General features: G+C 66.5%; 105 protein-coding genes, 8 tRNA genes and 1 riboswitch (2 of these 114 running past the window's edge). Of the genes, 76 read left to right on the forward strand and 37 right to left on the reverse strand.

Features of this window, described 5'->3' with window-relative positions:
- From ccoO to G7045_RS04785, 5 genes are all read left to right on the forward strand, one after another.
- Positions 1 to 447: the 3' portion of a cytochrome-c oxidase, cbb3-type subunit II gene (ccoO, locus tag G7045_RS04765; protein ID WP_166158034.1), read on the forward strand. It extends 180 nt beyond the left edge of the window; only the last 447 of its 627 coding nucleotides appear in the window; its start codon lies beyond the left edge, outside the window; it ends in the stop codon at positions 445 to 447.
- 11 nt (positions 448 to 458) lie between these two features.
- Positions 459 to 596 (forward strand): CcoQ/FixQ family Cbb3-type cytochrome c oxidase assembly chaperone, encoded by a 138-nt coding sequence (locus G7045_RS04770; RefSeq protein ID WP_166158037.1) that lies wholly within the window; start codon positions 459 to 461, stop codon positions 594 to 596.
- 24 nt (positions 597 to 620) lie between these two features.
- Complete coding sequence (gene ccoP / locus G7045_RS04775; RefSeq protein WP_166158040.1) at positions 621 to 1,535, forward strand: cytochrome-c oxidase, cbb3-type subunit III; 915 nt, start codon at positions 621 to 623, stop codon at positions 1,533 to 1,535.
- 63 nt (positions 1,536 to 1,598) lie between these two features.
- Positions 1,599 to 3,041: a cytochrome c oxidase accessory protein CcoG gene (gene ccoG, locus G7045_RS04780; protein ID WP_166158043.1), complete on the forward strand. Its 1,443-nt coding sequence runs from the start codon at positions 1,599 to 1,601 to the stop codon at positions 3,039 to 3,041.
- A 23-nt stretch (positions 3,042 to 3,064) separates the two neighbouring features.
- Positions 3,065 to 3,358, forward strand: coding sequence for a FixH family protein (locus G7045_RS04785; RefSeq protein WP_166158046.1), 294 nt, complete (start codon positions 3,065 to 3,067; stop codon positions 3,356 to 3,358).
- 35 nt (positions 3,359 to 3,393) lie between these two features.
- Here the strand turns inward: G7045_RS04785 and fnr are convergent, their stop codons facing one another.
- Positions 3,394 to 4,119 (reverse strand): fumarate/nitrate reduction transcriptional regulator Fnr, encoded by a 726-nt coding sequence (gene fnr / locus G7045_RS04790; protein WP_166158049.1) that lies wholly within the window; start codon positions 4,117 to 4,119, stop codon positions 3,394 to 3,396.
- 191 nt (positions 4,120 to 4,310) lie between these two features.
- Between fnr and hemN the strand changes: the two genes are divergently transcribed.
- The 4 genes from hemN to G7045_RS04810 all read left to right on the forward strand — a co-directional run bounded on the left by hemN (position 4,311) and on the right by G7045_RS04810 (position 10,252).
- Positions 4,311 to 5,693 (forward strand): oxygen-independent coproporphyrinogen III oxidase, encoded by a 1,383-nt coding sequence (hemN, locus tag G7045_RS04795; protein ID WP_166158052.1) that lies wholly within the window; start codon positions 4,311 to 4,313, stop codon positions 5,691 to 5,693.
- Positions 5,694 to 5,767: 74 nt separating this feature from the next.
- Positions 5,768 to 6,421: a sulfite exporter TauE/SafE family protein gene (locus G7045_RS04800; RefSeq protein WP_240919297.1), complete on the forward strand. Its 654-nt coding sequence runs from the start codon at positions 5,768 to 5,770 to the stop codon at positions 6,419 to 6,421.
- 142 nt (positions 6,422 to 6,563) lie between these two features.
- Entirely contained in the window at positions 6,564 to 7,838 is a 1,275-nt protein-coding gene (locus tag G7045_RS04805; RefSeq protein ID WP_166158055.1) for an HD-GYP domain-containing protein, read from the forward strand.
- Complete coding sequence (locus G7045_RS04810) at positions 7,835 to 10,252, forward strand: EAL domain-containing protein (protein WP_240919276.1); 2,418 nt, start codon at positions 7,835 to 7,837, stop codon at positions 10,250 to 10,252. The genes G7045_RS04805 and G7045_RS04810 overlap by 4 nt, the downstream gene beginning before the upstream one ends.
- Positions 10,253 to 10,257: 5 nt before the next feature.
- Here G7045_RS04810 and G7045_RS04815 read toward each other — a convergent pair whose 3' ends face one another.
- The 3 genes from G7045_RS04815 to G7045_RS04825 all read right to left on the reverse strand — a co-directional run bounded on the left by G7045_RS04815 (position 10,258) and on the right by G7045_RS04825 (position 11,881).
- Positions 10,258 to 11,070, reverse strand: a complete 813-nt coding sequence (locus tag G7045_RS04815; protein WP_166158061.1) for a sulfite exporter TauE/SafE family protein — start codon at positions 11,068 to 11,070, stop codon at positions 10,258 to 10,260.
- A 251-nt stretch (positions 11,071 to 11,321) separates the two neighbouring features.
- Positions 11,322 to 11,663, reverse strand: a complete 342-nt coding sequence (locus tag G7045_RS04820) for a cell division protein ZapA (protein WP_166158065.1) — start codon at positions 11,661 to 11,663, stop codon at positions 11,322 to 11,324.
- Positions 11,660 to 11,881, reverse strand: a complete 222-nt coding sequence (locus G7045_RS04825) for a DUF904 domain-containing protein (protein WP_166158068.1) — start codon at positions 11,879 to 11,881, stop codon at positions 11,660 to 11,662. The genes G7045_RS04820 and G7045_RS04825 overlap by 4 nt, the downstream gene beginning before the upstream one ends.
- 39 nt (positions 11,882 to 11,920) lie before the next feature.
- Positions 11,921 to 12,167: riboswitch (cobalamin riboswitch) on the forward strand.
- Between the two features lie 84 nt (positions 12,168 to 12,251).
- Between G7045_RS04825 and G7045_RS04830 the strand changes: the two genes are divergently transcribed.
- From G7045_RS04830 to G7045_RS04930, 21 genes are all read left to right on the forward strand, one after another.
- On the forward strand, positions 12,252 to 14,108 hold the full coding sequence (locus G7045_RS04830) for a TonB-dependent receptor domain-containing protein (RefSeq protein ID WP_166158071.1): 1,857 nt from the start codon (positions 12,252 to 12,254) through the stop codon (positions 14,106 to 14,108).
- Between the two features lie 10 nt (positions 14,109 to 14,118).
- The gene (locus tag G7045_RS04835) at positions 14,119 to 15,441 is read left to right on the forward strand and encodes a cobyrinate a,c-diamide synthase (protein WP_166158074.1); all 1,323 of its coding nucleotides are present in this window, start codon (positions 14,119 to 14,121) and stop codon (positions 15,439 to 15,441) included.
- Positions 15,438 to 16,016, forward strand: coding sequence for a bifunctional adenosylcobinamide kinase/adenosylcobinamide-phosphate guanylyltransferase (locus G7045_RS04840; protein ID WP_166158077.1), 579 nt, complete (start codon positions 15,438 to 15,440; stop codon positions 16,014 to 16,016). Before G7045_RS04835 ends, G7045_RS04840 begins: the two co-directional genes overlap by 4 nt.
- Positions 16,013 to 16,900, forward strand: coding sequence for an ABC transporter substrate-binding protein (locus tag G7045_RS04845; protein ID WP_166158080.1), 888 nt, complete (start codon positions 16,013 to 16,015; stop codon positions 16,898 to 16,900). Before G7045_RS04840 ends, G7045_RS04845 begins: the two co-directional genes overlap by 4 nt.
- Positions 16,901 to 16,915: 15 nt before the next feature.
- Complete coding sequence (locus G7045_RS04850; protein ID WP_166158083.1) at positions 16,916 to 18,022, forward strand: iron chelate uptake ABC transporter family permease subunit; 1,107 nt, start codon at positions 16,916 to 16,918, stop codon at positions 18,020 to 18,022.
- A 62-nt stretch (positions 18,023 to 18,084) separates the two neighbouring features.
- Entirely contained in the window at positions 18,085 to 18,792 is a 708-nt protein-coding gene (locus G7045_RS04855; RefSeq protein WP_166160356.1) for an ABC transporter ATP-binding protein, read from the forward strand.
- 66 nt (positions 18,793 to 18,858) lie between these two features.
- A complete protein-coding gene (locus G7045_RS04860; protein WP_166158086.1) occupies positions 18,859 to 19,536 on the forward strand; it encodes an energy-coupling factor ABC transporter permease in 678 nt (225 codons plus the stop codon).
- Between the two features lie 24 nt (positions 19,537 to 19,560).
- Positions 19,561 to 20,130 carry a cob(I)yrinic acid a,c-diamide adenosyltransferase gene (cobO, locus tag G7045_RS04865; RefSeq protein ID WP_166158089.1) on the forward strand — a complete coding sequence of 190 codons (570 nt, stop codon included), beginning with the start codon at positions 19,561 to 19,563 and terminating at the stop codon, positions 20,128 to 20,130.
- A complete protein-coding gene (locus G7045_RS04870; protein WP_166158091.1) occupies positions 20,130 to 20,954 on the forward strand; it encodes an ABC transporter substrate-binding protein in 825 nt (274 codons plus the stop codon). Before cobO ends, G7045_RS04870 begins: the two co-directional genes overlap by 1 nt.
- A gap of 22 nt (positions 20,955 to 20,976) precedes the next feature.
- Positions 20,977 to 22,029 carry a cobalamin biosynthesis protein CobW gene (gene cobW / locus G7045_RS04875; protein WP_166158094.1) on the forward strand — a complete coding sequence of 351 codons (1,053 nt, stop codon included), beginning with the start codon at positions 20,977 to 20,979 and terminating at the stop codon, positions 22,027 to 22,029.
- Between the two features lie 350 nt (positions 22,030 to 22,379).
- The gene (gene cobN / locus G7045_RS04880) at positions 22,380 to 26,198 is read left to right on the forward strand and encodes a cobaltochelatase subunit CobN (protein ID WP_166158097.1); all 3,819 of its coding nucleotides are present in this window, start codon (positions 22,380 to 22,382) and stop codon (positions 26,196 to 26,198) included.
- The gene (locus G7045_RS04885; RefSeq protein WP_166158100.1) at positions 26,195 to 27,220 is read left to right on the forward strand and encodes an ATP-binding protein; all 1,026 of its coding nucleotides are present in this window, start codon (positions 26,195 to 26,197) and stop codon (positions 27,218 to 27,220) included. The genes cobN and G7045_RS04885 overlap by 4 nt, the downstream gene beginning before the upstream one ends.
- 197 nt (positions 27,221 to 27,417) lie before the next feature.
- Positions 27,418 to 27,915 carry a VWA domain-containing protein gene (locus G7045_RS04890; protein WP_240919277.1) on the forward strand — a complete coding sequence of 166 codons (498 nt, stop codon included), beginning with the start codon at positions 27,418 to 27,420 and terminating at the stop codon, positions 27,913 to 27,915.
- A gap of 15 nt (positions 27,916 to 27,930) precedes the next feature.
- Positions 27,931 to 30,072 (forward strand): TonB-dependent siderophore receptor, encoded by a 2,142-nt coding sequence (locus G7045_RS04895; RefSeq protein WP_166158103.1) that lies wholly within the window; start codon positions 27,931 to 27,933, stop codon positions 30,070 to 30,072.
- 5 nt (positions 30,073 to 30,077) lie between these two features.
- Entirely contained in the window at positions 30,078 to 31,577 is a 1,500-nt protein-coding gene (locus G7045_RS04900) for a PepSY domain-containing protein (RefSeq protein WP_166158106.1), read from the forward strand.
- Positions 31,574 to 32,095: a methylated-DNA--[protein]-cysteine S-methyltransferase gene (locus G7045_RS04905; protein WP_166158109.1), complete on the forward strand. Its 522-nt coding sequence runs from the start codon at positions 31,574 to 31,576 to the stop codon at positions 32,093 to 32,095. Before G7045_RS04900 ends, G7045_RS04905 begins: the two co-directional genes overlap by 4 nt.
- Positions 32,092 to 32,805, forward strand: a complete 714-nt coding sequence (gene bluB / locus G7045_RS04910; protein WP_166158112.1) for a 5,6-dimethylbenzimidazole synthase — start codon at positions 32,092 to 32,094, stop codon at positions 32,803 to 32,805. The genes G7045_RS04905 and bluB overlap by 4 nt, the downstream gene beginning before the upstream one ends.
- Positions 32,802 to 33,752, forward strand: coding sequence for an adenosylcobinamide-phosphate synthase CbiB (gene cbiB, locus G7045_RS04915; protein WP_166158115.1), 951 nt, complete (start codon positions 32,802 to 32,804; stop codon positions 33,750 to 33,752). Before bluB ends, cbiB begins: the two co-directional genes overlap by 4 nt.
- Positions 33,737 to 34,732 (forward strand): aminotransferase class I/II-fold pyridoxal phosphate-dependent enzyme, encoded by a 996-nt coding sequence (locus G7045_RS04920; RefSeq protein WP_240919278.1) that lies wholly within the window; start codon positions 33,737 to 33,739, stop codon positions 34,730 to 34,732. Before cbiB ends, G7045_RS04920 begins: the two co-directional genes overlap by 16 nt.
- Before the next feature lie 27 nt (positions 34,733 to 34,759).
- A complete protein-coding gene (locus tag G7045_RS04925) occupies positions 34,760 to 36,985 on the forward strand; it encodes an EAL domain-containing protein (RefSeq protein ID WP_166158118.1) in 2,226 nt (741 codons plus the stop codon).
- 12 nt (positions 36,986 to 36,997) lie between these two features.
- Positions 36,998 to 38,674 carry a HAMP domain-containing sensor histidine kinase gene (locus G7045_RS04930; protein ID WP_166158121.1) on the forward strand — a complete coding sequence of 559 codons (1,677 nt, stop codon included), beginning with the start codon at positions 36,998 to 37,000 and terminating at the stop codon, positions 38,672 to 38,674.
- A 194-nt stretch (positions 38,675 to 38,868) separates the two neighbouring features.
- Here G7045_RS04930 and G7045_RS04935 read toward each other — a convergent pair whose 3' ends face one another.
- From G7045_RS04935 to G7045_RS04955, 5 genes are all read right to left on the reverse strand, one after another.
- The gene (locus G7045_RS04935) at positions 38,869 to 39,282 is read right to left on the reverse strand and encodes a thermonuclease family protein (protein ID WP_240919279.1); all 414 of its coding nucleotides are present in this window, start codon (positions 39,280 to 39,282) and stop codon (positions 38,869 to 38,871) included.
- 40 nt (positions 39,283 to 39,322) lie between these two features.
- Positions 39,323 to 39,859 (reverse strand): pseudouridine synthase, encoded by a 537-nt coding sequence (locus tag G7045_RS04940; protein ID WP_166158124.1) that lies wholly within the window; start codon positions 39,857 to 39,859, stop codon positions 39,323 to 39,325.
- A gap of 13 nt (positions 39,860 to 39,872) precedes the next feature.
- On the reverse strand, positions 39,873 to 40,628 hold the full coding sequence (locus G7045_RS04945) for an META and DUF4377 domain-containing protein (protein WP_166158127.1): 756 nt from the start codon (positions 40,626 to 40,628) through the stop codon (positions 39,873 to 39,875).
- Between the two features lie 271 nt (positions 40,629 to 40,899).
- Complete coding sequence (locus G7045_RS04950) at positions 40,900 to 41,775, reverse strand: M23 family metallopeptidase (protein ID WP_166158130.1); 876 nt, start codon at positions 41,773 to 41,775, stop codon at positions 40,900 to 40,902.
- Positions 41,775 to 42,689 carry a folate-binding protein YgfZ gene (locus G7045_RS04955; protein ID WP_166158134.1) on the reverse strand — a complete coding sequence of 305 codons (915 nt, stop codon included), beginning with the start codon at positions 42,687 to 42,689 and terminating at the stop codon, positions 41,775 to 41,777. The genes G7045_RS04950 and G7045_RS04955 overlap by 1 nt, the downstream gene beginning before the upstream one ends.
- An 85-nt stretch (positions 42,690 to 42,774) precedes the next feature.
- Here G7045_RS04955 and mltG point away from each other — a divergent pair, with 85 nt between their 5' ends.
- The 6 genes from mltG to G7045_RS04985 all read left to right on the forward strand — a co-directional run bounded on the left by mltG (position 42,775) and on the right by G7045_RS04985 (position 47,315).
- The gene (gene mltG, locus G7045_RS04960) at positions 42,775 to 43,737 is read left to right on the forward strand and encodes an endolytic transglycosylase MltG (protein WP_240919298.1); all 963 of its coding nucleotides are present in this window, start codon (positions 42,775 to 42,777) and stop codon (positions 43,735 to 43,737) included.
- On the forward strand, positions 43,734 to 44,390 hold the full coding sequence (gene tmk / locus G7045_RS04965) for a dTMP kinase (RefSeq protein ID WP_166158141.1): 657 nt from the start codon (positions 43,734 to 43,736) through the stop codon (positions 44,388 to 44,390). The genes mltG and tmk overlap by 4 nt, the downstream gene beginning before the upstream one ends.
- Positions 44,387 to 45,409: a DNA polymerase III subunit delta' gene (locus tag G7045_RS04970; RefSeq protein WP_166158144.1), complete on the forward strand. Its 1,023-nt coding sequence runs from the start codon at positions 44,387 to 44,389 to the stop codon at positions 45,407 to 45,409. Before tmk ends, G7045_RS04970 begins: the two co-directional genes overlap by 4 nt.
- Positions 45,406 to 45,768 (forward strand): PilZ domain-containing protein, encoded by a 363-nt coding sequence (locus G7045_RS04975; protein WP_166158147.1) that lies wholly within the window; start codon positions 45,406 to 45,408, stop codon positions 45,766 to 45,768. Before G7045_RS04970 ends, G7045_RS04975 begins: the two co-directional genes overlap by 4 nt.
- A gap of 66 nt (positions 45,769 to 45,834) precedes the next feature.
- A complete protein-coding gene (locus G7045_RS04980) occupies positions 45,835 to 46,641 on the forward strand; it encodes a TatD family hydrolase (protein ID WP_166158150.1) in 807 nt (268 codons plus the stop codon).
- Positions 46,638 to 47,315 (forward strand): ankyrin repeat domain-containing protein, encoded by a 678-nt coding sequence (locus tag G7045_RS04985; protein WP_166158153.1) that lies wholly within the window; start codon positions 46,638 to 46,640, stop codon positions 47,313 to 47,315. The genes G7045_RS04980 and G7045_RS04985 overlap by 4 nt, the downstream gene beginning before the upstream one ends.
- Positions 47,316 to 47,377: 62 nt before the next feature.
- On the opposite strand, the gene msbA is transcribed toward G7045_RS04985, so the two are convergent.
- The gene (gene msbA / locus G7045_RS04990) at positions 47,378 to 49,144 is read right to left on the reverse strand and encodes a lipid A export permease/ATP-binding protein MsbA (protein ID WP_240919280.1); all 1,767 of its coding nucleotides are present in this window, start codon (positions 49,142 to 49,144) and stop codon (positions 47,378 to 47,380) included.
- Positions 49,145 to 49,266: 122 nt separating this feature from the next.
- Here msbA and tolB point away from each other — a divergent pair, with 122 nt between their 5' ends.
- The 5 genes from tolB (at position 49,267) to G7045_RS05015 (ending at position 52,840) form a co-directional block, all read left to right on the forward strand.
- Positions 49,267 to 50,589 (forward strand): Tol-Pal system beta propeller repeat protein TolB, encoded by a 1,323-nt coding sequence (gene tolB, locus G7045_RS04995; protein WP_166158159.1) that lies wholly within the window; start codon positions 49,267 to 49,269, stop codon positions 50,587 to 50,589.
- A 42-nt stretch (positions 50,590 to 50,631) separates the two neighbouring features.
- Entirely contained in the window at positions 50,632 to 51,162 is a 531-nt protein-coding gene (gene pal / locus G7045_RS05000; RefSeq protein ID WP_166158161.1) for a peptidoglycan-associated lipoprotein Pal, read from the forward strand.
- Positions 51,162 to 51,929 carry a tol-pal system protein YbgF gene (ybgF, locus tag G7045_RS05005; RefSeq protein ID WP_166158164.1) on the forward strand — a complete coding sequence of 256 codons (768 nt, stop codon included), beginning with the start codon at positions 51,162 to 51,164 and terminating at the stop codon, positions 51,927 to 51,929. Before pal ends, ybgF begins: the two co-directional genes overlap by 1 nt.
- The gene (locus tag G7045_RS05010; RefSeq protein ID WP_166158166.1) at positions 51,929 to 52,708 is read left to right on the forward strand and encodes a ThiF family adenylyltransferase; all 780 of its coding nucleotides are present in this window, start codon (positions 51,929 to 51,931) and stop codon (positions 52,706 to 52,708) included. Before ybgF ends, G7045_RS05010 begins: the two co-directional genes overlap by 1 nt.
- A 56-nt stretch (positions 52,709 to 52,764) precedes the next feature.
- Positions 52,765 to 52,840: transfer RNA gene (locus G7045_RS05015), tRNA-Lys, on the forward strand.
- Positions 52,841 to 53,001: 161 nt separating this feature from the next.
- Here G7045_RS05015 and G7045_RS05020 read toward each other — a convergent pair.
- Positions 53,002 to 54,066 carry an AI-2E family transporter gene (locus G7045_RS05020; RefSeq protein ID WP_166158173.1) on the reverse strand — a complete coding sequence of 355 codons (1,065 nt, stop codon included), beginning with the start codon at positions 54,064 to 54,066 and terminating at the stop codon, positions 53,002 to 53,004.
- 213 nt (positions 54,067 to 54,279) lie between these two features.
- On the opposite strand from G7045_RS05020, the gene G7045_RS05025 reads away from it, so the two are divergent.
- The 5 genes from G7045_RS05025 to G7045_RS05045 all read left to right on the forward strand — a co-directional run bounded on the left by G7045_RS05025 (position 54,280) and on the right by G7045_RS05045 (position 61,958).
- Positions 54,280 to 57,156, forward strand: coding sequence for a 2-oxoglutarate dehydrogenase E1 component (locus G7045_RS05025; protein ID WP_166158176.1), 2,877 nt, complete (start codon positions 54,280 to 54,282; stop codon positions 57,154 to 57,156).
- A 49-nt stretch (positions 57,157 to 57,205) separates the two neighbouring features.
- The gene (odhB, locus tag G7045_RS05030; RefSeq protein ID WP_166158179.1) at positions 57,206 to 58,462 is read left to right on the forward strand and encodes a 2-oxoglutarate dehydrogenase complex dihydrolipoyllysine-residue succinyltransferase; all 1,257 of its coding nucleotides are present in this window, start codon (positions 57,206 to 57,208) and stop codon (positions 58,460 to 58,462) included.
- Positions 58,463 to 58,681: 219 nt separating this feature from the next.
- On the forward strand, positions 58,682 to 60,109 hold the full coding sequence (lpdA, locus tag G7045_RS05035; protein WP_166158182.1) for a dihydrolipoyl dehydrogenase: 1,428 nt from the start codon (positions 58,682 to 58,684) through the stop codon (positions 60,107 to 60,109).
- An 83-nt stretch (positions 60,110 to 60,192) separates the two neighbouring features.
- Positions 60,193 to 61,290 carry a cell division protein ZapE gene (zapE, locus tag G7045_RS05040; protein ID WP_166158185.1) on the forward strand — a complete coding sequence of 366 codons (1,098 nt, stop codon included), beginning with the start codon at positions 60,193 to 60,195 and terminating at the stop codon, positions 61,288 to 61,290.
- A complete protein-coding gene (locus tag G7045_RS05045) occupies positions 61,287 to 61,958 on the forward strand; it encodes a hypothetical protein (protein WP_166158188.1) in 672 nt (223 codons plus the stop codon). Before zapE ends, G7045_RS05045 begins: the two co-directional genes overlap by 4 nt.
- Here the strand turns inward: G7045_RS05045 and G7045_RS05050 are convergent, their stop codons facing one another.
- The 3 genes from G7045_RS05050 to G7045_RS05060 are packed head-to-tail and all read right to left on the reverse strand — an operon-like array spanning position 61,959 to position 64,443.
- The gene (locus G7045_RS05050) at positions 61,959 to 62,753 is read right to left on the reverse strand and encodes a PP2C family serine/threonine-protein phosphatase (protein ID WP_166158191.1); all 795 of its coding nucleotides are present in this window, start codon (positions 62,751 to 62,753) and stop codon (positions 61,959 to 61,961) included.
- A 58-nt stretch (positions 62,754 to 62,811) separates the two neighbouring features.
- The gene (gene upp, locus G7045_RS05055) at positions 62,812 to 63,441 is read right to left on the reverse strand and encodes a uracil phosphoribosyltransferase (protein WP_166158194.1); all 630 of its coding nucleotides are present in this window, start codon (positions 63,439 to 63,441) and stop codon (positions 62,812 to 62,814) included.
- Positions 63,442 to 63,462: 21 nt separating this feature from the next.
- Entirely contained in the window at positions 63,463 to 64,443 is a 981-nt protein-coding gene (locus G7045_RS05060; RefSeq protein WP_166158197.1) for a threo-3-hydroxy-L-aspartate ammonia-lyase, read from the reverse strand.
- A 230-nt stretch (positions 64,444 to 64,673) separates the two neighbouring features.
- Between G7045_RS05060 and G7045_RS05065 the strand changes: the two genes are divergently transcribed.
- Positions 64,674 to 66,059: a metallophosphoesterase gene (locus tag G7045_RS05065; RefSeq protein WP_166158201.1), complete on the forward strand. Its 1,386-nt coding sequence runs from the start codon at positions 64,674 to 64,676 to the stop codon at positions 66,057 to 66,059.
- A gap of 6 nt (positions 66,060 to 66,065) precedes the next feature.
- Here the strand turns inward: G7045_RS05065 and G7045_RS05070 are convergent, their stop codons facing one another.
- Complete coding sequence (locus G7045_RS05070; RefSeq protein ID WP_166158204.1) at positions 66,066 to 67,583, reverse strand: helicase HerA-like domain-containing protein; 1,518 nt, start codon at positions 67,581 to 67,583, stop codon at positions 66,066 to 66,068.
- A 76-nt stretch (positions 67,584 to 67,659) separates the two neighbouring features.
- On the opposite strand from G7045_RS05070, the gene G7045_RS05075 reads away from it, so the two are divergent.
- The 6 genes from G7045_RS05075 to G7045_RS05100 all read left to right on the forward strand — a co-directional run bounded on the left by G7045_RS05075 (position 67,660) and on the right by G7045_RS05100 (position 72,781).
- Complete coding sequence (locus G7045_RS05075) at positions 67,660 to 68,379, forward strand: YebC/PmpR family DNA-binding transcriptional regulator (protein WP_166158207.1); 720 nt, start codon at positions 67,660 to 67,662, stop codon at positions 68,377 to 68,379.
- A gap of 26 nt (positions 68,380 to 68,405) precedes the next feature.
- Positions 68,406 to 69,686 (forward strand): phosphoribosylamine--glycine ligase, encoded by a 1,281-nt coding sequence (gene purD, locus G7045_RS05080; RefSeq protein WP_166158209.1) that lies wholly within the window; start codon positions 68,406 to 68,408, stop codon positions 69,684 to 69,686.
- Positions 69,686 to 70,645, forward strand: coding sequence for an oxygen-dependent coproporphyrinogen oxidase (hemF, locus tag G7045_RS05085; RefSeq protein ID WP_166158212.1), 960 nt, complete (start codon positions 69,686 to 69,688; stop codon positions 70,643 to 70,645). Before purD ends, hemF begins: the two co-directional genes overlap by 1 nt.
- 183 nt (positions 70,646 to 70,828) lie before the next feature.
- The gene (gene rsfS, locus G7045_RS05090; protein WP_166158215.1) at positions 70,829 to 71,632 is read left to right on the forward strand and encodes a ribosome silencing factor; all 804 of its coding nucleotides are present in this window, start codon (positions 70,829 to 70,831) and stop codon (positions 71,630 to 71,632) included.
- Between the two features lie 16 nt (positions 71,633 to 71,648).
- Positions 71,649 to 72,116 (forward strand): 23S rRNA (pseudouridine(1915)-N(3))-methyltransferase RlmH, encoded by a 468-nt coding sequence (gene rlmH, locus G7045_RS05095; RefSeq protein ID WP_166158218.1) that lies wholly within the window; start codon positions 71,649 to 71,651, stop codon positions 72,114 to 72,116.
- Between the two features lie 59 nt (positions 72,117 to 72,175).
- Positions 72,176 to 72,781, forward strand: a complete 606-nt coding sequence (locus G7045_RS05100) for a nucleoside triphosphate pyrophosphatase (protein ID WP_166158221.1) — start codon at positions 72,176 to 72,178, stop codon at positions 72,779 to 72,781.
- Between the two features lie 11 nt (positions 72,782 to 72,792).
- Here G7045_RS05100 and G7045_RS05105 read toward each other — a convergent pair whose 3' ends face one another.
- The 15 genes from G7045_RS05105 to G7045_RS05175 all read right to left on the reverse strand — a co-directional run bounded on the left by G7045_RS05105 (position 72,793) and on the right by G7045_RS05175 (position 87,755).
- Positions 72,793 to 73,515, reverse strand: a complete 723-nt coding sequence (locus G7045_RS05105) for a Crp/Fnr family transcriptional regulator (protein WP_166158225.1) — start codon at positions 73,513 to 73,515, stop codon at positions 72,793 to 72,795.
- Positions 73,516 to 73,655: 140 nt separating this feature from the next.
- Positions 73,656 to 75,488, reverse strand: a complete 1,833-nt coding sequence (locus G7045_RS05110) for a nitric oxide reductase activation protein NorD (RefSeq protein ID WP_166158228.1) — start codon at positions 75,486 to 75,488, stop codon at positions 73,656 to 73,658.
- Between the two features lie 25 nt (positions 75,489 to 75,513).
- The gene (locus G7045_RS05115) at positions 75,514 to 76,332 is read right to left on the reverse strand and encodes a CbbQ/NirQ/NorQ/GpvN family protein (protein WP_166158231.1); all 819 of its coding nucleotides are present in this window, start codon (positions 76,330 to 76,332) and stop codon (positions 75,514 to 75,516) included.
- A gap of 79 nt (positions 76,333 to 76,411) precedes the next feature.
- Complete coding sequence (locus G7045_RS05120; RefSeq protein WP_166158234.1) at positions 76,412 to 77,899, reverse strand: cbb3-type cytochrome c oxidase subunit I; 1,488 nt, start codon at positions 77,897 to 77,899, stop codon at positions 76,412 to 76,414.
- A gap of 15 nt (positions 77,900 to 77,914) precedes the next feature.
- Positions 77,915 to 78,349 carry a cytochrome c gene (locus G7045_RS05125; RefSeq protein WP_166158237.1) on the reverse strand — a complete coding sequence of 145 codons (435 nt, stop codon included), beginning with the start codon at positions 78,347 to 78,349 and terminating at the stop codon, positions 77,915 to 77,917.
- A gap of 100 nt (positions 78,350 to 78,449) precedes the next feature.
- Positions 78,450 to 78,722, reverse strand: a complete 273-nt coding sequence (locus G7045_RS05130; RefSeq protein WP_166158240.1) for a cytochrome C oxidase subunit IV family protein — start codon at positions 78,720 to 78,722, stop codon at positions 78,450 to 78,452.
- A 90-nt stretch (positions 78,723 to 78,812) separates the two neighbouring features.
- Positions 78,813 to 79,436, reverse strand: coding sequence for a cytochrome c oxidase subunit 3 (locus tag G7045_RS05135; protein ID WP_240919281.1), 624 nt, complete (start codon positions 79,434 to 79,436; stop codon positions 78,813 to 78,815).
- Positions 79,433 to 81,001: a cytochrome D1 domain-containing protein gene (locus G7045_RS05140; RefSeq protein ID WP_370521728.1), complete on the reverse strand. Its 1,569-nt coding sequence runs from the start codon at positions 80,999 to 81,001 to the stop codon at positions 79,433 to 79,435. The genes G7045_RS05135 and G7045_RS05140 overlap by 4 nt, the downstream gene beginning before the upstream one ends.
- Positions 81,002 to 81,230: 229 nt before the next feature.
- A complete protein-coding gene (gene nirJ / locus G7045_RS05145; protein WP_166158246.1) occupies positions 81,231 to 82,448 on the reverse strand; it encodes a heme d1 biosynthesis radical SAM protein NirJ in 1,218 nt (405 codons plus the stop codon).
- Between the two features lie 3 nt (positions 82,449 to 82,451).
- Positions 82,452 to 82,931, reverse strand: a complete 480-nt coding sequence (locus G7045_RS05150) for an Lrp/AsnC family transcriptional regulator (protein WP_166158249.1) — start codon at positions 82,929 to 82,931, stop codon at positions 82,452 to 82,454.
- Positions 82,921 to 83,397 carry an Lrp/AsnC family transcriptional regulator gene (locus G7045_RS05155; protein ID WP_166158252.1) on the reverse strand — a complete coding sequence of 159 codons (477 nt, stop codon included), beginning with the start codon at positions 83,395 to 83,397 and terminating at the stop codon, positions 82,921 to 82,923. Before G7045_RS05155 ends, G7045_RS05150 begins: the two co-directional genes overlap by 11 nt.
- Complete coding sequence (locus tag G7045_RS05160) at positions 83,384 to 84,418, reverse strand: AsnC family transcriptional regulator (protein WP_166158255.1); 1,035 nt, start codon at positions 84,416 to 84,418, stop codon at positions 83,384 to 83,386. The genes G7045_RS05155 and G7045_RS05160 overlap by 14 nt, the downstream gene beginning before the upstream one ends.
- 3 nt (positions 84,419 to 84,421) lie before the next feature.
- Positions 84,422 to 85,639, reverse strand: a complete 1,218-nt coding sequence (locus tag G7045_RS05165) for a cytochrome D1 domain-containing protein (protein ID WP_166160361.1) — start codon at positions 85,637 to 85,639, stop codon at positions 84,422 to 84,424.
- A gap of 8 nt (positions 85,640 to 85,647) precedes the next feature.
- Positions 85,648 to 85,995: a cytochrome c gene (locus G7045_RS05170; RefSeq protein WP_166158258.1), complete on the reverse strand. Its 348-nt coding sequence runs from the start codon at positions 85,993 to 85,995 to the stop codon at positions 85,648 to 85,650.
- Positions 85,996 to 86,030: 35 nt separating this feature from the next.
- A complete protein-coding gene (locus tag G7045_RS05175; RefSeq protein ID WP_166158261.1) occupies positions 86,031 to 87,755 on the reverse strand; it encodes a nitrite reductase in 1,725 nt (574 codons plus the stop codon).
- 215 nt (positions 87,756 to 87,970) lie between these two features.
- On the opposite strand from G7045_RS05175, the gene cobA reads away from it, so the two are divergent.
- Positions 87,971 to 88,804, forward strand: a complete 834-nt coding sequence (gene cobA / locus G7045_RS05180; protein ID WP_166158264.1) for a uroporphyrinogen-III C-methyltransferase — start codon at positions 87,971 to 87,973, stop codon at positions 88,802 to 88,804.
- A gap of 36 nt (positions 88,805 to 88,840) precedes the next feature.
- Positions 88,841 to 90,328 carry a ribonuclease G gene (gene rng / locus G7045_RS05185; RefSeq protein WP_166158268.1) on the forward strand — a complete coding sequence of 496 codons (1,488 nt, stop codon included), beginning with the start codon at positions 88,841 to 88,843 and terminating at the stop codon, positions 90,326 to 90,328.
- Between the two features lie 66 nt (positions 90,329 to 90,394).
- On the opposite strand, the gene G7045_RS05190 is transcribed toward rng, so the two are convergent.
- The 3 genes from G7045_RS05190 to G7045_RS05200 all read right to left on the reverse strand — a co-directional run bounded on the left by G7045_RS05190 (position 90,395) and on the right by G7045_RS05200 (position 91,645).
- Positions 90,395 to 90,470 (reverse strand) — tRNA-Thr (locus G7045_RS05190).
- A gap of 63 nt (positions 90,471 to 90,533) precedes the next feature.
- Entirely contained in the window at positions 90,534 to 91,169 is a 636-nt protein-coding gene (locus tag G7045_RS05195; protein ID WP_166158273.1) for a glycine zipper 2TM domain-containing protein, read from the reverse strand.
- A gap of 107 nt (positions 91,170 to 91,276) precedes the next feature.
- Positions 91,277 to 91,645, reverse strand: coding sequence for an arsenate reductase (locus tag G7045_RS05200; RefSeq protein WP_166158276.1), 369 nt, complete (start codon positions 91,643 to 91,645; stop codon positions 91,277 to 91,279).
- A 47-nt stretch (positions 91,646 to 91,692) separates the two neighbouring features.
- Here G7045_RS05200 and folC point away from each other — a divergent pair, with 47 nt between their 5' ends.
- The 13 genes from folC to G7045_RS05265 all read left to right on the forward strand — a co-directional run bounded on the left by folC (position 91,693) and on the right by G7045_RS05265 (position 100,240).
- On the forward strand, positions 91,693 to 93,018 hold the full coding sequence (folC, locus tag G7045_RS05205) for a bifunctional tetrahydrofolate synthase/dihydrofolate synthase (RefSeq protein WP_166158279.1): 1,326 nt from the start codon (positions 91,693 to 91,695) through the stop codon (positions 93,016 to 93,018).
- Between the two features lie 37 nt (positions 93,019 to 93,055).
- Positions 93,056 to 93,886, forward strand: coding sequence for an SPOR domain-containing protein (locus G7045_RS05210; protein ID WP_166158282.1), 831 nt, complete (start codon positions 93,056 to 93,058; stop codon positions 93,884 to 93,886).
- A 7-nt stretch (positions 93,887 to 93,893) separates the two neighbouring features.
- A complete protein-coding gene (locus G7045_RS05215) occupies positions 93,894 to 94,382 on the forward strand; it encodes a CvpA family protein (RefSeq protein ID WP_166158285.1) in 489 nt (162 codons plus the stop codon).
- Between the two features lie 72 nt (positions 94,383 to 94,454).
- The gene (gene purF, locus G7045_RS05220; RefSeq protein WP_166158288.1) at positions 94,455 to 95,936 is read left to right on the forward strand and encodes an amidophosphoribosyltransferase; all 1,482 of its coding nucleotides are present in this window, start codon (positions 94,455 to 94,457) and stop codon (positions 95,934 to 95,936) included.
- A 126-nt stretch (positions 95,937 to 96,062) separates the two neighbouring features.
- Positions 96,063 to 97,277 carry an O-succinylhomoserine sulfhydrylase gene (locus G7045_RS05225; protein WP_166158291.1) on the forward strand — a complete coding sequence of 405 codons (1,215 nt, stop codon included), beginning with the start codon at positions 96,063 to 96,065 and terminating at the stop codon, positions 97,275 to 97,277.
- Between the two features lie 8 nt (positions 97,278 to 97,285).
- Complete coding sequence (gltX, locus tag G7045_RS05230) at positions 97,286 to 98,704, forward strand: glutamate--tRNA ligase (RefSeq protein ID WP_166158294.1); 1,419 nt, start codon at positions 97,286 to 97,288, stop codon at positions 98,702 to 98,704.
- Positions 98,705 to 98,772: 68 nt separating this feature from the next.
- Positions 98,773 to 98,848, forward strand: a tRNA-Ala gene (locus G7045_RS05235).
- 38 nt (positions 98,849 to 98,886) lie between these two features.
- Positions 98,887 to 98,962, forward strand: a tRNA-Glu gene (locus G7045_RS05240).
- 44 nt (positions 98,963 to 99,006) lie between these two features.
- Positions 99,007 to 99,083: transfer RNA gene (locus G7045_RS05245), tRNA-Asp, on the forward strand.
- Between the two features lie 4 nt (positions 99,084 to 99,087).
- A tRNA-Ala gene (locus G7045_RS05250) sits at positions 99,088 to 99,163 on the forward strand.
- 38 nt (positions 99,164 to 99,201) lie between these two features.
- Positions 99,202 to 99,277: transfer RNA gene (locus G7045_RS05255), tRNA-Glu, on the forward strand.
- Between the two features lie 48 nt (positions 99,278 to 99,325).
- Positions 99,326 to 99,402: transfer RNA gene (locus G7045_RS05260), tRNA-Asp, on the forward strand.
- Positions 99,403 to 99,460: 58 nt separating this feature from the next.
- Positions 99,461 to 100,240: a DUF1624 domain-containing protein gene (locus tag G7045_RS05265; protein WP_166158297.1), complete on the forward strand. Its 780-nt coding sequence runs from the start codon at positions 99,461 to 99,463 to the stop codon at positions 100,238 to 100,240.
- Positions 100,241 to 100,312: 72 nt separating this feature from the next.
- On the opposite strand, the gene rho is transcribed toward G7045_RS05265, so the two are convergent.
- From rho to G7045_RS05280, 3 genes are all read right to left on the reverse strand, one after another.
- Positions 100,313 to 101,575, reverse strand: a complete 1,263-nt coding sequence (gene rho / locus G7045_RS05270) for a transcription termination factor Rho (protein ID WP_166158300.1) — start codon at positions 101,573 to 101,575, stop codon at positions 100,313 to 100,315.
- Between the two features lie 230 nt (positions 101,576 to 101,805).
- Positions 101,806 to 102,138, reverse strand: coding sequence for a thioredoxin TrxA (gene trxA, locus G7045_RS05275; protein WP_166158303.1), 333 nt, complete (start codon positions 102,136 to 102,138; stop codon positions 101,806 to 101,808).
- Between the two features lie 142 nt (positions 102,139 to 102,280).
- Positions 102,281 to 102,580 carry a hypothetical protein gene (locus tag G7045_RS05280; RefSeq protein ID WP_166158306.1) on the reverse strand — a complete coding sequence of 100 codons (300 nt, stop codon included), beginning with the start codon at positions 102,578 to 102,580 and terminating at the stop codon, positions 102,281 to 102,283.
- Between the two features lie 478 nt (positions 102,581 to 103,058).
- Here G7045_RS05280 and G7045_RS05285 point away from each other — a divergent pair, with 478 nt between their 5' ends.
- Complete coding sequence (locus tag G7045_RS05285) at positions 103,059 to 104,417, forward strand: TIGR03862 family flavoprotein (RefSeq protein WP_166158309.1); 1,359 nt, start codon at positions 103,059 to 103,061, stop codon at positions 104,415 to 104,417.
- A 43-nt stretch (positions 104,418 to 104,460) separates the two neighbouring features.
- Here G7045_RS05285 and G7045_RS05290 read toward each other — a convergent pair whose 3' ends face one another.
- Positions 104,461 to 105,018, reverse strand: a complete 558-nt coding sequence (locus tag G7045_RS05290; protein WP_166158312.1) for a hypothetical protein — start codon at positions 105,016 to 105,018, stop codon at positions 104,461 to 104,463.
- 230 nt (positions 105,019 to 105,248) lie between these two features.
- Here G7045_RS05290 and G7045_RS05295 point away from each other — a divergent pair, with 230 nt between their 5' ends.
- The 7 genes from G7045_RS05295 to G7045_RS05325 form a co-directional block, all read left to right on the forward strand.
- Complete coding sequence (locus G7045_RS05295; RefSeq protein ID WP_166158315.1) at positions 105,249 to 107,267, forward strand: TonB-dependent siderophore receptor; 2,019 nt, start codon at positions 105,249 to 105,251, stop codon at positions 107,265 to 107,267.
- A 10-nt stretch (positions 107,268 to 107,277) separates the two neighbouring features.
- A complete protein-coding gene (locus G7045_RS05300) occupies positions 107,278 to 107,808 on the forward strand; it encodes a DUF2478 domain-containing protein (protein WP_240919282.1) in 531 nt (176 codons plus the stop codon).
- Positions 107,805 to 108,863: an ABC transporter substrate-binding protein gene (locus G7045_RS05305; RefSeq protein WP_370521755.1), complete on the forward strand. Its 1,059-nt coding sequence runs from the start codon at positions 107,805 to 107,807 to the stop codon at positions 108,861 to 108,863. The genes G7045_RS05300 and G7045_RS05305 overlap by 4 nt, the downstream gene beginning before the upstream one ends.
- A 67-nt stretch (positions 108,864 to 108,930) precedes the next feature.
- The gene (locus tag G7045_RS05310) at positions 108,931 to 109,935 is read left to right on the forward strand and encodes an iron ABC transporter permease (protein ID WP_166158324.1); all 1,005 of its coding nucleotides are present in this window, start codon (positions 108,931 to 108,933) and stop codon (positions 109,933 to 109,935) included.
- On the forward strand, positions 109,935 to 110,723 hold the full coding sequence (locus G7045_RS05315; protein ID WP_166158327.1) for an ABC transporter ATP-binding protein: 789 nt from the start codon (positions 109,935 to 109,937) through the stop codon (positions 110,721 to 110,723). The genes G7045_RS05310 and G7045_RS05315 overlap by 1 nt, the downstream gene beginning before the upstream one ends.
- Entirely contained in the window at positions 110,720 to 111,514 is a 795-nt protein-coding gene (locus tag G7045_RS05320) for a class I SAM-dependent methyltransferase (RefSeq protein ID WP_166158330.1), read from the forward strand. Before G7045_RS05315 ends, G7045_RS05320 begins: the two co-directional genes overlap by 4 nt.
- Positions 111,508 to 111,858 carry the 5' portion of a DUF364 domain-containing protein gene (locus tag G7045_RS05325; protein ID WP_166158333.1) on the forward strand. It continues 498 nt past the right edge of the window, so 351 of the gene's 849 nt are visible here — the first part of the coding sequence; its start codon is at positions 111,508 to 111,510; the stop codon falls past the right edge of the window. The genes G7045_RS05320 and G7045_RS05325 overlap by 7 nt, the downstream gene beginning before the upstream one ends.

Below are 111,858 nucleotides of genomic sequence, written 5' to 3' on the forward strand. Positions count from 1 at the left end.
CAGCTGGCTGGACGTGACATCTATCTGCGCGAAGGTTGCTACAACTGCCACTCGCAGATGATTCGCCCTTTCCGTGCCGAGACGCTGCGCTACGGCCACTACTCGGTCGCTGGTGAGTTCGTGTACGACCACCCCTTCCAGTGGGGCTCTAAGCGCACCGGCCCGGATCTGCACCGCGTGGGCGGCAAGTACAGCGATGAATGGCACCGCATCCACCTGAACAATCCGCGTGACGTCGTACCTGAGTCGAACATGCCCGCCTACCCCTGGCTGGAGAAAAACATGGTCGATGCCGACAGCCTGCCGGCGCACATGCGTGCTCTGCGTAAGGTTGGTGTGCCTTATACCGACGAAGAAATCGCTGCCAGTTCGGCTGAAGTCAAGGACAAGACGGAGCAAGATGCCGTGGTGGCCTACCTGCAGGCCATGGGTCTGGCGCTTAAATAAAGGAGGCCTCCATGGATGTCAACACCATGCGTATCGTTGTAACCCTGTTGTCCTTTGCCCTTTTTATCGGCATTGGTGTCTGGGCGTACGCGCGCCGCAATCAGGCCCGCTTTGATGAGGCAGCACAGCTGCCCTTCCTGCAGGATTGACTACCACAGCAATGAGAAAAACCCATGAGTGATTTCACGAGTAATTTCTGGTCGTTTTATGTGACCGCGTTCACCCTGCTGGGTATCTTCGGCTGTCTGCTGCTGCTGTGGCTGACAGCGCGTAAGAAGGTCGAATCGGCAGCGGACAACACCACTGGCCACGTCTGGGACGAAGATTTGATGGAGATGAACAACCCCATGCCGCGCTGGTGGATGTGGATGTTCGTCATCACCGCCGTCTTTGGACTGGGCTACCTGGCGATCTATCCTGGCCTGGGCAAGTTCGCCGGCCAGCTCGGCTGGTCCACCAAGGGTCAGTATGAGGCCGAGGTAGCAAAGGCTGCCAAGGATCTGGAGCCGATGTACGCGCGCTTTTCCAACATGAAGCCCGAAGACATGGCCGGTGATGCCCAGGCCATGGCCATTGGTGAACGTTTGTTCATGAATAACTGCTCGCAGTGCCACGGTTCCGATGCACGCGGCGGCAAGGGTTTCCCGAACCTGATCGACGTTGATTGGCTCCACGGCGGTACGTCCGACAAAATTCACGAAACCATTGCCCAGGGTCGTGTGGGCGTTATGCCGCCCATGGCTGCTGCGGTGGGTTCGCCTGAAGATGTGCGCAACCTTGCGAACTATGTGCTCAGCCTTTCTGGTAGCCCGAATGACTCGTTGCGCGCTTCGCTGGGCAAGGAAAAGTTCGGTGCCTGCGCTGCCTGTCACGGTATGGACGGCAAGGGTAACCAGGCGTTGGGCGCCCCCAATCTGACCGATGACATTTGGCTGCACGGTTGGGGCGAAAACGCTATCATCGAACGGATCAACAAAGGCGTCACCAACCAGATGCCGGCGCAGCAAGGTCGCCTGACCGATGCGCAGATCAACGTCCTGACGGCCTACGTTTGGGGCCTGTCGAACAAGCCGGCACAAGCGCGGTAAAAACAAGGCGGCGCTCTCCAGGCGCCGCCTTTTTGTTTTCTTCTAGATTCCTTTCCACAGTCCATGACCTCGCCTGCTGGCAAGCCCCGCAAAGTTATTCCTATTGCCCCCGCCGAAGCACCCAAAGAAGGGGGCTTCGCGTCTTTCTACGAAGCCCATAAAAAGGTGTACCCACGCTCCATCAGCGGTGTGTTTGCCCGCTGGCGCTGGGTGATGGTGTTTCTCACACAACTGGTTTTCTATGGCCTGCCCTGGCTGCAGTGGGGGCAGCGCCAAAGCGTGCTCTTTGATCTGGAGGCCAAGCGCTTTTACCTTTTTGGCTTGGTGCTGTACCCGCAGGACTTCATCTACCTGACGGCGCTGCTCATCATTTCGGCACTGGCCTTGTTCTTGTTCACCGCCGTCGCCGGGCGACTGTGGTGCGGTTTTGCCTGCCCGCAAACCGTGTACACCGAAATTTTCATGTGGATCGAGCACAAGGTTGAAGGCGACCGCAGTGCCCGGATGCGCTTGGACAACAACGGCTGGACGTTCGAGAAAGTCTGGAAAAAATCACTCAAACAGTTTCTCTGGATCGCCGTTTCGCTCTGGACCGGGTTCACCTTCGTCGGCTATTTCGTGCCGATCCGTGAGCTGGGAGGGGAACTGCTGGCCTTGCAGGGCGGTTGGCAGATCTTCTGGGTCGGCTTCTATGGTTTCATGACCTACGGCAACGCCGGCTTCTTGCGCGAGCAGGTGTGCAAATACATGTGCCCCTATGCGCGCTTTCAAAGCGCCATGTTCGATAACGACACCATGGTCGTGAGCTACGACCCGGCGCGTGGTGAACCGCGTGCTCCGCGCAAAAAAACTGCCGATTACAAGGCCGACGGCCTGGGTGACTGCATTGATTGCTCGTTGTGCGTGCAGGTATGCCCTACGGGCATTGATATCCGCGATGGCCTGCAGTACGACTGCATTGGCTGCGGTTTGTGCGTTGATGCCTGCAATACGGTAATGGACAAAATGGAGTATCCCCAGGGCCTCATCCGTTACACCACGCAAAACGGCGTTGCCAAGGGGTGGAGCGGGCGCCAGATGCTGCGTCGCGTACTGCGTCCACGTGTGCTGATTTATTCTGGGGTGTTGTTGGTCATTAGCGCGGCCATGATTGCTAGCCTGGCAATGCGCGTGCCTCTGAAGGTGGATGTGGTGCGCGATCGTGCTTCGCTCTCGCGCTTGGTGGCCGGCGGCAAGCTGGAAAACAGTTTCAGCCTGCAGGTCATGAATGCTACTGAGCAAATGCACCGCTATCGTATCTCTGCGGTTGGGCTCGATGGCCTGGAGGTGGCGTCTGAACCCGAGGTCGAGGTCGAGCCGGCGCAGTCACGCTGGGTGGCTACACGCTTGCAAATTCCGTACGGTTCGGCAGCGCCAGGATCGCACACTATTTATTTCAAGGTTGAAGCCTTGGATGCGGCCCATGTACAGGTGCAGGAAAAAGCAGTTTTCCTGGTACCACGTTGATTTTTTAAAGGATAAGAGCTGTTATGAGTACAACCCACAGCCCCGCCGCTGCCCTCTCGGTACCGCCGGCCCAGCCATGGTGGAAATATGGCCATGTGTGGATGCTGATTGCCGGCCCTGCCGTGGTCATCGTCGCTGGTTTCGTCACCCTGTGGCTGGCCGTGCGCCAGCCCGATCCGGTGATTTCTGAGGACTACTACCGCCAGGGGCTGGAGATCAACAAAACGCTGGCTTCACAAGGAGAAAAGGGCTTGACGCCGGCGATGCAGGGACGTAACCACGCCGCTACGCCGGCAGAGGATGCCGTTGGACGTTAAAGGAGGGGGCGAGAAGCGCGTGCTACCAGTAGTTTTTATTGGCAGGCTTGCTGGTTGTTCACCAAGCGCTTGAGGGCATCGGTGCTGAGGATTTTCACGTGGCGCTGTTTGACTTCGACGATGCCCTCTTCGACGAATTTGGAGAAGGTGCGGCTCACGGTTTCGAGCTTGAGCCCGAGGTAGCTACCGATTTCTTCACGCGTCATGCGCAGTACCAGTTCAGACTGCGAAAACCCCCGGGCGTGCAAGCGCTGCACCAGGTTGAGCAAGAAGGCGGCCAGGCGCTCTTCGGCGCGCATACTGCCCAGCAGCAGCATCACGCCGTGCTCGCGCACGATTTCGCGGCTCATGATCTTGTGCACGTGGCTTTGCAGTGCCGTGACCTCGCGCGAGAGCTCCTCGATGCGGTCAAACGGCATGACGCAGACCTCGGCATCCTCCAGGGCCACGGCATCGCAGGTATGGTGGTCGTTGACGATGCCGTCGAGACCGATGATTTCGCCCGCCATTTGAAAGCCGGTCACCTGGTCGCGCCCATCCTCCGTTGCCACGCAGGTCTTGAAAAAGCCGGTGCGAATGGCGTAGAGCGAGGTGAACGACTCGCCGTTGCGAAACAAGGTGCTGCCACGCTTGATCTTGCGCCGCGTTGCCACAACGTCATCGATACGCTGCAGCTGCTGTTCGTTCAGCCCCACGGGCATGCACAGTTCGCGCAAATTACAGTTGGAACAGGCAACTTTGATGGTGGATTGCAAATTCATGTCGGCAAAAGAGGCAGTGTGAGCCGCCCCGGGTGTCGCTAGGCTGGCAATGCAGGGCATTGTCGGATGTCATCAAATAGCTGACGAACATCAAATTGTCGCAGATGCGACAGTCACCTGTTAAATTGATAGAAGTCAAGATGAAGCAGTCAAGGGTAAGGCATATTACCCTGGCATGCAAGGAAACCCTTATGACCGTTATTACCCCCGAACTGCTGCAGCGCTTTGATGTCTCCGGGCCAAGGTACACCTCTTACCCTACCGCAGACCGTTTTGTTGAAGCGTTTGGCCAGGAGGAATATGCCCTGGCTCTGCAGCAGCGCAAGTTGGGCACAGCCGCCAAGGCGCTGCCGTTGTCGCTCTATGTGCACATTCCGTTCTGTGAATCGCTGTGCTACTACTGCGCCTGCAACAAAATCATCACCAAGCACCACGATCGTGCCGATGTTTACCTGCGCTACTTGGCGCGTGAGGTCGATTTGCACACTGCCCATTGCGGTGTCGGCCAGCATGTCAGCCAGTTGCACTTTGGTGGTGGAACGCCCACTTTCCTTTCGGACGAGGGGCTGCGCGAGCTCATGGGCATGCTGCGGCGCAGCTTCACCTTTGTGCCTGGGGGCGAGTATTCGATCGAGGTCGATCCACGCACCGTCACGCCCGAGCGCCTGGGTCTGCTGGCTGAACTGGGCTTCAACCGCCTGAGCTTTGGCGTACAGGATTTTGACCCTGAGGTACAAAAAGCCGTGCACCGCATCCAGCCGGCTGAGCAGGTGTTCGAGCTGGTGGCGGCGGCGCGTCAGATTGGTTTTGACTCGGTCAACGTCGATCTGATCTACGGCCTGCCGCGCCAGACGCCCGAATCGTTTGACCGCACCCTGGCTCAGGTGGCGCAGCTGCGCCCGGATCGGATTGCGCTTTATGCCTATGCCCACCTGCCCGAGCGTTTCAAGGCGCAGCGGCGCATCATTAACACCGAGCTGCCGCCGGCCTCGGCCAAGGTCAACATGCTGGCGCGTTCGCTCGCCGCCTTTATGGATGCAGGCTATGTCTATGTGGGCATGGATCACTTTGCCTTACCTGAAGACGCGCTGGCTGTTGCCAAGCGCCAGGGCCGCCTGCACCGCAACTTCCAGGGCTACAGCACCCAGCCTGATTGCGATTTGATCGCTCTGGGTGTCTCCGCCATTGGCAAGGTGGGCGCCACCTACAGCCAAAATGCCAAGACGCTGGAGGAATACTACGATTTCATCGACCAGGGTCGCCTGCCCGTGGTGCGTGGCCTGGCTCTCTCGCGTGACGACTTGGTGCGCCGCACCGTCATCATGGCGCTGATGTGTCAGGGCGAATTGTTGTTTGAGCCGATGGATTCGGCCTGGCTGATTGACTCGCGCAGCTACTTTGCCATCGAGCTGGAGCAGCTGCGCGAAATGCAGGGTCAGGGCCTGGTCGAGGTCAACGACGATGGCGTCAAGGTCACAGCCCTGGGCTGGTTCTTTGTGCGCGGTGTGGCCATGGTGTTTGACCGTTACCTGCAGGCGGACCGCAACCGCGCCCGTTTCTCGCGCATCATTTGAGAACTGTGCAGGGCCTGGCTTTCATCGGAACGGCGCTGCTCATGGGGCTCGCTGGCGGGCCGCATTGTCTGGCGATGTGTGCTGCGCCCTGTCATGCCGTCATCACGACGGGCAATGCACCGGCGCCAGAGCAGCAGACCTTGCAGTGGCTGCCGCAGCAGCGGGCGCAGCGCTGGCGCCGGGCGGTGCTGTTTCATACCGGTCGCCTGTTTGGCTATTCCCTGGCCGGAGCCTTGGCCGCGTGGGCTATGGCCAGCCTGGCCTGGCTAACGCAGCAAACCGGGGCTTTGCGCCCCCTGTGGGGCTTGAGCCACGTGGCCATGTTGGCCTGGGGTGTTTTGATGATGGCACAGGCACGCCAGCCAGCCTGGCTTGAAAATGCCGGGCGGGGGCTGTGGCGGCGCGTGCAGCCGCTGTTGGGGCGTCCTGGGGGAGTGTGGTTGGCGGGCAGTGGGTGGGCGTTCATGCCTTGTGGCCTGTTGTATTCGGCCCTGCTGGTGGCGGCATTGAGCAATGGGCCGCTGCAAGGGGCTTTGTCGATGGCGGGCTTTGCTGTGGGTAGCGGGCTGTGGTTGTTTGCTGGCCCCCTGCTGTGGGGGCAATTGCGCCAGCGCCTGAACCATTGGCGTGCCAGCTGGGGGACGCGCCTGGCAGGCTTGCTGCTGTTTGGTATTGCGGTCTGGGCCTTGTGGCAAGATCTGAGCCACAACGGCTCTTTGTGGTGCTGACGATGGCGCGAATTGGATGCGACAACCCAAAAGTGTATAGACACACGCGTGGCTCCGGCTTTGTCCTGCACGGGGCTAGGGTTGGCGATAATCCGCGCTGGTTTTTGGCCGCCCGGGCGCGTAAGTGTTGGGCGCGCGCGCAGTGAGTCATTCCGTTCTTATCCCCATTGGCCAATTGCGTATTGGCATGTTCGTCCAGCTTGATCTGGGTTGGATGAACCATCCGTTTCCCGTCAGTAGCTTTCGTATTGCCACGGTCGAGCAATTGGCCAGCTTGCGAACGCTGGGCGTGGCGCATCTGCGTGTTGTGCCTGACAAAAGCGATCCAGATTTCTCTCTTTCTTTGGCTGCTGCGCAGGATGTCTCGGTGCCGCTTGGGCACGAACCAGAGCCTGTGGTGATGGCCGGCGGCCTGCTGGCACCGGCACTGGCGCAGCACAACGACGCGTTGCAAAACTGTGAGCGCAGCTTTGGCCTGGCAACGCAGGATTACCAGCGCATCACGGAAATGGTTGCTGATGAACCGGCGCAGGCCTTGGCATTGGGACAGGCGCTGGTTGGCGCTTGTGTGGATGAGCTGCTCGAACAGGGCGACAGCGTGATCCGACTGCTCTCCGAAGACGTGGGGGTGCGCAGTGCCCAGCACTCGGTCAACGTCATGGTGCTGTGCCTGCTCTTGGGGCGGGCGCTGCAGCTGCCGGGTGGTGATTTGCGTGCCTTGGGCCTGGCAGCGCTGTTGCACGATATTGGCAAGCAGCGCCTGCCCTTGCACGTGCGCGAACCTTATGCGCACCTCAAAGCGCAGGATATGGCACGTTACTGCAGCCATGTCGCTGCCTCGGTCAGCATTGCTGAGCAAATGCAGCTGCCCAGAGAGGTGGTGCAGGCTATTGCCCAGCACCACGAGCGCACCGATGGCTCGGGTTTTCCGATGCGGTTGCAAGGCGTGGCATTGGGGCGTTATGGGCAAATGTTGGCTTTGGTCAACCATTACGATCGCCTGTGCAATCCATCGCATGGTGCTGCCGCCATGACGCCGCACGAGGCGCTGTCGATGTTGTTTGCGCAGTGCCAAACCCAGTTTGATCCCGCCTTGCTCGGGACTTTCATTCGCATGATGGGCGTTTATCCGCCGGGCTCGGTGGTGCAGCTGCTCAATGATCGGTACGCCATCGTCGTCGCCGTCAATGCAGCCCGGCCTTTGCGCCCCCGCGTGGTGCTGTATGAACCGCAGCAATCCAAGGAGCAGGCCCAGGTCATCAACCTGGAAAATCACCCTGAGCTGGGCATACGCCGCAGTCTGCGCCCGGCGCAGCTGCCGCGTGAGGTGCTCGACTACCTCTCCCCCCGACGGCGTATTTGCTACTTTTTTGAACGTGCAGTGGGTGTCGGTGCGACCCAGGGATGGGGCACTTGAGCGCAGTCTTCAACCAGGCAGGGCAGGCAGTCCTTGATGCCTTGCAGGAGGCTGTATGGCTGGTGCAGGCCGATACGCTGCAGATCGTTGGTTGCAACCAGGCGGCCTGCACCTTGATGGGGCTTGCTGCCCCAGCCATGGTGGGCCACGGCGTGCAGCAGCTTGCGGCCACGCCGCAGGACATGATTTTGTGGAGCCCGCAAGGCGAAGATGTGCGCCATGGCCTGCAGTCTTTTACGCATGTGCGCCACAGCGACGGGCGCCTGATTCCGGTGGAGCAGCGGGTGCAGGTGCTGGCAGGTACGCAGCCAGCGCTGCTGCTGCTTTCCATGCTCAATCGCAGCGAGCAACAGCAGCATGAACAAGAGCTGGAAACCCTGCTCGCCGAGCTGCGTGCCACGCTCGATTCGGCAGCCGATGGCATTTTGGTCTGCGCTATTGATGGCCGGCTGCGCGCCTTCAACCAACGCCTGGCGGCCTTGTGGCAGATACCGCAGGATTTGCTGGTGCAGCGCAACGATACGGCAGTACAAGCGCATATGCAGGCGCAGCTGGTGGATGCAATGCTGTACCAGGAACGCTTGGACACCATCGTGCGCCACCCGTTGCAAGAAAGTACAGACATCCTCACGCTGCGCAACGGCACTGTGCTCGAATGCCGCAGCGTACCCCAGCTCAGCCGGGGCCTTCCTGTAGGGCGGGTGTTTTCGTTTCGTGACATCACCCATCAGGCCGAGGTGCAAGCTGGCCTGCGCTTGGCGGCGCGGGTGTTTGAATCGAGCCTGGACGCCATTTTCATTGCCGACAGCGAACATCATCTGATGCGCATGAACCCTGGCTGCGAATGCCTGGTGGGCCGGCCGGCGGCGCAGCTTCTGGGGCAGGCGGCGGCGGGGATGTTCCTGGGCAGCGATATTTCAGGCCTGATGGCGCAGGTGCTCCATGCCTGGGAGAGCGAAGGCTTCTGGGAAGGTGAGTTGCGCCTGACGCGCTCTGGCTCTGGGGCCTGCACCGTGCACCTGTCCTGGGTTGCGCTGCGCGATGACAGCGGCACGATTGTGCAAAGCATTGGCTTTATGCGCGATTTGACGCAGCAGCTGGCGGCGCAAAAGCGCATCGAGGAGCTGGCATACACCGACACCCTGACGGGCCTGCCCAACCGCCTGGTGCTGGCCGAGCGCGTGCAAGAAGCCATCGCTCGGGCGCAGCAAGGCGGCGCTGGCTTTGCCATTTTGTTCCTGGATCTGGATCGTTTCAAAATCATCAACGACTCGCTCGGCCACCATTTTGGCGATCGGGTGCTGCAGCTTGTCGCGCAGCGCTTGCAAGCCTGCTTGCGCCAAAGTGACATCCTCTCGCGTTTGGGGGGCGACGAATTTGTGGTGTTCCTTGATGGGGGCACGTCCGCCGTGGCTGAAAGCGTGGCGCAGCGCATGATTTCCGACATGCTGCGTCCCTTTGCGCTCGATGGCATGGGCATGTCGGTGCAATGCAGCATTGGCATGGCCCTGTATCCGCAGGACGGGCAAACGCTCGATGAACTCATCAAGCAGGCTGACACCGCCATGTACGGTGTCAAGGAACGCGGACGCGGCGCCTACAGCTTCTACCAGCCGAAGATGAATGCCGACCTGCTCTCGCGCATGAAGCTCGAACACGCCATGCGCCAGGCTTTGCAGCAAGGGCATATGGCGGTGTACTACCAACCCCAGGTGTGCCTGAAAACTGGGCGCATCACGGGCGCCGAGGCCTTGCTGCGCTGGCAAGACCCGGAGTTTGGCAGCGTCTCACCCGGGGTTTTCATTCCGCTGGCGGAGGAGTCGGGCTACATCGTCACCTTGGGCGCCTGGGCGCTGGAGCAGGCGGTGTGTGAGGCCGTACGTTGGCAGGAGGCGGGCTATTCGCTGTGCCTGTCGGTCAACGTCTCGGCGCTGGAGTTTCGCCAGCCCGATTTTGTCGAGCGCCTGATGCGGGTGCTGCAAACCCACGGTCTGCCCGCACAGCGGCTGGAGCTGGAAATTACAGAAACCATCTTGCTGCAAGACGCACAGGAAATGGCGCAGCGCCTGCATACGCTGGCCGAGCATGGCGTGGCGCTGGCACTCGATGATTTCGGTACGGGCTATTCGAGCCTGGCGTACCTGAAAAAACTGCCGATCGACAAACTCAAAATCGACCAGTCCTTTGTGCGCGGCCTGCCCGATGATGAGGAGGACAGTGCCATCGTCAGTGCCATCCTGAGCATGGGCCAGGCCCTGGGCATTGAGGTGACGGCCGAAGGCGTGGAAACCCCGGCACAGCACGCTGTTTTGGCGCAGCTGCAGTGCCAACAGTACCAAGGCTACCTGTGTGCCCCGGCTTTGCCGGCATCGGAGTTTGTGGCGTTGCTGCAGCGCCAGCAGGTGGCGTTGTAGGGTGCTTAAGCGTTCACGCCTTTGTACAGCATGTAAAGCGCCAGCCCCAGCAGCAGGCAGGCAAATACGCGCTTGAGTTGTTGTACCGGCAGGGCGTGGGCCGCGCGGGCGCCCAGGGGGGCGGTGAATACGCTGCACACCGCCACGGCAGCCACGCCCGGCAGCCAGACGTAGCCCAGCGCCCCCGCCGGCAGCCCCGGCACCGACTGCCCGCCGAGGACGAAGCCAGTGATGTTGGCCAGCGCAATCGGAAAACCCAGGGCGGCGCTGGTGGCTACGGCGTTGTGGATGGGCACGTTGCACCAGGTCATGAAGGGCACGCTGATGAAGCCGCCGCCCGCACCCACCAGGCCCGAGACGAAGCCGATGGCACCGCCCGCAGCTGCCTGGCCGGCCGTGCCCGGCAGCTGCCGCGTGGCCTTGGGTTTGCTGCCCTTGAACATCTGCAGCGCCGAATAACCGACGAACACGCCGAAGAAAAGCGCCAGGAAACGCCCTTTGAGCAGGGCAAACACGCCCAGGCTGGCGCACATGCCGCCCAGCACAATGCCCGGCGCCAGGCGCAGCACCAAGTCCCAGCGCACTGCGCCCCGGCGGTGGTGTGCGCGTACGCTCGATACCGAGGTGAACAAGATCGTGCCCATGGAGGTGGCGATCGCCATCTTCACCGCCAGATCGGGTGGCACCATTTGCTGGCCGAGGAAGTAGGTGAAGAACGGCACCAGCAACATGCCGCCGCCAATGCCCAGCAGGCCCGCCAAAAAACCGGAACACAGGCCTAGCGCCGAGAGTTGCGCGAGTATCAGGGGATCGTACATGGGGGCGGGTTGCGGGCCGCAGCCAGGGGCTGGGCGCGGGGAAAAGAGGTGTCCGTGAATGCCACCGGGCCGTCATCCTGAACCGGGGGTTCAGGGGGGCAAGGGCAGCCAGGCGTTGGGTTCATCTGACGCGAGACGATCACGCTCACCAGGCAATGTACCAAGCCCGTGCTCAGAGAGCATTGGTTCAAGGCAATATAAAGCCCGGCAGCACCACGGACAGCGCCATTGTATGCCCGTGGCCCCTAGGGTCAGAACAATTGCCCGCTGCTGCCCAGGGCCTCATCAAGGCGCAGGGCCAGGGCGCGGGCGAATGCCAGGTCGTCGCCCTGTATGTCGGTGTCTTCCATGGTTGCGGGGGTAGGGGTGGCAGCGGCTGCGGGTGGCTGCTGTGCGCGGTCCACCACTTCAAAGGCGAGGTTCAATGCTGCCAGCACGGCGATGCGTTCGCGTGCACGCACCTTGCCGGCGTCGCGGATGCGCGTCATGGCGGTATCGACGCGCTCGACGGCTTCGAGCAAGCGTGACTCCTGGCCTTCAGGGCAGGACAGCAGATAGCTCTGCTGCATGATGTGAACCTCTAGCTGCTTCATTCCGATTCCTGGTGCGGGGTGTTTTCGGGTAGGCGTTCGAGCAGGGCATCGACCCGCGCGCGGGCCGCACTCAGGCGTGATTTGAGTGAATCGCGCTCCTGGGTCAGTGCTGCCACCTGCTCGCTCAAAAGGGCGTTGGTGCGGGTGAGCTCGGCGTGGCGCAGCAGCAGGCGCTCGACACGCTCGGCGATCAATTCGAGGGGGGACGGGGAGGCCATAGAGCCTGCGATTGTAGGGCGGACGCCGGAAATTGCACCTAAAATCACCCCTTTGTTGGTGCTCGCGGTCGTGGTTCGCACGGCTGCAGTTCAACGGGAAGCAGGAAGGGGCCTTCAACGTGAAGACCACCCCCAGCCTGCGCTGCCCCCGCAACGGTCAGCGAAAGAGCCGCCCTACGGTTCCCCCTGCATTCACAAGCCACTGGACGCCTTGAACAAACGTCTGGGAAGGCGATGCAGGGCGTTTTCGCCAGCCCGGATACCGGCCAACACAGGACGCTGCACCCGCCCGCTCAGGGCTGGTGCAGCGATATCACCCAATGCTGGCGGGGATGCTGGCGCGGGATGTTTTTGCATTTTGAAAAAACCCATGATGAATTTCGACCTTGGTGCGCGCCTGCCGCTGCGCGTTTGTGCACTCGCTCTGGCCGCTGCTGCGGCCTGCTCCGCGCAGGCCCACAATCACAATACGGCACCGACCCTGCCTGAAACCGTGGTCGCTGCCACGCGTACGGCCCAGCCATTGACCGACGTGGTGGCCGATGTCTCCATCGTCGATCGCGACACCATTGAGCGCAGCGGCGCCACCGGTTTGGGTGATGTGCTGGCGCGTTTGCCGGGGATTGAAATGGGGCGTTCTGGGGGGCAGGGCGGCACCACCAGTCTGTTCGTGCGCGGTGCCGAAACGCGCTTTACGGCGGTTTACATCGACGGTGTGCGCGTGGATTCGCAGGCCGGCTCTGGCGGTACTTCCTGGGAGGCCATTCCTCTGGAGCAAATCGAGCGTATCGAAGTGCTGCGCGGCCCGGCTGCGGCGGTTTATGGCTCGGATGCCATCGCTGGCGTGATCCAGATTTTCACGAAAAAAGGCGAGCAAGGCGTTGCGCCCTACGTCGGCGTGGGCGCCGGCAGCTACGGCACCTACCGTGCCCAGGCGGGCGTCAGCGGTGCCAGCGGCGCGGTGGACTACGCACTGGGCCTGGCGCGCGAGAGCAGCAAGGGCTTTAATGCCAAGAAAGACGGTAACCCCGACCGTGACGACTACCATGCCACCAGCGCCAGCGGCCGCCTGGGCTGGCAGCTGAATAAAGCCCATCGCCTGGAAGGCAACTTCCTCTACAACGATACCGACAGCGGTTATGACGTGAGCAAAACCGCCGATGACCGCAGCCTGCGTCGTTTGCAAACCTTGGGTCTGAACTGGCAGTCGCAGTGGAGCAACGCATACAGCACGCGGTTGGCTGTGACCGATTCCCGCGATCGCTACGAGACCCTGCCATCGCCTTACCGCACCGATACCCAGTCGCGCAACTATCTGTTTTTTAACGAGTTGCGCCTGGGCGTGCACCAGCTGACGGCGGCGCTCGAGCGGCGCGAGGATGAGCTGACCAACATGGGCCTGGACAGCAGCCCGCGCAAGCGTGCGCAAAACGCACTCGCCCTGGGCTACGGCCTGCGCCAGGGCGCGCACACGCTGCAGCTCAACGCCCGCCACGACCAGGACAGCGAGTTTGGCGGCAAAACCACTGGCAGCGCGGCCTACGCCTACGAGTTCGTCAAAAACTGGCGTGCCACTGCATCGGCTGGTACGGCCTTCAAGGCCCCCACGTTGTACCAGCGCTTTAGCCTGTATGGCGACGACAGCCTGCGCCCCGAAACCAGCCGCAACGTTGAGCTTGGCCTGAAATGGGCCGAAGGTGCGAGCCAGTTCTCGGCCACGCTGTACCGCAACAACGTCAGCAACCTGATCGACTGGCAAGGCAACATCGGCAGCTGCACCGGTAATTCCGGCCCCTGGGGCGGCTGCTACGCCAACGTCGGCAAGGCACGCTACCAGGGCCTGACCCTGGCTGGCGCCTACCGCCTGGGCAGCGTCAACCTGCGCGGCTCGCTGGACCTGCAAAACCCGCAGAACCTCGACACCGGCAAGCAGCTCGGCCGCCGCGCCAAGCAGCATGGCGTGCTTGGCGCCGACACTTTGGTCGCGGGCTGGACGCTCGGCGCCGAAGCCCAGGCCTCGGGCCGCCGCTACGACACCAACGCCAACACCACCGAACTCGGCGGCTACACCCTGCTCAACCTCTACGCCAGCACCCGCCTGGCGCGCGACTACCAAGTCGTCGTGCGCCTGGACAACCTGGCGGACAAGGACTACGCCCTGGCGCGCAACTACGCCACGGCGGGGCGCAGCTTCTTCGTCGGCCTGAAGTGGGCCCCGGCCCGTTGATAGTTCTGCCATGAACGCGCCCGCCCGCTGCCCCGCCCTGGTGCTCTCCGCCCTTGCTTCCGGCCAGGGCAAGACCACCGTGACCGCCGCCCTGGCGCGGCTGCACGCGCGCCAGGGCCGGCGCGTGCGCGTCTTCAAGTGCGGGCCCGACTACCTCGACCCGTACTGGCACCAGCTTGCCAGCGGCGCGCCGGTGGAGCAGCTCGACCTGTGGATGACCGGCCCCGAGGACTGCGCCGCGCGCCTGCACGCGGCGGCGTGCGCGGCCGATCTGGTCCTGGTCGAAGGCGTGATGGGCCTGTTCGACGGCGCCGACAGCGTGGCCGACCTGGCGCAGCGCTTTGGCATTCCGGTGCTGGCCGTGGTCGATGCCCGCGCCATGGGCGGCACGCTGGGCGCCGTGGCCCACGGCCTCAAAACCTTCCGCCCCGGCCTGCCCTGGGCCGGGGTGCTGGCCAACGGCGTCGCCGGTGCGCGCCATGCGCAGCTGCTGCAAGAGGGCTTGCCAGACGCGGCCGACTGGCTCGGCGCCCTGCCGCGCCTGGCGGGCGCCGGCGGCGGCCCGCTGCTGCCCGAGCGCCACCTAGGCCTGGTGGCCGCGCACGAGCTGCCCGACGCCCTGGCGCGCCTCGATGCCGCCGCCGACGCCCTGGCCGCCACGCCGCTGGGGCAGATGGACGCGGTGGCGCTGCAGCGCTTTGCCGTGGACTTTGCCCCACAGCCGCAGGCCGCCGTGGCGCCGCTGCTGGCCGGGCGCACCGTGGCCGTGGCGCGCGATGCGGCCTTCACCTTCATCTACCCGGCCAATGTGCGCACCCTGGAGCAGCTGGGCGCGCGCGTGGTGTTTTTCTCGCCGCTGGCCGGTGAGGATCTGCCGCCGTGCGATGCCCTCTGGCTGCCCGGTGGCTACCCCGAGCTGCACGCCGAGCCCCTGGCGACCCATGCGCGCCTGCAGCAGGACTTGCGCGCCCATGTGGCGGCGGGCAAGCCGGTGTGGGCCGAATGCGGCGGCATGATGGCGCTGGCCGAGGCCATCGACCTGCCCGATGGCCGCACGCTGCCCCTGTGGGGCCTGCTGCCCGGGCGCGTGACGCAGCAGCAGCGCCTGGCCGGCCTGGGGCCGCAAGAGCTGGCGCTGCCTGCGGGCGTGCTGCGCGGCCACACCTTTCATTATTCGGTGTTCGACAGCCCCGCGCCCATTGCCTGCCACGCCCACCGGGCGCACGATGGTGCGGCAGGCGAAGCCGTTTACCGCCAGGGCAGCATCCGGGCGAGTTACTTTCATGCCTGGTTTGCCTCCAGCCCGGCGGCCACTGCGGAATTGTTCACATGAGCACCATCGCCACCAGCGAACTGATTTTGGGTGGCCAGAAAAGTGGCAAGTCGCGCCGCGCCGAGCTGCTGGCGCGCCAGTGGCTGGCGCAGTCGCCCACGCACCGCGCCGTGCTCATTGCCACCGGCCAGCCCTGGGATGAGGAGATGCGCCAGCGCATCGAGCGCCACCAGCGCGAGCGCGCCGAGCGCGTGCCCGGCCTGCTCACTGTGGAAGAGCCTTACGCCCTGGCCCCAACCCTGGCGCGCGTGAGCAGCCCGCAGGTGCTGGTGGTGATCGACTGCCTCACCTTGTGGCTGACCAACCTGCTGATGCCGGGTGAAGAATCAGAGCCAAATCGGCCTCTAACGCTTGGCTGGCAAGCGCAAGCAGCTACTCTTTTAATAGCAATCGAGCAGGCCAGCGGGCCCGTGGTGCTGGTGGGCAACGAGATCGGCCTGGGCGTGATCCCGCTCGGGCGCGAGGTGCGCGCCTTCGTCGATGCCCTGGGCCAGCTCAACCAGCAGGTGGCGCACACTTGCGCGCGCGTCACCCTGATGGTGGCGGGCCAGCCCCTGACCGTAAAGCAATCATGACCCCCACCCCCGTCAAACGCATTCTGTTCGTCGTCGCGCTGCTGCTGGCGCTGCTGCTGCTCATGTGGGGCACGGCGCAGGCGCAAGGCGTGCAGCTGACCGACGACCGGGGCCGGCGCGTGCAGCTGGCGCAGCCGCCGCAGCGCATCGTCAGCCTCCTGCCCTCGCTGGCTGAGAGCGTGTGCGCCCTGGGCGCCTGCGAGCGTCTGGTGGGGGTGGACCGCTACACCAACTGGCCCGAGAGCGTGAAAAAACTGCCCCAGGTCGGCGGCGGGCTCGATCCCAACATCGAGGCCATCGTCGCCCTGCGCCCGGACGTGGTGCTCATGGCGGCCTCCTCGCGTGCCGCCGAGCGCCTGCTGGCGCTGGGCATCCCGGTGCTGGCGCTCGAACCCAAAACCCATGCCGACGTGCAGCGCGTGCTGGGCAAAATCGGCCTGCTGCTGGGCGTGCCCGATGCCCGGCGCGTCTGGCGCGAGATCGACGCCGGCGTCAGCGCCGCCGCCCAGTCCATCCCGCCAGCGGCGCGGGGCCAGCGGGTGTATTTCGAGGTCAGCCCCGGGCCGTTTGGCGCGGGGGAGGGATCATTCATCGGCGAGACCCTGGCGCGCCTGCACGCGCGCAACGTGCTGCCGGCCAGCCTGGGGCCGTTTCCCAAGCTGAACCCGGAATACATCGTGCGCGCCGATCCGGATCGCATCATGGTCGGCGCGCGCAGCGCCGACGGCCTGCTCGCGCGCCCCGGCTGGGCCGCCATGCGGGCGCTGCGCGAGGGCCATTTGTGCCGCTTCAGCGCCGAAGAATCCGACATCCTCATCCGCCCCGGCCCGCGCATGGCCGAGGCCGCGCGCCTCATGGCTGCCTGCCTGCGCGAGGGGCTTTAAATGGGGATCGCATAAATGGGGGTCAGACTCCAATTTCCATCCACGCCCGCCGCAGAGGTCAGAAATTGGAATCTGACCCCCATTTACTGGGCGCTGGGTCTGGTGCTGCTGGGTTTGCTGCTGGTGCTGCTGGGCCTGGCCGTGGGCAGCACGGGGCTGGAGAGCCTGCGCTCGCTGTGGGCCGGCGAGGGGGCCGAGGCCGCCATGGCGCGCCAGATCGTCTGGGACATTCGCCTGCCGCGCACCCTGGGCGCCTGGGCCGCCGGCGCACTCCTGGGGCTGGCCGGCGCCGTGGCGCAGGGGCTGTTTCGCAATCCGCTGGCCGATCCTTACCTGCTGGGCAGCGCCTCGGGCGCTTCGCTCGGCGTGGCGTTGGCGCTGGCACTCCTGGGCGGCGCCGGCGGCATGTTGGGCGCGGCCAGCGGCCTGGTGCCGGTGTCGGTGTATTCCAGCCACTGGCTGGTGCGCCTGGGGCTGACCGGGGCGGCCTTCGTCGGCGCCGTCGCCGCCGTGCTGCTGACGCTGCTGCTGGCGCGCGGCGTGCAGCACACGCTGCGCCTGTTGCTCGCCGGCGTCGTCGTCGGCGTGGTGCTGGGCGCCTGCACCTCGCTCATCTTGCTGCTCTCGCCCGATTCGTTGCAGGCCATGCAGGGCTTTTTGCTCGGCTCGACCGGCTTCGTCGGCTGGACGGCCTGCCTGCTTCTCTTGGCCGTGTGGCTGCCGTGCCTGCTGCTGTCGTGGCTGCTGGCGCGCGCGCTCGACGCCCTGGCGCTGGGCGAGGCCACGGCGCACAGCCTGGGCCTGCCGCTGGCCCAGCAGCGTGCCGCCCTGGTGGCGCTGCTGGCGCTGGCCACGGGCACGGCGGTGGCGCAGACGGGGCTCATCGCCTTCGTCGGCCTGGCGGCGCCGCACCTGGTGCGCGCCGCCGTGCGCGTGACGCATGGCCGGCTGATGGTGCTCGCCAGCCTGATGGGCGGGGCGCTGCTGGCGGGCGCCGACCTGCTCGCACGCGGCCTGCTGGCGCCGCAGGAGCTGCCCGTGGGCGTGCTCACGGCGGTGCTCGGCGGCGGCTACCTGCTGTGGCTCATGCACCGGCGCACGGCGCCTGGGGGGCTGCTTTGAATGCTCCTAATTTGATAGCTGTTCGCGCTTGCCAGTTGGGCCTTTCGATCGGAAATCGCCCTATATTGCACGGCGTCGATCTGGCGCTGGAGGCAGGGCGCTGGAGCTGCATCGTCGGCCCCAACGGCGCCGGCAAATCCACCTTGCTCAAGGCCCTGGCTGGATTGCTGCCCTGCACCGGCAGCGTGCAGCTGCTTGGGCGCGACCTGGCCGCCTGGCCCCGGCGTGTGCGCGCGCAGCAGCTCGCCTGGCTGGGGCAGAACGAGAGCACCGCCGAAGACCTGTGCGTGTACGACGTTGCCATGCTCGGGCGCTTGCCGCACCAGGGCTGGCTGCAGCCGGCCAGCGCCGCCGACCACGCCGCCGTGGAGCAGGCACTGCGCTGCACCCAGGCCTGGGACTGGCGCGCGCGGCCGCTGGCGCAGCTCTCGGGCGGCGAGCGCCAGCGCGTGCTGCTGGCGCGGGCGCTGGCGGTGCAGGCGCAGGTGCTGCTCATGGACGAGCCGCTGGCCAACCTTGATCCGCCGCACCAGGCCGACTGGCTGCAGACCGTGCGCGCCTTGACCGCCGCTGGCCGCACCGTGGTCAGCGTGCTGCACGAGCTGGGCATGGCGCTGCACGCCGATTCGCTGGTGGTGCTGCAGCAGGGCCGGGTGCTGCACCACGGCCCGGGCGCGGCGGTGGCCACGCACCAGGCGGTGCAGGCGGTTTTTGAGCAGCGCGTGGCCATCCATGCGCTGCAGGGGCAGTGGGTGGCGCTGCCGCAATGAATTTGTTATGAAGCTGTTTTTATCCCGCGTTCTTGCAACGCATTTCAACCCCGAAGGAGAAGCACCATGCACATCGAACCAGGACTGGTGGACGTCGGCAAGATCGTTCTGAGTTACGCCACAGCAACGGCTGCGTTGGGCTACGGCGCTCGTTTGGCCCTCAAGGCACTGCAGCGCGATGGCGCGCTGGCCCTGCTGCTGCGCAGCGCCATCGCCACGGCGCTGGTGTTCGCATCGTTTGAAATCCTGCCGCACCACCCGGTGGGCGTGTCCGAGGTGCACCTGATTTTGGGCACCACGCTGCTGCTGCTGTTGGGCGCTGCGCCGGCGGCCATCGGCCTGGCGGCGGGGTTGCTGACGCAAAGCCTGTTCTTTGCGCCGCAGGATCTGCCGCAGTACGGCATGAACGTGACCACGCTGCTGGTGCCGCTCTTTGCCACCGCTGCGCTGGCCGAACGCATCATTCCCCAGAGCACGGCTTACGTTGACTTGGGCTACGCCCAGACCTTCAAGCTCTCGCTCGCCTACCAGGGCGGCATCGTCGCCTGGGTGGCGTTCTGGGCGCTGTACGGCCAGGGCGTGGGCGCGGACAACCTGCAGAGCATTGGCAGCTTTGGCGCCGCCTACCTGAGCGTGGTGCTGCTCGAACCCCTGGTGGACCTGGGCGTGCTCGCCGCCGCCAAGGCGCTGCGCCGCCTGCAGGGCAGCACCTTGATCCAGTCGCGTGTGTACCAGCCAGCCTGAGCCGTTGGATTGCAGAAAGAAGCCATGGAAATCGAAACCCCACCATCGCAGCGCGACACCCCCAAGCCCCAGGGCGAGCGCCGGGGCCTGGTGCTGGTGCACACCGGCAACGGCAAAGGCAAGAGCACGGCCGCCTTCGGCCTGGCGCTGCGCGCGCACGGGCGCGGCAAGGCCGTCAAGGTCTACCAGTTCATGAAAGTGCCCAGCGCCCGCTTTGGCGAGCACCGGCTGTTCGAGCAGCTGGGCATCCCCATCGAGGGCCTGGGCGACGGCTTTTCCTGGAAAAGCAAGGATCTGGAGCATTCGGCGCAGCTCGCCCGTGACGGCTGGGCCAAGGCCGAAGCCAGCATCCGCAGCGGCGAGCTGTTCATGGTCGTGCTCGACGAAATCATGTACCCGCTGCGCTACGGCTGGATTGCGCTCGATGATGTGCTCGCCTGCCTGCGCGAGCGCCCCGGCCATGTGCACGTGGTGCTGACCGGGCGCGGCGCGCCGCAGGAGCTGATTGACGCCGCCGACACCGTGACCGAAATGGCGCTGATCAAGCACCATTTCCAAGCCGGCGTGCCGGCGCAGCGCGGTATCGAAGACTGATGGGCGCCAAAGGCCCCCTGGTGCTGCCTGCGCTGGCGGCGGCCTGCTGCCTGGCTGGCGGCGCCGCCCTGGCGCAGCAGCGCATCGTCACCGTCGCGCCCTCGCTCACCGAATCGGTGTGCGCGCTGGGCTACTGCGAGCGCATCGTCGGTACCGACCGCTATTCCACCGGCCCCGGCCCGGTGGCCGATCTGCCCAAGGTGGGCGGCCTGGCCGACGCGTCGCTCGAACGCATCGTCGCCCTGCGCCCGGATCTGGTGCTGCTGGGCCCGCGCACGCGGCTCGACGAGCGCCTGGCCCAGCTCGGTATTGCGGTGCAAAGTTTCAACGTGCGCACCCACGCCGAGCAGCAGGCCATGCTGCGCGCGCTGGGCCACACGCTGGGCGAGACGGCGCGCGCCGAGGCGCTGATTGCGCAGATCGAGCGTGAGCTCAACGCCGCCGCCGCACGCGTGCCGGCGCGCCTGCGCGGGCGCAGCGTGTATGTGGAAATCGGCCTGGGGCCGAAGGCGGCGAGCAGCGCCACCTTCATCGGCGAGACGCTTGTGCGCCTGGGGCTGGTCAACATCGTCGGCGCCGACCAGGGGTTCTTCCCGCGCGTCAACCCCGAGTGGATCGTGCGCCGCAGCCCCGATCTCATCATCGGCCCGGCCGCCATGCTCTCCAACCTGGCCCAGCGCCCCGGCTGGGCGCAGCTGCCCGCCGTGCGCGGCCAGCAGGTGTGCGCGCTCGACGCCGAGCGCATGGCGCTGCTCGAGCGCCCTGGCCCGCGCCTGGGCGAGGCGGCGCACATGCTGGTCGATTGCCTGCGCGCCTTCCCCTGAACCCTCCGTCTTGAAGACCTGTATGCAACTGCAAAAAATCCCCGCCACCATCGTCACCGGCTTCCTCGGTGCCGGCAAAACCACGCTCTTGCGCCACCTGCTCACCCAGGCCCAGGGTCGGCGCATCGCCGTCATCGTCAACGAATTTGGCGAGCTGGGCATCGACGGCGAGCTGCTGCGCGCCTGCGGCATCGGCTGCGACGAGTCCGGCCAGGACAACGGCCAGCTGTTCGAGCTGGCCAACGGCTGCCTGTGCTGCACGGTGCAGGAAGAATTTGCGCCGGTGATGGAGCAGCTGGCCGCGCGCCGTGGCCAGATCGACCACTTGGTGATCGAAACCTCGGGCCTGGCCCTGCCCAAGCCGCTGGTGCAGGCTTTTCAGTGGCCGCAGATCCGCAACGCCTTCACGGTGGACGCCGTGGTCACCGTGGTCGATGCGCCCGCCGTGCTCGCCGGGCTGTTTGCCGAAAACCCCGTGGCCGTGGACGCGCAGCGCCGCGCCGACGAGAACCTAGACCACGAGACACCGCTGTCCGAGCTGTTCGAGGACCAGCTCGCCAGCGCCGACCTGGTGGTGCTCAACAAGCTCGAAGGGCTGGACGCCGCCGCCGTGGCGCAGATCGAAGCGCAGGTGCGCGCTGAGGCCCCGGCGGGCGTGCAGTTGGTACACGCCCGCCACGGGCAGGTTGCGCCCGAGCTGGTGTTGGGCCTGGGCCGCGCGGTCGAGGACGTGATCGACGCGCGCAAAACCCACCACGACGAGGAGGACGACCACGACCACGACGCCTTTGATTCGGTCGCCGTCACGCTGCAGGTGGACGACCGCGATCGGTTGCTGGCCGTGCTCGCCGCGCTGGTGCAGCGCCACGAAATCTACCGTGCCAAGGGCTTCGTCGCCCTGCCGGGCGCGGCCATGCGCCTGGTGGTGCAGGGCGTGGGCCAGCGCTTTGACAGCCAGTTCGACCGCCCCTGGCGCGCGGACGAGGAGCGCACTTCGCGCCTGGTGCTGATCGGCGACCACCTGGACGGCCCGGCACTGCAGCAGGAGCTGCAGGCGGCGCTGGGCGGGTTCTGAAGTGCAGTCGCCGGTCTTGGCAGGGGGCGCAAGCCCCTCTCCCGCGAGAGGCTTATGTATGCACACATCTTTTGATGACTCCCATCCGCCTGGTCAAAGGGCGGTTTTCGCTCCCCTCCCCCCTCGCGGGGGAGGGGCCGGGGGAGAGGGGGGCGCTGGCAGCACCTTGCCTGTTCACCCCTCTCCCCAACCCTCTCCCGCAAGGGGAGAGGGAGTGCAAACCAGCGCCAAACAAGCGTTGCGCGCTATCAAAAAAGATGTGTGCATACACAAGCCCGCGAGGGGAGAGGGAGCCATGAGGCGCCAGTTTCATACGCGGCAGCAGGCGCACGGCGCCCAGGAACACTGACATGCACCTGCTCTCCACCCGCCCCGGCGGCTACGTGGACGACGGCGGCCAGGGCGTGGTGCGCGTGGTGCAGACGCCGGGCGACATCGTCATCCTGAGTGCGGCCGACACCACGCTGTCGCTGCTCTCCGACGCCGCGCAGCAGCTGCCCGCCGACTTTCCCCGCGTGCGCCTGGCCAACCTGATGTGGCTGCGCCAGCCGGCCTCGACCGACATGTACCTCGACGAGGTGCTGCGCCACGCGCGCGCCATCGTCATCGACCACCTGGGTGGGCACAGCGACTGGGCCTACCTGGTCGAGCAGGTGCAGCAGCTGGCGCGCCGCAACCAGCAGTGGCTGGCACTGTTCTCGGGCGACAACCAGCCCGACGCGCAGCTGATTGCACGCAGCACCGCCGCCGCTGCCGACTGCCACCAGCTCTGGCGCTGCCTGCGCGAGGGTGGGCGCGACAACGCGCTGGGCTTTTACGCGCTCATCGCCCACGCCGCCCTGGGCCAGGGCCAGCGCCCGCCGCCGGCGCAGCCGCTGCCCCAGGTGCTGGACTACCGCAGCACGCAACCCCTGCCCGAGCGCCCCGGCGCGCCGCTGGCGCTGCTGCTGTTCTACCGCGCACACGCGCAGTCGGGCAACACGGCAGTGTTCGACGCCCTGCTGCACGCCCTGTGGCAGCAGGGCCTGAACGTGCGTGCCCTGGCGCTCGATTCGCTCAAAACCCCGGCCACGCTGGCGGCGGTGCAGGCCCTGGCCGCCGCGCAAGGCGTGGACGTGGTGCTCAACGCCACCAGCTTTGCCATCGTCGCGCTCGACGCCGGAGATGCCAGCACTGCCCCCGCCCCCGTGCTGCTGGCGGGCGACGCGCCGGTGCTGCAGCTCATCACGGCCGGCGGCGCGCGCGAGCAGTGGCAGGAAGACCCCCACGGCCTGACGCCGCGCGACCTGGCCATGCACGTGGTGCTGCCCGAGGTCGATGGCCGCATCACCACGCGCGCCGTCAGCTTCAAGGGCCTGGCGCACCGCTGCGAGCGCACCGAGGTGGACGTGGTGCGCTACCAGCCCGAGTACGAACGCATCGCCTTCGTCGCCGAGCTGGCGCGCCGCTGGTGCCGCCTGCGCCACACACCGGCGCCGGACAAGCGCCTGGCGCTCATCCTGGCCAACTACCCGCACAACGACGCGCGCCTGGCCAATGGCGTGGGGCTCGACACCCCGGCCTCCACCGTGGCCATCGTGCAGGCGCTGCAGGCGGCGGGTTACGACCTGGGCAGCCAGCCGCTGCCCGAGGGCAGCGACGCCTTGATGTACGCCCTGGTGCAGGGCGTGACCAACGACCTGGACGCCAACGCCCAGCGCCCGGCGCTGCAAAGCCTGTCCATGGACGACTACCTGGCCGACTTTGCCCGCCTTGCGCCCGCCAGCCAGCAGGCCGTGACCGCGCTGTGGGGCGCGCCCGCGCACGACCCCATGGTGCGCGCCGGACGCTTCATGGTGCCCGGCCTGCGGCTGGGCAAGGTGTTCATCGGCATCCAGCCCGCGCGTGGGCGCGACGCCGAGCTCGCCAGCCGCTACCACGACGCCGACCTGGTGCCGCCGCACGCCTACCTGGCGTTCTATTTCTGGCTGCGCCGCAGCTTTGCCATCGACGCCGTGGTGCACGTGGGCAAGCACGGCAACCTGGAATGGCTGCCGGGCAAAAGCGTGGCCCTGGGCGCGGACTGCTGGCCCGACGCCATCCTGGGCCCGCTGCCGCACCTGTATCCCTTCATCGTCAACGACCCGGGCGAGGGCAGCCAGGCCAAGCGGCGCACGCAGGCGGTCATCATCGACCACCTCATGCCGGCGCTCACCCGCGCCGAGAGCTACGGCCCGCTGCAGGCGCTCGAGCGCAGCATGGACGAGTACTACGAAGCCCTGCAGCTCGACCCGCGCCGCGCCCAGCGTCTGCGCACGGTGATGCTCGAACAGGTGCTCGCCGCCGGCCTGCAGCAGGAGCTGGGCTTTGCCGCGCCCAGCACCGACGCCGAGCGCGAGGCGCTGCTCGCGCGTCTCGATGCCTACCTGTGCGAAATCAAGGAATCGCAGATCCGCGACGGCCTGCACACCCTGGGCCAAAGCCCGACCGGGCGGCTGCGCACCGATACGCTGGTGGCGCTGGCGCGCAACGCCAGCGGCCAGGGCACGGGGCAGGGCGGCCTGCTGGCCGCGCTGGCGCACGACCTGGGCCTGCAAGGGTTCGACCCGCTGACCCCCGACTGGGCCGCGCCCTGGCAGGGCCCGCGCCCGGCGCTGTTGCAGGCGGCAAGCGATGCGCCCTGGCGCCACGCCGGCCATACGCGCGAACGCCTGGAGCTGCTGGCCGCGCAATGGGTGGCCGAGCACGCCGCGCCCGATGCACCACTGCCGGACGCCGCTGCCTGGCCGCAGGCTGCGCCCGTGCTGCAGCACCTGCGTGAGCGCATCGCGCCACGCCTGGACGCCAGCGGCGCCAACGAAATGCGCCAGCTGCTGCGCGGGCTCGATGGCCGCTTTGTGCCTGCTGGCCCCAGCGGCGCACCGTCGCGCGGGCGGCCCGATACGCTGCCCACCGGGCGCAATTTCTACTCGGTCGATACCCGCGCCGTACCCACGCCCATGGCCTACGAGATGGGGCGGCTCGCTGCCGAGCGCGTCATCGAGCGCCACCTGCAAGACCACGGCAGCTACCCGGACAGCGTCGGCCTCACCGTGTGGGGCACCAGCACCATGCGCACCGGCGGCGAGGACATCGCCCAGGCGCTGGCGCTGATCGGCGTGCGCCCCCAATGGGCGCCAGGCAGCAACCGCGTGGTCGATGTGGAGGTGCTGCCCATGGCCATTGCCCAGCGCCCGCGTGTCGATGTGCTACTCCGCGTCTCGGGGTTTTTTCGCGACGCCTTTCCCAACGTCATCGCGCTGTTCGACGCCGCCGTGCAGGCCGTGGCCGCCATCCCTGAAGAAGACGAGAGCGATGAGGTCAACCCCATCCGTGCGCGCGTGCAGCGCGACGCCGCTCTCGCCCAGGCCCAGGGCGCCACGCTCGCGCAGGCGCAGCGCCAGGCCAGCTGGCGCGTGTTCGGCCCGCGCCCGGGGGGCTATGGCGCCGGGCTGCAGGAGCTGATCCACAGTGGCCGCTGGCAGGGCCGCGCCGACCTGGGCCAGGCTTATCTGCGCGCCGGCAGCTTTGCCTACGGCCAGGATTCGCCGGGCTTGCCCGCGCCGGCCAGCTTCGCCCAGCGCCTGTCGGGCGTGCAGGCGGTGCTGCACAACCAGGACAACCGCGAGCACGACATCCTGGATTCGGACGACTACTACCAGTTCCACGGCGGCATGGCCGCCGCCGTCGAGCACCTGGCCGGCGCGCTGCCCGCGCTCTACCACGGCGACCTGAGCGTGCCCGGTGCGCCGCGCATCCGGCCGCTGGCCGAGGAAGTGGCCCGCGTGGTGCGCGCGCGCGCCGTCAACCCCAAATGGCTGGACGGCGTCAAGCGCCACGGCTACAAGGGCGCGTTCGAGATCGCCGCCACCGTGGACTACCTGTTCGCCTTCGACGCCGCCGCCGATGTGGTGGCCGACCACCAGTACGCGCTGGTGGCCGATGCCTATCTGCACGACGACGACACCCGCGCCTTCTTGCAGCAGCACAACCCGCAGGCGCTGCGCAGCGTGGCCGAGCGCCTGCTCGAAGCCATGGTGCGCGGCCAGTGGCAGGAGCCCGGCGCGCACCGCGAGCGCATCCAGCAGCACCTGCTGGCGCTGGAACAACATCTGGAAGACAGCGAGCCCAGCGCCGGAGACACCGCATGACCGCTCCCCATCCTTTGACCTTTCCCTTCAGCGCCCTGGTGGGCCAGGCCGCGCTGCAGCAGGCGCTGCTGCTCGCCGCCATCGACCCGGCCATTGGCGGCGTGCTCATCGCCGGCCCGCGCGGCACGGCCAAATCGACCTCGGCGCGGGCGCTGGCGGCGCTGCTGCCGGGCGCGCCCTTCGTTACCCTGCCGCTGGCGGCCAGCCTGGAGCAGCTCGTTGGCACGCTCAGCCTGCAGGACGCGCTGCAAAACGGGCAGGTCGTGCTCTCGCCCGGCCTGCTGGCGCGCGCGCATGGTGGCGTGCTCTACGTCGATGAGGTCAACCTGCTGCCCGACGCGCTGGTGGACGCCATGCTCGACGCTGCCGCCAGCGGCACGAACACGGTCGAGCGCGACGGCATCTCGCACCAGCACCCGGCGCGCTTCGTGCTGGTGGGCACCATGAACCCCGAGGAAGGCGAGCTGCGCCCGCAGCTGCTCGACCGCTTTGGCCTGGCCGTCACCCTGGGCAACCCGCAGGACGCTGCCACGCGCCAGGCCATCGTGCGCGCGCGATTGCAGTTCGAGGCCGCGCCGCAGGCCCTGCTGGCAGCACACGCGCCCGCGCAGGCCAGGCTGGTGGACGTGATTGCCAGCGCCCGCGCCCGCCTGGCCACTTTGGACTGGAGCGACGCCGTACACCAGCGCGCCGCCGAACTGGCCCTGCAGGCCGGCGTGGACGGCGTGCGCGCCGACCTCGTCATGCTGCGCGCCGCCCGCGCCCTGGCGGCGCTGGAGCAGCGCGAGCGCGTGCTGCCCGCCGACGTGGACGCCGTGGCCGAGCTGGCCCTGGCCCACCGGCGCGGCGCGGGCGGGGCGCCGCCGCCCGCGCAGACGCCCACGCCGCCACCACCGGCATCGCAGGCACCGCAGCCGTCGCCGCCACCGCAACCCGAGGGCGACTGGGGCGCGCTGCCGCCCGAGCCGCAGGCGCTGGTGCGCTGCGTCAACACCGGGGCCTGGCCGGCAAAAAAAGCCTGAGCCACCCCAGCCGCGCCGCGCCCAGTGCGCCGGCGCCCTGGCGGTGGCCTACCCCCCGCAACCGTCCTGGCCTGCCGCGCCCTGGCCTGGCGCTGGCGCAGTGCAGCGCCGGTCCCGGTGCGCTGCCCGATTGGCCGCGCACCCTGCAGGCCAAGGCCGCCGCGCCGCTGCAGGCCGCGCACCTGCGCTGGCGCCGCGTGCCGCTGCGCGCGCCGCTCTTGCACGTGATCGCGCTCGACAGCTCGGGCTCCATGCACCAGCGCGCGCGCCTGGGCCAGGCCAAGGGCTACGCCGCCGCGCTCATCGCCCAGGCCGCGCGCCGGGGCGACGCGGTGGCGCTGCTGGTCTTTGGGGGCCAGGGCGTGCAGCTGCTGCTCGGGCCTGGCCCGGCGCGCGCCTCGGGCGTGGCGCGGGTGCGGCCCTTGGGCGGCGGCGGCGGTACGCCGCTGGTGGCTGCGCTGGCGCAGGCCGAGCAGCTGTGCGCCCAGGCTGCGCGCCGGGGCCAGGAGAGCTGGCTGTGGCTGCTGACCGATGGCCGCAGCAGCGCCCAGCCGCCCGCGCCGCGCACGCCGCAGCAGCGGGTGCTGGTCGATTTTGACGACCCGCTGCGTCCCGCCGGCCACTGCGCTGCCTGGGCCGAGCGCTGGGGGGCGCAGTACCGCCAGCCCCTGGTGGGCGGGCCTGAATTTTTTTAATTGGAGGGAAAAACCATGATGTTTCGTTTAGCGCCGCTGGCGCTGGCCGCGCTGCTCACCCTGGGCCCGGCGGCCTATGCGCAAACCCATCCGCCAGCGGCGACCGAGGCCGCCCCCTTGGCCGAAGTGCAGGTGCGTGCCAGCGCCGCCCCCGCGCCCGGCAGCAGCCTGGGCCTGGCGCAAGAAAACGTCACCGGCTCGCGCCTGGGCCTGACGGCGCGCGAGACGCCGGCGAGCGTCAGCAGCCTGAGTGCCGACGACATCGCCGAGCGCAGCCTGACGCGGGCGCAGGACGTGGCCACGCGGATGCCTGGCATCAGCGAGGCACCGGCGCCCGGCAACGGCGGCACGGCCCTGGTGGCGCGCGGCTTTGCCGGCCACAACTCGGTGGCGCAGATGGTCGATGGCACGCGCCTGGTGGTGGCGGCGGGCACCATCAGCTTTCCGTTCTCCACCTGGCCGCTGCAAGAGGTGCAGGTGCTGCGCGGCCCGGCCTCGGTGCTGTATGGCGATGGCAGCATTGGCGCCGCCGTGAACTACGTCACCAAGCGCCCGCAGTGGCAGGCGAGCGAGCGCGAGGCGCTGCTCGCTGCCGGCTCCTGGGGCCAGTGGCAGGCCGGTATCGGCCTGCGCGGGCCGATCAATGACCGCCTGGCGTATTCGCTCTACCTCGACACCGAGGCCAGCGAAGGCTACCGCCCCATGACCGACGTGCAGCGGCGCAACTACGCCCTGGCGCTGGCGCTGCGCGCCAGCCCGGACTTGCAGGTGACGCTGTCGCTCGACGGCGGCATGAACGACGATGCGCGCTATTTCGGCACGCCGCTGCGCAACGGCGTGCTCGACGCGCGCCTGCGGCGCAGCAACTTCAACGTTGGCGACTCGCAGGTGTACTACGACGACCGCCTCACGCGCCTGCAAATCGACTACCAGGCCGCCAGCGGTGTGCAGCTGCGCAACGAAACCTACCACCTGCAAAGCCAGCGCCACTGGCGCAACACCGAGGCGTACAGCTTCAACGCCCAGGGCACGCAGGTGCTGCGCAGCGACTACCTGGAAATCCTGCACGACCAGGAGCAAGACGGTAACCGCTTCGATGCCCGCTTTGACGGCCAGATCGCCGGCCTGAAAAACCGTTTGGTGGTGGGCCTGGACTGGTACCGCACGCGCTTCATCAGCAGCAGCAACACGCCTTATGGCGGCGCCAGCAGCGTCGATCCTTACCAGTTCACCCCCGGCTTGTTCCAAAGCCCGGTGGCCACCCGCGCCACGCGCGATGCCACGCTCGACACCACGGCGCTGTTTGCCGAAAACGCCCTGGACCTGGGGCGCGACTGGAAGCTCGTCGCCGGCCTGCGCAGCGACCGCATCGTGCTCGACAACACCGACCTGCTGAAAAACGTGAACCAGGGCAAGACCTACACCCCCACCACGGGCCGCCTGGGCCTGGTGTGGGCGGCCACGGCCGATGTCTCGCTCTACGGCCAGTGGGCCAGCGGCACCGATCCGCTGTCGGGCGCGCTCAGCCTGCCCGGCGGCGGCACGGCCTTTGACCTGACCCGCGCGCGCCAGCTCGAAGTCGGCGCCAAGGGCGCGCTGGCGGCGCTGCGCGGCGAATGGTCGGTGGCGCTGTACCGCATCGAAAAGCGCAACCTGCTCTCGCGCGACGCCACCAACCCGGCCATCACCCAGCAGATCGGCCAGCAGTCCTCGACCGGCATCGAGCTGGCCTTGGCCGCCGAGCCCGTGCGCGGCTTCACGCTCGATGCCAATGCCGCCTTGCTGCGCGCGCGCTACGACGACTACCAGGAGCTGGTCGGCGGCCAGCTGGTCTCGCGCAGCGGCAACACCGTCAGCGGCGTGCCCGAGCGCACGGCCAACGTCTGGGCGGCGTACCGTTTCCTGCCGCAGTGGCAGGCGGGCCTGGGCGCGCGCTACGTCGGTGTGCGCCAGGGCAACACCGCGAACACGGCGCAACTGCCGTCCTACCTGCTGTGGGATGCCGGCCTGTCGTACCAGTACTCGCAGGCGCTGACCTTCAACCTGGCGCTCAAGAACCTGACCGACCGCGACTACGTGCTCTCGGGCAGCGCCAACCAGCGCTGGCTGCTGGGCACGCCGCGCTCGTTCCTGCTGACGGCGCGCGCGCGCTTCTGAGCACCATGGGCGGGCTGAAAAAACCCCTCATCTGGCTGCACAAGTGGCTCGGTGTGGTGCTGGCGCTGTTTTTCCTGATGTGGTTTGCCAGCGGCGTGGTGCTGTACTACGTGCCGTACCCGGCGCTCACCAGCGCCGAGCGCCTGGCAGCGCTGGCGCCGCTGGCCTTGCCGCCCGGCTGTTGCCTGAGCGCGCAGCAGGCAGCAGCGCAGGCCGGCCTGCCCGCGCCCACCCAGGCGCGGCTGGGAATGCTGGGGGCGCAGCCCGTCTGGCGCCTGGCCACGCCCGGGCACTGGCACACGCTGGATGCACGCAGCGCCCAGGTGCTGGCGCCGCGTGATGCCGCGCAGGCGCAGCAGATTGCCGCCGCCTTTGCCGGGCGCGAGGCGCTGGCGGTGGAACAGATCGAGCGCGACCAGTGGAGCGTGCCGCAGGGGCTCGACCCGCACCGGCCGCTGTTCAAGATGCGCATGGCCGGGGGCGATGGGCTGGAGCTATACGTCTCGCCCTTTGCCGCCGAGGTGGTGCGCGATACGCGCCGCGCCGAGCGCTTCTGGAACTGGCTCGGCGCCGTGCCGCACTGGCTGTACCCGACGGTGTTGCGCCAGTTTCCCCAGGCCTGGCACCAGGTGGTGGTGTGGCTCTCCATCCCCGCCGTGCTGCTGGCGGCCACGGGGCTGGTGCTGGGGCTGTGGCAGCTGTTCCTGAACCGCAGCCGCTGGATACCGTACCGCAAGCGCTGGCTGCGCTGGCATCACATCGTTGGCCTGGTGGCCGGGGTGTGCACGCTCACCTGGATGTTCTCCGGCCTCTTGTCGATGAACCCGTTTGGCGTTTTTGGCGGCGGCGGCCCCGCTGCCAGCCTGCGCTCAGCCTGGGAGGGCGCCATGCCCGCACTGGTGCGTGGCCCCGAACAGGCGGTGCAGGCGGTGCAGGCCGAGGGCCTGCAGGCGCTGGAGGTGGACTTGCTGCGCATCGCTGGCCAGGCCTGGTGGCGCGTGCGCACGCGCACGGCAGGCGCTGACTTGGGCCAGCGCCTGCTGCGTGCCGACCAGCCCGGGGGCTCCCTGCAGGATGCCGTGCCCGAGGCCACGGTGCAGGCCGCACTTGCCGCCCTGCGCCCGCAGGCTGGGGCGCCAGCACTCGAACGCCTGGCGGCCTACGACGACCTGTACTACAGCCGCCACGGCAGCGGCGCGCTGGGGCAGCGTCCGCTGCCGGTGTGGCGCGCGCAATGGGCCGATGGCGTGCACGCCTACGTCGATCCGGCCAGCGCCGCCATCGTGCAGCAGGGCGATGGGCGCAGCAGCTACCGCCGCTGGCTCTACCACGGCCTGCACAGCCTGGACTTTGCGCCGCTGCTGGCGCGCCCGTTGCTGCGCAGCACGCTGGTCGTCGGCCTGTCGCTTTTGGGGCTGGCGCTGTGCCTGACGTCTTGCGTGCTTGCCTGGCGCGTGCTGCGGCCGGTGCGCAAATACCCGGTACGCGGCGACAATCGCGCATGACCTTGCATTCCTGTGTTTTCCCCACGCCCCTGGGCGACATGCTGGCGGTGGCCAGTGAGCGCGGCCTGTGCCTGCTCGAATTCGTCGGCCAGGCCGGCGTGGAGCGCGAACTGGCGCAGGTGGAGGCGGCCCACGCCTGCCTGGCGCAGGCGCGCGACAGCGCCCTGCTGGCGCAGACGCGCAGCGAAATCGCGCAGTACTTTGCGCGCCAGCGGCGCGATTTTGATGTGCCGCTGGACCTGGTGGGCACGCCGTTCCAGCAGCGCGTGTGGCAGGCCCTGCTGCAAATCGCCTTTGGCCAGACCTGGAGCTACGCGCAGGAGGCTGCGCATATCGGCCAGCCGACGGCGACGCGCGCCGTGGCGGCGGCCAATGGCGCCAACAAGATCAGCATCATCGTGCCCTGCCACCGCGTCATCGGCAGCAATGGCCGCCTGACGGGCTACGGCGGTGGCCTGGCGCGCAAACAGGCATTGCTGGCGCTCGAAGGCGCCTGGCCGCAGGAGTCTTTGGTATGAACACCACCCCCACCACCCCCACCATTCCCGCCGAACCTTACAGCGCTGCCGAGCGCGCCGCCGTCTACCGCGCCATCGACGAGCGCCGCGACATGCGCCACTTCGCCGGCGGCAGCGTTGCGCCCGAGGTGCTCACGCGCCTGCTGACGGCGGCGCACCATGCGCCCAGCGTCGGCTTCATGCAGCCCTGGCGCTTCATCCGCGTGCGCAGCGCTGCGCGGCGCCAGCAGCTGCACGCCCTGGTGCTGGCCGAGCGTGCACGCACCGCCGCCGCCCTGGGGGCGCAGGGCGAGCGCTTCTTGCAGCTCAAGGTCGAGGGCCTGCTCGACGCCGCCGAGGTCTTTGCCGTCGCTCTGGCCGATGGCCGCGAGGCCCACGTGTTTGGCCGGCGCACGCTGCCGGAGATGGACCTGGCCTCGGTCGCCTGCGCCATCCAGAACCTGTGGCTGGCAGCACGCGCCGAGGGCCTGGGCCTGGGCTGGGTGTCGATTTTTGACCCGGCCGAGGTCGGCGCCCTGCTGGGCCTGCCGCCGGGCGCGCGCACCGTCGCCCTGCTGTGCCTGGGGCCGGTGCACGGCTTTTATGAAGCGCCCATGCTGCAGCAAGAGCGCTGGGCGCAGCGCGCGCCGCTGTCGGCCGTGGTGTTCGACGAAGGCTGGGGCCAGGGCGCCGACTGGCTGCCCGGCGCCAGCGCCGCGCCGGCGGCATGAGCACGGCCCTGGTGCTGGCCGCCGCCTTGCTGCTGGCGCTGCTCATCGACCGCCTCTGGGGCGAGCCGCCCGTCGCCTGCCACCCCGTGGTGTGGATGGGGCGCGCCCTGGGTGCCTGCGGCGCACGCCTGGCGCCGGCCCAGCCCACGGCCCAGGATTACAAGGCTTTTTGGCTTGCAGCGCTTGCCTGGAGCGCGCTAGCAGCTATTGTTTTAATAGTGGCGACAACGCTGCAATGGGCCACCTGGGCGCTGCTGCCGCCCTGGCTGGTGGCGCCGGTGCTGGCGCTGCTGCTCAAGCCGCTGCTGGCCTGGCGCATGTTGCACGACGAGGTGCAGGCGGTGGAGCGGGCGCTGGCGCAGTCGCTGCCCGCCGGGCGCGAGCGCCTGTCCTGGCTCGTCAGCCGCGACACCAGCGCCCTGAGCGCGCAGCAGGTGCGCGAGGCCGCCATCGAAACCCTGGCCGAAAACCTGAGCGACTCCGTGGTCGCGCCGCTGCTGTGGTTTGCCCTGCTCGGCCTGCCGGGGGCGGCGCTGTACCGCTTTGCCAACACCGCCGACGCCATGTGGGGCTACCCCGGAATGCGCAGCGGGCGCTACTGGCAGTGGGCCGGCAAATGGGCCGCACGCGCCGACGACGTGCTCTCCTGGCTGCCCGCGCGCCTGACGGCGCTGCTGCTGGCCGCCGCCGCCCAGCGCTGGCCGCAGGGCCTGGCGCGGCAGGCGCGGCAAACGCCGTCGCCCAACAGCGGTTGGCCGATGGCAGCCATGGCCCTGCTGCTGGGCCTGCAGCTGGCCAAGCCCGGGGTGTACGCCCTCAACGCCGGCGCCCGCGCGCCCAGCGCCCTGGACACCCGGCGCGCCCTCAAATTGGCATCAAATACCGTGCTAACCCTTGCTGGGATTGCGCCAGCAGCTATCATTTTTGTAACGTGGATACTGCCCTGACGCCCCCTGTGCACGGCGGCCCGGACGCCCTGGGCGTGCCGCTGCACGACTTTTCCACCAACGCCAACGCCTGCGGCCCCTGCCCGCCCGCGCTCGCTGCCGTGCGCGCAGCCGACTGCAGCCGCTACCCCGACCCGGCCTACACCGCGCTGCGCGCTGCGCTGGCGCAGTGGCACGGCGTGGCGCCGGCGCGCATCGTGCCCGCTGCCAGCGCCAGTGAATTCATCCACCGCATCAGCGCCCACGCCGCGCGCAGCGGCCTGCGCCACGTGCAGCTGCCGGCGCACGGCTATGGCGACTACGCCCGCGCGGCGCAGCTGTGGGGCCTGCAGCCCGGCGCCCAGGCGCAGGCCCTGCACTGGGCCTGCGCCCCGGCCAGCCCGCTCGGTGATGACGACCCGGCCCTGGCCGCCTGGGCGCAGCAGGCGGCGCCCGCCGGGGCGCTGCGCGTGCTCGACTGTGCCTACGCCCCGCTGCGCCTGCAGGGCGTGGCGCCGGCGCTGGCAGCCGACGCCTGGCAGCTGTGGACGCCCAACAAGGCCCTGGGCCTGACGGGGCTGCGCGCCGCCTACGCCATCGCCCCGCCAGGGGGCGAGGCGCAGGTGGCGCAGCTGCAGGCGCTGGCGCCTTCCTGGCCCCTGGGGGCGGACGGCGTGGCGCTGCTCACGGCCTGGGTGCAGCCGCCGGTGCAGGATTGGCTGGCGCAGTCGCTGCCGCTGCTGCGCGCCTGGAAGGCGCAGCAGCTGGCGCTGTGCACGGCGCTGGGCTGGCAGGTGCTCGCCGGCAGCCTGGCGAACTATTTTTGTGTGCGCCCGGCGCTCGATGCCGCTGCTGCCGCCCACGCCTTGCAGCAGCTGCGCGCCGCCGGCATCAAGCTGCGCGACTGCACCTCGTTTGGCCTGCCCGGCGTCTGGCGCCTGGGCGTTCTGGCGCCGCCGGCGCAGCAGGCGCTGGCGCAGCAGGTGCAGCGGCTGCGGTAGGATGGCCGTCGCACAAAGGAGGTTGGCATGGCGCATCCTGGCGACGACGTTTTCACCTACGCAAACGAAGAACCGGCCCCGCTTGCCGATGGCCCGGCGCCTGCGTCCGCCCCGGTGTGGCAGGTGCTGATCGTGGACGATGAGCCCGATGTGCACGCCGCCACGGTGCTGGCCCTCAAGGGCTTGCAGGTGCAGGGGCGGGCGCTGGCCTTCAGCCATGCCGAAAGCGCCGCCCAGGCGCGCGCCCTGCTGGCGCAGCGCCCGGACTTTGCCGTGGCCCTGATCGACGTGGTGATGGAGAGCGACGACGCCGGCTTGCAGCTGGTGCGCCATATCCGCGAGGAGCTGGGCAACCTGGCGCTGCGCATCATCTTGCGCACCGGCCAGCCGGGCTACGCGCCAGAGATCGACACCATTGCCCGCTACGACATCAACGACTACAAAACCAAATCCGAGCTGACCCAGGTGCGGCTCTTTACCAGCCTGACCATGGCGCTGCGCTCGTATGCGCAGATTCGCCAGCTCCAAGCCGGGCGCCGGGGGCTGGAGAAAATTCTGGCCGCCACGGCAGTGCTGGGCCAAACCATGGGGCTGCAGGCATTTGCCAGCGGCCTGGTCACGCAGCTGTGCGCGCTGCTCGATCTGCCCGAAGATGGCCTGGTCTGCGCCGCCGCCCAGGCCGATGGGGGCGCGCGTGCGCCCTATGTGCTCGCCGCTGCAGGGCAGTACGGCGCATGGATGGGGCTGGCGCTGGCTGACGTGCCCGACCCGCGCGTACGCCAGGTGCTGCAGCAGACGCTGGCGCGGCGCGCGCATGGCTACGAATGCGGTGCCGGCTTGTTTTTTGACGGCGGGCGCGGCCTGGCCCTGGCTGCCTACGTGGACATCGCCAGGCCGCTGGAGGCGCTCGAACGCGGTCTGCTCGAAGTCTTTTGCAGCAACATCGCCGTCGCTTTCGAGAACCTGCAGCTGTACCTGCAGATCAAGGAGCTGGCGTTTCATGACGCGCTGGTGGGCCTGCCCAACCGCAACGCCCTGGCCGCCGCGATTGATTTGCGCAGCCCAGAGCAGGACACGGTGGCGCTGCTGGACCTGGACAACTTTGCCGACATCAACAGCGTGCTCGACCCCAGCTACGGCGATGCCGTGCTGCAGGCCGTGGCGCAGCAGCTGCAAGCGTGCTTTGCGCCTAGCACCGTGGTCGCCCGCCTGGGCGGGGATTTGTTTGGCCTGCTGGGCACGGCCGCGCAGGTCACGCCCGAATGCATTGCCCAGGCGTTTGCCCAGCCGCTGGCCCTGGCCGAGGGCGAGCCGCTGCGCCTGTCGGTGACGGCGGGGCTGGTGCAACTCAATATCGACGGCGTCAGCGGTGGCGCAGCCGTGCTCAAAAACGCCAGTGCCGCACTCAAGCAGGCCAAGCGCTTTGCACGCGGCAAGGCGCTGTACTTTGAGGCGGCGCAGGCCGATGCTGCGCGCGAACGCATTCAGCTGCTCAACCGCTTGCGCGCCTCGTTTTCCGAGGAACGGCTGTTTTTGCATTACCAGCCCTTTATTGCGCTGCGCACGGGCCGCGTCGTCGGCGCCGAATGCCTGCTGCGCTGGAAGAACGCACAGGGCCAGTTCGTGCCGCCCGACCGCTTCATTCCGCTGGCCGAGCAGTCGGGGCTGATGGTGCCCATTGGTGAATGGGTGGCGCGCACCGCGCTGGCGTGGCGCAAAAGCTTGGGGGACGCGGTGGCAGCCGATTTTCGTGTGGCCATCAACGTCTCGCACGTGCAGTTCGTCGAGCCCGATTTCGTGCCGCGCTTTCTGGCCATTTTGGACGAGGCGGGCGTGCCCGGGCCGCAGGTGGAGGTGGAGCTGACGGAGTCGGTGGCGATTGAAAACGTTGGCCAGCTCGCGCACAAGCTCGAACAGCTGCGCGCGCGCGGTATCCGTGTGGCCATGGACGACTTTGGCACGGGCTACTCCTCGCTGAGCATCATCCAGGGGCTGCAACTCGACCGCCTCAAAATTGACCGCAGTTTTGTCAGCGGTGCGCAGGCCGAGGCCGGGGCGTTCGAGATTGCCCGCACCATCCTCACCTTGGCGCGGCACCTGCACCTGGCGACGATTGCCGAGGGCATAGAAACCACGGCGCAGCGCGATGCCTTGCGCGGCGCCGGCTGCGAGGAGGGGCAGGGCTACTTGTTCTCGCCGCCGCTCGATGCGCAGGCTTTTCGCGATTGGCTGGCACAGCAGCCGCGCACTTGAAGGAGGGCCACCATGGACTTAGCCGAGCAGCGCCTGGCCCATGTGCTCAAAGCCATGGCTGCAGGCATGTGGGAGTGGGAGGTGCAGACCGATGAATTGCGCCTCGATCCGCGCTGGGCGCAGATTTTGGGTTATGAGCTGGCAGAGCTCGAACCCATCAATGGCCGTACCTTTGTGCAGCTGTGCCACCCTGACGACCTGGCCGAAAGCGCCCGCCGCACCCAGGCCTGCTTGGAGGGGCATATCGACCAGTACCTGTGCGAGTCGCGGATGCGGCACAAGGACGGGCACTGGGTCTGGGTGCTCGACAGCGGCAGCGTTGCCGAGCGCGACGCCCAGGGCAGGCCGCTGAAAATGATTGGCGCGCGCCAGGACATCAGCCTGCGCAAGCAGGCGCAGGCGGCGCTGCACCAGCAGAGCGAGCGCTTTATTGCGCTGGCGCGGGTGTCGAACACCGGGGTTTGGGAATGGGACCAGCACCAGCAGTACCTGTGGTGCAGCCCGGAGTACTTTTCCATGCTTGGGTACGATCCGCAGGCGTATTCGCGCGAAGGCAGCCCCAATTTGCACGACACCTGGCTGGCGCTGCTGCACCCCGACGATGGCGCGCGCGCCAGCCAATGCTTTGCCGACTACCTGGCCGCCGGTGCGCCTGGCATGTACGAGAGCGAATTCCGGATGCGCCATGCCAACGGCGGCTGGGTGTGGATATGGTCGCGCGGCAGCGCGCTGCGCGACGCCCAGGGCCAGCCCATGGGCAAGGTCATGGGCACGCACATCAACATCAGCTCGCTCAAGGAAACGCAGGCACGCCTGGACGAGCTCAACGCCCATCTGGAGCAGCGCGTGAGCCAGCGCACCGCCGAGCTGCACGCGGCCCTGGAGCATTTGCGCCAGGCGCAGCAAGAGCTGCTGCAAAGCGAGAAGCTGGCGGCGTTGGGCGCCTTGGTGGCGGGGCTGGCGCACGAGCTCAACACCCCCATTGGCAACGCCGTCACGGTCGCCAGCACCCTGGTGCAGACGCACGCGCGTTTTGCTGACTTGGTGCAGGCGGGGCTCACCCGCAGCGCCATGGCCACCTACCTGGACGATGTGCGCGAGGGCGGGCAAATCATCGAGCGCAATCTGGCGCGGGCGGCGCAGCTCATAGGCAGCTTCAAGCAGCTGGCGGTGGACCAGACCAGCTCCCAGCGCCGGCGCTTTAGCCTCGATGAGCTGGTGCAGGAGATCACCCTGGCCATGCGTCCGACGCTGCGCAAAACCCCGGTGCAGCTGCACACCGAAATAGCCCCCGCCCTAATCCTTGACAGCTACCCCGGCCCCCTGGGCCAGGTGCTGATGAACCTCATCAACAACGCCCTGGTGCACGCGTTTGACGGCGCCAGCAGCGGCCATATCCGCCTCACAGCCGCGCCCGAGGGAGGCGATGCCCTGCGCCTGGATGTGGCCGACGACGGCTGCGGCATTGCGCTGCAGAACCAGCAAAAAGTGTTTGACCCCTTCTTTACCACCCGCCTGGGCCAGGGGGGCTCGGGCCTGGGGCTGCACATCACCTACACCCTGGTCACGGGCGTGCTCGGCGGGCGCATTGCGCTGCACAGCCGCCTGGGGCAGGGCTGCTGCTTTACGCTGCACCTGCCGCTGCAGGCGCCGCGCACCGGGGGCGAAAACAATGCGGTTTTTACCTGATTAGCGACCTGGCTCAGACACGCCCCGTTCGCCCTGAGCTTGGCCTGTCCTGAGCTTGCCGAAGGGCTCAGCCCGAACGGATGGGGGTAAACATCTGGGGTAGATTGCCAATCAGGTGTTTTTCCGCCTTGAGCCTTTCTGAATAAGCGCGAGTAGCTATTGAATTGATAGCGTTTTGCCTGCGCCGTGGCGCCTCAATGCCCCCGGCCATAGCGCTGGCGGTAGCTCCAGGGGGGCTGGGGGCGGGTCTGTACCCACAGGCCTCGGTGTTCCATGCGGGCCTGTGCCTGCAGGGGCTGCAGGTACTCAAAACCGTGGGCGTAGGGCGTGTACACCCAGGCCAGGCCGGCGCGCAGCTGGGTGCTGGCCACGTCCTGGCCTTGGCAGCTGACTTGGGCCACGGTGCGCCCGTACTTGTCTTTTTCGAGCGGGGTGATGTGTGCACGTTGTTGCCAGCACAGCAGCGTCAGGCGGCTGCGGGCCTCTGGGCCAAAGCGCTGGCGGCGTTCGGGAGCGTCGATGGCGGCGATGCGTACCTGCATTTTTTGCAGGCCGCAGCGTGCGGTCAGGGTGTCGCCATCGGCAACGGCGATGACGAGGCAGAGCAAGGCAGTGGCAGACACAGCAAATAAAGAAAGGCAAGGCGGATCAGTCGGCGCGGGCCCAGGCGCCGGGGGCCAGATCGCCCAGTTGGTAGGGGCCGATGGCCACGCGCACCAGGCGCAGCGTGGGGTGGCCGACGGCAGCCGTCATGCGCCGCACCTGGCGGTTGCGGCCTTCGCGGATCACCAGCTCCAGCCAGGCGGTGGGGATGTGCTGGCGCTGGCGGATGGGCGGGTTGCGCGGTGCCAGTGGTGGCTCGGCGGGCAGCAGGCGCGCGCGTGCCGGGCGGGTCGGGCCGTCGTTGAGCAGCACGCCCTGGGCGAGCTGTTGCAGCGCCTGGGCGCTGGGGATGCCTTCGACCTGCGCCCAGTAGGTTTTCTCCATCTTGTGGCGCGGGTCGGCAATGTGCGCTTGCAGCGCGCCGTTGCTGGTGAGCAGCAGCAGGCCTTCGCTGTCGGCGTCGAGGCGGCCAGCGGCGTAGAAACCGGGCAGATCGAGATAGTCGCGCAGGCCCTGCCAGCGCCCCTCGGGCGTGAACTGGCTGAGCACGCCGTAGGGTTTGTTGAAACGCACCAGCTCCAAGGTCTAGGCCCGTTCAGCGCTCGCTGGCCGATTCGACCACCAGGTCGAGCACGTAGGCGTAACGCGGTGCGTCGGCCGGTTGCGGCGCGCCGGCGGCTTGCGCCGGGTAGCGCTGCAGGCGCAGCACGTTGCGCACGCCGGCCTGGTGCTGGTAGCCCTCGATGCTGGCGTAGAAGGCCTGCCACTCGCCGCTGCCCTGGCGCAGGCCCTGCGCGTTGTAGTGCAGCTCGCGCACGCGCAGGCACTGCGCCTGCGGCATCAGCGGGTGGTTGCAGGCCACGGTCTGGGCCGCCACTTCGAGGAAGATGCGCTCGCCCGGGCCGCCAAAGCGCGTTGCCGGCGTCGGCTGGCCGCCCAGCTGCCACTGGCTGCCGTCGGCAAACGTCAGTTGCAGCTGCGGCGCGCTGGCGCCGCCGCTGATGGCGTAGCTGCGCAGCTGCGGCAGCTGGGCCAGCACGCGCTGTTCGAGTTGCATCAACGCGGCGTCGGGGCAGGCGCGCAGCGTGGCCATGGGTGCGCCCAGCTGCAGGCGATGGCCCTCGGCCTGGTAGGGGGCGCTGGCCTGGTTGCACAGCTGCGACAGGGCCAGGCGCTGGCCGTCAAAGTGCAGCTGCAGCGGCGCCTGGCCAGGCAGGCGCCAGGCGGGGGTTTGCATGTTCCAGGTGTAGGCCTGCAGGGTATCGGCGTTGGCCGCCGGTGTGGCCGGGGTGGTGCTGCAGGCGCTGAGCGTCCAGGCCGCCAGGGGGATGAGGAGTGCGAGAGGTTTCATACAGCGCTTGGATGGTGGCAGGGCGTAAAAATTCAACCTAAATCCGGCAGTTGGATGCGCCCGTCAGTGCTGTGATGGGTGTGCCAGGCAAGGCGAGAGGACGCCGCGCACTCCTGTGCGCAAGGACGAGCAACGCAGCATGGCGCGGCCAGCACGGTGCTGGCGGGTGCATAGCGCTCTCACCCAATAAGTGAAGCCTGCCGGAGCCAAAAATGTCAAAGCGCATAAGGTGTTATTGAGGGTTGCAAGCGATCAACTGCCGGATTTAGGTTCAAAGAAACAGCGCCGGATCGACCATGCAGCGGTTGAGCATCACGCCCCAGTGCAGGTGCGGCCCGGTGACGCGGCCCGTGGCGCCGACGGCGCCCAGCACCGCGCCGGCGGCCAGCGCCTGGCCGGGGGCGACGTCGATGCGGCTCAGGTGGCAGTACAGGGTGAGCAGGCCGCCGCCGTGGTCGAGCCAGACGGTCTGGCCGTTGAAAAAGTAGTCGCCGGTGTCGAGCACGCGCCCAGCCAGCGGCGCGGCAATGGGCGTGCCGCTGGGCGCGGCGATGTCCATGCCGCTGTGCGGGTTGCGCGCCTGGCCGTTGAACACGCGGCGCAGGCCAAAAGAGCTCGAACGCCGCCCGGGCACGGGCGCGGCCATGGCCAGCTGTGTGGGCAGCGGTTGGCTGAAGGTGGCCATGACCTGGCGCTGGTGCGCGCGCTCGCGCTCGTAGCGGGCGTTGTCCTCGGGCGAGAGATCGACCGTGCGCGGCGCGACCGAGAGGCGCTGCTCGGCGTACTGCTTGGCCTGCACCGTATAGCTGATGGGCTGCGCCCGGCCATCGGCCTGCTGCACCTCGATATGGCCGGGGCCCACGGGGGCGGCCAGGGGCAGGCCCAGCAGCGCCGTCCAGCCCTCGGGCTGGCCGAGCACCAGCAGCGGCACGCGTTCGTCCTCGTGCGTGGTGAAAGCCTGCGGCGCCTGCGCTGCCGGGCCCAGGGGCAGCAGCAGCAGGCCGCCGGGCACGGCCAGCGGGCGCGGCCAGCCTGGGGGGCGCTGCGCGTTGGCACCAGCGGCTGCGGTGAGGGGCGCGGCGGCCCAGGGCAGGGCCAGGGCGGCGCCGGCGCCCAGCAGGGCGCGGCGCGAGAGGGGCGGGGCCATCAAATGTCGTCGCGCAAGGGGTAGGGCAGGCTGCCGAGGGTGAGCTGCGCCGCGCCGGCGTGCAGCGCAGCCTGGGCGGCGCTGGTTTGCAGCACCACCAGCGCGTCCCAGCCGCCGCCGGGAGCGGGGGCGGCTTGCGCCACCTGGCCCACGGGTTGTTCGGCGTCGTCGGGGGTGAAAATTTCAGCGCCCACGGGCAGTTCGGCGTCGGCGTGCGCAAGATAGGTGCGGCGCTTGAGCTGGCCCCGGAACTGGCTGCGCGCCACCACCTCCTGGCCGGGGTAGCAGCCTTTTTTGAAGTTCACGCCGTCGATGGATTCGTAGTTGAGCATCTGCGGCACGAAGGCGTCGGTGAGCGCGGCGCACAGCGTGACCACGCCCGACTGCACCTCGCCCCAGGCCCACAGCGCAGGCGCCAGGGCGGCGCCGCTGGGCGCGGGCGTGTCTGCCGGCGCCAGCCACAGGCCGCGCGGCTGGCCGCAGGCGGGGTAGAGGTGGACCAGGTTTGCAGCATCAAAATCGGCTTTGGCCCAGGCGGGTTTTGCGCTACCAGCTATCGAAATAAGAGCATCTCCGGCCAGGCCCCAGAGCTGGAAGTCGGCGCTGGCGTCGTGCAGCTGCACCTTGGCGCGCAGCACGAACATGGCCAGGCGCTTGAGCGTGGCCGCGAGCAGGTCGCGCGAGCACACCAGCAGGTAGTCCTCGGGGCCGCGCTGCCAGGCGATGAAGCTGGCCAACATGCGCCCCTTGGGCGTGAGGTAGGCCGCCAGGCGTGCCTGGTGCGGGGGTAAAAGGGCGAAATCCTGGGTCAGCTGGCCGTGCAAAAAGCGGCCAGCATCGGCGCCTTGGGCGCGGATCACGCCCAGGGCGGGCAGGGGGGTGATGCCGTTCAGGGGCAGGGGCGGGACAGTCATGGCCAGCGATTATCATCCCCGGCTCTACACATTTTGGGCAGCAGGGCTTGTGCGTCGTTTATTGCTTTGGTTGGTGCTGGTACTGATGGGCCTGGCGGCGCTGGGCGCGGCAGGCGCCTGGTGGCTGCAGCAGCCGCTGGATCTGGGCGGCGCGCAGGCGCTCGAATTGGAGATCGAGCCCGGCACGGCGCCGCGCACCGTCGCGCGTGCCGTGGTGCAGGCCGGGGTGCGTACCGATGCGCGCCTGCTCTACGCCTGGTTCCGCGTCTCGGGGCAAGACCGCCAGATCCGCGCCGGCAACTACGAAATCACCCCCGGCACCACGCCCTACGGCCTGCTGCAAAAGCTCGCGCGTGGCGAGGAAAGCCTGCGTGCGCTGACCCTGGTCGAAGGCTGGAGCTGGCGCCAGGTGCGCGCCGCCCTGGCACGCGAAGACGGCCTGCGCCACGACAGCCAGGACCTGAGCGATGCGCAGCTGATGGCGCAACTGGACCGCGCCGGCGTCGCGCCCGAGGGCCGTTTCTTCCCCGACACCTATGCCTACGCCAAGGGCAGCAGCGAACTGGCGCTGCTGCGCCGCGCGCTGCACGCCATGGACCGGCGCCTGGAAGCGGCCTGGGCGCTGCGCAGCGCCGACAGCCCGCTCAAAACCCCGGACGAGGCGTTGATCCTGGCGAGCATCGTCGAAAAAGAAACCGGCCAGGCGGCCGACCGGGGGCAGATTGCCGGCGTGTTTGCCAACCGCCTGCGCCAGGGGATGCTGCTGCAGACCGATCCGAGCGTGATCTACGGCCTGGGTGAGAAATTCGACGGCAACCTGCGCAAGCGCGACCTGCAGACCGATCACGCCTGGAACACCTACACCCGCGCCGGCCTGCCGCCAACGCCGATTGCCATGCCGGGCAAGGCGGCGTTGCTGGCAGCGGTACAGCCGCAGGCCACGCGCGCGCTGTACTTCGTCGCCCGGGGCGACGGCAGCAGCCAGTTCAGCGCCACGCTCGAAGAGCACAACCGCGCCGTCAACCGCTACCAAAGGGGGCAGAAATGACGATACCCGGACTTTTCATCAGCTTTGAGGGCATCGACGGCGCTGGCAAAAGCTCGCACATCCAGACCCTGGCCGACGCCTTTCGCGCCCAGGGGCGCAGCGTCACGCTCACGCGCGAGCCCGGCGGCACGCCGCTGGCGGAAAAGCTGCGCGCCCTGCTGCTGCACGAACCCATGGACGCCCTGACCGAGGCCCTGCTGGCCTTTGCCGGCCGGCGCGACCACCTGCGCCAGGTGATCGAGCCGGCGCTGGCGCGCGGCGAGGTGCTGCTGTGCGACCGCTTCACCGACGCCACCTTCGCCTACCAGGGCGCCGGGCGCGGCTTCAATCTTGATGTGCTATCGTATTTGGAGCGCCTTGCGCAGACTGGGTGCGCCCCAGAGCCCGATTTGATGCGTGAACCCGACGCCACCCTGTGGTTTGACCTGCCCCCCGCCGTGGCGGCGCAGCGCCTGACCGCAGCGCGCAGCCCGGACCGCTTCGAGGCCCTGCCGCCGGACTTTTTTGCCCGCGTCGCCCAGGGCTACGCGGCGCGTGCGCAGGCGGCGCCGCAGCGCTTCATCCGCATCGACGCTGCCCAGCCCCTGCCCGCCGTCTGGCAGCAGCTGCAGGCGGCGCTGGTGGCGCGCGGCTGGCTGGGGGGGGAGCCATGACGGCCAGCGCCCCGGCGCCCTGGATTGCCGCGCAGCGGCGCCAGCTGCTGGCCCAGCGCGGCCACGCCTGGCTGCTGCAGGGGCCCTCGGGCCTGGGCCAGTACGCCCTGGCCTACGAGCTGGTGCGCGCCTGGCTGTGCGATGCGCCCAGCGCCGACGGCGCCTGCGGCCAATGCGCGAGCTGCCACGCCATCGCCGTGCACACCCATGCCGACCTGTGCGTGCTCATGCCCGAGACGGTGATGCTGGCGCTGGGCTGGCCGTTGAGCGAGAAAGCACAGGCCGAGATCGACGAGAAAAAACGCAAGCCCAGCCGCGAGATCCGCGTCGATGCCATGCGCGAAGCGGTCGAGTTCTGCCAGCGCACCAGCGCGCGCGGGCGCGGCAAGGCGGTGCTGGTGTACCCGGCCGAGCAGATGAACCACGTTACCGCCAACGCCCTGCTCAAGACGCTGGAGGAGCCCCCGGGCGACACCCGCTTCGTGCTCGCCAGCGAGGCCGCGCACCTGCTGCTGCCCACCATCCGCAGCCGCTGCCTGGGCCACAGCCTGCACTGGCCGCAGGCCGACGAGGCCCTGGCCTGGCTGCAGGCGCAGGGCCTGAGCGCGGACGATGCCAAGGCGCATTGGCGCGCCGCCGGTGGCCGCCCGCAGGACGCGCTGGCCCTGGCCCAGGCCGGGCGCAGCCCCGCCGCCTGGGCGCAGCTGCCGCAGGCCATGGCGCGTGGCGAGCTCGCGGCCCTGTCCGACTACAGCCCGGCGCAGGCCATTGCGGCGCTGCAAAAACTCTGCCACGACCTGCAGGCGCAGGCTGTGGGCGCACCGCCGCGCTACTTCGCACCCGAGAGCCTGCCGCCCGCACCGCCGCTGCTGGCGCTGGCGCGCTGGGCCCAGGCGCTGGCCAAGGCAGCGCGCAGCGCCGAGCACCCGTTCAACCAGGGGCTGCTGCTGGAGGCGCTTGTCGCCCAGGCGCGCCAGACACTACACTCGCAGCCACCACGACCGCCCCGCACACCATGAACACCCCCGCCCCCACCGCGCCGCGCCCCAGCGTCATGCAGCTGGCCATCAAGGAAAAAGCAGCGCTCTACGCCGCCTTCATCCCCAGCTTTGCCGAAGGCGGCATCTTCGTGCCGACCACGCGCGACTACCGCCTGGGCGACGATGTGTATGTGCTCTTGACTCTGCCCGAGGACACCCAGCGCTACCCCGTCGCCGGGCGCGTGGCCTGGCTCACGCCCGCGCGTGCCGGCGGCAACCGCACGCAGGGCGTGGGCATTCATTTCCCCAAGGATGAAAAATCGCGCCAGCTGCGCGCGCGCATCGAAGAAATATTGGGCACCGCCCTGGGCTCGGACAAGCCCACGCAGACCATTTAACCCCCACCCATCGCCAATGCCGACCGGCGGCCCGCCCCGGTCGGCATTGCCGTTTTCACTGCCGCCATGTTCACCGATTCCCACTGCCACCTGACGTTTCCCGAGCTTGCCAGCCAGATTCCCGCCATCCGTGCCGCCATGCAGGCGGCGCAGGTCACGCGCGCGCTGTGCATTTGCACGACGATGGAAGAATTTCCTGCCGTGCACGCGCTGGCGCAAAGCTACGACAACTTCTGGTGCAGCGTTGGCGTGCACCCGGACAACGAGGGCATCCACGAGCCCAGCGTGCAGGAGCTGCAGGAAAAAGCCCAGCTGCCGCGCGTGGTCGCCATCGGCGAGACGGGGCTGGACTATTACGGCATGGAGGAGCGCAAGGGCGGGCGCAGCATTGCCGACCTGGAGTGGCAGCGCACGCGCTTTCGCACCCACATCCGCGCTGCGCGCGCCGTCGGCAAGCCGCTGGTGATCCACACCCGCAGCAGCGCCACCGACACCCTGGCCATCTTGCGCGAGGAGGGCGAGGACGGCAGCGGCAACCGTGCCGGTGGGGTGTTTCACTGCTTTACGGAGTCGCTGGCGGTGGCGCGGGCGGCGCTCGATCTGGGCTACTACATCTCGCTCTCGGGCATCGTCACCTTCAAGAGCGCGCAGGAGCTGCGCGAGGTGGCGGCCTTCGTGCCGCTCGAGCGTTTGCTGATTGAAACCGACAGCCCCTACCTCGCGCCCGTGCCGTATCGCGGCAAAACCAACACCCCGGCCTACGTGCCGTACGTGGCGCAGCAGATTGCGCAGCTGCGCGGCCTGAGCGTGCAGGCCGTGGCAGAGGCCACGAGCCGCAACGTCGATGCGCTTTTTACCGGAGTCACGGCATGAAGCGCCGCCAGCTGTGCCAGCAGGCGCTGGGTTGGTCGGTGCTGGCGCTCACCGGCTGCGCCAGCGCGGGGTCGTTCGACGATTTTTTTACCGCCATCCGCCGCGACCGGGGCGATGAAATCGCCGCCTTGCTCGCGCGTGGCTTTGACCCCAATACCAGCGACGAGCAGGGCCGCCCCGGCCTGGTGCTGGCGCTGCAGCTCGAATCCTGGCAGGCGTTTGCTGCGCTGCTCAAGGCGCCGCAGCTCGATGTCAACCGCCGCAACGCCCAGGGCGAGACGGCGCTGATGCTCGCCGCCATCAAGGGTCAGCTCGACGCCGCCCGTGCCCTGCTCGCGCGCGACGCCGACGTCAACCAAACCGGCTGGACGCCGCTGCACTACGCCGCATCCTGCATCACCGGCCAGGGGGTGGAGATGGTGCGCCTGCTGCTCGAAGAAAGCGCCTACATCGATGCCGGCTCGCCCAACGGCAGCACGCCGTTGATGCTCGCCGCCCAGTACGGCAGCGAGGACGTGGCGCAGCTGCTGCTGGCCGAGGGCGCCGACCCGAGCATCAAGAACCAGCGCGGCCTGACGGCGGTGCAGTTCGCCCAACGCGCCGGGCGCGACGCGCTCGCGCGCAGCCTGGCTGCCGCCATGCGCAAGCGCCAGCCGCAGCGGGGGCAGTGGTAGGTTTGCTCACTTTTTGATAGCTGCTTGCGCTTGCCTGGTAAGCGCTAGCGGCATTTTTGTGCTTAATTTTGGTGCTGCAGCCGGGCGTAGAGGCCGCCGAGCGCCAGCAGCTGGGCGTGGCTGCCTTGCTCGACGATGCGGCCCGCTTGCAGCACCAGCACGCGGTCGGCGTGCTCGATGGTGGAGAGCCGGTGCGCAATCACCAGCGTGGTGCGCCCGCGCATCAGGCGCTGCAGGGCTTCTTGCACCAGGCGTTCGGACTCGGTGTCGAGTGCGGAGGTGGCCTCATCCAGAATGAGGATGGGCGCATCTTTGTACAGCGCGCGCGCAATCGCCAGGCGCTGGCGCTGCCCGCCCGAGAGCTCGCTGGCGTTGTGGCCCACGGGTGTGTCTATGCCTTGCGGCAGGCGCGCCACATGCTCGGCCAGGTTGGCGGCGGCCAGGCAGTCTTGTACCCGCTGGCGGTCCAGCGGCGCGCCCAGGGCGACGTTGGCCGCCACGCTGTCGTTGAGCATGACCACGTCCTGGCTGACCATGGCGAATTGCGCGCGCAGCTGCTCCAGCGGCCAGTCGGCCAGGGGCACGCCGTCGAGTGCGATGTGCCCGCTTTCGGGCAGCACAAAGCGCGGCAGCAGGTTGACCAGCGTGCTTTTGCCCGCGCCCGAGGGGCCGACCAGGGCGACGACCTCGCCCGGCTGCAGCGTCAGGCTGACGCGGTCGAGCGCCAGAGCGGCGTCGCTGTGGGCGCGAAAGCGCACGCAAACATCGTGCAGCTGCAGCGCACCGCGCGCGGGCGTGGGGCAGGGCTGCGTGCCGCCGTTTTCGCTGGCGGTGTCGTGGATCAGCTGCAGGCCGCGCTCCAGTGCGGCCACGCCGCGCGTGAGTGGGTTGGTGACGTCGGCCATGCGCCGCATGGGCGCCACCAGCATCAGCATGGCGGTGATGAAGGAGGCAAAGCCGCCGACTGTGATGGCCTGGCCTGCGCCGCTGCCGGCGCGGCTTTGCCACAGCGCCACGCAAATGACGGTGGACAGGGCGACGGCGGCGAGTAGCTGCGTCAGCGGCGTCATGGCGGCGGAGGCAATGGTGGCCTTGATCGCCAGGCGGCGCAGGCTGTCGCTCAAGCGGCCAAAGCGCGCTTGCTGCTGCGCCTGCGCGCCGTGCAGGCGCACCATGCGGTGCGCGAGCACGTTTTCTTCCACCACGTAGGCCAGGTCGTCGGTGGCCTGCTGGCTGGCCTTGGTGATGCGGTACAGGCGCCGCGAGAGGGTTTTCATGATCCAGGCCACCGCTGGCACGAGCACGGCGACGATCAGCGTCAGCTGCCAGTTCAGGTACAGCAGGTAGCCGAGCAGCGCCAGCAGCGTAAAACCATCGCGCGAGATGCCCATGAGCGCCTGCACCAGCAGCGTGGCGCCCGTCTGCACTTCATAGACCACGGTGTTGGACAAGGCGCTGGCCGACTGGCGCGTGAACAGTGCCATCTCGGCGCTGAGCAGGCGCGCAAACAGCGCCTGGCGCAAGAGCAACATGCCTTCGTTGGCGATGCGCGTGATGGCGTACTGGCTGGTGAACTGGGCCACGCCGCGAATAAAAAACACGCCAATGATGGCTGCCGGCACCAGCCACAGCTGCAGCGTGCCGTCGGTAAAACCGCTGTCGAGCAGCGGCTTGAGCAGTGCCGGAATCAGCGGCTCGGTGGCCGCGCCCAGGAGCGTGCCCGCCAGGGCCAGCGCCCAGGCCAGGCGGTGGCCGCCAAAATAAGGCAACAGTCGGGCCAGGCGCGCGCGCAGGGCGGGAGTAGGGGAGTTGGGGGCAGGGGATTGCATGAATGCGCAGAATTTTACGTTTTGCCTGGGTACCATGCTGCCCTGTCGCCGGAGTTGGGGCGCCGCTGTGTGTAATATGCCGGGTTGTCTTTCCGGCTCGTAACGGCTACCGACCGCTGCCAATGACTACTCACCGTTCACAATCCCCCTCTGCAGCCGCACCGCTGCTGCCCCTGCGCCGCCAGGTTCTGGCCGCCATGTTTTGTCTCCCCGCTGTGCCTGCACTTGCCCAGTTCCGTGTGGAAGTCACGGGCGTGGGCTTGACGCAGCTGCCGATTGCGCTGGCGCCGTTTCGCGGCGAAGCACAGGCGCCGCAGCCCATTGCCGCCATCGTGCAGGCCGACCTTGAGCGCAGCGGCCAGTTTCGCAGCGTGGACGCCGCTGGCGCCCAGCTCGACGAGACCTCCCGTCCCGACATGACCCAGTGGCGCCAGAAAAGCGCCGATTCGCTCGTCACCGGCAGCGTCACGCGCCTGGCCGATGGCCGGTTTGACGTGCGCTTTCGCCTCTGGGACGTGGTGCGCGGCCAGGACCTGGGTGGGCAGAGCTACATCGTCATCCAGGGCGACCTGCGCCTGGTGGCACACCGCATTGCCGATTTCGTGTACGAAAAGCTCACCGGCGAGCGTGGCGTGTTCTCCACCCGCATCGCCTACGTCACCAAGACGGGTGGGCGCTACAGCCTGTGGATTGCCGATGCCGATGGCGAAAACGCCCAGGCTGCGCTGGCCAGCCCCGAACCCATCATCTCGCCCGCCTGGGCCCCCAACGGTACGCAGCTGGCCTATGTGTCGTTCGAGTCGCGCAAGCCCGTGGTCTACGTGCACGATGTGGCCAGCGGGCGCCGGCGCCTGATTGCCAACTTCCGGGGCTCCAACAGCGCCCCGGCCTGGTCGCCCGATGGCCGCCAGCTGGCCGTGACGCTCACGCGCGACGGCCACTCGCAGCTGTACACCATCGACGCCAACGGCGGCGAGCCGCGCCGCCTGATGCAAAGCAGCGGCATCGACACCGAGCCGGTGTTCTCCGGCGATGGGCGCAGCATCTACTTCGTCAGCGACCGGGGCGGTGCGCCGCAGATCTACAAGGTGGCAGCCAGCGGCGGCAACGCCGAGCGCGTAACCTTCAACGGTGGCTACAACATCTCGCCCGCCATCAGCCCCGATGGCCGCTGGCTGGCCTACGTCTCGCGCGTGGGCGGGGCCTTCAAGCTGCACGTCATGGATCTGGCCAGCGGTACCAGCACAGCCATTACCGATACCAGCGCCGACGAAAGCCCCAGTTTCGCTCCCAACAGCCGCCTGATCCTCTACGCCACCCAGCAGCAAGGCCGTGAAGCTCTCATGACCACCACGCTCGACGGCAAGATCAAGGCACGCCTGGCCGGGCGAGGTGGAGACATACGCGAGCCCGATTGGGGCCCGTTCCATAAACAAGTCAATTGATGACTGATTTTTGAAATTTTTCCAACCTGGATATCACTTTCCATGAAACATTTGAAACGCATCTCCCTCGCACTGAGCATTGCCGCCCTGGTGGCAGGCTGCAGCACCGGCGTCAAGCTCGACGACGCCGCCCCGGTCGAAGACCGCTCGGCCAATGCTGGTGCCAATGCCGGCAATACCGCGCAAAGCGGCGTTGCTGGCGTCAACCTCGGCCAGTCCGACCGTGACGGCGGCGGCCCCGTGGGCGTGGCGCGCACTGTGTACTTCGACTTCGACAGCTACAGCGTCAAGTCCGAGTACCAGTCGGTGCTCGATGCCCATGCGCGCTTCATCAAGGCCGTGCCGGGCCGCAAGGTCATGCTCGAAGGCCACACCGACGACGTCGGCGGCCGTGAATACAACCTGGCCCTGGGCCAAAAACGTGCCGAAGCCGTGCGCCGCTCGCTCGGCCTGCTGGGCGTGGCCGACGGCCAGATGGAAGCCATCAGCTACGGCAAGGAAAAGCCCGCCGCGCAAGGCATGAGCGACGATGCCCGCGCGCAAAACCGCCGCGTTGAACTCTCGTACCGCTGATGCGTAGCCGTCGCCTCCCCCTGTACAGCCGCCTGGCGCTGGCGGCTGTGCTGGCGCTCGCTGGCGCCAGCAGCCAGGCTGCGCTGTTCGAGGACGAAGAGGCGCGGCGCGCCATCCTGGAGCTGCGCCAGCGCGTTGATGGCCTCACGCAAGGCAGCCAGCGCACGGGCGAAGACACCTCGCAAACCCGCCGCAGCTTGCTTGATCTGCAAGCGCAAATCGAATCCCTGCGCGCCGAGCAGGCCAAGCTGCGTGGGCAAAACGAGCAATTGCAGCGTGACGTTGCCGAGCTGCAGCGGCGCCAGAAAGACATGGCCCAGGGTGTGGACGAGCGCCTGCGCCAGTTCGAGCCCGTCAAGGTCAACGTCGATGGCCAGGAGTTTCAGGCCGATCCCGCCGAAAAGCGCGATTTTGAAGCCGCGTTAGAAATTTTTCGCGGCGGCAAGTTTGCTGAGGCCGGACAGGCCTTTGCCAACTTCATCAAGCAGAACCCGCGCAGTGGCTACCTGCCATCGGCCCGGTTCTGGCTTGGCAATGCCCAGTACGCCACGCGCGACTACAAGGAAGCCATCGCCAACTTCAAGGCCCTGCTCGCGGCCGCGCCGCAGCACGGCCGCGCGCCTGAGGCTGCGTTGTCGATTGCCAACTGCCAGGTGGAGCTTAAGGAAACCAAGGGTGCGCGCAAGACGCTGGAAGACCTGATCAAGGCCTACCCGCAATCCGAAGCCGCCGCCGCCGCCAAGGAACGCCTGGTGCGCCTCAAGTGATGGTGGAGGTGTCCGAGGATGCTGCCGATCTGCAGCGCCGCTTTGGTGGCCTGCAGCGCCTCTACGGCGTGGCCGGGGCCGAACGCATCCGCCGTGCGCACGTGGCTGTGGTCGGCATCGGCGGCGTTGGCTCCTGGGCTGCTGAGGCCCTGGCGCGCAGCGGTGTCGGCCAGCTGACCCTGATCGACCTCGACCACGTGGCCGAGTCCAACATCAACCGTCAGGTTCATGCTGTGACCGACACCGTCGGCCAGGCCAAGGTCGAGGCCATGCGCGCGCGCATCGCGCAAATTCACCCGGCCTGCCAGGTGCACTGCGTGGAGGAGTTCGTGGCGCCAGGCAACTGGCCGGCCCTGCTGCCCGCCGGGGTGGATGCCGTGATCGACGCCTGTGACCAAATCCGCGCCAAGCTGGCCATGGCGCAGTGGGCGCGCAGCACGCGCCAACGAATTTTCATCAGCGTTGGCGCCGCCGGTGGCAAGCGCCTGGCGCACAAGGTCGATATCGACGACCTGGCCGCCGTCACGCACGACCCGCTCCTGGCGCAGTTGCGCTACCAGCTGCGCAAGCACCACGGTGCACCCAAGGAGGGAAAGAAAATCGGCCTGCCCTGCGTCTTCAGCCGCGAGGCCGTGGCGCCACCCGATGCCTCTTGCGCGCTGCAGGGCGACGGCACGCTCAACTGCCATGGCTACGGCTCGGTGGTCGCCGTCACCGCCAGCTTTGGCCAGTGCGCCGCTGGCTGGGTGCTCGATGAAATTTCACGCGTATCTTTTTGATGCTGGTAAAAACGCGCTACAATCGCAGTCTTCGCTAATTTGAAGGCGAAGAGAGTGGGTCTTTAGCTCAGCCGGTAGAGCAGCGGACTTTTAATCCGTTGGTCGCGAGTTCGAATCTCGCAGGACCCACCAAAGAATTCAAGGACTTAGGTTAACGCCTAAGTCCTTTTTTCGTTCCCGGTGCCAACCGAGTGTCAGTGCAGCTCCATGGGTTGAGTTTGATCAATTTTTGCAGGTGATTCGGTGCCAAGTGGGCGCAGCGCATTCTTATGGGCAGCATTGCCACGCTGCACTCAGTCCGGTATCGGTGGGTGGGTTGTCTCCGGTGCAAACAAATCCCAGACGGCGACGAACAGGGCTGCGATGGCTGGGCCGATGACGAAGCCGGTGAGACCAAACAGGGACATGCCGCCCAGGGTTGATATCAGCACCAGATAGTCAGGGAGCTTGGTGTCCTTGCCTACCAGCAGCGGGCGCAGCAGATTGTCCACCAGACCGATGACGAAAACGCCGAAGCCAGTCAGAACCACGCCTTGGGTGGTAGCGCCGGTGGCAAAGTAGTACAACGCTACGGGTATCCAGATCAGGCTGGCGCCGATGGCTGGTAGCAACGACAGGAAGGCCATCAGCACCCCCCACAAGACGGGTGCCTGGATGCCCAGCACCCAGAAAATGAAACCGCCCAGTGCCCCCTGGGAGGCGGCGACGACGATGTTGCCTTTGACCGTGGCGCGTACAACGGTGGCGAACTTGCTGCCAAGATCGCGCTTGTGGGCTTCGTCGAGCGGGATGGCGTTGCGCATCCGGGCCACGAGGGCGGTGCCGTCGCGCAGCAGGAAAAACAGTAAATACAGCATGATGCCGATGCTGACCAGAAAGCCCAGGGTGTTTTGACCGATATTGACGGCTTTTGTTGCCAGGAACTGGCTGGCTTGCACGGCGGCGGCAGAGAGTTTCTCCTGCACGTCAGCCAGGGACGAGAGGTGGAAATGCGCCAGCAGGCGCGTGGCCCAGTCGGGCAGGGCGGCCAGAATCTGCTGGCCGTAGCGACCAAAGTTCAAGTCGCCGGAACGCATCCGTTCATATACCTGGGCTGCCTCTTGCACCAGCGACAGGCTGATGAGGGCCATGGGCAGGATCACCAGCAGCAAGCAAAGCCCCAGGGTGCATAGCGTTGCCAGGTTGTGGCGCTTGGGCATACGCGCCAGCAGGCGCCGGTGCAGCGGCATGAACAGAATGGCGAGCACTACGGCCCAGAACACGGCGCCGTGAAAAGGCCACAAAATCGTCAAAAATGCCGCACTAACAGCCATCAGCAGCGCCAAAAAGGTGCGATTTTGCAAATTTGAGGTGTTCATGGAGGCTGTTCCGGCGAGGGATTTGGAGCTTGGGAGGAACCCGACTGTACGCCAGTCATTGGCCGGCAGCCGTTGACGTTCGATGGCACAATACCGTCCGCAAACCTAGGCCCTTCCCCAGCCACAGTCGCATCCGCCAACCGGTACAGCCGTGACGCGGAAGGTTTTCCAACCAACTAATGTCTCCCTCAGGGAGGCGGAGGTCCGCGAAACATGAGCGAGACGACGTCTGTCTACCAAGCCTACCAAGGCAATACCTACCTTTTTGGCGGCAACGCCCCGTACGTCGAAGAGATGTATGAAAACTACCTGGCCAACCCGGGTAGCGTGCCCGATTCCTGGCGCGAATATTTCGATGCACTGCAGCACGTGCCTGCCGTCGATGGCACGGATGCCCGCGACGTGCCGCATCTGCCCGTCATCAACGCCTTTGCCGAGCGTGCAAAAGCAGGTGGCACCAAAGTCGTGGTGGCCAGCACCGATGCCGAGATGGGCCGCAAGCGCACCGCCGTGCAGCAGCTCATTGCCGCTTACCGCAACGTCGGCGCACGCTGGGCTGATCTTGATCCATTGAAGCGCGCCGAGCGCCCTGCCATTCCCGAGCTCGAACCTTCGTTCTACGGCTTCAGCGATGCCGATCAGGAAACGGTGTTCGATGCCAGCAACACCTTCTTCGGCAAAGACAAGATGCCGCTGCGCGAGCTGCTCAACGCGCTGCGCGAAACCTACTGCAGCACCGTGGGCGCCGAATACATGTACGCCACCGACCAGGCGCAAAAGCGCTGGTGGCAACAAAAGCTCGAAGGCATCCGTAGCAAACCGGTGTTCAACACCGAGAAGAAAAAGCGCATCCTCGATCGCCTGACGGCGGCCGAGGGGCTGGAGCGCTACCTGCACACCAAGTACGTCGGCCAGAAGCGCTTCTCGCTCGAAGGCGGCGAGAGCTTCATCGCCGCCATGGATGAGCTGATCCAGTCCGCCGGTGCCAAGGGCGTGCAGGAAATCGTCATCGGCATGGCCCACCGGGGCCGCCTGAACGTGCTGGTCAACACCCTGGGCAAGATGCCCAAGGAGTTGTTTGCCGAGTTCGACCACACCGCCCCTGAAGACCTGCCTGCCGGCGACGTGAAGTACCACCAGGGTTTTAGCTCGGATGTGACCACGGTCGGTGGCCCGGTGCACCTGTCGCTGGCCTTCAACCCCTCGCACCTGGAAATCGTCAACCCCGTGGTCGAAGGCTCGGTGCGCTCGCGCATGGATCGCCGCGCCGACCCCAAGGGCAAGCAGGTGCTGCCGGTGCTGGTGCACGGCGACTCGGCCTTTGGCGGCCAGGGCGTGAACCAGGAAACGCTGGCGCTGTCGCAAACCCGTGGCTACACCACGGGCGGAACGGTGCACATCATCATCAACAACCAGATCGGCTTTACCACCAGCGACCCGCGCGACCTGCGCTCGACGCTGTACTGCACCGACATCGTGAAGATGATCGAAGCGCCGGTGCTGCACGTCAACGGCGACGATCCGGAAGCCGTGGCCCTGTGTATGCAGCTGGCGCTGGACTACCGCATGGAGTTCTCCAACGACATCGTCGTGGACATCATCTGCTACCGCAAGCTGGGCCACAACGAGCAGGATACCCCCATGCTCACCCAGCCGCTGATGTACAAAAAAATTGCCCAGCACCCCGGCACGCGCAAGCTCTACGCCGACAAGCTCGCTGCCCAAGGTTTGGGCGAAAGCCTGGGCGACGATATGGCCAAGGCTTACCGCGCCGCCATGGACGAGGGCAAACACACCATTGATCCAGTGCTGACCAACTTCAAGAGCAAGTACGCCGTGGACTGGAGTCCGTTCCTGGGCAAGACCTGGACGGATGCCGGCGACACCGCCATTCCGCTGGCGGAGTGGAAGCGCCTGGCCGAGAAAATCACCACCATTCCCGAGAGCGTGACGCCGCACGCCCTGGTCAAGAAGGTGTACGACGACCGCGCCGCCATGGGGCGGGGCGAGGTCAACGTGGACTGGGGCATGGGCGAGCACATGGCGTTTGCTTCGCTGGTGGCCAGCGGTTACCCCGTGCGCCTGTCGGGCGAAGACTGCGGGCGCGGCACCTTCACGCACCGCCACGCCGTCATCCACGACCAAAAGCGCGAGAAGTGGGACACCGGCACGTACGTGCCGCTGTCGAACGTGGCGGAAAACCAGGCGCCGTTCGTCGTCATCGACTCCATCCTGTCCGAAGAGGCAGTGCTGGGCTTTGAGTACGGCTACGCCTCCAACGACCCCAATACCCTGGTGATCTGGGAAGCGCAGTTTGGCGACTTTGCCAACGGTGCACAGGTGGTGATCGACCAGTTCATCGCCTCGGGCGAAGTCAAGTGGGGCCGCGTCAACGGCCTGACGCTGATGCTGCCGCACGGCTACGAGGGCCAGGGCCCCGAGCACAGCTCGGCACGTCTGGAGCGCTTCATGCAGCTGGCGGCCGACGCCAACATGCAGATCGTGCAGCCGACCACGGCCAGCCAGATCTTCCACGTGCTGCGCCGCCAGATGGTGCGCAACCTGCGCAAGCCCCTGGTCATCATGACCCCCAAGAGCCTGCTGCGCAACAAGGACGCCACCTCGCCGCTGTCCGAGTTCACCAAGGGCAGTTTCCAGACCGTGATCCCGGAGCAGGACGCTGCCGTGGTGAAGAACGCCGCCAAGGTCAAGCGCGTCATCGCTTGCTCGGGCAAGGTGTACTACGACCTGGTGAAAAAGCGCACCGAACAGGGCGCGAGCGACGTCGCCATCATCCGCGTCGAGCAGCTCTACCCCTTCCCGCACAAGGCATTTGCCGCCGAAATCAAGAAGTACGCCAAGGCCACCGAGATCGTCTGGTGCCAGGATGAGCCGCAGAACCAGGGTGCCTGGTTCTTTATCCAGCACAACGTGCACGAGAACATGCTGGCCGGGCAAAAGCTCGGTTACGCCGGTCGTGCCGCGTCTGCGTCGCCGGCCGTGGGTTATGCCCACCTGCACCAGGACCAGCAAAAGGCCCTGGTCGAGGCCGCCTTCGCCAAGCTCAAGGGTTTTGTCCTGACCAAGTAAGGCCACGAACCCCCGCAGTACAAAACCCTTGATTTGAAAGAATTTAAAAATGGCAATCGTAGAAGTCAAAGTCCCCCAGCTGTCTGAATCCGTCGCCGAAGCGACGCTCTTGCAGTGGAAGAAAAAACCCGGCGAGGCCGTCGCCATCGATGAAATCCTGATCGAAGTCGAAACCGACAAGGTGGTGCTCGAAGTGCCGGCCCCGGCCGCTGGCGTGCTCGCCGAGATCGTGCAGGGCGATGGCGCCACCGTCACCGCCGAGCAGCTCATCGCCAAGATCGACACCGACGGCAAGGCCGGCGCCGTGGCCGAACCGGCTGCTGCCGCTCCTGCGGCGGCCCCTGCCGCTGCCAGCGCACCGGCTGCTGCAGCTACCGGTGGCAACAAGGCCGGCGTGGCCATGCCCGCCGCTGCCAAAATTTTGGCGGAAGCCAACCTGTCCGCCTCCGCCGTCGCTGGCAGCGGCAAGGATGGCCGCGTGACCAAGGGCGACGCCCTGGCAGCCGTGGCCGGTGGCGTCAAGTCCACCGCTGCCGTCATCCCCACCGGCGTGCCCGCCAAGGCGCTGGCGCAGGTGGCCGCACCTGCAGCCCCGAATCTGGGCGAGCGCCCCGAGCAGCGCGTGCCCATGAGCCGCCTGCGCGCCCGCGTGGCCGAGCGCCTCTTGCAGTCGCAGTCCACCAACGCCATCCTGACCACGTTCAACGAAGTGAACATGGCGCCGGTGATGGAGATGCGCAAGAAGTTCCAGGACGCCTTCACCAAGGAACACGGCGTGAAGATCGGCTTCATGTCCTTCTTCGTGAAAGCCGCCGTGCACGCGCTCAAGAAGTTCCCGGTCTTGAACGCCTCGGTCGATGGCAACGACATCGTCTACCACGGCTACTTCGACATCGGTATCGCCGTCGGCAGCCCGCGCGGCCTGGTGGTGCCGATTCTGCGCAACGCCGACCAGATGAGCTTTGCCGACATCGAGAAGAAGATCGCCGAATTCGGCAAGAAGGCTGCCGAAGGCAAGCTGGGCATTGAAGAAATGACCGGCGGCACGTTCTCGATTTCCAACGGCGGCACCTTCGGCTCGATGATGTCCACCCCCATCATCAACCCGCCGCAGTCGGCCATCCTGGGCGTGCACGCCACCAAGGACCGTGCCGTGGTCGAGAACGGCCAGGTCGTGGTGCGCCCGATGAACTACCTGGCCATGAGCTACGACCACCGCATCATCGACGGCCGCGAAGCCGTGCTGGGCCTGGTGGCGATGAAGGACGCGCTGGAAGACCCGTCGCGCCTGCTGTTTGACCTGTGAACCAGTGAGCAACCCCCTGTGGCGCTGCGCGCCTTCCCCCTTCTCGCCGTGCTGCGCACGGCGGGAAGGGGGACGCAGCCAGCGCTGCGGGGCGGCCCTTGCGCGGCTGCCGCTGGTTTGTGCCGTGCGGTCGTCAGCGCAGTGAACCATGGACACCACCAACCCATCGTCGGCAACGCTGAAGGTGGGTTTTTTCAACATCTTTCAAGCATTCACACCATGAGCAAACAATTTGACGTCGTCGTCATCGGCGCCGGCCCCGGCGGCTACATCGCCGCCATCCGCGCCGCCCAGCTGGGCATGAAGGTCGCCTGTATCGACGCCTGGACCAACGACAAGGGCGGCCCGGCCCCCGGCGGTACCTGCACCAACGTCGGCTGCATCCCGTCCAAGGCGCTGTTGCAGTCGAGCGAGCATTTCGAGCACGCCACCAAGCACTTTGCCGAGCACGGCATCAGCACCGGCAAGGTGACGATGGACGTGGCCACCATGGTGGGCCGCAAGGACGCCGTGGTCAAACAGAACAACGACGGCATCCTGTACCTGTTCAAGAAGAACAAGGTCACGTTCTTCCATGGCCGGGGCTCGTTCGTGAAGGCCGTCGAAGGCGGCTACGAGATCGCCGTCAAGGGCGCGCAGGACGACACCCTGGTGGGCACGCAGGTCATCGTTGCCACGGGTTCGAATGCGCGTGCGCTGCCGGGCGTGGATTTTGACGAGGTCAACATCCTCTCCAACGACGGCGCGCTGCAGATCGGCGCCGTGCCCAAGAAGCTGGGCGTGATCGGCTCGGGCGTCATCGGCCTGGAGATGGGCAGCGTCTGGCGCCGCCTGGGCGCGGACGTGACCGTGCTCGAAGGCCTGCCCACCTTCCTGGGCGCGGTCGATGAGCAGATCGCCAAGGAAGCCAAGAAGGCGTTTGACAAGCAGGGCCTCAAGGTCGAGCTGGGCGTGAAGATCGGCGAGATCAAGAGCAGCAAAAAGGGTGTGAGCGTGGTCTACACCGACGCCAAGGGCGAGGCGCAAACCCTGGCCGTGGACAAGCTCATCGTCTCCATCGGCCGCGTGCCCAACACCGTCGGCCTCAACCCCGAGGCCGTGGGCCTGCAGCTCGACGAGCGCGGCGCCATCGTCGTCGATGGCGATTGCAAGACCAACCTGCCCGGCGTCTGGGCCGTGGGCGACGTGGTGCGCGGCCCCATGCTGGCGCACAAGGCCGAGGAAGAGGGCGTGGCCGTGGCTGAGCGCATGGCGGGCCAGCACGGGCACGTCAACTTCGGCACCATCCCCTGGGTCATCTACACCAGCCCCGAGATCGCCTGGGTGGGCCGCACCGAGCAGCAGCTCAAGGCCGACGGCGTGAAGTACAAGGCCGGCAGCTTCCCCTTCCTGGCCAACGGCCGCGCGCGCGCGCTGGGCGACACCACCGGCATGGTCAAGTTCCTGGCCGATGCCGCGACGGACGAAATCCTGGGCGTGCACATCGTCGGCCCGATGGCGTCCGAGCTGATCGCCGAGGCCGTGGTGGCGATGGAATTCAAGGCGAGCGCCGAAGACATCGCCCGCATCTGCCACGCCCACCCGTCGCTGAGCGAAGCGACCAAGGAAGCTGCGCTGGCGGTGGACAAGCGTACCCTCAATTTTTAAGTAAAATTTGAGGTCAAAATGGCTGCTAGCGCTTGTCCAGTAAGCGCTAGCAGCTATTATTTTTATAGTGAGGAGCAGCGCAGGTGAACGTCCGCCAGGCTTACGAAGCAGAGTTACAGGCCAAGGGTTTCCACAGCGATCCGGCGCAGCTGCGCGCCGTGGACGCGCTCGAGCGCTGCGCCCAGGAGTGGAGTGCGTACAAAGCCAAGCGCTCCAACAGTTTCAAAAAACTCATCAACCGCCCCGACATTCCCAAGGGCGTGTACATGTACGGCGGCGTCGGGCGTGGCAAGAGCTTTCTCATGGATTGCTTCTTCAACGCCGTGCCCTTGAAGCGCAAGGTGCGCCTGCACTTTCACGAATTCATGCGCGAGGTGCACCGCGAGCTCGCCAGCCTGCAGGGCACGCAGAACCCGCTCGACGCCCTGGGCGCCAACATTGCCAAGCGCTACAAGCTGATCTGCTTCGATGAATTCCACGTCGCCGACGTGACCGACGCCATGATCCTGCACCGCCTGCTGGTGGCGTTGTTCGACAACGGCGTGGGCTTCGTCACCACCAGCAACTTCGAGCCCGATGGCCTGTACCCCGGCGGCCTGCACCGCGACCGCATCCTGCCCGCGATTGCGCTCCTGAACGAGCGCATGGAGGTGGTGAACGTGGACAACGGCACCGACTACCGCCGCCGCACGCTGGAAAACGCCCAGCTCTACCACTGCCCGCTCGGCCCCGAGGCCGACGCCGCCATGGCCCATACCTTTGGCCAGCTGGCCGAGGTGCACGACGAAGACCCACTGCTGCAGATCGAGAACCGCGAAATCCGCGCCTTGCGCAAAGCCGGTGGCGTGGTGTGGTTCGATTTTCGGGAGCTGTGCATGGGCCCGCGCTCGCAGAACGACTACCTGGAGATCGCCAGCCAGTTCCACACCGTGCTGCTCTCGAACGTGCCCTACATGCCCGTCAACATGGCCTCGCCTGCGCGGCGCTTTACCTGGCTGGTGGACGTGCTCTACGACCGGCGCGTCAAGCTCATCGTCTCTGCCGCCGTGCCGCCCGAGCAGCTGTACACCGAAGGGCCGCTGGCACACGAATTTCCGCGCACCGTCTCGCGCCTGCAGGAGATGCAATCGAAGGAATACCTGCAGCTCGAACGCCGCATCGTCGATACGGGATTGACATGAAGCCACGTTTTTTTGCCCTTGCCCGGTGCGCATCCTGGTGCGTGCTTTTGTACGCTGGCGCCGTCTTGGCGCAGACCGGCGCCGGCGAGCCAGCGCAGCAGGCCGCGCGCGAGCAGGCGCGGGAGCAGGAATACCGCCGCATTGCCCAGGAGCGCGCCGCCCTGGTGCAGCAGCGCCTGGCGGCTGAAAAAGCCTGCTACCAGCGCTTTGCCGTCAACGATTGCCTGGCGGCGGTGCGCGCCGACGATCGCCAGGCGCAAACCCGCCTGCGCCTGCAAGAGCAAGCCTTGCACGACGAGGAGCGCGAGGAAAAAACCGCCGCCCGCCTGCGCAGCGTGCAAGACAAGCAGCAGCAGGCGCAAGAGCGCGCCGCCGAACCCGTGCCGCCACCGCGCCAGCCCAGCGTCAGCGCACAGGAGCGCAGCGAGCGCGCCACCCAGGCGCAAGAGCGCGCCGCGCAGCAGCGCCAGCATGTGCAGGACAAGGCTGCCGCCCAGGCCGAGCGCGCCGCCAGCACCCCGGCACAAGAGTCGCAGGCACGCAAGGCGTATGAAGACAAGCAGCAGCAGGCGCAGGAGCGGCGTGAAAAGCGCGAACGCCAACGCGCAGCCGACGCTGCTGCTGGCGTGCAGCCCGTGCCCGGCTTGCCCGAGCCGAGCCAGCCCTGATCAGGGGCCGGGCGTGAGGCGCAGGGGTTTTTTCTCTTCCGCCAGGGCCTCGATCTTGACGATCACCAGCGACAGGTTATCGCCGCCGCCGCGTGCGCGCGTGCGCGCCTTGTCGATCAAAAACTCGGTCGCCTCGCGTGGTGACAGGCCCTCGATCACCGCCGCCAGCTCGTTGGGTGAAAAGTAATGCCAGACGCCATCACTGCAGGCGAGTAGCACATCGCCCGGCTGCAGCTGGGGGATCAGGTGGGGCGTGGCCGGCGGATCGTTCTCGGCCCCCAGACAGCCGACGAGAATGTTCGAGTGCGGGTGGTTGTTCGCCTCGGCCTCGGTGATCTCACCGCGATCGACCAGCGCCTGCACGTAGGAATGGTCGAGCGTGCGGTGCACCAGGGCGCCGTTTTGAAAGTGGTAAATGCGTGAATCGCCCGCGTGCACCCAGTGGCAGTCGCCGCGCGGGTTGATGATGAAGGCGGCCACGGTGCTGTGTGGCTCTTGCTCGGAGGAGATGGCGGTGAGGCGGATGACGATGTGCGCCTCGTTCACCAGATTCTTGAGCATGGTGGTGGCGTCGTCGGAGTCGGGGCTGTAGCGCTCGAACAGCTGGCGCGCCGTCATCATCACCTGGTCGGAGGCTTTGCGCCCGCCGCTCCTGCCGCCCATGCCGTCGGCGACCACACCGAGCACGCAGCCGTTGTAGCGCGGGTGCGAGAGCAAGACGACCTGGTCTTGCTGGTAGTCGCGGTCACCCTTGTGGATGCCGGTGGATGCAGTGATGCGAAAAGGCTTGCTCATGCGTTGCGAGTCTTTCTGGGCGGGGCGCCCATTATGCGGTGCAGGGTGCGCGTGGCCTTTATTTGGTGCCAAAAATGCGGTCGCCCGCATCCCCCAGGCCAGGGCGGATATAGCCGTGGGCGTCGAGCTCGCGGTCGATGGCGGCGGTGTAGATGGGCACGTCCGGGTGCGCTGCCTGCATGGTTGCCACACCCTCGGGCGCGGCGAGCAGGCAGACGAACTTGATCGAGCGTGGCTGCAGCTCCTTGAGGCGCTGCACCGCAGCGGCGGCCGAATTGCCGGTGGCGAGCATGGGATCGACGACGATGATGTCGCGCTCGGCCATCTCCGAGGGCATCTTGAAGTAGTACTCCACCGGCTGCAGCGTCTGCGGATCGCGGTACAGGCCGATGTGGCCGATGCGCGCGCCCGGCACCACGCTGAGCATCCCGTCGAGAAAGCCGTTGCCTGCGCGCAGGATGGAGACCAGCACCAGCTTCTTGCCGTCGATGACCTGGCCGATCATGGGTTCGAGCGGGGTCTCGATGGGCATGTCCTGCAGCGGCATGTCGCGCGTGACCTCGTAGGCCATCAGCGTTGAGAGCTCGCCCAGCAGGCGGCGAAAGCTGTTGGTGCTGGCGTCTTTTTTGCGCATCAGCGTCAGCTTGTGCTGCACCAGGGGGTGGGTGATGACGTGGACTTGGCCCATGGGGAATTCCTTGTTTTTGATTTAGGTTGAGTCAGAGAGAAAGCGCGCATAGCGCGCCAGATCGACGTTGCCGCCGCTGATGAGAATGCCCACGCGCTTGCCGCGAATGTCAACGCCGCCATCGCGCGCGCCGGCAAACGCCAGGGCACCGGTGGGTTCGACCACGGTCTTCATGCGCTCGGCAAAAAACCGCAGCGCCTGCAGCAGCTGCGGGTCGCTGGCGGTAATGATGCCGCTGGCGTGCGCCTGAATGGCCGCAAAGGCCAGTGGGCTTAGTGAAGTGGTGAGGGCGCCGTCGGCAATCGTGCGCGGCTGGGCAATCTGCACGATGTGCCCGCTGCGCAGCGACTGCTGGGCGTCGTTGGCGGCCTCGGGCTCGACGCCCCAGGCCTCGCAGCTGCTGCCCAGCGCCTGCAGCGCCAGCAGGCTGCCGGCCAGCAGGCCGCCGCCGCCCACGGGCACGAACAGGTAGTGCAGGCGCGGCACCTCTTGCAGCAACTCCAGCGCCGCCGTGCCCTGGCCGGCAAGCACCTGCGGATGCTCGGACGGCGGAATCAGCGCCATGCCGCGCTCTTGTGCAATGCGCGCGCTGATAGCTTCGCGGTCTTCTGTGAAGCGGTTGTACGTCACGACCTGGGCACCGTAGCTGCGCGCGGCCGCTATTTTGCTGGCAGCTGCGTCTTCGGGCATGACGACCAGGGCCGGGATGTCGAGCAAGCGCGCCGCCAGGGCGATGGCCTGGGCGTGGTTGCCAGCCGAAAAAGTGAGCACGCCCCGCTGGCGCTGGGCGGCATCGAGCTGCGCCAGCGCGTTGTATGCGCCCCGGAACTTGAACGAGCCGGTGCGTTGCAGGTTCTCGCACTTGAAGAACAGCTGCGCCCCCAGCAACTCATTGGCCATGCCCGAGTGCAGCACTGGCGTGCGGTGCGCCACGCCTTGCAGGCGCTGTGCGGCGGCCAAAACATCGGCGGCGGTGGGAGCGTGCGGGGCGATGGGGTTCATGGCGGCGTCCTCAGGTGCGCGTGTGCGATTGCGGCGGTGGGTTTGGATCTTACCGGGAATCTAGGTGAAAAATGCTTCTAGCGCTTGCCCATCAAGCGCTATTAGCTATCAATTCAAGAGCATCATGGGGGCAAAGAAATAAGTTTTGAGTCTCGTCAGGTGTTCTTAATTTTTCCACGCTACGCTGTAAGTGGCGCACACAAAGCACTATGGGGACACAGGAGTCAAAAATGCATTCTTCGCGGAGAGATTTTGTTAAACGCTTGGGTTTGGGTTCGGGTGCCTTGGTGGCCCTGAATGCTTCAGGCTGTGGCACGGGCAGCAGCGCTTCTACGGAGGCTGCACCTTTGTGGGTGGCAGATAAGGTGCGCAATAAAATCGTCGTTATCAGCGATATTCACCTCGGAATTGAAGATCGTTACGCTGAAACGCTGAAGAATCGTCCCCTGCTCATCCAATTTTTACAATGCCTGCAAAACACCAGGGATGTGCGTGAGTTGGTGATTGCCGGTGATTTTCTCGATGAGTGGTTTTTGCCGGTTTATTACTATCCTCTGTACACCGATCAGGACCAGTTTTATAGGAATGTCATTGCCAACAATCAAGCGGTTGTTGATGAGCTCAACCGGGTGATTGCCAGTGGAATCAAACTGGTCTATGTGCCAGGAAACCATGATTTGACGCTGAAGGCCAGCGTTTTGCAGGAGGCCATCCCGCAACTGGTTCAGGCCGGCGCCGGGGAGCCCCAAGGGCTTGGCACGTACTATACCGGCGACCGCAATGAAATCGTGATCGAGCATGGCCATCGCTACGATGTATTCTCCGCCCCGGATACGGTGACCAACGAGGCGCTGTGCGGCAACCAGGGCAAGACGATCTTGCCTGCCGGTTATTTTTATGCCCGCTACGCTGCCACCTGGGTCTTGGAGGGCAAACCCAAAGTGCCCCAGAATTTGCCCCTCATCAGTGATGGCGACTACGCCGGGTTGACGGATGCTTTATACGCGGATCAGGCGGGTGCTTATACCTACCATAAAATTCTTGCAAAGATCTCCAGCAAAATAACGCCGTACGAGAGCGGTGTCGATCATTTTGCGACGGATAAGATATTCAAAATGCGCATCTCCGGCTTCAATGGAGATTACACGTACAAAGATTTTTTTCCGGTCATGTTGACCGATGGAGCGACCGGGGAAAAATACATTTCTGCCCCCGCGCTGTTTAAAAACATCCAGCTTTCATGGCCGGCGCGCCAGGTTGCCAACAAGGTCAAGGTGCCGCAAGCTTCGTTTGCGGTGTCGGTTGCAGGCGCGGTGCCGCCGGCATTTCCGGATTCGTTTTTCACCCAGGCAAAAGCGAATTATCTGGAAAACCCCGATGAGAAAAATGTGGAAGTCGTCGTTTTTGGTCACACCCACGTGCCCATGTGCCGCTATGTGGCGGGGGGCAAGTGTTATTTGAATTCCGGCACCTGGATTGATGAGAATACCGAGCACCCGGCCACCCGTACTTTCGCGGTCATCACGACCAGAGCGGCTGGCAAGGATGCGGTGGCAATTTGCCAGTTCATGAAAGAGGGTGCGGTTGCAGACATCACGGCCAGTGTTTCTGCGTGACGGTGCTCAGCGGCGCTTGCTGCTGCCCCCAAACAGGCTGCCCATGACGCCGCGCAAAATCTCTTTGCCCAGGTTGGTGCCCACGGTGCGCACGGCGGATTTGGCCATGGTTTGCACCAGGCCATCGTGCTTGGCGCCGCGCGGGCCGGTGGTGCCAAAGAGCACATCGCTCAGGCCACCGAGCAGGCCGCCGCCTTCACTGGCGGCGGCGGTGCTGCCCCCGACCGTGCCTGGGCGGGCGCTGGCGGCGCTGCGGCCCTGGAGTTTTTCGTAGGCCGATTCGCGGTCCACCGCCTGCTCGTAGATGCCGGCGACGAGTGAATCCTGGCGCAGTTGCTGGCGCTGCGCGGCGCTGATCGGGCCGAGTTGACTGCCCGGGGGCAGGACGTAGACGCGCTCGGTCTCGCACGGGCGGCCCTTGGCGTCGAGAAAGCTCACCAGCGCCTCGCCCACGGCCAGTTCGGTGATGGCCGACTCAATGTCCAGCCCGGCCTTGGGGCGCATGGTGGTGGCGGCCGTCTTGACGGCTTTCTGGTCACGCGGGGTGAAGGCGCGCAGCGCGTGCTGCACGCGGTTGCCCAATTGGGCGAGCACGCTGTCGGGGATGTCTTGCGGGTTTTGCGTCACGAAGTACACGCCCACGCCCTTGGAGCGCACCAGGCGCACCACGAGCTCGATGCGCTCGACCAGCACCTTGGGCGCTTCGTTGAACAGCAGGTGGGCCTCGTCGAAGAAAAATACCAATTTGGGTTTGTCCGGGTCGCCGATTTCGGGCAGGCTCTCGAATAGCTCCGAGAGCATCCAGAGCAAAAAAGTGGCGTACAGGCGCGGCGCGGCCATGAGCTTGTCGGCCGCCAGGATGTTCACCAGGCCGTGACCGTTGGCGTCGGTCTGCATGAAATCCTGCAGGTTGAGCATGGGCTCGCCAAAGAACTGGTCGCCGCCTTGCTGCTCGATTTGCAGCAGGCCGCGCTGGATGGCGCCGACGCTGGCGGCGCTGATGTTGCCGTAGCCGGTGGTGAAGTCTTTGGCGTTCTCGCCGACGTAGGCCAGCATGGCGCGCAGGTCTTTGAGGTCGAGCAGCAGCAGGCCGTTGTCGTCGGCAATTTTGAATACCAGGTTGAGCACGCCCATCTGCGTCTCGTTGAGGTTCAACATGCGTCCGAGCAGCAGCGGCCCCATGTCGGAGATGGTGGCGCGCACCGGGTGACCTTGCTGGCCAAACACGTCCCACAGCGTGGTCGGGCAGGCTTGCGGCTGCGGTAGCGCCAGGCCGCGCTCTTGCAAGGTGGCCGCGAGCTTGGGGCTGATCTGGCCGGGTTGGCTGATACCGGTGAGGTCGCCCTTGACGTCGGCCATGAACACCGGCACGCCAATGCGCGAGAAATTTTCTGCCAGGGTCTGCAGCGTCACGGTCTTGCCGGTGCCGGTGGCGCCGGTGATCAGGCCGTGGCGGTTGGCCAGGCCGGGCAGCAGCTCGCAGGTGGTGCTGGCGTGTTGGGCGATCAAAAGCGGGTCGGCCATTTCGGGTTTCCTCGGGGGCAATTGCGGGCAAAAGTAAAATCGGGGCGATAGCGTAATTCAAGACAAAGGACACTTCGTGGCAGGACACAGCAAATGGGCCAATATCCAGCATCGCAAAGGCCGCCAGGACGAGAAGCGCGGCAAGGTCTGGACCCGCATCATCCGTGAAATCATGGTCGCCGCGCGCCAGGGCGGGGGCGACGTCAACGCCAACCCGCGCCTGCGCCTGGCGATCGACAAGGCCAAGGCCGCAAACATGCCGGCCGACAACATCAAGCGCAACGTGGACAAGGCCACGGGCAACCTCGAAGGCGTGGTGTACGAGGAAATCCGCTACGAGGGCTACGGCATCGGCGGCGCCGCCATCATCGTGGATACCATGACCGACAACCGCGTGCGCACCGTGGCCGAGGTGCGCCACGCGTTCAGCAAATACGGCGGCAACATGGGCACCGAAGGCTCGGTGGCGTTCCAGTTCAAGCACTGCGGCCAGCTGATTTTTGCCCCCGGCACGAACGAAGACCAGGTGATGGAGCTGGCGCTTGAAGCCGGCGCCGAAGACGTGATTGCCGACGAAGACGGCGCCATCGAGGTGCTCACGGCCCCGGCCGATTTTGAAGCGGTGAAGAACGCCCTGCAGGCCGCCGGCCTCACGCCCGAGGTGGCCGAGGTGACGATGCGCGCGGAAAACACCATCGAGCTGACCGGCGACGATGCTGCCAGAATGCAAAAACTCCTGGACATGATCGAAGACCTCGACGACGTGCAGGACGTGTTCCACAACGCAGCTCTCTGACACCCGACAGGCACGATAGGCAATTCATGAAAGTACTCGTCATCGGCGGCGGTGGCCGCGAACATGCGCTGGCCTGGAAGCTGGCCCAGTCGCCCAAGGCCACCCGCGTCTATCTGGCGCCCGGCAACGGCGGCACGGCGCTGAACCCGAAATTTGAAAACATCGCCCTGACCGAGCCCCAGGCGCTGCGCGCCTGGGCGCAGGAGCAAAAAATCGGCCTCACCGTGGTCGGCCCCGAGGCGCCGCTGGCCGCTGGCGTGGTCGATGAGTTCCGCGCCCACGGCCTGCGCATTTTTGGCCCGACCCAGGCCGCCGCGCAGCTCGAGAGCTCCAAGGCGTTTTCCAAAGCCTTCATGCGTCGCCACGGCATTCCCACGGCGGACTACGACACCTTCACCGACCCGGCAGCGGCGCACGCCTACGTCGAGCGTCTGGGCGCGCCCATCGTCATCAAGGCCGACGGCCTGGCAGCGGGCAAGGGTGTGGTGGTTGCCATGACGCTGCAAGAGGCCCACGACGCCGTGGACTTCATGCTGGTCGATAACAAATACGGCGCCGTGCACAACGACGGCGGCGCGCGCGTCGTCATCGAGCAGTTCCTCGACGGCGAGGAAGCGAGCTTCATCGTGCTGTGCGACGGCAAGAACGTCTGCGCCCTGGCCACCAGCCAGGACCACAAGCGCCTGCAGGACGGCGACGCCGGCCCCAACACCGGCGGCATGGGCGCGTACTCGCCCGCGCCCGTGGTCACGGCCGACGTGCACGCGCGCGCCATGCGCGAAATCATCTTGCCGACCGTGCGCGGCATGGAAAAAGACGGTATTCCGTACACCGGCTTTTTGTACGCCGGCCTGATGATCGACGCCAAGGGCCAGCCCAAGACGCTCGAATTCAACTGCCGCATGGGCGACCCGGAAACCCAGCCGATCATGATGCGCCTGAAAAGCGATCTGGTCGATCTGCTGGGCGCCGCCGTCGATGGCAAGCTCGACCAGGTCGAGCTGCAATGGGACCGGCGCACGGCGCTGGGCGTGGTCATGGCCGCAGCAGGCTACCCCGAGGCACCGCGCAAGGGCGACGCCATCACCGGCCTGCCGCCCGAGGCTGACGACGCCATGGTGTTCCACGCCGGCACGCAGCTGCAGGATGGCGTGCTGCGCGCCAGCGGCGGGCGCGTGCTGTGCGTGACGGCGCTGGGCGACAACGTGCGCCAGGCGCAGCAGCGCGCCTACGACGTGGCGCGCGGCGTGCACTTCGACGGCGCGCAGTACCGCCGCGACATCGGCCACCGGGCGGTGAAAAACTGATGGCGACGATGGCTGCCGCACCGGCACAGGCGCAGGCGCAGGCGCAGGCGCAGCGAATGCGCGCCTATCTGCAGGAGCTGCAGGCGCGCATCTGCACCGCCATCGAGGGCGTGGAGGGCCAGCGCGGCGCGCGCTTTGTGCAAGACCCCTGGCGCAAGGCGCCGGGTGAGCCGCTGCAGGGCGAGGGCGTGACGCAAATCCTCGAAGGCGGGCGCGTGTTCGAGCGTGCCGGCGTGGGCTTTTCGCATGTGCAGGGGCTGCGCCTGCCGCCCTCGGCCACCGAGCACCGCCCGGAGCTGGCGGGCGCACCGTTCGAGGCCATGGGCGTGTCGCTGGTGTTCCACCCGCAGAACCCTTATGTGCCGACGGTGCACATGAACGTGCGCATGATCAGCGCCCAGCCCAGCGGCCAGGAGCCGGTGTGCTGGTTTGGCGGTGGCATGGACTTGACGCCGTACTACGGCTTTGAGGACGACGCCGTGCACTTTCACCGCTGCTGCCACGACGCCCTCAAACCCTACGGCGAGGGCCTGTACCTGCGCTTCAAGCGCTGGTGCGACGAGTATTTTTACTTGAAGCACCGCCAGGAGCAGCGCGGCATCGGCGGCATCTTTTTTGATGATTTTTCCGCCATAGGCTCCGAGCGCAGCATGGCCATGACGCAGGCTGTGGGCGATGCCTTTTTGGGCGCCTACCTGCCCATCGTGCAGCTGCGCGCCGCCATGCCCTGGGGCGAGCGCGAGCGCGACTTCCAGCTCTACCGCCGGGGCCGCTACGTCGAGTTCAACCTGGTGTGGGACCGGGGCACGCACTTTGGCCTGCAGTCGGGTGGGCGCGCCGAATCCATCTTGCTGTCCATGCCGCCGCAGGTGAGCTGGCAGTACCGCCGCCAGGAGCGTGAGGGCTCGCCCGAGGCGCAGCTGCTCCAGCGCTTTCTCGTGCGGCGCAACTGGATTTAAGCCACCAACTATAATTTTTGTAGCTGCTAGCGCTTGCTTGATAAGCGCTAGCGCCGCAAAACACTCCTAAAACACGCCCCAAACACCGCTCCCCGCCGCCCTTTTCATGCGGGAACATGCGGGGGACTTGCCTGGCGCCATCCGCGCTAGTATCGACCACCCATTTCACCCCAGCGAACGCCGATGACCACCTCCGCCCCCAAAGAAACCGCCGCCAAGAAGGACGTCACCAAGCTCCAGCGCGCCATCGTCGATGGGCTCGAAGACGTTAAAGCCCAGGACATCCAGGTGTTTGACACCGAGCACCTCTCGCCCCTGTTCGAGCGCGTCATCGTCGCCACCGGCAGCTCCAACCGCCAGACCAAGGCCCTGGCCGCGAGCGTGCGCGATGCCGTGCGCGATGCCGGCTTTGCCAAGCCGCGCACCGAGGGCGAGGACAACGGCGAATGGATCATCGTGGACTGTGGCGCCGCCGTGGTGCACGTCATGCAGCCGGCCATCCGCCAGTACTACCGCCTGGAAGAAATCTGGGGCGACAAGCCCGTGCGCCTGAAGCTCGGCGCCGCGAAACCGCGCAAGATCGAAGCATCGGAAGACGCCTCGGCACCGGCCAAGAAGGCCGCCGCCAAGAAACCCGCAGCCAAGAAAGTAGCCGCCAAGAAGGCACAGGCCAAGACAGCGACTGCCGACAAGGCGCCGCCTAAAGCCGCAGCCAAAACAGCCGCCAAGACGGCAGCCAAAACGGCAGCAAAACCCGCAGCAAAACCCGCAGCCAAAAAAGCGCCAGCGGCCAAGACGGCAAAGGCAGCAAGCGCCCCCACGGCGGCCAAAAAAGCCCCGGCCAAGAAAGCCGCCGTGAAAACCGTGGTCGTGAACAAGCCCGAGGTGAAGAAGGCCCCGGCGGTCAAAAAAGCAGCCCCCAAGGCCGCCGCCAAGAAAGCCCCGGCGAAAAAAGCGCCTGCCAAAAAAGCCGCAGCCAAAAACTAAGCCCTGAGCGCCGGCCATGAAGCTGCTGATCGTTGCCGTTGGCCAGCGCGTGCCCGATTGGGCGCAGACCGCGTACGACGACTACGCCAAGCGCTTCCCGCCCGAGCTCAAGGTCGAGCTCAAGGCGGTAAAAACCGAGCCGCGCGGCTCCAAGACGCTCGAAACCCTGTACGCCGCCGAGCGCGAGCGCATCAGCGCCGCCATCCCGCGCGGCACACGCGTGGTGGTGCTCGACGAGCGCGGCACCAGCCTGACGACCAAGGCGCTGGCCGAACGCCTCAAGGGCTGGCAGCTCGGTGGTGATGATGTTGCCCTGGTCATTGGCGGCCCCGATGGCCTGGAGCCCGCTTTTCGCCAGGCAGCGCACGAGCGCATTCGCCTCTCGGACCTGACGCTGCCGCACGCCATGGTGCGCGTGCTGCTCATCGAGCAGCTCTACCGCGCCTGGTCGGTCAACGCCGGCCATCCTTATCACCGCGAGTGATACTATCTTTTTGATAGCTGTTAGCGCTTGCTGGATAAGCGCTGCAGCCATTTTTTGCCATGAAAACCATGCTCTATCTGGCCTCGCAAAGCCCGCGCCGGCGCCAGTTGCTCGGCCAGATCGGACTGCAGCCCGAGCTGCTGCTGCCCGGTGCTGAGGAAGACGCCGAAGCCATCGAGGCCGTGCTGCCCGGTGAACTGCCGCAAGACTATGTGCAGCGTGTGACGGCGCTCAAGCTCGACGCCGCCGTCGCCCGCCATGCGCGCCGGGGCCTGGCCCCAGGGGCGATTTTGTGCTCCGACACCACCGTCGCCCTGGGCGCGCAGATTTTGGGCAAGCCCGAGAACGCGCAGGACGCAGCGCGGATGCTGGCGCTGCTGTCGGGCCAGGAGCACGAGGTGCTCACCGCCGTGGCGCTGCAGCACGGTGCGCAGCGCCAGGCGGCGCTGTCGCGCTCGCGCGTGCGCTTTGCGCCCCTGAGCGCGGCGCAGATCGCCGCGTACGTGGCCACTGGCGAGCCCCTGGGCAAGGCCGGGGCCTACGGCATTCAGGGGGCGGTGGCGCAGTACGTGCAAAACATCGATGGCAGCTACAGCGGCATCATGGGGCTGCCGCTGTTCGAGACGGCGCAGCTGTTGCGCCAGGTGGGGCTGCTGCAGCCCTGAGCGGGCCGGCGTTACTGCAGCGTGTGGCTGGCCAGGCGCGCAGCGTCGGGGATGTGGATGTCGCGCTTGTCGATGCGGATCAGGCCGGCGGTTTCGAGCTCGTGCAGCACGCGCGAGAAATACTCCGGCGTGATCGACAGGCGCGAGGCGATGGTCGCCTTGCTCACCGGCAGCGAGACGTTGAGCGCCACGGCGGCCTGGCAGGGCAGCGCCGGGCTGGCGCCGCCATGGTCTTCGGGCAGCGAGTGCAGCAGGTAGCCGATGACGCGCTGCATTCCGCTGTGCAGCGAGTACGCCTGCACGTCGTGCACCAGGCCATGCAGGCGCCGCGAGATGCCGGCGAGCATGTGCATGGCAAAGCGCGGATCGGCTTCAATTTCGCGCACCACGGCGGCCTTGCCGACGCTCAGCACCAGGGCGTCGGCCAGGGCCTGGGCGTTGATGATGTAGGGCCGGTCGGTGAACATCAGCGCCTCGGCAAAACTCACGCCCGGGCCGGCCAGTTCGATCACTTTTTCCTGGCCTGCCGGGGAAATGGCAAACAGCTTGACCTGGCCGGTGACGGTGACGTGGAACTCCTCGCACGGCATTCCGACGCGGAACACGCATTCCCCCCGGGCGTAGCGGCGCAGGCGACAGCCGCTGGCCAGGCGTTGCAGCTCTGCAGGCGTCATCTCCTGGAACAGGGGCAGGGCGGCGAGGTAGCGGGGGATGTCAAATTGCTGGATGTCCATGGTGGGAATTATTCTCAGTATTAACCCTTGGAGCAGAATCCAATCGCCTTCCATCATGACATAAGTCAAGGCAATGGTTTCTGCAGGGCAAGGAACTCAGTCATATCCGCACCGGGGGCAGGGGGGCGTGATGACGAAAATTAGCGTGTTAAGCCGGCGTAGGCCTGGGCCAGGCGGTGCACCAGATCCTGGGGACGGTGTACCAGCGCGTAGCCTTGGGAGCCAAAGAGGTGTGGCAGGTAGTCGTGCGCCTGGGCGTCGATTGTCACGCAAAACGGTGTCAGCCCGGCGGCGCGGGCGGCGTGCACGGCGTGGCGCGTGTCCTCCAGGCCATAGCGGCCTTCGTAGATGTCGAGGTCGTTGGGCTTGCCGTCGGTGAGGATGAGCAGCAGGCGCTGGCGCTCGTTGCGCTGTGCCAGGCGCGCCGTGGCGTGGCGCAGGGCGGCGCCCATGCGGGTGTAGTAGCCGGGCTTGATGGCGTTGACGCGCGCGATGGCGTTGCCGTCCCAGCGTTCGTCAAAACCTTTGAGGTGCTGGATGCGCACGTGCTGGCGCCGCACCGAGGAAAAGCCCAGCATCTCGAAGGCGTCGCTGCTCGCGGCCAGGGCCTCGCCAAAGACGTGCAGGGCGTCGCGGATGACGTCGATGACGCGCGCATCCTGCGTGGCGTAGCAGTCGGTCGAGAGCGAGAGGTCGGCCAGCAGCAGCGTTGCCAGGCTGCGCTCGGTGCGCTGGCGCTGGATGAAGATGGGCGGCGCTTCGCTGCGCGGTGCCTGGCCGGCATCGACCTGGTGGCGCACCCAGGCGTCGATGTCGATTTCGTCGCCCTCGGGGCGCCCGCGCACGCGCCCGGGGGCGGCGCGCAGGGCTTCGAGGCGCCGACGCATCTGCCGCGCCACAGCGCGCAGCGCTGGCGGTGGGTGGTAGGGTGCGGCATCGCGCGCGACGTAGCACTGCACGGCGCAATGGTCTTTTTGCAGCAGGGCGCGGCGGTAGTCCCATTCGGGGTATTTCTCGCCCGGGCCCAGGGGCAGGTCGTCTTGCGCGGCGCTGGGCAGGTCCAGGTCGAACTTGACGCGCGAGGCCGAGGCCTGGCCGTCGGGGGCGATGTGCAGCTCATCCATGTCGTTGGCGGCTGCGAGCTGGTTGCCATCGTCCTCGTCGTCATCGTCGCGGTTGACGCGGGTGAGCTCGCTCCAGGAGAGGATGGTTTCGGTACGGAAGAACATCACCATCGGTGCACCGTGGCGCTCGTCGCTCACGGATTGGGCGGCCCGCCGGCGTTTGTCCTGCACTTTGGGTTGTGGGCCGGCTTGCTCCTGGGCCTCGGCGCTGGGGTTGCTTTGGGCTTTGGTCGCTGCAGTGGCCGTGGCTGCTGGCAGGGTCAGCCACAGCCACAGTGGGGCGACGTCGTGGTGACTGATGCGCAGGCCAGCGGTGGCTTGGCCTTGCAGGGCTTGTTGCAGTGCACGTTCGGCCTGGGCGACGTTGCCGCGCAGACGGGCCGGGTCGGGGCGCTCGGCCAGTTGGGCGGCGCGCAGGGTTTCGTAGGAGGGGCGCAGGCCAGGAAAGGTGTGCAGGGCCGCTTCGGTGGCGGCGATGTGGTCGCCCAGCCAGTCGCCGCTGGGCTGCAGGTGCGCGCCCAGGGCTGCGAGCCAGAGGTAGAGCTGGCGGTTGCGGGCGGCGTCGTCGAAGACGCCGATCTCGGGCGGCAGTGCGAGCACGTCGTTTTGCCATTGGCCCAGGCGTGCGTGCGTGCCGCTGCCGGCCATGCGCTGCAGCAGGTTGCGTACGCCCCCGACGCGGCTGTGGCCGGCGGGGGCGATGCGGGTGCTGTGCTCACCGCCGCCGGCGCGAAACAGCAGGCCGATGCTGCGCTGCATGTCTTCGAGGCGCACCGGCGCGCGTGCGCTGCGGCCGCTGGCAGCGCGTGTGATGAAGCGGTGCCATTGCTCGCCAACCCATTCTTCCATGCCGATCTCCGGGCTGCTGCGGGGCTTATTGCGTGATGACGGCGGCGACCACCTCCGCCAGGGCGGCGGCGGTGTCGGCATCGTCGGTCAGGGCGTCGATGACGGCGGCCTGGCAGGCGGTGTGCAGCGCAATGCCGCTGGCCACCAGGCGTGCTGCCATGACGAGCAGGCGGGTGCTGACGGTTTCCTCCAGGTCTTGCTCCGTCAGGCGACGCAGGGCCTGGGCCAGGTTTACGAGTTGCTCGGCAGTGTGGGCATCGACGCCCGATTCGCGTGCCACGATGGCCTGTTCGACGGCGGGCGCGGGGTAGCCGAAGTTGAGCGCGATGAAGCGCTGGCGCGTGCTCGGCTTCAAGCTCTTGAGCACGTTCTGGTAGCCGGGGTTGTAGCTCACCACCAGCATGAAGCCGGGGGCGGCGGCGATGTGTTCGCCCGTGCGCTCGATGGGCAGCACGCGGCGGTCGTCGGCCAGCGGGTGCAGCACGACGGTGGTGTCTTTGCGGGCCTCAACCACTTCGTCGAGGTAGCAGATGGCGCCCTGGCGCACGGCGCGGGTCAGCGGGCCGTCGGCCCAGACGGTGCTGCCGTCGGCGATCAGGTGGCGCCCGACGAGGTCGGCGGCCGAGAGGTCGTCGTGGCAGCTGACGGTGATCAGGGGGCGCTTGAGGCGCGCGGCCATGTGTTCGACGAACCGGGTCTTGCCGCAGCCCGTCGGCCCTTTGATGAGCACCGGCAGGCGCTGGGCGAAGGCGTGCTCGAAGAGTGCGGCCTCGCCGCCTTGCTCGGCGTAGTACGGCACCTGGGCGTTGCTGGCCGTCAGGTGGTGTTGTTCGCTGTGGTCCATGGGCATTTTTCTCGGTTCAAAGGAACTTGCGCCGCGTAAAGCGGCGCAAGTTCAGGGGGGCGCTAGCGCAAGGCTGGCATCAGATGCGGCCGTTCAGGCGCTGGGCGGGCTGGGCGTGCAGCGGGTTGCTGCCGGCGCCGCCGTGGCTGTCATGGCCGTGCTTGTGGTGCTTGTCGCCGGGCAGCACGTGCTGGCCGCCGGTGAAGAAGCTGGCAAAGTACATGAACTGGCCGATCAGGAACATGACGCCGCCACCGATACGCACCCAGTAGAAGATGCGCAGTTCGTCTTGCGTGGCCATGAAGCCCAGGGCGTTGGTCTCAGGCAGGCGTTGCAGCCAGACTTGCACCGTGCCAGCAGCGGTCAGCGCCAGCACCATGATGCCCATGCCGATGCACATGACCCAGAAGCTCCACATTTCCAGCGCTTGCGACTTCTGGCTGTTGGCCAGGCGACCGCGCAGCGTGGGCATGGCGTAGCTGATGATGGCAATCACCACCATCACGTAGGCGCCGAAGAACGCCAGGTGGCCGTGGGCGGCAGTGATCTGCGAACCGTGGGTGTAGTAGTTGACCGGTGCCAGGGTGTGGATGAAGCCCCACAGGCCAGCGCCCAGGAAGCCCATGACCGAGGTGCCCACAGCCCACAGCACGGCGGCCTGGTTGGGGTGGTTGCGGCGGCGCTGCTGCACCATGTTGAAGGCGAACACGGCCATCAGGAAGAAGGGCAGGGGCTCCAGGGCGGAGAAGATCGAGCCGATCCACAGCCAGTAGCCAGGCATACCGATGAAGAAGAAGTGGTGACCGGTGCCCAGCAGGCCGCTCATCAGCGCGAAGGCGATGATGATGTACATCCACTTGTCGATCACTTCACGGTCCACGCCGGTGGTCTTGACCAGCACGTAGGCCAGCAGCGAGGCCAGGATCAGCTCCCACACGCCTTCGACCCACAGGTGCACCACGAACCACCAGTACATCTTGTCGCGCACCAGGTTGTGCGGGTTGACGAAGCTGAACAGGAACATCAGCGCCAGGCCCCACAGGCCCATCAACAGCACCAGGGAGATGGCGGTTTTGCGGCCCTTGAGCACCGTCATGCTGATGTTGAACAGGAAGCCCAGGGCGACGATGACGATGCCGACCTTGGTCGGCAGCGGCTGCTCCAGGAACTCGCGCCCCATGGTCTGCAGCAGGTCGTTGCCGGTGAGCTCAGCGAGCTTGGCGTACGGCACCAGCAGGTAGCCCAGGATGGTGGCAGCGCCGGCGATCAGGAAGATCCAGAACAGCGCAATCGCCAAGGCCGGGCTGTGCAGCTCGGTCTCGGCCTCTTCCGGGATCATGTAGTAGGCCGCGCCCATGAAGCCGAACAACAACCACACGATCAGCAGGTTGGTGTGCACCATGCGGGCGATGTTGAACGGGATGTAGGGGAAGAACAGATCGCCAATGACGTACTGCAGGCCCAGGGTGACGCCAAACAGAATCTGCCCGGCGAACAGCACCATGGCTGCAATGAAGTACAGCTTGGCGACCGACTGGCTTTGGTATTTGAGAGCTGGTGTTGTCATGTGTGTTGCTCCTGATCAGCCTTCGATGTTGGGCGGCCAGTTTTCGGTGTTGATCTCGCCAGTCCACTTGAGGAACTCGACCAGGTCATTGAGCTGCTGCTCGCTCAGGTTGAACTGCGGCATTTGACGGCGACCGGGAGCGTTGGTGGGCATGGAGGCAATCCAGGCCTTGATGAAATCCGGGCCACGGCGCTTGTAGACGTTGCCCAGCTCGGGTGCGAAGTAGGCGCCTTCACCCAGCAGCGTATGGCAGCCGATGCAGTTGTTGACTTCCCACACCTTTTTGCCAGCGATGACGGCCGGGGTGATGGCGTGGTCGTTGGAGCGCTCGGGGATGCGCCGTTCACTGTCAAAGATCAATCCGGCAAACAGCAGCGCAAAAAACGCTGTGCCGCCGTAGAACATGTTGCGGGCCATTTGTTTGGTAAACCCGCTGTGTACCTGGCTCATTCCTAAGCCCTCCTTTTTTAAATGGGAACTTTATCTTCCTCTTTTCGGTCACTCAATTCCTTGAACTTGATCAAGAAAAGTGGGGGGATTCTAGGAGTAATTACCTAAGGGAATGCCAGAAAGAGACGCCGATGAGGGCCAGCGTTACCACCAGCAGCCAGCCCAGCACCAAACTACGCCACAGGCGCGGCGCGTGGCGCAGCTCCATGTAGTCCATGGCGATGAGGTAGCCCTTGAACGCCGCCAGCCCGAGGACGATGGCTGCGCTGACGAATTCGGCACGCACGGCGTTGCCGCTTTCGCCCAGCCACCAGGTCAGCGCGGTGGCCAGCAGCAGCAGAACCCAGATGGTGTTGATGCGGCGGGCGGTCATGGCAGGGCTCCAAATAAAGGGTGTTTTTGGCATCTGGCGCTTACTGGATAAGCGCGAGAAGCTATCAAATAAATAGCAAAACGCTGGCAATCAGCGCAACACGTAGATCAGCGGGAACAGCACCATCCACAGCAGATCGACCATGTGCCAGAAGACGGTCACGGTCTCGAGCGTGTGGCAGTTCTCGGGGCTGTAGGCGCCGCGCCGGGTCGGTGCCCAGAGCAGGGCGAAGAACAGGCAGCCGACGGCGGCGTGCAGAAAGTGAAAGCCGGTGATGCCGACGTAGAGCATGGCGAAGGTGTTGTTCGCCACGTCGATGCCTTCTTGCCATTTGTGCAGGTACTCCACGCTTTTCACGCCCAGAAACCCCAGCCCGAAGAGCAGGGCGGCGAGCAGCCAGCGCGCCGCTACCTGCGGGCTGCGCTGCTGCACGCTGTGCAGCGCACGCGCGGCGCAGGCGCTGGCGCTGATGAGCAGCACGGTGTTGATGGCGCCGGAGTTCAGGTCCAGCGTCGCCTGGCCGGCGGCAAAGAGATCGGGGTGTTTGAGCCGCGCGCCGGCAAAGGCGACGAACAGCATGGCGAAGGTCAGCAGTTCCAGTAGCACCAGAAACCACACCACCAGGTCGCCTGGCAGCCTCGTCGTGGCGGCGGTGGGGGAGGTGGGCGCTGCAGGCAGCGCGCTATCGAATGTGGAACTGGCTGAGTATGTCAATGGGATGTACCCTCGCTCCTGGTTATTTTATTCCACACGTTGTATTTCCCTACTGGCTTATGCATGGGCAGGCGTTTGACCTCTTTGAAGGTCGCCGCGTCGTACACCACGATGGCGCCATCCATCTCCCAGACGCTGGCCAGGGCGTAGCGGCCGTCGCGTGTGAACTCGATGTGCGCCAGCGTCTTGCCCGGCTCGCGCACCTCGGCCACGGGCTCCAGGGTGCGTTTGTCGATGATGGTCAGGCGATCCTTGCCCTCTTTGCTCATCATCGAATCCGTCCAGGCGTAGGGCGTGTTCTCGTGGCTGCGCATGAAGAAGCCGGCGCCGGGCGTGGGGATGGTGCGCACCGTCTTCCAGGTCTGCATGTCGATCACATCGACCGCGCCGCCGCCCAGATTCGGGCTGGCGAGCACGGTGGTGCCCTTCCAGGCGAAGGTGATGCCCGAGCCCAGGTGCGGCATCCCGGCGATGGGCAGGTCGGCAATTTTGCGGCGCACGTCCAGGTTCACCACCTGGGCGCTGGCGCTGGCGGCGGCGCCGGCCTTGGGGCGGGTGGCGCCTAGGGCGTGGCGGTAGCTTTGGTCGAAGAAGAAATCATCGAGCGGCTCGTCCAGCGGCGTGCGGCGCACGCCCAGGTAGCCGGGCTTGGGCAGGGCTTCGCCCATTTTGTAGTCGTGCACGTAGCCGTCGTAGATGGGGGCGGCTTTCTTGTCGTACGAAATCTCCCACAGCTCGGGGATGTCCTTGAGGGCGACGACGAAGCTGTTGCGCGGCGTGGCGTCGTATACCGCCGAGACGCGCGAGCTGGCCTTGCCGTCCAGGGTCTTGGCTTCGTAGGTTTTGACCAGATTCAGGTCGGCGTCGAACAGCGCCAGGCTGTGCGGCAGGTAGTTGGCGGCCATGACCCAGCGGCCATCGCCGCTGACGGCGACGTTGCGCATGTTCAGGCCGGCACGCACCTCGGCCACCACCTGCAGGCGCCACAGGTCGTACTTGGTGATCCAGCCGTCGCGCGAGCCGAAGAAGACGTAGCGCCCGTCGGGCGTGAACTTGGGGCCGCCGTGCAGCGCGTAGCGGCTGGCGAAGCGGGTGATGACCTCGAACTTGTCGCCGTCGAGCAGCGAGACGTGGTGGTCGCCCCCCTCGACGACGACGAACAGGTTCATCGGGTCGGCGTCCCACTTGGGCTTGACGGGCTCATCCTGGGGCAGCGGCGTGGCAATGCGCGAGGCGCGGATGTCGGCCTCGCTCCAGCGCGGCGCGGGTACGACCGGGGTGCGCACCCAGTCGGCCAGGGCCTTGATCTCCTCGGCGGAGAGATGGCCGGCAAACCCGGCCATCTGCGTCGCCTGGCGGCCTTCCTGGATGACGCGCAGCACCTCAGCGGCGCGTGTGCGCTCCAGGCTCTCGGGCAGCAGCGCCGGGCCCATCAGGCCGGTGCGGTGCGCGCCGTGGCAGCTGGCGCAGTGTTGTTGGTACAGGGCCGGGGCGTCGGGCGCAGCCAGTGCGGGGCTGGCCAGCCCCCAGGCGAGCAGGGCGGTGGCGAGGATGCGTCGGGACAAGGGGTGCTCCAAATTTGATAGCTGCTCGCGCTTGCCCAGCAAGCGCTAGAAGCCAAAACAGCCTGATTGGCGATCTGCCTCAGACAAACCCCGTTCGCCCTGAGCTTGTCGAAGGGCTGTTCGCACATCACGCCCTGGCTTCGACAAGCTCAGCCCGAACGGATAGGGGTAAACATCTGAGGCAGATTACTAATCGGGCAAAACAGTGCGCAAATTACGGGCGCCGAAACTAGACGGCGGCAACCTCGATGCGGCGGCGCTTTTGCGCCGTCGAGGGCTCAAACGGCGTGCTGGCGGCGCCGACTTCGGCGTCCGTCAGGTAGCAGCCGGGGTCTTCAAACCAGAAGTTGCCAGTGAGCTGCTGGGCGCGCACGCGCGTGTTGCCGTTGCAGATTGCCAGGTGCTGGCAGCTGCCGCAGCGGCCTTCGACCGGGCGCGGGTGCTGCTTGAGCCCGGCCATGAGCGGGTCGCTCACGTCGTTCCAAATCTCGGAGAAGGGGCGCTCGCGCACGCAGCCCAGGTCGTGGTGCCACCACATGGTGTCGGGGTGGACGTGGCCGAGGTTGTCGATGTTGGCAATCATCTGCCCGCTGGCGTTGCCGCCCCAGGCGATGAGGCGCGCGCGCAGCGCTTCTTCCCACTGCGGCAGGTGCTCGTGCACCCACTGCAGCAGGTAGGGGCCGTCGGCGTCGTTGTTGCCGCTGACGTAGTCGTCCAGGCTGCCGGCCTGGGCGGCGGCCCAGGCGCGCTCGAACAGCATGTCCATGGCGGCGCGCGTGGCCTGGTGGTGGGCGTCTTTATCGCGGTGGATGTTGCCGCGCCCGGCGTAGTTCAGGTGCGAAAAATAGAACTTGTGCGCCCCCACTTCCTGCATCAAGTCCAGTAGGGCGGGCAGGTCGTGCGCGTTCATCGCCGTCATGGTGTAGCGCAGGCCGACTTTCACCCCCACTTTGTCCAGGTGGCCGATGGCGGCGAGGCTGCGGTCGAAAGCGCCTTCCAAACGGCGGAATTTGTCGTGCGTGGGCTTGAGGCCGTCGAGGCTGATGCCGACGTAGTCAAAGCCGGCGTCGGCAATGCGCTGCGCCATGGGCGCGTCGATCAGCGTGCCGTTGGTGGAGAGCCCGGTGTAGAAACCCATTTCCCGCGCGCGGGCCGAAATTTCAAAAATATCGGGGCGCAACAGCGGCTCGCCGCCCGAGAGGATGAGCGCGGGCACGCCAAAGGCCTTGAGGTCGTCCATGACCGTAAAGACTTCGGGCAGCAGCAGCTCGCCGGCGTAGTCGTGGTCGGCCGAGAGCGCGTAGCAGTGCTTGCAGGTGAGGTTGCAGCGGCGGATCAGGTTCCAGATGACGACGGGGCCACGGGCCTTGCGGTCTTTGACGACGGGATAGCTGCCGGTGGCTTGTGCCTGCGCGAGCTCGCGCATGTACTGGCTGATGCGAAACATGGGTTAATCCTTTAAACGCAGGCCGGTTTTCTTCAAGATGGCCGTGGAGTACAGGATATCGTGGCTGCGGCAGGCGGGCCCGAGCAGGGCGACGATGTCCTGGGCCTGCTGCTCTACGGCCTCGCGGCTGGTGCCGTGCAGCATGGCAAACAGGTTGTAGGGCCAGCCCGGCAGGTGGCGCGGGCGGCGGTAGCAGTGGCTCACACCGACTAGCTCGGCGACTTGGGGGCCGAGGGTAGCAATCTGCGCATCGTCCACGTCCCACACGCTCATGCCGTTGGCGGTGTAGCCCAGGCGGTAGTGGTTGGGCACGGCGCCAATGCGCCGGATCAGGCCCTGCGCCAGCATCTGCGCCAGGCGCTCGCGCACCTGTTCGCCGGGCACGCCCAGCATGGCGCCTACGGCTTCGTAGGGGCGCGCTACCAGCGGCAGGCCGCCTTGGGTGGCGGCGATCAGCGCGCGGTCAAAAGCGTCAAGCGCCATGAGAGCCTCCATGGCCTGTCCAGGCGGGCAGGCGCAGTTCGACGAAATATTCCTCTTCCTTGGGGAAGGCGAGCACCTGCAGGCCCACCGCATCCTGGATGCAGGCAATGGCGTCTTGCGCCTGTGCGGGCGATTCGCAGGCAACCACAAACCACATGTTCAGCGCGTGCGTGCGCCGGTAGTTGTGCGCCACCTCGGGAAAGCTGTTGACGACCAGGTTCACGGCCTCAAACCGTTCCTCGGGCACGGCAATGGCGGCCAGCACGAACTGGCCGCCCGCGCGCTCGATCTGGAACAGGGGCCCAAAGCGCGTGAGCACGCCTTGGGCCAGCAGCTGGTGCAGGCGTTCGATGACGCGTTCTTCGCTCCAGCCCAATTCTTGCCCGACGATGGCAAAGGGTCGGTCGGCCAGCGGAAAGCCGCCGTGCAGGTGGTCGATCAGGCGGGCGTCTTCAAGCGTGAGCATGCAGCGCTCTTTCTGGTAGGTGGGAAGGGTGCGCGGCATGGGCAGGGGTAGAGAAACGGCGGGCGCCGGTTTGCTTGAAGCGGCGCAGGGAAAACAAGGTGGCGCGGGGCTTGTTTGCAAGTCCGGCCTGCGCGATGGCGTGGGTGACTGTGGCGTGCACGCTGGCGCGGTCGCGGCCATGCACCATGCAGTACAGGTTGTACGGCCAGCCGGGCGCGCGCGTGCGTTGGTAGGCCAAGGTGATGCCTGGCACCTGCGCCAGGGCCTCGCCGCAGGTATCGACCTCGGTCGCCGGAACGTCAAACACCGTCATGGCGTTGGCCGTAAAACCCAGTTCGTGGTGGCGCACGACGACGCCAAAGCGGCTCAGAGTCTTGTGCGCCAGCCAGCGCTGCAGGGTTTGCAGCACGGCATCGACCGGTTGGCCCAGGGTGGTGGCCCAGGCGTCGTAGGGTTGCTCCTGCAGCGGCAGGCCTTGTTCGGCCAGCGCCGCCAGGGGCTCGTCGGCTGCTTGCAAGGTGGTTTGTGCCCAATGCGTGATGCCGCTGGCCTGCGATTGCGCGCCGCGCAGGTCAAAGCCCGTGTCGATGCGGTAGGGGCGCAGCATGGGCAGGCGCAGCACGGGCAGGCCGGTGTCGGCCTCAATGCGCTGCAGCAGCTGCTCCACGGCCTGGGCATCGCGCCCGGTGGCCACGAACCAGAGGTTGACCTCGTGCTCGCGCTCGTAGTTGTGGTTGACGCCTGGGTGGTTGGAGACGCTGGCGGCCACGGCTTCAAGCTGCGCGGGGGGCACAGCCATGGCGGCGAGCAGCGAGGCGCCGCCAGCGCCTGGTGCAAACACTGCACCGATACGGCTGAGGCTGCCGTTGCGCTGCAGCCGGGCGTAGTCGGCCAGCACCTGGCTTGCGCTCAGTCCCAGTGCGCTGCCGATGGCGGCAAAGGGCTGGCGCACCAGGGGAAAGTCGCGCTGCCAGTGGTTGAGCAGGGCCAGGTCGTTGGGCGTGCCGGTTGCGCTGCGCATGGCTCAAAACCCCATGCGCTGGGCGCGGGCGGTCAAAAAGATGCCGCTGGGCGCATCGACTGCCAAGTTGGCCTGGAGCTGGCGTGTGTGCGTGTCGTACACCTGCACGCGGTTGTCGTCGCGGCAACTGATCCAGACCGACTCGCCCCGGGGCGTAAATTCCATGTGCAGCACGGCTTTGCCGGGCGCGAGGGTATCGACCACGCGCAGGCTGGGCGCGTCGATCACCTGTACGCGGTGGTAGTCGGGCACCGAGAAGTTGACCCACACCTGGCGGCCATCGGGCCGGGCCATGACGAACACGGGCTGGCCGGCGACGGGAATGCGCCCGACCTCTTGCCAGGTGGTGGTGTCAACGACGAGCACCTCGTGGCGGCCAATGGCGGGCAAGAAGGCGCGGCCACCGGCCATGGCCCAGCCGCGCAGGTGCGGCATTTTGTACACCGGCAGGGGTTTTTCGCCGCGCCCGTAGCCGCCCAGAATGCGGCGCACCTGGGGTTTTTCTTCCCACAGGTCGAGCATGGCCAGGCCGTCTTCGCCAAACAGGCCCGCGATGTAGGTACGGCCATTGGGCGATACCAGGGCGTCGTAGGGCTGCTGGCCGATGTTCTCCAGCGTGGTGATTTGCGGCTGGCGCGGGTTGCTGCAGTCGGCAATGCAGATGGCGCTGGCGTCAAACAGGCTGTAGATGAAGCGCCGCTGCGGCAAATCGGCCAGGCCCACGACCCGCGAGCGTTGGCCATTGGCCATTTGCGCGGGCACGTCGGCCAGCAGTTCGAGGGTGGCGGCGTCAAACACCTTGATGCCGCCGGGCTGGTAGTTTTGTGCCACGACCAGCGAGCCATCGGCGCTGATGGCACCGCCAATGGAGTTGCCCGCCTGCATCACGCGGTGGGTGATGCGCTGGGCCAGGATATCGACGCGGGTCAGGCCGCCATCGCGGCCAAAGACGTAGGCAAAGCGTTCATCGCGCGAGAACACCACCGAGGCGTGCGAGAGGTCGCCCAGGCCGGTGACGCGGCCCACGGCGGCGCGGCTGCTGGTGTTGATGAGAGTGAGGGCGCCAGCGGCGCGCTCGATGACCACGCCCAGGTCGCCCGTGCCTTGCAGGGCTGCGGCGCTGGCGTTGGCGTTGTTGTTCGATTGGGACGCAGTGGCTGCGCAGCCTGCGGCCAGCAGCGGGGCGCTGGCGGCCAGGGTCAGTAGGCTGCGCCGTTGCATGGGGTTCATCATGGGGCGGAGCTCCGTTGTTCTTCGGGAAAGCCTTTGAGCAGTTGCCCGGCGATCCATTGCGCCTCGCTTGCGCTGAGCATGGCGCTCCAAGGCGGCATGGGCGTACCTGGAATGCCGTGCGTGATGACGGCAGCCAGGTACTCGGTGTTTTTGCCGGCCAGGGCCTCGCGCGCTAGCGAGGGGCCCAGGCCGCCGGTCAGGCGCATCCCATGGCAAGAGCCGCAGTCCTGGCGCACCATGCGCACAAGCTGTGCGCTGCGTTCGGGCGTGGGCGCTGCGTCTTGTGCTATCACTTGGCTAGCACACAGCGCCCCTGCCAGAGCCAGTACGGACCATTTCACCATGGGAATGCTTCCTTGTCGGTTAAGCCCTCAAGACATTAATAAACGTCTTTTTGGGTGTTGTAGAGGTTGAAGTGGCCCGTGGGGGTGATCAGGCGCGGGTCCTTGATGACCTTCTTGAGCTTCAAAGTCTTGTCGTCCACCACCACGATGGCGCTGGCCTTGTCCTTGGCGGACCAGACAGCAAACCAGACCTCGTCACCTGCCTTGTTGTACTCAGGCTGGACCACGCGCTTGGCGCCGCCGTCGTCGGGCAGGCCGGCCCACTCAGCGATCGGCAGAGTCTTGTAGCCCTTGTCGAGGTTGTTGATGTCGTACACCACGATGGACTGCGACACCTTCGGATCAGGGTTGAGCGGAGCGTCAGACCACAGGTTCTTGGACTTGGGGTGGCTCTTGACGAAGAGCGCGCCGCCGCCCGGGCCGGTCAGCTTGGCCACTTCCTTGAAGGCGTACTGCTTGTGCTTCTCGGGGTCGGTGCCGATCAGGGAGATGGTTTCATCGCCCAGGTGGCCAGTGGACCACACGGGGCCGTACTTCGGATGGGTGAAGTTCGCGCCACGGCCGGGGTGGGGGATCTTGCCCACTTCGGTCAGGCCAGCGAGCTTGCCGTCCTTGGTGTCGATCGCAGCAATCTTGTTGCTGTTGTTGGCCGCCACCATGAAGTAACGCTTGGAAGCGTCCAGACCACCGTCGTGCAGGAAGGGAGCCGACTCGATTTCGGTCATCTTCAGCGCGTTGAGGTTGGAGTAGTCCACCATCAGCGTCTTGCCGGTTTCCTTCACGTTCACGATGAACTCAGGCTTGTAGTGCGAGGCCAGGATGGAGGCCACGCGCGGCTCCGGATGGTATTCCTGCGTGCCTACGACCATGCCCCGGGTGGAGACGATCTTCTTGGGTTCGAGCGTGTCGCCATCCATGATGGTGAACTGCGGCGGCCAGTACGAGCCAGCAATCGCCAGCTTGTCTTCGTAGCCCTTGAACTTGGAGGTCTCGATGGAACGTGCTTCCAGACCCACGCGCACTTCGGCAACGTTGTCGGGCTTTTCCATCCACAGGTCGATCATGTTGATCTTGGCGTCGCGGCCAATCACGAACAGATAGCGACCCGAGGCCGACATGCGCGAGATGTGCACGGCGTAGCCGGTCTTGATGACGTTGATGATTTCCTTGGTGTCGCCGTCGATCAGCGCCACTTCGCCGGTGTCGCGCAGCGTGGTCGAGAAGATGTTTTCCAAGTTGTACTTGTTCATCTTCTTGGTCGGGCGCTTCTCGGGCGGCACGATCACCTTCCAGGTGTTCTTGGTGTCAGCCAAGCTCCACTCGGGCGGGGTGGGAGGGTCTTGTTGCACGTAGCGTGCCATCAGATCCACGGTGGCTTCGTCGAATTCACCGGAAGTCTGCCAGTTGGGCATACCAGCGGGCGAACCGTAGGCAATGAACACCTTGAGGTAGTCCGTGCCCTTGGCCAGGGTGATATCGGGTGTGAGCGGTTTGCCCGTGGCGCCCTTGCGCAGCACGCCGTGGCAACCGGCGCAACGCTCAAAATAAATTTGGCGTGCGCGGTCGAACTCAGCCTGCGTCATCTTGGGGGCCTTGGGGTTCGTGCTCTGGTACATCGGCACGTCCGTCAGGGGGGAACCACCGGCGTGGTAGTTTTTCTCTTCCTGTGCAATGGCCTTGCCATCTTGTGCCATGGCAGTTGCCGACACCAGGGTGGCGGCGGCCAGTGCGACGAGCTTGGCGATCCTCTTTGCTGTCATTGTGGGTCCTCTGCGTCTCGGATAGCGCATGGGTAGCGTCCTGGGCGGATGCCCAGGCACTCCTCGCGAGGTCGCTGTCCATTCCCTCTTTTATGCGAGTAGCGTGATCGTCGTTCTTGCGCTAGCCCCTGTCCTTGACTTGGTTTAAGGACGTGCTACGGCTCTCGCAAGAACAATGCTGTGCAGGCAAAATACGATGCACAAGAAAGGCTCCCATGAAGTTCGTTGAAGACGCGCGTTGGTTTTGCGCTCCGCCCCGCAGTGAGGCCGAAGAAGGCCCGCTGCCGCCTGGGCGCGTGACCTTGGTCGGGGCCGGCCCGGGTGATCCGGAACTGCTGACGCTGCGCGCGGTCAAGGCGCTGCGTGGCGCGCGCCTGGTGCTCTACGACCACCTGGTAGGCAAAGAGGTGCTGCGTTACGTGGCCGAAGATGCCGATCTGATTTATGTTGGCAAAGAGTCCTCGCACCACACCTTGCCGCAGGAATCCATCATTGATTTGATGGTGCGCTTGGCCAAAAGTGGGCGCCCGCTGGTACGCCTCAAGGGTGGAGATGGCTTTATTTTTGGCCGTGGTGGAGAAGAGGCGCAGGCCTTGGCCGCAGCGGGTATTCCGTTTGATGTAGTGCCGGGCATCACGGCAGCGCAGGGCGCGGGCGCTTATGCCGGCATTCCGCTCACGCACCGCGACCACGCCGCCACCTTGGTGTTTGCCACAGGGCACCTGCGCGGCGAGGATGAGGTAGCGCTCGATTGGGAGTTGCTCGCGCGCCCACGCCAGACGGTCGTTATCTACATGGGCATTGGTACCCTGCCCACGATTTGCTCCGAGCTGCAGCGCCATGGCCTGCCGGGCGATACCCCGGCGGCCCTGGTCGAGCAGGCTTCGCTGCCAACGCAGCGCTGCGTTACCGGCACGCTGGCCGGGTTGCCGCAGCTGGCGCGTGAACACCACGTGCGCCCGCCAGCACTGATCGTCATCGGCGGCGTGGTTGGCTTGCAGCCGGAGCTGTTTGCCGGGATGCGTGGCGCGCCGGCGTTGGCAGGCTGATCTTCGGGCATGATGGCTGCAAAAAGGCAGCCATTCATGCAACAAGACATTCTTATCAACTGGGCCCCGCAAGAAACGCGTGTTGCGGTGGTCGAAAACGGCGCGGTGCAGGAGCTGCACGTCGAGCGCACCCTGGAGCGCGGCCTGGTCGGTAACGTTTACCTCGGTCGTGTTTCGCGCGTATTGCCGGGTATGCAGTCGGCTTTTATAGATATCGGCCTTGAACGTGCAGCTTTCTTGCATGTGGCCGATGTCTGGCAGCGCCAGGAAGGCGGCGAGGCGCCGATGTTCGCGCGCAAAGGCGAACCGCCCGTACCCATAGAAAAACAGGTGTTTGAGGGCCAATCGTTGATGGTGCAGGTCATCAAGGACCCCATCGGCAGCAAGGGCGCGCGTCTTTCGACACAAATCAGCATTGCCGGACGCCTGTTGGTGTTCTTGCCGCAGGATGACCATATTGGTGTTTCGCAAAAAATACCGCCCCAAGAGCGCGATGCTTTGCGGGCGCGACTGGCGGCCTTGGTAGGCGACAAAGCATCGGGCGGTGGCGGCGGTTTTATCTTGCGTACCAACGGGGAAGATGCGACCGACGCCGAGCTGGCAGAAGACATTGCCTACCTGCGCAAAACCTGGGCTGGCATCAAGGCCGCTGCCGTGCGCCTGCCGCCGCAGTCCATCTTGCACCAGGATTTGAGTTTGTTGCAGCGGGTGCTGCGCGACATCGTGAGTGAGGCAACGCAAAGCATTCGCATCGACTCGCGTGAGCAATTTGCCTTGTTGCAGGCGTTTGGCCAGGAATTCATGCCGCAGGCGGCCAGCAAGTTGCAGCTGTACAAAGGCGAAAGGCCTATTTTTGACCTTTACGCCATTGATGAGGAAATCGGTCGCGCCCTGGGGCGGCGGGTGGATCTGAAGTCAGGCGGCTACTTGATCGTCGATCAAACCGAGGCGCTGACGACCATTGATGTCAACACCGGCGGTTATGTGGGTGCACGCAATTTCGACGACACCATCTTCAAGACCAACCTGGAGGCTGCCGGGGCCATTGCGCGCCAGTTGCGCTTGCGCAATCTGGGCGGCATCGTCATTGCAGATTTCATCGACATGCTGCGCGAAGACCACCAAGCGGCGGTGTTGGCGGAATTCAAGAAACAGTTGACGCGCGATCGGGTCAAAACCATGGTGGGTGGCTTTTCCCAGCTGGGTTTGGTGGAAATGACGCGCAAACGCCAACGTGAATCGCTGGCGCATATGCTGTGTGAGCCCTGCCCGCATTGCCATGGCGTGGGGGAGGTGAAGACGGCGCGCACCATTTGCTACGACATCTTGCGCGAGCTGCTGCGTGAGGCGCGCCAGTTCAACCCCCGGGAGTTTCGCGTCATCGCCTCGCAGCAGGTGATTGACCTGTTCTTGGACGAGGAAAGCCAGCATTTGGCTGGATTGTCGGACTTCATTGGTAAGCCCATTTCCCTGCAGGTTGAGGTTGGGGTAGGGCAGGAGCTGTATGACATCGTCTTGCTGTGAAACTTAACAGCAATTGACAACAAAAAACCCCCGTTACTTGGGAGGTAACGGGGGTTTGTATTGTATTGGTGCCGGAGAGATGAATCGAACACCCGACCTTCTCATTACGAATGAGCTGCTCTACCGACTGAGCTACACCGGCATTCTTCACAAGTGAATTGTCAAGAGCTTTGAATTATAGCTTGGTTTTTTGCTGTGGCAGAAATCAACGCCAGTACGGGTTGCCATGCTGGCGTTGGTAGTAGTTGTAGTTGTACTCGATCGTGGTGGGTGGGCTGGTGTACAGCGGAGGCTGCACCGGATAGGTTTGCACCACACCGGGTTGGGCCTGGTAGGGGTTGCGGTAGGTGGAATAGGTGTTGCCGTAGCCTGGGCTGGGCTGCACGTCCAGGGCGATCCAGCTGCCGGGGTCGTAGCTGGTTTGGGTGGTGTAGCGGCGGCCAGCGTACTCGTACACCACGTTGTAGCCAACGGTGCGGTTTTCGTAGTACGTCTCGTTTTGGCAGTGCTGCACGTTCTCGTAGCGTGGTTGGCCTGCGCCTTCGACGCGGTTGCCCACCAGCGCGCCGCCGACCACGCCCAGGGCTGTAGCAGCGGTGCGGCCTGTGCCGCCGCCAATGCTGTTGCCAATGGCGCCGCCGGCAATGGCGCCCAGCAGGGCACCGGCGCCGCTGTTTGTTGTGCCGTTGTAAACCGTTTCTGTGCCGCAAATTTGGCGCGGTATAGCCACCTGCTGCACGATGGGGGTGGAGGAGAGTACCCGGCCCTGTTCCTGTGCTTGGGCGGTGAGGGTGCTACCAAGGGCCAGGGTCCCGAGGGCCCAGAGCATGTGTTTTTGCATGGAAAAACTCCTTTCGCTGTCTGCATAACGCGCCCAAGTCGTCCAGCGTTGAATCCTGGGGATGTAAAGCCAGGTAAAGAAACCGGAAGGGGCCTGTGTGCTCAGATTCAGCGCGGTGGCAGGAGTTCGCTCCAGCGCTGGGCGTCAAAGCCGCAGCTGATGCGGCCATCGGCCCATTCGACCACCGGGCGCTTGATGGTGCTTGGCTGCGCTTGCAGCACGGTGCTGGCGCTGGCGGCGTCGTGTACACCCGCTTGGGTGGCAGCGTCGAGCTTGCGCCAGCTCGTGCCTTGGCGGTTGACGAGTTTTTCCCAGCCGAGCGCGGCCTGCCAGGCGGCCAGGCGTGTGGGCGGTACGCCGAGTTTTTTGAAGTCGTGGAACTGGTAATCCACGCCCTGGGCGCTGAGCCAGGCGCGGGCCTTCTTCACGGTGTCGCAATTCGGAATGCCGTAAACGATGGTGGTGGGGGAATTCATGCCCGTCATCATGCGCCAGGTGCGGCCTGGGTGACAATTCCGGGCTTATGCATACCCGATTCGACACCCTGGACGCCTGGCTGGCGCACTGCGAGCAGCTGCACCCGAAAAACATCGACATGGGCCTGAAGCGCGTGCGCAGCGTGGCGCAGCGCTTGCAATTGGCCTTTGCCTGCCCGGTGATTACCGTCGCTGGCACCAACGGCAAGGGCTCGACCTGCGCCATGCTCGAAGCCGTAGCCTTGCAGGCGGGATACCGGCCTGGGGTGTACACCTCGCCGCACCTGGTGCATTTTGAAGAGCGCTGCCGCATTCACGGCGAAATCGTGCAGGCCAATGCGTTGCTGGTGCATTTCGAGGCCGTGGAGCAGGCGCGCTGCGCGGGCGAGGAAATTTCGCTCACCTATTTCGAGTTCACCACCCTTGCCATCTTGCGCCTGCTGAGCCAGTCACGGCTGGATGTGGCGATTTTGGAAGTGGGCCTGGGCGGGCGGCTCGACGCCACCAACGTCATCGACGCCGATTGCGCCGTCATCACCAGCATCGACATCGACCACACCGAGTTTTTAGGCGCGGATCGCGAAAGCATAGGCCGCGAGAAGGCCGGCATCATGCGCACGGGGCGCCCGGTGATCGTTGGTGATCCGATGCCACCGCAAAGCCTGCTTGACCATGGGCGCGAGATTGGTGCCGAGGTTTGGCGCTTCGGCCACGATTTCAACTACTCCGGCGACAAGCAGCAGTGGGCCTGGGCCGGGCGCGGGCGGCGTTATGCCGGCCTGGCCTATCCGGCGCTGCGCGGTGCCAACCAGCTGGTGAACGCCTCGGGGGCGCTGGCGGCGTTTGAGGCGCTGCGCGCCGTGCTGCCGATCTCGGCCCAGGCGGTGCGCACCGGCATGGCCATGGTGGAGCTGCCGGGGCGCTTTCAGATCGTGCCGGGCCAGCCGGCGCTGGTGCTCGATGTGGCGCACAACCCGCATTCGGTGGCCACGCTCACGGCCAACCTCGATGCCATGGGCTACTACCCGACCACGCACGCCGTTTTTGGCGCCATGGCCGACAAAGACCTGAGGCCCATGTTGGCCAAGATTGGGCCGCTGATCGACCGCTGGTACTTCACCGACCTGCCCACAGCGCGGGCCGAAAGTGCTGCCGGTTTGCAGCAAAAGTTCAACGCCTGGCGCTTGGCGGCGGGCGGGCGCCGTGAAATCACGAGCAGCTTGCACGCTAGCCCGCAGCAGGCGCTCGATGCAGCCGTGGCGGCGGCAGACCCGGCTGATAGAATCATTGTCTTTGGTTCGTTCTTCACCGTTGGGGGCGTTTTGCAGCACGGCACGCCCCGCCTGCAGGCCAAGCACTTGGCCCCGTCGTAAGCGCTTTTCACCCGCGATCCTGGCGAGTCAGCACCCCATGGCATTTTTCCAATTTCCCTGGCCTGGCCGCAAGGCGCAGGATGACGGCAAGCCTGCCAAGCGCACGCGCACGCCGCAGCCACCGGCGGGCAGCATCGAGGCCATTCGGCGCCGTGCGCGCCACCGCTTGATCGGCGCTGCCGTGCTGGTGTTGCTCGGCGTGGTGGGTTTCCCACTGCTTTTTGATACCCAGCCACGCCCGATTCCGGTCGATATTCCGATGGAAATCCCCGGGCGCAACCATGCGCCCCCCTTGGTGGCTGCTGCTGGCGATGGGCTGGCCGAAGGCGAGGAAATGCTCGCCAGCAAGCCCGCAGCACCGGCTGCCCCGGCGGCGGCAGCAGCGGCGCCCGCCTTGCCTGTGCCGCCGCTGCCTGTGGTGGCACCCAAGCCCGAGCCCAAGCCGGTACCCAAAGCTGAAGCCAAGCCTGAGCCCAAACCCGAGCCGAAGCCGGTAGCCAAGCCTGAGCCCAAGGTGGAGCACAAACCCGAACCCAAACCTGAACCCAAGCCCAGTCCGCGTATAGACGAGGCGGCGCGCGCGCGCGCGCTGCTCGAAGGCCGCAGCATCGAGCCGGCCCAAGCTGCTGCAGCCCAGGATGCGCGCTTCATCGTCCAGGTAGGCGCCTTTGGCGACGCCGACAAGGCGCGCGAGGTGCGCGGCAAGCTCGAACGTGCCGGCCTCAAGACATATGCCCAGGTGGTGGACACCAAGGACGGCAAGCGCACCCGTGTGCGCGTAGGCCCGTTTGCCAACCGCAGCGAGGCCGACAAGGCGGCTGCGCGCATCAAGGGGCTGGATCTGCCGGCCTCGGTGCTGACCCTGTAAGCCCGCCATGGCCGCCCTGGATTGGATTTTTGCTGCCGTGTTGCTGGCCTCGATGCTCATTGGCGCCTGGCGTGGTCTGGTGTTTGAAATCCTGTCCCTGATCGCCTGGGTGGTGGCGTTTTTCATCGCCCAGTGGTGGGCCGCTGATGTGGCCGTTTGGCTGCCGGTGGCCGAGCTGCAGGGCGCGCTGCGCCACGCGGCTGCCTTTGTGCTGGTGTTTGTGGCGGCGGTGTTTGCCTGCAGCTTCGTCGCCTGGCTGGCCAAAAAATTGATCGAGGCCATCGGCCTGCGCCCGGCCGATCGGGTGCTGGGCGCGGTGTTTGGCGTGCTGCGCGGCCTGGTGCTGCTGCTGGTGATTACCGTGGTTGCCGGCTGGACGCCGCTGCGCGAAGCACCCTGGTGGCAGCAGTCGCAGGTGGCGCCGGTGATGGCGCAGCTGCTGCAGGGCCTGCGCCCGGCCTTGCCGGAAGAATTTGGAAGGCATCTGCCTTCCTGACGTGACGCCGGGTGCCTGGGGCGCCTGGTCAGACAAGCGGGGGCAACCCCGCGCAACCTTGGAATCGAAGCTATGTGCGGAATCGTTGGCGTTGTCAGCCATGCCCCCGTCAACCAATTGATCTACGACGCCCTGTTGCTGCTGCAGCACCGGGGCCAGGATGCGGCCGGCATCGTCACGCAGCAAGAGCGCAAGTTCTTCATGCACAAGGCCAAGGGCATGGTGCGCGACGTGTTTCGTACGCGCAACATGCGCGCACTGCCGGGCAACATTGGCCTGGGCCAGGTGCGCTACCCCACGGCCGGCAATGCGGCCAGCGAAGAAGAGGCACAGCCCTTTTACGTGAATGCGCCGTTTGGCATCGTCATGGTGCACAACGGCAACCTGACGAATGCGCACCAGCTGCGCCATGAACTGGCCGATACCGACCACCGCCACACCAACACCGAGAGCGACTCCGAGGTGCTGCTGAACGTGCTGGCGCACGAAATTGCCCGTGCCACCAGCGGCGCGCCGCTGACCAGCGCCGAAGTGTTCGCCGCCGTGCGCGCGGTGCACCGGCGCGTCAAGGGCTCGTACGCCGTCATTGCCCTGATTGCCGGTTATGGCCTGCTGGCGTTCCGCGATCCGTTTGGCATCCGCCCGCTGTGCATTGGCAAGGCAGCCGATGGCTCGACCATGCTGGCGAGCGAATCGGTGGCGCTCGAAGGCACGCTGCACCAGCTCGAACGCGATATTGCACCGGGCGAGGCGGTGTTCGTGCACCTCGATGGCCGCATCGAGGCGGCGCAGTGCGCCGAGCGCAGCAGCCTGCACCCCTGCGTGTTCGAATACGTGTACCTGGCGCGCCCCGATTCGGTGATGGACGGCATCTCGGTCTACCAGGCGCGCCTGAACATGGGCGAGACGCTGGCCAAGCGCGTGATCTCCACCGTGCCGCCAAGCCAGATCGACGCCATCATCCCGATTCCCGAATCGAGCCGCCCCAGCGCCATGCAGCTGGCGCAGCTTCTGGGCATTCCGTACCGCGAAGGTTTCGTCAAGAACCGCTACGTGGGCCGCACCTTCATCATGCCGGGGCAGGGGGCGCGCAAGAAGTCGGTGCGCCAGAAGCTCAACGCCATCGCCAGCGAGTTCAAGGGCAAGCGCGTGCTGCTGGTCGATGACTCCATCGTGCGCGGCACCACCTCCAAAGAGATCGTGCAGATGGCGCGCGACGCCGGCGCCGCCCAGGTTTACCTGGCCTCGGCCGCACCGCCGGTGCGCCATCCCAATGTGTACGGCATCGACATGCCGACGCGTGCCGAACTCATTGCCCATGGCCGCACAGTCGAAGAAGTGCGCCAGTGGATCGGCTGCGATGCCCTGATCTACCAGGACGTGGATGCCATGAAGCAGGCCGTGGGCCGCATCAACCCGCAGGTAGTGGGCTTTGAGGCTTCGTGCTTCGATGGCGTGTACATCACCGGCGATATTTCCGACGCCGAAGTGACCGCCTTGAACGAAGGCCGCAACAGCCAGGCACAGGAAGACGACGAGGACGCGCCCGTTTAACAGCGGACGATGCTCTAAAAAAGAGAGCTGCTAGCGCTTGCTTTGCCTCATTTTTAGATACAAAACATGCTGAAAATGGCTTGCAGCAAGCGCGAGCAGCTCCTATTTTGATAGTTGGAAAACACCATGCATGACCAATCCCTGCCCGAGGGCCTGCACCCCGACACCCTGGCCGTGCGCCAGGCCACGGCACGCAGCGCCTGGGGCGAGCACAGCGAGGCGCTGTACCTGACCAGCAGCTTCGTGCAAAGCGACTGCGCCAGCGCCGCCGAGCGTTTTGCCAACGCCGAGCTGGGCTACACCTACACGCGCACCGGCAACCCCACCGTCGCCAGCTTCGAGCAGCGCCTGGCGGCCATGGAGGGCGCACAGTGCGCCATCGCCACCAGCACCGGCATGTCGGCCATCTTGCTGCTGGCGCTCACGGTGCTCAAAAGCGGCGACCACATCGTCGCCTCGCAGTCCATGTTCGGCTCCACCATCAAGCTGCTGGGCAGCGAGATGGCGCGTTTTGGCATCGAAACCACGTTTGTCAGCCAGACCGACGTGGCCGCCTGGCAGGCCGCCATCCGCCCCAACACGCGCCTGCTGTTTGCCGAGACGCCCACCAACCCGCTGACCGACCTGTGCGACATCGCCGCCCTGGCCGATCTGGCGCACGCGCACGGCGCACTGCTGGCGGTGGACAACAGTTTTTCCTCCCCCGTGCTGCAGCGCCCGGCGCAACTGGGCGCGGACCTGGTGGTGTATTCGGGCACCAAGCTGCTCGACGGCCAGGGCCGCGTCATGGCCGGCGCCGTCTGCGGCAGCCGCGCCCTGGTGGAGAAGGTGATGGCGCCTTTCATGCGCTGCGCGGGGCTGAATCTCTCGCCCTTCAACGCCTGGGTGGTCTTGAAGGGGCTGGAGACGCTGGCGCTGCGCGTCAAGGCGCAAAGCGCCGCCGCGCTGGAACTGGCCGCCTGGCTGGAGCAGCACCCCAAGGTCAGTCGCGTCTATTACCCCGGCCTTGCAAGCCACCCGCAGCATGAACTGGCCATGCGCCAGCAGGGCGGCCTGGGCGGCACGGTGCTGGCGTTTGACGTCGCCGGGCAGGGCGCGGAGCAACTGCGCGCACACGCCTTCCATGTGGTCGATAGCACGCGCCTGTGCTCGATCACCGCCAACCTGGGCGACGTCAAAACCACCATCACCCACCCGGCCAGCACCTCGCACGGGCGCCTCTCCGAAGAGCAGCGCCAGGCAGCGGGCCTGGGCCAGGGGCTGATCCGCATCTCGGTCGGCCTGGAGCATTTGAACGACTTGAAGGCCGACCTGCTGCGCGGCCTGGACACCTTGCCATGAGCACCACCATGACGACCCAAATACGCACCCGCTTCGCCCCCTCGCCCACCGGCTTCATCCACCTGGGCAACATCCGCTCGGCCCTCTACCCCTGGGCCTTTGCCCGCGCCACGGGCGGCGACTTCATCCTGCGCATCGAAGACACCGACGAGGCGCGCTCCACCCAGGCCAGCGTGGACGTCATCCTGGAAGGCATGGCCTGGCTGCAACTGGACCACGACGAAGGCCCGTTCTACCAAATGCAGCGCATGGCGCGCTACAAGGAAGTTTTGCAGCAGCTCATCGCCAGCGGCCACGTGTACCCCTGCTATATGAGCATGGCCGAGCTCGATGCCCTGCGCGAGCGCCAGACCGCCGCCAAGGAAAAACCCCGCTACGACGGCACCTGGCGCCCCGAGCCCGGCAAGGTGCTGCCGCCCGTGCCCGAGGGCGTGCAGCCGGTGCTGCGCTTCAAGACGCCGCAGAACGGCGTGGTCGGCTGGGACGACAAGTGCAAGGGCCGTATCGAGTTCCAGAACAGCGAACTCGACGACCTGGTGATTGCCCGCCCGGCGCAAAACGGCGAGGCCGTGGGCACGCCGACCTACAACTTCTGCGTTTGCGTGGACGACATGGACATGGGCATCACCCACGTCATCCGCGGCGACGACCACGTCAACAACACGCCGCGCCAGATTCATATTTTTGAAGCCCTGGGCGCGCAAGTGCCCGTCTTTGCCCACCTGCCCACCGTGCTCAACGAGCAGGGCGAGAAGATGAGCAAGCGCAATGGCGCCAAGGCCGTGACGCAATACCGCGACGAGGGCTACCTGCCCGACGCCATGGTCAACTACCTGGCACGCCTGGGCTGGAGCCACGGCGACGACGAAATCTTCAGCCGCGCGCAATTCCTGGAATGGTTCAACCTTGACCACCTGGGCAAGAGCGCCGGCCAGTTCGACGAGGCCAAGCTGCGCTGGGTCAACGCCCAGCATTTGAAGGCGCTGGACGATGCACAGCTCGCTGCGCTGGTCACGCCCTTTGTCGTCAAGGCCGGCGTGGCGCAGGCGCAGTTGGATGGGCGCCTGCCGCGCATCTGCGCCCTGTTCAAGGATCGCTGCGAAACCCTGGTCGATCTGGCGCGCTGGATTGCCTTGTTCTATGTGGATGCCATAGAACGCAACGCCGAGGACTACGCCCAGCACATCACGCCCGCAGCGCAGCCCTTGCTCGACGCCTTTGCCGCCGCCATGCAGGCCGTGGAGTGGAACAAGGAAGCCATCGCCGCCGCCCTCAAGGCCGTGCTCAAGGAGCAGGGCGCCAAGATGCCGCAACTGGCCATGCCGCTGCGCGTGCTGATCCTGGGCACGGCGCACACGCCCTCGGTGGATGCGGTGCTGGAATTGCTGGGACGTGAAAAAATTCGCGCACGTTTGAAAAACCGCTAGAAAACCTGTCTATAATTCGAGGCTCAGCAGATGACGACGGTAATTAAAAAGACTGTCGAAATCGAAGTGGGGGTATAGCTCAGCTGGGAGAGCGCTTGCATGGCATGCAAGAGGTCATCGGTTCGATCCCGTTTACCTCCACCAAGAAAATTTGCTGAAATGAACGGAAGTTCCAAGGTTTTGACCCTATCGTCTAGAGGCCTAGGACATCACCCTTTCACGGTGAGTACCGGGGTTCGAATCCCCGTAGGGTCGCCAAGTTTGCAGCACTTGGCTCGCAAGAGCGCAAAAGCTGTCTGCCAGGAGTGGTAGTTCAGTTGGTTAGAATACCGGCCTGTCACGCCGGGGGTCGCGGGTTCGAGTCCCGTCCACTCCGCCAAATTGGGGGTATAGCTCAGCTGGGAGAGCGCTTGCATGGCATGCAAGAGGTCATCGGTTCGATCCCGTTTACCTCCACCAAGGTTTTTCGAAAATCGAGAAATCGGTTCTTAGGTTTTGACCCTATCGTCTAGAGGCCTAGGACATCACCCTTTCACGGTGAGTACCGGGGTTCGAATCCCCGTAGGGTCGCCAAGTTTTGTTGCACTTGGCCTCGCAAGAGGCGTAAAGCAACACCGACGCGGAGTGGTAGTTCAGTCGGTTAGAATACCGGCCTGTCACGCCGGGGGTCGCGGGTTCGAGTCCCGTCCACTCCGCCAGTTATCAAAAGCCCTGCAGGTTTACGCTTGCAGGGCTTTTTTGTTGGGATTTTTGACCATGCCAGTTACAGCACTCCCAGCTGCCACCGTACCCGCTGCCAGTGTGCGCTTTGACCGTGTTGATGCCTTGCGCGGCCTGGCCATGGTATGGATGACGGTGTTTCACTTCTGCTTTGATTTGAGCCACTTTGGCCTGTGGCCGCAGAATTTTCTCGGTGATCCATTCTGGACCTGGCAGCGCAGTGCCATCGTCAGTTTGTTTTTATTTTGCGCTGGCCTGGGGCAGGCGATTGCCTTGTATCAGGGGCAAGGTTGGGCGCGTTTTCGCAGGCGTTGGCTACAGATCGCAGCAGCAGCCTTGCTGGTGAGTCTGGGCTCTTATTGGATGTTCCCGCATACCTTCATATATTTTGGCGTCTTGCACGGCATGGCGGTCATGCTGGTGCTGGTGCGTTTGATGGTGGGCTATGGGCGTTGGTTATGGCCTTTGGGCGCCCTGGCGCTGGCGCTGCCGTGGCTGGCAGACATATTGTTGAACGGCCCCTGGGCGGTGGCTGCACCGTGGTTTGACAGCCGGTTGCTCAATGGCCTGGGGCTGATCAGCCACAAGCCTTTCACCGAGGACTATGTGCCCGTGCTGCCTTGGCTGGGCGTGATGTGCTGGGGGATGCTCGCTGGGCAATGGCTGCTGCGCAAGCACCCAGGCAGGCTCTCGCGCCCGCTTGGTGGCGTGGGGCGCCGTTTGGCGGTGCTCGGTCGCTGGAGTTTGAGCTACTACCTGCTGCACCAGCCCGTACTGTTGGGGCTGCTGTCTGTGTATATGTGGCTGAAGGCATAAAAAAACGCCCGCTGCAAGGGGCAGTGGGCGTTGTGGCGTGCAGGTGCGGCCTGGGCCGTGCTTAAACCAGGTTTAGCCGCCCCGGCGCATGGCCTCGAAGAACTCGCTGTTGTTCTTCGTTTCCTTCATCTTCTTGATCATGAGCTCCATGGACTCGATCTCGTCCATGCTGTACATGAATTGGCGCAGGATGCGGGTTTTTTGCAAAATTTCGGGTGGCAGCAGCAGCTCCTCGCGGCGCGTGCCGCTCTTGTTGAGCTCGATCGCCGGGAATACACGCTTTTCGTACAGGCGGCGGTTCAGATGCACTTCGCTGTTGCCCGTGCCCTTGAATTCTTCAAAGATCACTTCGTCCATGCGGCTGCCGGTATCGACCAGGGCGGTGGCGATGATGGTGAGCGAGCCGCCTTCTTCCACATTGCGCGCCGCGCCGAAGAAGCGCTTGGGGCGCTGCAGCGCGTTGGAATCGACACCGCCCGAGAGCACCTTGCCCGAGCTGGGCACCACGTTGTTGTAGGCGCGTGCCAGGCGGGTGATGGAGTCGAGCAGGATGACCACGTCCTTCTTCAGCTCCACGAGGCGCTTGGCGCGCTCGATCACCATTTCGGCCACGTGCACGTGGCGCGCGGCGGGTTCGTCGAAGGTGGAGGCGATGATCTCACCCTTGACCGAGCGCTGCATTTCCGTCACTTCTTCGGGGCGCTCATCGACGAGCAGCACCATCAGGTGCACGTCGGGGTTGTTGGCCGTGATGGCGTGGGCGATGTGCTGCATCATCACCGTCTTGCCGCTCTTCGGAGGCGCGACGATGAGGGCGCGCTGGCCCCGGCCAATGGGCGAGATGATGTCGATGATGCGGCCGGTGATGTTCTCTTCGCCCTTGATGTCGCGTTCGAGCTTCATCTGCTCCTTGGGGAACAGCGGCGTGAGGTTCTCGAACATCACCTTGTGCTTGTTCTGCTCCGGCGGGCCGCCGTTGACGCGGTCAAGCTTGGTGAGTGCAAAGTAGCGCTCGCCATCTTTGGGGATGCGCACCTCGCCCTCGATCATGTCGCCGGTGTGCAGGTTGAAGCGGCGCACCTGGCTGGGGGAGATGTAGATGTCGTCGGTGCTGGCGGTGTAGCTGGTGTCGGGGCTGCGCAGGAAGCCGAAGCCGTCGGGCAGGATTTCAAGTACGCCGTCGGCAAAGACCTGTTCGCCGGCCTTGGCGCGCTTCTTGATGATGGCGAACATCAGTTCCTGCTTGCGCATCCGGCCGCCGTTTTCAATCTCAAGGGCCTCGGCCTGCTTGAGCACTTCAGACACGTGCAGTGCCTTGAGTTCGTTAAGGTGCATGAAAGACTCCAAGTGTGGAGTGAAAATGTCTTGTGCGAGAGGGGAAATAGGGCGTGTGCACCGTGCAGGCCAGGGTGCTGGCGGACGGGACAGGCCGGGCGATCTACAAGCCAGTTGCTGCAACGCGGTGGCGCAGCGCGGCGATCGGGGGAGATTATGACAGGAAAAAAGTGCGCGCCACGGCGGGGCCAGGCGTGGCGCGCGCAGCAGCCTGGGCTGCTGCAGGTGGATCAGGCCAGGTTTTGGTCGATGAAGGCGCTCAGTTGCGCCTTGCTCAGGGCGCCCACCTTGGTCGCGGCGAGCTCGCCGTTCTTGAAAATCATCAGCGTCGGGATGCCGCGAATGCCGAACTTGGCGGGAATGGCGCGGTTGTCGTCCACGTTCATCTTCGCCACCGTCAGGCGGCCCTGGTAGGCGCTGGCGACTTCATCAAGAATGGGGGCAATCATCTTGCACGGGCCGCACCATTCGGCCCAGTAATCCACCAGCACCGGGGTGGGGGACTGGAGCACATCGGCCTCAAAGCTGGCGTCGGAGAGTTGTTTGATCAAAGCGCTGGCCATGGTAATTTCCTCGAAAAATGGCAGATTGACGGTGGGGTCAGAGGTTGATTTCGGGGCATTGTGACAGAAACCAACCCCTGCCCGTCCTATGTCCGGGGCGTGCTAAATGCTATGACTGTCATAGCGAATGGCGGGCGCCGGCTCAGGGCCGATGCCAGCACAGCAGCGCCATCGGTGTAACGCGTGTCGCCGCTTGGTGGGGCGCATGGCTTGCCTGTGCTGCCGCTGGCATGGCGGGCAGCAGACGTTCGCGCTCGCATTCGTGCAGCAGTGCCAGGGCTTGCCCCTGGGTGGCAGGCGCCATGGCCCGCAGGGCGTGGGCCATGGCCAGCTCGCCATGGTGTTGTAGCAGCGCGCGCAACGTGGCGGCATGGCCCGCTTGGGCAGCGCAGCGTACGGCGATTTGCAGGCGACGACGGGGGTGCAGGAACAAAAACAGCATGGGTATCTCCTCGGGGTGGCCGCCGGCCCCGAAGACGCGCGCGCACTCAGGCGCGGCAGGGGCTGCAGGGGGCGACCGGATGGGGTAAAAGTTCTTCGGTCATGGGGTGGGGCACGGCCGGCTGGGGCCGCGCACAACTAGGCTCTGGGTCCATACTTTTCCTCCTCGTGGGTGATAAAAAATGCACGCACCAAGCCATCACGCTGGTTGCTGCAAACAAAAAGGAAGGTGCGCCATCTGCCCGCAATGGGCAGGAAAAATCACGAAAACGAACGGCGGCCTGCGCTGGCCGACCGCTACTTGCGAGGGGTCAAAAAGCCAGGCAGTCAGCGGCCGTTGCGGCGCACTGGGTAAAACTGCATAAAGGGGCTTGATCCACGCAAGGGCTCCAAAGTTCAAAACGGCGATTGTTGCGGTGCAGTATGGGCTTGTCAAGCCAGTTGCTGCGGGCGGGCCTGCGGCTGGCATGATGGCGTCTATGTTGCGTACTGATTTTGCTGTTTCTCCTTCTTCTTTTCCCATTTCTTGCGCGGTGGCTGTGATTGGCGCCGGCCCGGCGGGCCTCATGGCCGCTGAGGTGCTGGCCCAGGCGGGCGTGGCCGTGCATGTGTTTGATGCCATGCCGTCGGTGGGGCGCAAGTTTTTGCTTGCGGGCAAGGGTGGTTTGAACCTGACCCATTCCGAGCCTTTTGCCGATTTTGCGGCCCGTTTTGGCCCGCGCCAGGGGCAGATAGAGCCCTTGTTGCGGGCTTTCGATGCCGATGCGCTGCGGGCCTGGGCCCTGGGGCTGGGGGTGCAGACCTTTGTGGGGACTTCCGGGCGCGTTTTCCCCACCGATATGAAGGCCGCGCCGCTGCTGCGCGCCTGGCTGGCGCGGCTGCGTGGCATGGGGGTGCAGCTGCATATGCGCCAGCGCTGGCTGGGGTGGGACGAGGCCGGCAGCCTGCGCTTTGCCGGGCCCCAGGGCGAGCAGCGGGTGTGCGCCGGCGCGGCGGTGCTGGCGCTTGGCGGCGCCAGCTGGCCGCAGTTGGGCTCAGATGCTGCCTGGGTGCCTTTGCTGGCGCAAAAAGGTGTGGCGCTGGCACCTTTGCTGCCGGCCAATTGCGGTTTTGACGTGCCGCGCATGGTGGGCCCCGCGCCGCTGGGGGAGACGCGGCGGGCCTTTTTGCAGGCGCTGCTGGGCACGGGCGCGGCGCCCGCTGTGGGGTGGACGCCATTTTTTACCGAGCGTTTTGCTGGCCAGCCGTTCAAGTCCGTAGCCCTGTCGTTCACCGACAGCCAGGGGCGCCACTTTGCCCGGCGGGGCGAATTCGTGGCCACGGCCACGGGGGTGGAGGGCAGTTTGATTTACGCAGTCTCCAGCCTGCTGCGCGATGAAGTCAGCGCCCATGGGCACGCCACTTTTTATCTTGATCTGCTGCCCCAGCACAGCCCTGAGCGGGTGTTGGCCGAGCTGCGCCACCCGCGTGGCGCGCGCAGCCTGGCGAGCCACCTCAAGGGCCGTCTGGGGCTCGATGGCATCAAGGCCGCAATTTTGTACGAGCAGTTGGGCAAGGACGGCGTGCACGATGCCGCGCAGCTGGCGCAGGCCATCAAGGCCCTGCCGATCACCGTGTGCGCCGCCCGGCCCGTGGCCGAGGCCATCAGCACGGCGGGCGGCGTGCCGTTTGAGGCGCTCGATGCGCACCTCATGCTGCAGGCCATGCCGGGGGTGTTTTGTGCCGGGGAAATGCTCGACTGGGAGGCTCCCACCGGGGGCTATCTGCTCACGGCCAGCTGCGCCACCGGGCGCGCTGCTGGCGCGGGAGCGGTGCGCTGGTTGGAGCTTCAAAAATGATAGCTGCTCGCGCTTGCTGCAAGCGCCTTTGCGGCCAAAAAGGCTAGAACTTGCTGCGGTAGTACAGCATCGGCCCGCCAGCGCGCGAGCGCAGCAGCAGCTGGGAGTTGCCTTCGAGCTTGACGCCGACGGCGCCCATCTCGGGCAGCAGGCCGCCAAAGCGTGGCGCCGCCCATTGCACTTCCAGGCGCGCGCCGTAGGGCGAGGGATTGCTCATCCAAATCAGGCTTTGCACGTCGGGCGTGCGGCTGGCGTAGGGCGCACGCGCCCAGGTGGCCATTTCCAGGCGCATATTGCGGGAAAGTTGCGAGCGCCAATGCACGCCCAGGGTGGGTTCCCAGGCCGTGTTGAGCTGTGGATACGGCGGCGCTGGCAGGTCGCGCGTACCGCTGATGCCGATGGAAAAACCGATGTGACCGTTGCTGCTCGCGGGCAGCCACTGCGTGACATCCAGGCGCAGTGGCGCCGTGTGTGCGGCCTGGGGCAGGGACAGGTCGTTGCTGGAGACTTCCAGCCACGCCGGCTCCTGGGCGCTGGCCGCTGCCGCCCACAGCAAGGCGCAGCAGGTGGTAAAGCGAAGCACAGTGGCGGGCGTGGTCATGGCGGCGTCCCCCTGGCGGGCCGGGGTGCAAACCGTCCCCGGTTGCTGCCAGTGTGCCCCTGCCTGTCAACGCTTGCAAGACTGATCCATGTCACAGCCGTGGAAGATATTTCAGGGAAAACCATGAGTAACGCAGGTATATTGCGCCCCTGATTGGCGTGCCGTTCTTGTGCGGCTCTTTTTTTGCCAACCGCTATTCCGCTTTTGAATAACGAAGAAGGAGAGAGCGTATGCAGAACTTGTGCAAACCCGTGGCCCAGGCGGCTGCCGCCCTGGTGCTGGGGTTGACGGCGGCGGCGGCGTTGGCTGCCGATGGCGTGTTTGAACTGGGCACGGTCACCGTCAGCGGTGCCCGGGCAGTGCCCGGGGGCGAGGAGGCCGACGAGGCGCGCCTGACGCAGCAGCAGATCCGCCAGGACAAGGGCGATACCGTCGGCCAGGCGGTGGCGGTGCTGCCGGGCGTGGCGCTGTCGCGCACCGGCCGCAACGAGGACGTGGTCTATGTGCGCGGCTTTGATGCCCGCCAGGTGCCGGTGTTCGTCGATGGCGTGCCGCTGTACGTGCCCTACGATGGCTACGTGGACTATGCGCGCTTTACCACCTTCGATCTGGCCGAGATCCGCGTTGCCAAGGCCGGGGCCTCGCTGCTGTACGGGCCCAACACCCTGGGCGGGGCCATTAACCTCGTCACGCGCAAGCCCACGCGGGCGTTCGAGGGGGACGTGCGCCTGGGGTTTGCCTCGGGCGCCGAGCGCCAGGCGGCCGTCAACCTGGGCAGCAAGCAAGACCTGTGGTACGCGCAGCTGGGGCTGTCGGCGCTCGATGCCGATAGTTTTCCGCTGCCTGGCGGCTTCAGGGACTACAAGGCCAAGCCCACCGATACCGGCAGCAGCCGCGAGAACGCCTACCGCAACGACAGGCGCCTGTCGCTCAAGCTCGGCCTGACGCCCAACGCCAGCGACGAATACGCCCTGGGCTACGTGCGCCAGGAGGGCGAAAAAGGCAACCCGGTGTACACCGGCCAGTCGAGCAGCGGCGTGCGTTACTGGCAGTGGCCGTACTGGGACAAGGACAGCCTGTACTTCATCAGCAGCACGCGCCTGGGGCAAAACAACGTCCTCAAGGCGCGCGTATTCCACGACCGCTACAGCAACCGCCTCGAAGCCTTTGCCGACGCCCGCTACGCCAAGAGCCTGGTCAACGCCAACTTCCCCAGCGTGTACGACGACAGCTCCATTGGCGCGACGCTGGAATGGGCCAACGTCGCCCTGGCCGGCCATGAGCTGCGCCTGGCCCTGTCGTACAAAGAAGACAAGCACCAGGACAGCAACCCGGCGGATCCCAAAATCGCGCCGAAGAACTACCGCGACGTCACCACCTCCATCGCCGCCGAAGACCAAATCACCCTCGGCGCCGACTGGCGCCTGCGCCTGGGTCTGTCGCACGACCGGCGCGACGCCAAAGAGGTCTATCAATGGCCCACCGGTGCCACCAGCGCCACCAATGGCGTGGCCGAGCTGGTGCGCAGCCTGGGCGGCGCCGGCAACGAGGCCTACGCCGTGGCCGCGCACAAAACGCGTTTTCCCACCATCAAGGATCGCTATTCCGCCCGCATGGGCGCGGCCCTGCCCAACCCCGACTTGAAGCCCGAGAGCGCCAACCACCTGGAGCTGGGCCTGCGCGGCACCCCCTGGGCTGGTGCCAGCGGCCAGGCCGCGCTGTTCTACAGCCGCATCACCGACCTGATGCAAAGCGTGTACGTGGCCGCGCCGCTGAACACCTGCGGCCAGGGCAGCCGCCAATGCGCGCAGATGCAAAACGTTGGCAAGGCGCGCCACATGGGGCTGGAGCTGGCGCTGCAGCAGCAGCTCGCCCGGGGCCTGAGCGCCAGCGCTGCCTACACCTACCTGGCGCGGCGCAACCTCAGCGACGAGGCCGTGCTGCTCACCGACACCCCGCGCCAGCGCCTGTTTGCAGCGCTGCAGTGGGCGCCCAGCGACGCCTGGGAGCTGCGCGCCACGCTCGAAGCCGAGCAGGGCCGGCGCGTGGCCTTTGCCAACGGCAAAAACAACACCTGGCGCGACCTGGCCGGTTTCGGCGTTGCCGGGCTCAAGGCCACCTACCGGCCACGCAAGGATTTCGCCCTCGATCTGGGCGTGCACAACCTGGGAGACAAATGGTATGAACTCGCCGAAGGCTACCCCATGCCCGGACGTGTCTGGTTCGTCCAGGGCAGCTACCGCTTCTGAGGCCCCGGTCTTGTATTGGGCAGCCGTCATTTACGGCGACGATGACCCGCACGGCGTCGCCGCCGACGCCCTGGTGGCCCAGTGCTGCGCGCGCCTGCAGCGCCAGGGCTGGCGCGTTGCCGGCCTGCTGCAAGAGCGCGTGCCGCGCCCCGGCGGCGGCAAGCCTGCCATGCGGCTGCACGACCTGGGCAGCGGCACACGCATTTGCATCTCGCAAGACCTGGGGCCGCATTCGCACGCCTGCAGCCTGAACCCGGCAGCGTTGGCCCAGGCCAGCGCCGTGCTGCGTCAGGCCCTGCACGAAGGCGCGGATGTGGTACTGACAAACCGTTTTGGCGAGCAGGAAGCCTGCGGCGCCGGCTTTGTCGCCGAACTGGTGGCGCTGGCGCAGGCGGGCGTGGCGGTGCTCACGGTGGCGGCGCAGCGCCATGCGCCAGCCTGGCGCCATTTCACCGGCGGCGTTGGGCTTGAACTGGCGCCCACGCCGGCGGCGCTCGATGGCTGGTGCGCGCAGCTGCTGTCGCCCCGGGAGCGGGTCTGATGCGCCGGCGTGCATGGCTGCAGGCTGCCGGGGCGCTGGCCTGCTCCGGGCTGTGGGATGGGGCTCGGGCACAGGCCGCAGGCGAGGACGGCGTCGTCGTCGGCCGCTTTGGTTCGCAGCCGGCGCCGCAGCAGGTGCGCCGGGTGTTTGCCGCCGGGCCGCCAGCGGCGGTGCTGGTGGCGGCGCTGGCGCCCGAGAAACTGCTGGGCTGGCCCTGGCCCCTGAGCGACGCCGCACGCGCCTGGCTGGGCGAGCCGCTGCGCAGCCTGCCGCACACCGGGCGCCTGGCCGGGCGCGGCAGCACCGTGCCGCTGGAGTCGCTGCTGCAGTGGCAGCCCGACCTGATCGTGGATGCCGGCACGGCCGATGCCAGCTACCTTTCAACCATGCGCCGCACGAGCGAGCAGACCGGCCTGCCGACGCTGCTGATCCAGGGCCGCATCGCCGAGCATGGCGCGCAGCTGCGCGCAGTGGGGCGCTTGTTGGGTGTGGCCGAACGCGGCGCGGCGCTGGCGGCGCAGGCCGACGCCGCCGTCGCCCTGGCCGAGGCCGTGCGCGCCAGCGTGCCGCTGGCGCGGCGCCCGCGCGTGTACTACGGGCGTGGCAGCGACGGGCTGGAGACCGGGCTGGCCGGCGCCATCAACCTGGAATTGCTGGAGTTTTGCGCCGGGCGCAACGTGGCTGCGCAGGCCGGCAGCGGCTCTCTCACGCGCGTGTCGCTGGAGCAGGTGCTGGCCTGGGACCCGGAGGTGATCGTCACCCAGGATGCAGCATTCGCGCGCCGTGCCCTTGCCGACCCGCTGTGGCGCAGCATCAGCGCCGTGCGCCAGCGGCGCGTGCATTGCGCGCCGGTGCTGCCTTTTGGCTGGCTCGACGGCCCGCCGGGCGTGAACCGCCTGCTCGGCCTGCGCTGGCTGCTGCAGCGCCTGCACCCGGGTCACCCGGCGCTGGCGGCGCTGCCCCCTTGGCCGCAGGCCCTGGCGCAGTTCTATCGCAGCTTCTACCGCCTGGAGCAGCCCCCGGCGCCGTGGCCGAGCCTGCTGGCCGAAGATTGATGCTATGCCGGTTTTGGAACAAAACAAGGCTCCAGCGCTTGCCAGTCAAGCGCTAGCAGCTCCTGAAATGATAGTAGGTGGTGGCCGTTGGCTGCTGGCCTTGGGCGCCCTGGCGTTGGTGCTGCTGTGGGCCTTCGGTGCCGGCAAGTTCCAGGTGGCGCCGCCCGAGCTGCTGCGCGCGCTGGCGGTGCGGCTGTGGGGGGCGGAGTTGGACGTCAGCCCCGCCGTGCAGACCGTGCTCTGGCAGATCCGCCTGCCGCGCGTGCTCGCCGGCCTGCTGGTGGGCGCGGCGCTGGCGGCGGCCGGGGCGGCGTACCAGGGCATGTTCCGCAACCCGCTGGTGTCGCCCGACATCCTGGGCGTTTCCGCCGGCGCCGGCCTGGGCGCGGTGCTGGGCATTTACCTTGGCCAGCCCATGGCTGTGGTGCAGGCACTGGCCTTTGGCGGTGGCCTGCTGGCGGTGGCGGCGGTGTTGGGCATTGCGGCCCTGGTGCGCCGGCACGACCCGGTGCTGGTGCTGGTGCTGTCCGGGGTGGCCGTGGGGGCGCTGCTGGGGGCCGGGATTTCGCTGCTCAAAATTTTGGCCGACCCCAACACCCAGCTGCCCAGCATCACCTTCTGGCTGCTCGGCGGGCTCAGTGCCGTCACCGCAGCCGACCTGGCGGCCACGGCACCGGCGCTGCTCGCCGGCCTGGTGCCGCTGGCGCTGCTGCGCTGGCGCATCAATTTGTTGGGTTTGCCCGACGACGAGGCGCAGGCGCTGGGCGTGCGTGTGGCGCGCCTGCGCCTGGTGCTGGTGCTGGCGGCCACGCTGGCGACGGCGGCGGCCGTCTCGCTCACCGGCATCATCGGTTGGGTGGGGCTGGTGGTGCCGCATGTGGCGCGCCTGTGGGTGGGGCCGCAGTTCGGGCGCCTGCTGCCGGCGGCGCTGCTGCTGGGGGGCGGTTTTCTCGTGGCCGCCGATACGCTGGCGCGCACGGTGGCGCCCATCGAACTGCCGCTGGGCCTGGTCACGGCCCTGGTGGGGGCGCCGTTTTTCCTCTGGGTGCTGGCGCGCCCGGGGCATGAATGATGACGCAGCTGGTCGCTCCACTGCTGCACGCCGTGCAGCTGGCCGTGGGCCATGGCACACGCACGGTCGCCCAGGGGCTGGATTTCACCCTCGGGGCCGGCGAGGTGCTGTGCCTGCTGGGCGCCAATGGCAGCGGCAAGACCACGCTGCTGCGCACCCTGCTCGGGCTGCTGGCGCCGCTGCAGGGTGAGGTGCGGCTGCAGGGGCAGAACGTGGCCCACTGGCCGCGCGCCGCCCTGGCACGGCAGCTGGCGTATGTGCCGCAGCAGCACCAGGGGCTGTTTCCGTACCGCGTGCTCGACGTCGTGCTCATGGGGCGCGCGGCCTATCTGGGGCGCTTTGCCACGCCCGGGCGCAGCGACCGCGCCCTGGCGCTGGACTGCCTGGCGGCCATGGGCATGGCGCACCTGCAGGCGGCGCAGTACACCGCCTTGAGTGGCGGCGAGCGCCAGCTGGTGCTCATTGCCCGCGCTCTGGCGCAGCAAAGCCGCCTCTTGATCCTGGACGAGCCCACGGCCAGCCTGGATTTTGGCAACCAGATCCGCGTGCTCGAACGCGTCGCCGGCCTGCGCCAGCAGGGCCTGGCGGTGCTCATGACCACGCACCAGCCCGAACACGCCCTGCGCGTCGCCGACCGCATCGCCCTCCTGGGCGCCGGCCGGCTGCTGGCGCTGGGCGCCCCCCAGGCCACGGCCACGCCGGCGGCCCTGGGCCAGCTCTACGGCGTCAGCCCTGCGGCCGTGGCGCAGGCCCTGCATATCCCCGTGACCGAGACTTTTGCACCATGACCCTTGAAACCATTGATTTCGCCCTGCTGTACCGCCAGCACCAGGCCTTGAGCACGCGCACGCGCAAGACCGCCAGCGCCTGGGATGCACGGGCCTCCGGCATGGCCGCGAAGGCGCTCGCCAGCGGCTACGCGCAGGATTTCGTCGCCCGCATGGACCTGCGCGGCGCGCAGTCGCTGCTGGATGTGGGTTGCGGCCCCGGCACCATCGGCCTGCTGTTGGCCGCGCAGCTGCAGCAGGTGGTGGGCCTGGACTACAGCGCCGGGATGCTGGCCGTGCTGCGCGAGCAGGCGGCGGCGCGCGGCCTGCAGCAGGTGCAGACCCTGCAGCGCGCCTGGGAGGACGACTGGAGCGACGTGCCCGAGTGCGACCTCGTCGTCGCCTCGCGCTCGACGGCGGTGGCCGACATCGACATGGCGCTGCACAAGCTGCACGCCAAGGCACGCCGGCGCGTTTACCTCACGCACCTCGTGGGCGGGCATTTCACCGACCCGCACATCCAGGACGCCATCGGGCGGCGCGTGCCGCCGCAGCCGGACTACATCTACCTGCTCAACATCCTGCACCGCATGGGCATACACCCCGAGCTGTCGTACCTGACGCAGGAAAGCCGCCTCGCCGGGGCGCCCGATTTTGCCGAATTTGCACGCCGCGTCGCCTGGTCGCTGGGCGAGCTGAACGTGGTCGAAACCACCCGCCTGCATGATTGGTACGAGCGCGCCAGCCCGGCGCAGCGGGCCGGTGCCCCCATGCGCTGGGCTTTCATCTCCTGGGAAAAAACGCCATGCTGACGCCGCCGCCACTACATGCCGACGCCCTGCTGGCCGAGCTGCACGCCAGCGTCAGCGCCGCCCTGGGCGCGCAGGAGGTCGAACGCCTGCAGGTGGCGCGCGCCGTGCTCGGGCTGTTTTTTACCGGCGTGCAGCTGGACAACGGCATCGTCGGCCTGTGCGCCACGCCCCTCAAGAGCATTCCGCAGGCGGTGTGCTGCCCCAGCTCGGCCCAGGCCATGCCAGTGCCAGGCAAGCTCATCGGGCGCAGCGCCGCCGAGCTGCTGCAAGACCTGTACCGCTCGCAGGCGCTGCGGCGCACGCTCGCCATCGCCACGCTCAATGCCCTGGCCGAAACCCTGTGG

The organism is Acidovorax sp. HDW3, from assembly GCF_011303755.1.
Classification (GTDB): Bacteria; Pseudomonadota; Gammaproteobacteria; order Burkholderiales; family Burkholderiaceae_C; genus Paenacidovorax.

Coding starts and splice junctions, on each gene's coding strand:
- G7045_RS04770 (WP_166158037.1), top strand. CDS start 459: ATGGATGTCAACACCATGCGTATCGTTGTAACCCTGTTGTCCTTTGCC.
- ccoP (WP_166158040.1), top strand. CDS start 621: ATGAGTGATTTCACGAGTAATTTCTGGTCGTTTTATGTGACCGCGTTC.
- ccoG (WP_166158043.1), top strand. CDS start 1,599: ATGACCTCGCCTGCTGGCAAGCCCCGCAAAGTTATTCCTATTGCCCCC.
- G7045_RS04785 (WP_166158046.1), top strand. CDS start 3,065: ATGAGTACAACCCACAGCCCCGCCGCTGCCCTCTCGGTACCGCCGGCC.
- fnr (WP_166158049.1), bottom strand. CDS start 4,119: ATGAATTTGCAATCCACCATCAAAGTTGCCTGTTCCAACTGTAATTTG.
- hemN (WP_166158052.1), top strand. CDS start 4,311: ATGACCGTTATTACCCCCGAACTGCTGCAGCGCTTTGATGTCTCCGGG.
- G7045_RS04800 (WP_240919297.1), top strand. CDS start 5,768: ATGTGTGCTGCGCCCTGTCATGCCGTCATCACGACGGGCAATGCACCG.
- G7045_RS04815 (WP_166158061.1), bottom strand. CDS start 11,070: ATGTACGATCCCCTGATACTCGCGCAACTCTCGGCGCTAGGCCTGTGT.
- G7045_RS04820 (WP_166158065.1), bottom strand. CDS start 11,663: ATGAAGCAGCTAGAGGTTCACATCATGCAGCAGAGCTATCTGCTGTCC.
- G7045_RS04825 (WP_166158068.1), bottom strand. CDS start 11,881: ATGGCCTCCCCGTCCCCCCTCGAATTGATCGCCGAGCGTGTCGAGCGC.
- G7045_RS04830 (WP_166158071.1), top strand. CDS start 12,252: ATGATGAATTTCGACCTTGGTGCGCGCCTGCCGCTGCGCGTTTGTGCA.
- G7045_RS04835 (WP_166158074.1), top strand. CDS start 14,119: ATGAACGCGCCCGCCCGCTGCCCCGCCCTGGTGCTCTCCGCCCTTGCT.
- G7045_RS04840 (WP_166158077.1), top strand. CDS start 15,438: ATGAGCACCATCGCCACCAGCGAACTGATTTTGGGTGGCCAGAAAAGT.
- G7045_RS04845 (WP_166158080.1), top strand. CDS start 16,013: ATGACCCCCACCCCCGTCAAACGCATTCTGTTCGTCGTCGCGCTGCTG.
- G7045_RS04850 (WP_166158083.1), top strand. CDS start 16,916: ATGGGGGTCAGACTCCAATTTCCATCCACGCCCGCCGCAGAGGTCAGA.
- G7045_RS04860 (WP_166158086.1), top strand. CDS start 18,859: ATGCACATCGAACCAGGACTGGTGGACGTCGGCAAGATCGTTCTGAGT.
- cobO (WP_166158089.1), top strand. CDS start 19,561: ATGGAAATCGAAACCCCACCATCGCAGCGCGACACCCCCAAGCCCCAG.
- G7045_RS04870 (WP_166158091.1), top strand. CDS start 20,130: ATGGGCGCCAAAGGCCCCCTGGTGCTGCCTGCGCTGGCGGCGGCCTGC.
- cobW (WP_166158094.1), top strand. CDS start 20,977: ATGCAACTGCAAAAAATCCCCGCCACCATCGTCACCGGCTTCCTCGGT.
- cobN (WP_166158097.1), top strand. CDS start 22,380: ATGCACCTGCTCTCCACCCGCCCCGGCGGCTACGTGGACGACGGCGGC.
- G7045_RS04885 (WP_166158100.1), top strand. CDS start 26,195: ATGACCGCTCCCCATCCTTTGACCTTTCCCTTCAGCGCCCTGGTGGGC.
- G7045_RS04895 (WP_166158103.1), top strand. CDS start 27,931: ATGATGTTTCGTTTAGCGCCGCTGGCGCTGGCCGCGCTGCTCACCCTG.
- G7045_RS04900 (WP_166158106.1), top strand. CDS start 30,078: ATGGGCGGGCTGAAAAAACCCCTCATCTGGCTGCACAAGTGGCTCGGT.
- G7045_RS04905 (WP_166158109.1), top strand. CDS start 31,574: ATGACCTTGCATTCCTGTGTTTTCCCCACGCCCCTGGGCGACATGCTG.
- bluB (WP_166158112.1), top strand. CDS start 32,092: ATGAACACCACCCCCACCACCCCCACCATTCCCGCCGAACCTTACAGC.
- cbiB (WP_166158115.1), top strand. CDS start 32,802: ATGAGCACGGCCCTGGTGCTGGCCGCCGCCTTGCTGCTGGCGCTGCTC.
- G7045_RS04925 (WP_166158118.1), top strand. CDS start 34,760: ATGGCGCATCCTGGCGACGACGTTTTCACCTACGCAAACGAAGAACCG.
- G7045_RS04930 (WP_166158121.1), top strand. CDS start 36,998: ATGGACTTAGCCGAGCAGCGCCTGGCCCATGTGCTCAAAGCCATGGCT.
- G7045_RS04945 (WP_166158127.1), bottom strand. CDS start 40,628: ATGAAACCTCTCGCACTCCTCATCCCCCTGGCGGCCTGGACGCTCAGC.
- G7045_RS04950 (WP_166158130.1), bottom strand. CDS start 41,775: ATGGCCCCGCCCCTCTCGCGCCGCGCCCTGCTGGGCGCCGGCGCCGCC.
- G7045_RS04955 (WP_166158134.1), bottom strand. CDS start 42,689: ATGACTGTCCCGCCCCTGCCCCTGAACGGCATCACCCCCCTGCCCGCC.
- mltG (WP_240919298.1), top strand. CDS start 42,775: ATGGGCCTGGCGGCGCTGGGCGCGGCAGGCGCCTGGTGGCTGCAGCAG.
- tmk (WP_166158141.1), top strand. CDS start 43,734: ATGACGATACCCGGACTTTTCATCAGCTTTGAGGGCATCGACGGCGCT.
- G7045_RS04970 (WP_166158144.1), top strand. CDS start 44,387: ATGACGGCCAGCGCCCCGGCGCCCTGGATTGCCGCGCAGCGGCGCCAG.
- G7045_RS04975 (WP_166158147.1), top strand. CDS start 45,406: ATGAACACCCCCGCCCCCACCGCGCCGCGCCCCAGCGTCATGCAGCTG.
- G7045_RS04980 (WP_166158150.1), top strand. CDS start 45,835: ATGTTCACCGATTCCCACTGCCACCTGACGTTTCCCGAGCTTGCCAGC.
- G7045_RS04985 (WP_166158153.1), top strand. CDS start 46,638: ATGAAGCGCCGCCAGCTGTGCCAGCAGGCGCTGGGTTGGTCGGTGCTG.
- msbA (WP_240919280.1), bottom strand. CDS start 49,144: ATGCAATCCCCTGCCCCCAACTCCCCTACTCCCGCCCTGCGCGCGCGC.
- tolB (WP_166158159.1), top strand. CDS start 49,267: ATGACTACTCACCGTTCACAATCCCCCTCTGCAGCCGCACCGCTGCTG.
- pal (WP_166158161.1), top strand. CDS start 50,632: ATGAAACATTTGAAACGCATCTCCCTCGCACTGAGCATTGCCGCCCTG.
- ybgF (WP_166158164.1), top strand. CDS start 51,162: ATGCGTAGCCGTCGCCTCCCCCTGTACAGCCGCCTGGCGCTGGCGGCT.
- G7045_RS05010 (WP_166158166.1), top strand. CDS start 51,929: ATGGTGGAGGTGTCCGAGGATGCTGCCGATCTGCAGCGCCGCTTTGGT.
- G7045_RS05020 (WP_166158173.1), bottom strand. CDS start 54,066: ATGAACACCTCAAATTTGCAAAATCGCACCTTTTTGGCGCTGCTGATG.
- G7045_RS05025 (WP_166158176.1), top strand. CDS start 54,280: ATGAGCGAGACGACGTCTGTCTACCAAGCCTACCAAGGCAATACCTAC.
- odhB (WP_166158179.1), top strand. CDS start 57,206: ATGGCAATCGTAGAAGTCAAAGTCCCCCAGCTGTCTGAATCCGTCGCC.
- lpdA (WP_166158182.1), top strand. CDS start 58,682: ATGAGCAAACAATTTGACGTCGTCGTCATCGGCGCCGGCCCCGGCGGC.
- G7045_RS05045 (WP_166158188.1), top strand. CDS start 61,287: ATGAAGCCACGTTTTTTTGCCCTTGCCCGGTGCGCATCCTGGTGCGTG.
- G7045_RS05050 (WP_166158191.1), bottom strand. CDS start 62,753: ATGAGCAAGCCTTTTCGCATCACTGCATCCACCGGCATCCACAAGGGT.
- upp (WP_166158194.1), bottom strand. CDS start 63,441: ATGGGCCAAGTCCACGTCATCACCCACCCCCTGGTGCAGCACAAGCTG.
- G7045_RS05060 (WP_166158197.1), bottom strand. CDS start 64,443: ATGAACCCCATCGCCCCGCACGCTCCCACCGCCGCCGATGTTTTGGCC.
- G7045_RS05065 (WP_166158201.1), top strand. CDS start 64,674: ATGCATTCTTCGCGGAGAGATTTTGTTAAACGCTTGGGTTTGGGTTCG.
- G7045_RS05070 (WP_166158204.1), bottom strand. CDS start 67,583: ATGGCCGACCCGCTTTTGATCGCCCAACACGCCAGCACCACCTGCGAG.
- purD (WP_166158209.1), top strand. CDS start 68,406: ATGAAAGTACTCGTCATCGGCGGCGGTGGCCGCGAACATGCGCTGGCC.
- hemF (WP_166158212.1), top strand. CDS start 69,686: ATGGCGACGATGGCTGCCGCACCGGCACAGGCGCAGGCGCAGGCGCAG.
- rsfS (WP_166158215.1), top strand. CDS start 70,829: ATGACCACCTCCGCCCCCAAAGAAACCGCCGCCAAGAAGGACGTCACC.
- rlmH (WP_166158218.1), top strand. CDS start 71,649: ATGAAGCTGCTGATCGTTGCCGTTGGCCAGCGCGTGCCCGATTGGGCG.
- G7045_RS05100 (WP_166158221.1), top strand. CDS start 72,176: ATGAAAACCATGCTCTATCTGGCCTCGCAAAGCCCGCGCCGGCGCCAG.
- G7045_RS05105 (WP_166158225.1), bottom strand. CDS start 73,515: ATGGACATCCAGCAATTTGACATCCCCCGCTACCTCGCCGCCCTGCCC.
- G7045_RS05110 (WP_166158228.1), bottom strand. CDS start 75,488: ATGGAAGAATGGGTTGGCGAGCAATGGCACCGCTTCATCACACGCGCT.
- G7045_RS05115 (WP_166158231.1), bottom strand. CDS start 76,332: ATGGACCACAGCGAACAACACCACCTGACGGCCAGCAACGCCCAGGTG.
- G7045_RS05120 (WP_166158234.1), bottom strand. CDS start 77,899: ATGACAACACCAGCTCTCAAATACCAAAGCCAGTCGGTCGCCAAGCTG.
- G7045_RS05125 (WP_166158237.1), bottom strand. CDS start 78,349: ATGAGCCAGGTACACAGCGGGTTTACCAAACAAATGGCCCGCAACATG.
- G7045_RS05130 (WP_166158240.1), bottom strand. CDS start 78,722: ATGACCGCCCGCCGCATCAACACCATCTGGGTTCTGCTGCTGCTGGCC.
- nirJ (WP_166158246.1), bottom strand. CDS start 82,448: ATGTTTCGCATCAGCCAGTACATGCGCGAGCTCGCGCAGGCACAAGCC.
- G7045_RS05150 (WP_166158249.1), bottom strand. CDS start 82,931: ATGGCGCTTGACGCTTTTGACCGCGCGCTGATCGCCGCCACCCAAGGC.
- G7045_RS05155 (WP_166158252.1), bottom strand. CDS start 83,397: ATGCTCACGCTTGAAGACGCCCGCCTGATCGACCACCTGCACGGCGGC.
- G7045_RS05160 (WP_166158255.1), bottom strand. CDS start 84,418: ATGCGCAGCGCAACCGGCACGCCCAACGACCTGGCCCTGCTCAACCAC.
- G7045_RS05165 (WP_166160361.1), bottom strand. CDS start 85,639: ATGCAACGGCGCAGCCTACTGACCCTGGCCGCCAGCGCCCCGCTGCTG.
- G7045_RS05170 (WP_166158258.1), bottom strand. CDS start 85,995: ATGGTGAAATGGTCCGTACTGGCTCTGGCAGGGGCGCTGTGTGCTAGC.
- G7045_RS05175 (WP_166158261.1), bottom strand. CDS start 87,755: ATGACAGCAAAGAGGATCGCCAAGCTCGTCGCACTGGCCGCCGCCACC.
- cobA (WP_166158264.1), top strand. CDS start 87,971: ATGAAGTTCGTTGAAGACGCGCGTTGGTTTTGCGCTCCGCCCCGCAGT.
- rng (WP_166158268.1), top strand. CDS start 88,841: ATGCAACAAGACATTCTTATCAACTGGGCCCCGCAAGAAACGCGTGTT.
- G7045_RS05195 (WP_166158273.1), bottom strand. CDS start 91,169: ATGCAAAAACACATGCTCTGGGCCCTCGGGACCCTGGCCCTTGGTAGC.
- G7045_RS05200 (WP_166158276.1), bottom strand. CDS start 91,645: ATGAATTCCCCCACCACCATCGTTTACGGCATTCCGAATTGCGACACC.
- folC (WP_166158279.1), top strand. CDS start 91,693: ATGCATACCCGATTCGACACCCTGGACGCCTGGCTGGCGCACTGCGAG.
- G7045_RS05210 (WP_166158282.1), top strand. CDS start 93,056: ATGGCATTTTTCCAATTTCCCTGGCCTGGCCGCAAGGCGCAGGATGAC.
- G7045_RS05215 (WP_166158285.1), top strand. CDS start 93,894: ATGGCCGCCCTGGATTGGATTTTTGCTGCCGTGTTGCTGGCCTCGATG.
- purF (WP_166158288.1), top strand. CDS start 94,455: ATGTGCGGAATCGTTGGCGTTGTCAGCCATGCCCCCGTCAACCAATTG.
- G7045_RS05225 (WP_166158291.1), top strand. CDS start 96,063: ATGCATGACCAATCCCTGCCCGAGGGCCTGCACCCCGACACCCTGGCC.
- gltX (WP_166158294.1), top strand. CDS start 97,286: ATGACGACCCAAATACGCACCCGCTTCGCCCCCTCGCCCACCGGCTTC.
- G7045_RS05265 (WP_166158297.1), top strand. CDS start 99,461: ATGCCAGTTACAGCACTCCCAGCTGCCACCGTACCCGCTGCCAGTGTG.
- rho (WP_166158300.1), bottom strand. CDS start 101,575: ATGCACCTTAACGAACTCAAGGCACTGCACGTGTCTGAAGTGCTCAAG.
- trxA (WP_166158303.1), bottom strand. CDS start 102,138: ATGGCCAGCGCTTTGATCAAACAACTCTCCGACGCCAGCTTTGAGGCC.
- G7045_RS05280 (WP_166158306.1), bottom strand. CDS start 102,580: ATGCTGTTTTTGTTCCTGCACCCCCGTCGTCGCCTGCAAATCGCCGTA.
- G7045_RS05285 (WP_166158309.1), top strand. CDS start 103,059: ATGTTGCGTACTGATTTTGCTGTTTCTCCTTCTTCTTTTCCCATTTCT.
- G7045_RS05290 (WP_166158312.1), bottom strand. CDS start 105,018: ATGACCACGCCCGCCACTGTGCTTCGCTTTACCACCTGCTGCGCCTTG.
- G7045_RS05295 (WP_166158315.1), top strand. CDS start 105,249: ATGCAGAACTTGTGCAAACCCGTGGCCCAGGCGGCTGCCGCCCTGGTG.
- G7045_RS05310 (WP_166158324.1), top strand. CDS start 108,931: ATGATAGTAGGTGGTGGCCGTTGGCTGCTGGCCTTGGGCGCCCTGGCG.
- G7045_RS05315 (WP_166158327.1), top strand. CDS start 109,935: ATGACGCAGCTGGTCGCTCCACTGCTGCACGCCGTGCAGCTGGCCGTG.
- G7045_RS05320 (WP_166158330.1), top strand. CDS start 110,720: ATGACCCTTGAAACCATTGATTTCGCCCTGCTGTACCGCCAGCACCAG.